The 114,783-nt window shown below is 70.8% G+C and carries 98 protein-coding genes, 2 pseudogenes and 1 riboswitch (1 of these 101 only partly in view); of the genes and pseudogenes, 46 read left to right on the forward strand and 54 right to left on the reverse strand.

Features of this window, described 5'->3' with window-relative positions:
• The 3 genes from ACIRPU_RS31140 to ACIRPU_RS31150 form a co-directional block, all read left to right on the forward strand.
• On the forward strand, positions 1-206 hold a 206-nt coding region (locus ACIRPU_RS31140; RefSeq protein WP_403873121.1), incomplete at its 5' end, for a transposase.
• 28 nt (positions 207-234) lie between these two features.
• Entirely contained in the window at positions 235-1,437 is a 1,203-nt protein-coding gene (locus tag ACIRPU_RS31145) for a replication initiator (RefSeq protein ID WP_403873124.1), read from the forward strand.
• Positions 1,438-1,655: 218 nt separating this feature from the next.
• The gene (locus tag ACIRPU_RS31150) at positions 1,656-3,623 is read left to right on the forward strand and encodes a recombinase family protein (RefSeq protein WP_403873127.1); all 1,968 of its coding nucleotides are present in this window, start codon (positions 1,656-1,658) and stop codon (positions 3,621-3,623) included.
• Here ACIRPU_RS31150 and ACIRPU_RS31155 read toward each other — a convergent pair.
• From ACIRPU_RS31155 to ACIRPU_RS31210, 12 genes and pseudogenes are all read right to left on the reverse strand, one after another.
• Positions 3,589-3,717: pseudogene (locus tag ACIRPU_RS31155) on the reverse strand (YccF domain-containing protein); the annotation flags it as partial. The gene ACIRPU_RS31150 and the pseudogene ACIRPU_RS31155 overlap by 35 nt on opposite strands.
• Positions 3,714-4,577 (reverse strand): zinc metalloprotease HtpX, encoded by an 864-nt coding sequence (htpX, locus tag ACIRPU_RS31160; protein ID WP_403873130.1) that lies wholly within the window; start codon positions 4,575-4,577, stop codon positions 3,714-3,716. The gene htpX and the pseudogene ACIRPU_RS31155, both read right to left, overlap by 4 nt.
• A gap of 202 nt (positions 4,578-4,779) precedes the next feature.
• Positions 4,780-6,315, reverse strand: coding sequence for an NADH-quinone oxidoreductase subunit N (locus ACIRPU_RS31165; protein ID WP_403873133.1), 1,536 nt, complete (start codon positions 6,313-6,315; stop codon positions 4,780-4,782).
• Positions 6,312-7,910, reverse strand: a complete 1,599-nt coding sequence (locus tag ACIRPU_RS31170; protein ID WP_403873136.1) for an NADH-quinone oxidoreductase subunit M — start codon at positions 7,908-7,910, stop codon at positions 6,312-6,314. The genes ACIRPU_RS31165 and ACIRPU_RS31170 overlap by 4 nt, the downstream gene beginning before the upstream one ends.
• A 6-nt stretch (positions 7,911-7,916) precedes the next feature.
• Positions 7,917-9,911, reverse strand: a complete 1,995-nt coding sequence (locus tag ACIRPU_RS31175; protein ID WP_403873139.1) for an NADH-quinone oxidoreductase subunit L — start codon at positions 9,909-9,911, stop codon at positions 7,917-7,919.
• Positions 9,908-10,309, reverse strand: a complete 402-nt coding sequence (nuoK, locus tag ACIRPU_RS31180; protein ID WP_355704910.1) for an NADH-quinone oxidoreductase subunit NuoK — start codon at positions 10,307-10,309, stop codon at positions 9,908-9,910. Before nuoK (ACIRPU_RS31180) ends, ACIRPU_RS31175 begins: the two co-directional genes overlap by 4 nt.
• On the reverse strand, positions 10,309-10,968 hold the full coding sequence (locus ACIRPU_RS31185; protein ID WP_403873144.1) for an NADH-quinone oxidoreductase subunit J: 660 nt from the start codon (positions 10,966-10,968) through the stop codon (positions 10,309-10,311). Before ACIRPU_RS31185 ends, nuoK (ACIRPU_RS31180) begins: the two co-directional genes overlap by 1 nt.
• The gene (locus ACIRPU_RS31190; protein WP_403873146.1) at positions 10,965-11,558 is read right to left on the reverse strand and encodes a NuoI/complex I 23 kDa subunit family protein; all 594 of its coding nucleotides are present in this window, start codon (positions 11,556-11,558) and stop codon (positions 10,965-10,967) included. The genes ACIRPU_RS31185 and ACIRPU_RS31190 overlap by 4 nt, the downstream gene beginning before the upstream one ends.
• Positions 11,558-12,526: a complex I subunit 1 family protein gene (locus tag ACIRPU_RS31195; RefSeq protein WP_351757574.1), complete on the reverse strand. Its 969-nt coding sequence runs from the start codon at positions 12,524-12,526 to the stop codon at positions 11,558-11,560. The genes ACIRPU_RS31190 and ACIRPU_RS31195 overlap by 1 nt, the downstream gene beginning before the upstream one ends.
• Positions 12,523-13,845, reverse strand: coding sequence for an NADH-quinone oxidoreductase subunit C (locus ACIRPU_RS31200; RefSeq protein WP_403873150.1), 1,323 nt, complete (start codon positions 13,843-13,845; stop codon positions 12,523-12,525). Before ACIRPU_RS31200 ends, ACIRPU_RS31195 begins: the two co-directional genes overlap by 4 nt.
• Positions 13,842-14,585 carry an NADH-quinone oxidoreductase subunit B gene (locus ACIRPU_RS31205; protein ID WP_403873153.1) on the reverse strand — a complete coding sequence of 248 codons (744 nt, stop codon included), beginning with the start codon at positions 14,583-14,585 and terminating at the stop codon, positions 13,842-13,844. The genes ACIRPU_RS31200 and ACIRPU_RS31205 overlap by 4 nt, the downstream gene beginning before the upstream one ends.
• On the reverse strand, positions 14,576-14,983 hold the full coding sequence (locus ACIRPU_RS31210) for an NADH-quinone oxidoreductase subunit A (RefSeq protein WP_384113959.1): 408 nt from the start codon (positions 14,981-14,983) through the stop codon (positions 14,576-14,578). Before ACIRPU_RS31210 ends, ACIRPU_RS31205 begins: the two co-directional genes overlap by 10 nt.
• A 199-nt stretch (positions 14,984-15,182) precedes the next feature.
• Between ACIRPU_RS31210 and ACIRPU_RS31215 the strand changes: the two genes are divergently transcribed.
• The 5 genes from ACIRPU_RS31215 to ACIRPU_RS31235 all read left to right on the forward strand — a co-directional run bounded on the left by ACIRPU_RS31215 (position 15,183) and on the right by ACIRPU_RS31235 (position 22,415).
• A complete protein-coding gene (locus ACIRPU_RS31215; RefSeq protein ID WP_403873156.1) occupies positions 15,183-16,499 on the forward strand; it encodes a sensor histidine kinase in 1,317 nt (438 codons plus the stop codon).
• 177 nt (positions 16,500-16,676) lie between these two features.
• Positions 16,677-18,089: a sensor histidine kinase gene (locus ACIRPU_RS31220; RefSeq protein WP_403873159.1), complete on the forward strand. Its 1,413-nt coding sequence runs from the start codon at positions 16,677-16,679 to the stop codon at positions 18,087-18,089.
• A gap of 382 nt (positions 18,090-18,471) precedes the next feature.
• Positions 18,472-19,131: a response regulator transcription factor gene (locus ACIRPU_RS31225; RefSeq protein WP_355704934.1), complete on the forward strand. Its 660-nt coding sequence runs from the start codon at positions 18,472-18,474 to the stop codon at positions 19,129-19,131.
• 265 nt (positions 19,132-19,396) lie between these two features.
• On the forward strand, positions 19,397-21,343 hold the full coding sequence (locus ACIRPU_RS31230) for a 2-oxoacid:acceptor oxidoreductase subunit alpha (RefSeq protein ID WP_403873162.1): 1,947 nt from the start codon (positions 19,397-19,399) through the stop codon (positions 21,341-21,343).
• Positions 21,336-22,415 carry a 2-oxoacid:ferredoxin oxidoreductase subunit beta gene (locus tag ACIRPU_RS31235; protein WP_403873165.1) on the forward strand — a complete coding sequence of 360 codons (1,080 nt, stop codon included), beginning with the start codon at positions 21,336-21,338 and terminating at the stop codon, positions 22,413-22,415. Before ACIRPU_RS31230 ends, ACIRPU_RS31235 begins: the two co-directional genes overlap by 8 nt.
• A gap of 28 nt (positions 22,416-22,443) precedes the next feature.
• On the opposite strand, the gene ACIRPU_RS31240 is transcribed toward ACIRPU_RS31235, so the two are convergent.
• A complete protein-coding gene (locus tag ACIRPU_RS31240) occupies positions 22,444-22,851 on the reverse strand; it encodes a winged helix-turn-helix transcriptional regulator (RefSeq protein WP_385553698.1) in 408 nt (135 codons plus the stop codon).
• 95 nt (positions 22,852-22,946) lie between these two features.
• On the opposite strand from ACIRPU_RS31240, the gene ACIRPU_RS31245 reads away from it, so the two are divergent.
• The 4 genes from ACIRPU_RS31245 (at position 22,947) to ACIRPU_RS31260 (ending at position 26,811) form a co-directional block, all read left to right on the forward strand.
• On the forward strand, positions 22,947-23,801 hold the full coding sequence (locus tag ACIRPU_RS31245; protein WP_403873168.1) for an SDR family oxidoreductase: 855 nt from the start codon (positions 22,947-22,949) through the stop codon (positions 23,799-23,801).
• Between the two features lie 116 nt (positions 23,802-23,917).
• Complete coding sequence (rarD, locus tag ACIRPU_RS31250; RefSeq protein WP_403873171.1) at positions 23,918-25,132, forward strand: EamA family transporter RarD; 1,215 nt, start codon at positions 23,918-23,920, stop codon at positions 25,130-25,132.
• Positions 25,133-25,195: 63 nt separating this feature from the next.
• Complete coding sequence (locus tag ACIRPU_RS31255) at positions 25,196-25,687, forward strand: VOC family protein (protein ID WP_403873174.1); 492 nt, start codon at positions 25,196-25,198, stop codon at positions 25,685-25,687.
• 170 nt (positions 25,688-25,857) lie between these two features.
• The gene (locus ACIRPU_RS31260) at positions 25,858-26,811 is read left to right on the forward strand and encodes a M28 family metallopeptidase (RefSeq protein ID WP_403873177.1); all 954 of its coding nucleotides are present in this window, start codon (positions 25,858-25,860) and stop codon (positions 26,809-26,811) included.
• Positions 26,812-26,826: 15 nt separating this feature from the next.
• On the opposite strand, the gene ACIRPU_RS31265 is transcribed toward ACIRPU_RS31260, so the two are convergent.
• Positions 26,827-28,347: a tetratricopeptide repeat protein gene (locus ACIRPU_RS31265; RefSeq protein ID WP_403873180.1), complete on the reverse strand. Its 1,521-nt coding sequence runs from the start codon at positions 28,345-28,347 to the stop codon at positions 26,827-26,829.
• Positions 28,348-28,563: 216 nt separating this feature from the next.
• On the opposite strand from ACIRPU_RS31265, the gene ACIRPU_RS31270 reads away from it, so the two are divergent.
• The 3 genes from ACIRPU_RS31270 to ACIRPU_RS31280 are packed head-to-tail and all read left to right on the forward strand — an operon-like array spanning position 28,564 to position 31,043.
• On the forward strand, positions 28,564-29,067 hold the full coding sequence (locus ACIRPU_RS31270; protein ID WP_403873183.1) for a hypothetical protein: 504 nt from the start codon (positions 28,564-28,566) through the stop codon (positions 29,065-29,067).
• A 57-nt stretch (positions 29,068-29,124) separates the two neighbouring features.
• Positions 29,125-30,396: an amidase family protein gene (locus ACIRPU_RS31275; protein ID WP_403873186.1), complete on the forward strand. Its 1,272-nt coding sequence runs from the start codon at positions 29,125-29,127 to the stop codon at positions 30,394-30,396.
• A gap of 47 nt (positions 30,397-30,443) precedes the next feature.
• Positions 30,444-31,043 carry a flavodoxin family protein gene (locus ACIRPU_RS31280; RefSeq protein ID WP_403873189.1) on the forward strand — a complete coding sequence of 200 codons (600 nt, stop codon included), beginning with the start codon at positions 30,444-30,446 and terminating at the stop codon, positions 31,041-31,043.
• 115 nt (positions 31,044-31,158) lie between these two features.
• On the opposite strand, the gene ACIRPU_RS31285 is transcribed toward ACIRPU_RS31280, so the two are convergent.
• The 4 genes from ACIRPU_RS31285 to ACIRPU_RS31300 form a co-directional block, all read right to left on the reverse strand.
• Complete coding sequence (locus ACIRPU_RS31285; RefSeq protein ID WP_403873192.1) at positions 31,159-32,037, reverse strand: ABC transporter permease; 879 nt, start codon at positions 32,035-32,037, stop codon at positions 31,159-31,161.
• Positions 32,038-32,082: 45 nt separating this feature from the next.
• Positions 32,083-33,201 carry an ATP-binding cassette domain-containing protein gene (locus tag ACIRPU_RS31290; RefSeq protein ID WP_403873195.1) on the reverse strand — a complete coding sequence of 373 codons (1,119 nt, stop codon included), beginning with the start codon at positions 33,199-33,201 and terminating at the stop codon, positions 32,083-32,085.
• Between the two features lie 146 nt (positions 33,202-33,347).
• Positions 33,348-34,628: an outer membrane lipoprotein carrier protein LolA gene (locus ACIRPU_RS31295; RefSeq protein ID WP_403873198.1), complete on the reverse strand. Its 1,281-nt coding sequence runs from the start codon at positions 34,626-34,628 to the stop codon at positions 33,348-33,350.
• Between the two features lie 225 nt (positions 34,629-34,853).
• Positions 34,854-35,864: a polyprenyl synthetase family protein gene (locus ACIRPU_RS31300; protein WP_403873201.1), complete on the reverse strand. Its 1,011-nt coding sequence runs from the start codon at positions 35,862-35,864 to the stop codon at positions 34,854-34,856.
• A 632-nt stretch (positions 35,865-36,496) separates the two neighbouring features.
• Positions 36,497-36,724: riboswitch (cyclic di-AMP (ydaO/yuaA leader) on the forward strand.
• 3 nt (positions 36,725-36,727) lie between these two features.
• Between ACIRPU_RS31300 and ACIRPU_RS31305 the strand changes: the two genes are divergently transcribed.
• On the forward strand, positions 36,728-37,201 hold the full coding sequence (locus ACIRPU_RS31305) for a transglycosylase SLT domain-containing protein (RefSeq protein ID WP_403873204.1): 474 nt from the start codon (positions 36,728-36,730) through the stop codon (positions 37,199-37,201).
• A 130-nt stretch (positions 37,202-37,331) separates the two neighbouring features.
• Here ACIRPU_RS31305 and ACIRPU_RS31310 read toward each other — a convergent pair whose 3' ends face one another.
• On the reverse strand, positions 37,332-38,156 hold the full coding sequence (locus ACIRPU_RS31310) for an HAD family hydrolase (RefSeq protein WP_385553718.1): 825 nt from the start codon (positions 38,154-38,156) through the stop codon (positions 37,332-37,334).
• Between the two features lie 291 nt (positions 38,157-38,447).
• On the opposite strand from ACIRPU_RS31310, the gene ACIRPU_RS31315 reads away from it, so the two are divergent.
• From ACIRPU_RS31315 to ACIRPU_RS31340, 6 genes are all read left to right on the forward strand, one after another.
• Positions 38,448-39,512: a GNAT family N-acetyltransferase gene (locus tag ACIRPU_RS31315; RefSeq protein ID WP_403873208.1), complete on the forward strand. Its 1,065-nt coding sequence runs from the start codon at positions 38,448-38,450 to the stop codon at positions 39,510-39,512.
• A gap of 120 nt (positions 39,513-39,632) precedes the next feature.
• Complete coding sequence (locus ACIRPU_RS31320; protein WP_403873211.1) at positions 39,633-41,078, forward strand: glycosyltransferase; 1,446 nt, start codon at positions 39,633-39,635, stop codon at positions 41,076-41,078.
• Positions 41,079-41,200: 122 nt separating this feature from the next.
• Positions 41,201-41,956 carry a polysaccharide deacetylase family protein gene (locus tag ACIRPU_RS31325; protein ID WP_403873548.1) on the forward strand — a complete coding sequence of 252 codons (756 nt, stop codon included), beginning with the start codon at positions 41,201-41,203 and terminating at the stop codon, positions 41,954-41,956.
• Positions 41,957-42,029: 73 nt separating this feature from the next.
• Positions 42,030-44,006 (forward strand): hypothetical protein, encoded by a 1,977-nt coding sequence (locus tag ACIRPU_RS31330; protein WP_403873214.1) that lies wholly within the window; start codon positions 42,030-42,032, stop codon positions 44,004-44,006.
• Between the two features lie 5 nt (positions 44,007-44,011).
• Complete coding sequence (locus ACIRPU_RS31335) at positions 44,012-44,587, forward strand: hypothetical protein (protein ID WP_403873217.1); 576 nt, start codon at positions 44,012-44,014, stop codon at positions 44,585-44,587.
• 326 nt (positions 44,588-44,913) lie between these two features.
• Entirely contained in the window at positions 44,914-46,041 is a 1,128-nt protein-coding gene (locus ACIRPU_RS31340; RefSeq protein ID WP_403873220.1) for a glycoside hydrolase family 26 protein, read from the forward strand.
• On the opposite strand, the gene ACIRPU_RS31345 is transcribed toward ACIRPU_RS31340, so the two are convergent.
• Positions 45,962-48,388, reverse strand: coding sequence for a lipopolysaccharide biosynthesis protein (locus tag ACIRPU_RS31345; protein WP_403873223.1), 2,427 nt, complete (start codon positions 48,386-48,388; stop codon positions 45,962-45,964). The two genes, ACIRPU_RS31340 and ACIRPU_RS31345, sit on opposite strands and share 80 nt — an antisense overlap.
• The gene (locus ACIRPU_RS31350) at positions 48,381-49,616 is read right to left on the reverse strand and encodes a DegT/DnrJ/EryC1/StrS family aminotransferase (protein WP_403873226.1); all 1,236 of its coding nucleotides are present in this window, start codon (positions 49,614-49,616) and stop codon (positions 48,381-48,383) included. Before ACIRPU_RS31350 ends, ACIRPU_RS31345 begins: the two co-directional genes overlap by 8 nt.
• A gap of 301 nt (positions 49,617-49,917) precedes the next feature.
• On the opposite strand from ACIRPU_RS31350, the gene fahA reads away from it, so the two are divergent.
• From fahA to ACIRPU_RS31390, 8 genes are all read left to right on the forward strand, one after another.
• A complete protein-coding gene (fahA, locus tag ACIRPU_RS31355) occupies positions 49,918-51,132 on the forward strand; it encodes a fumarylacetoacetase (RefSeq protein WP_403873229.1) in 1,215 nt (404 codons plus the stop codon).
• A gap of 247 nt (positions 51,133-51,379) precedes the next feature.
• Positions 51,380-52,318 (forward strand): M56 family metallopeptidase, encoded by a 939-nt coding sequence (locus tag ACIRPU_RS31360; RefSeq protein WP_384113884.1) that lies wholly within the window; start codon positions 51,380-51,382, stop codon positions 52,316-52,318.
• A 191-nt stretch (positions 52,319-52,509) separates the two neighbouring features.
• A complete protein-coding gene (locus ACIRPU_RS31365; RefSeq protein ID WP_403873232.1) occupies positions 52,510-53,298 on the forward strand; it encodes a GntR family transcriptional regulator in 789 nt (262 codons plus the stop codon).
• 151 nt (positions 53,299-53,449) lie between these two features.
• Positions 53,450-53,677, forward strand: coding sequence for a ferredoxin family protein (locus ACIRPU_RS31370; RefSeq protein ID WP_020130156.1), 228 nt, complete (start codon positions 53,450-53,452; stop codon positions 53,675-53,677).
• Positions 53,678-53,692: 15 nt separating this feature from the next.
• A complete protein-coding gene (locus ACIRPU_RS31375) occupies positions 53,693-55,033 on the forward strand; it encodes an ABC transporter substrate-binding protein (protein ID WP_403873235.1) in 1,341 nt (446 codons plus the stop codon).
• Positions 55,030-55,920 (forward strand): ABC transporter permease, encoded by an 891-nt coding sequence (locus tag ACIRPU_RS31380; protein WP_403873238.1) that lies wholly within the window; start codon positions 55,030-55,032, stop codon positions 55,918-55,920. The genes ACIRPU_RS31375 and ACIRPU_RS31380 overlap by 4 nt, the downstream gene beginning before the upstream one ends.
• Entirely contained in the window at positions 55,904-56,743 is an 840-nt protein-coding gene (locus ACIRPU_RS31385) for an ABC transporter ATP-binding protein (protein WP_403873241.1), read from the forward strand. The genes ACIRPU_RS31380 and ACIRPU_RS31385 overlap by 17 nt, the downstream gene beginning before the upstream one ends.
• An 11-nt stretch (positions 56,744-56,754) precedes the next feature.
• Positions 56,755-59,727, forward strand: coding sequence for a fumarate reductase/succinate dehydrogenase flavoprotein subunit (locus tag ACIRPU_RS31390; RefSeq protein ID WP_403873244.1), 2,973 nt, complete (start codon positions 56,755-56,757; stop codon positions 59,725-59,727).
• A gap of 133 nt (positions 59,728-59,860) precedes the next feature.
• On the opposite strand, the gene recQ is transcribed toward ACIRPU_RS31390, so the two are convergent.
• From recQ to ACIRPU_RS31465, 15 genes are all read right to left on the reverse strand, one after another.
• Entirely contained in the window at positions 59,861-61,894 is a 2,034-nt protein-coding gene (gene recQ / locus ACIRPU_RS31395; RefSeq protein ID WP_403873551.1) for a DNA helicase RecQ, read from the reverse strand.
• Between the two features lie 240 nt (positions 61,895-62,134).
• Entirely contained in the window at positions 62,135-63,793 is a 1,659-nt protein-coding gene (nuoN, locus tag ACIRPU_RS31400; RefSeq protein ID WP_403873246.1) for an NADH-quinone oxidoreductase subunit NuoN, read from the reverse strand.
• Entirely contained in the window at positions 63,790-65,361 is a 1,572-nt protein-coding gene (locus ACIRPU_RS31405) for an NADH-quinone oxidoreductase subunit M (protein WP_403873249.1), read from the reverse strand. Before ACIRPU_RS31405 ends, nuoN begins: the two co-directional genes overlap by 4 nt.
• Positions 65,362-65,366: 5 nt before the next feature.
• Positions 65,367-67,280 (reverse strand): NADH-quinone oxidoreductase subunit L, encoded by a 1,914-nt coding sequence (gene nuoL, locus ACIRPU_RS31410; protein WP_355704868.1) that lies wholly within the window; start codon positions 67,278-67,280, stop codon positions 65,367-65,369.
• A 15-nt stretch (positions 67,281-67,295) separates the two neighbouring features.
• Positions 67,296-67,595, reverse strand: a complete 300-nt coding sequence (gene nuoK, locus ACIRPU_RS31415) for an NADH-quinone oxidoreductase subunit NuoK (protein WP_020130147.1) — start codon at positions 67,593-67,595, stop codon at positions 67,296-67,298.
• Positions 67,592-68,434, reverse strand: coding sequence for an NADH-quinone oxidoreductase subunit J (locus tag ACIRPU_RS31420; protein WP_403873253.1), 843 nt, complete (start codon positions 68,432-68,434; stop codon positions 67,592-67,594). The genes nuoK (ACIRPU_RS31415) and ACIRPU_RS31420 overlap by 4 nt, the downstream gene beginning before the upstream one ends.
• Positions 68,431-69,072: an NADH-quinone oxidoreductase subunit NuoI gene (gene nuoI, locus ACIRPU_RS31425; protein WP_403873256.1), complete on the reverse strand. Its 642-nt coding sequence runs from the start codon at positions 69,070-69,072 to the stop codon at positions 68,431-68,433. The genes ACIRPU_RS31420 and nuoI overlap by 4 nt, the downstream gene beginning before the upstream one ends.
• A complete protein-coding gene (nuoH, locus tag ACIRPU_RS31430) occupies positions 69,065-70,426 on the reverse strand; it encodes an NADH-quinone oxidoreductase subunit NuoH (RefSeq protein WP_403873259.1) in 1,362 nt (453 codons plus the stop codon). The genes nuoI and nuoH overlap by 8 nt, the downstream gene beginning before the upstream one ends.
• The gene (locus ACIRPU_RS31435) at positions 70,423-72,927 is read right to left on the reverse strand and encodes an NADH-quinone oxidoreductase subunit G (protein WP_403873262.1); all 2,505 of its coding nucleotides are present in this window, start codon (positions 72,925-72,927) and stop codon (positions 70,423-70,425) included. The genes nuoH and ACIRPU_RS31435 overlap by 4 nt, the downstream gene beginning before the upstream one ends.
• Positions 72,924-74,276: an NADH-quinone oxidoreductase subunit NuoF gene (nuoF, locus tag ACIRPU_RS31440; RefSeq protein WP_384111380.1), complete on the reverse strand. Its 1,353-nt coding sequence runs from the start codon at positions 74,274-74,276 to the stop codon at positions 72,924-72,926. Before nuoF ends, ACIRPU_RS31435 begins: the two co-directional genes overlap by 4 nt.
• Positions 74,273-75,145: an NADH-quinone oxidoreductase subunit NuoE gene (gene nuoE, locus ACIRPU_RS31445; protein WP_403873265.1), complete on the reverse strand. Its 873-nt coding sequence runs from the start codon at positions 75,143-75,145 to the stop codon at positions 74,273-74,275. Before nuoE ends, nuoF begins: the two co-directional genes overlap by 4 nt.
• Positions 75,142-76,464, reverse strand: a complete 1,323-nt coding sequence (locus ACIRPU_RS31450) for an NADH-quinone oxidoreductase subunit D (RefSeq protein WP_351757448.1) — start codon at positions 76,462-76,464, stop codon at positions 75,142-75,144. The genes nuoE and ACIRPU_RS31450 overlap by 4 nt, the downstream gene beginning before the upstream one ends.
• Positions 76,461-77,273 carry an NADH-quinone oxidoreductase subunit C gene (locus ACIRPU_RS31455; protein WP_403873270.1) on the reverse strand — a complete coding sequence of 271 codons (813 nt, stop codon included), beginning with the start codon at positions 77,271-77,273 and terminating at the stop codon, positions 76,461-76,463. Before ACIRPU_RS31455 ends, ACIRPU_RS31450 begins: the two co-directional genes overlap by 4 nt.
• Positions 77,270-77,824, reverse strand: a complete 555-nt coding sequence (locus ACIRPU_RS31460) for an NADH-quinone oxidoreductase subunit B family protein (protein WP_062640096.1) — start codon at positions 77,822-77,824, stop codon at positions 77,270-77,272. Before ACIRPU_RS31460 ends, ACIRPU_RS31455 begins: the two co-directional genes overlap by 4 nt.
• A 13-nt stretch (positions 77,825-77,837) precedes the next feature.
• Positions 77,838-78,197, reverse strand: coding sequence for an NADH-quinone oxidoreductase subunit A (locus tag ACIRPU_RS31465; protein ID WP_007383963.1), 360 nt, complete (start codon positions 78,195-78,197; stop codon positions 77,838-77,840).
• Between the two features lie 741 nt (positions 78,198-78,938).
• Here ACIRPU_RS31465 and ACIRPU_RS31470 point away from each other — a divergent pair.
• Positions 78,939-79,742, forward strand: a complete 804-nt coding sequence (locus ACIRPU_RS31470; protein WP_403873274.1) for a C40 family peptidase — start codon at positions 78,939-78,941, stop codon at positions 79,740-79,742.
• A 456-nt stretch (positions 79,743-80,198) separates the two neighbouring features.
• Here the strand turns inward: ACIRPU_RS31470 and ACIRPU_RS31475 are convergent, their stop codons facing one another.
• Positions 80,199-81,494 (reverse strand): geranylgeranyl reductase family protein, encoded by a 1,296-nt coding sequence (locus ACIRPU_RS31475; protein WP_403873277.1) that lies wholly within the window; start codon positions 81,492-81,494, stop codon positions 80,199-80,201.
• Positions 81,495-81,591: 97 nt separating this feature from the next.
• On the opposite strand from ACIRPU_RS31475, the gene ACIRPU_RS31480 reads away from it, so the two are divergent.
• Both ACIRPU_RS31480 and ACIRPU_RS31485 read left to right on the forward strand, forming a co-directional pair.
• Positions 81,592-82,098, forward strand: a complete 507-nt coding sequence (locus ACIRPU_RS31480) for a GNAT family N-acetyltransferase (RefSeq protein ID WP_355704858.1) — start codon at positions 81,592-81,594, stop codon at positions 82,096-82,098.
• A gap of 145 nt (positions 82,099-82,243) precedes the next feature.
• A complete protein-coding gene (locus tag ACIRPU_RS31485) occupies positions 82,244-82,558 on the forward strand; it encodes a PASTA domain-containing protein (protein ID WP_403873280.1) in 315 nt (104 codons plus the stop codon).
• 57 nt (positions 82,559-82,615) lie between these two features.
• Here the strand turns inward: ACIRPU_RS31485 and ACIRPU_RS31490 are convergent, their stop codons facing one another.
• From ACIRPU_RS31490 to ACIRPU_RS31505, 4 genes are read right to left on the reverse strand one after another with little or no spacing between them, the layout of a single operon-like run.
• The gene (locus tag ACIRPU_RS31490) at positions 82,616-83,311 is read right to left on the reverse strand and encodes a demethylmenaquinone methyltransferase (protein ID WP_057602793.1); all 696 of its coding nucleotides are present in this window, start codon (positions 83,309-83,311) and stop codon (positions 82,616-82,618) included.
• Between the two features lie 32 nt (positions 83,312-83,343).
• On the reverse strand, positions 83,344-84,864 hold the full coding sequence (locus ACIRPU_RS31495; protein ID WP_403873284.1) for an acyltransferase family protein: 1,521 nt from the start codon (positions 84,862-84,864) through the stop codon (positions 83,344-83,346).
• Positions 84,864-87,251 carry a bifunctional polysaccharide deacetylase/glycosyltransferase family 2 protein gene (locus ACIRPU_RS31500; RefSeq protein WP_403873287.1) on the reverse strand — a complete coding sequence of 796 codons (2,388 nt, stop codon included), beginning with the start codon at positions 87,249-87,251 and terminating at the stop codon, positions 84,864-84,866. Before ACIRPU_RS31500 ends, ACIRPU_RS31495 begins: the two co-directional genes overlap by 1 nt.
• A gap of 19 nt (positions 87,252-87,270) precedes the next feature.
• Positions 87,271-87,681, reverse strand: coding sequence for a hypothetical protein (locus tag ACIRPU_RS31505; RefSeq protein ID WP_403873290.1), 411 nt, complete (start codon positions 87,679-87,681; stop codon positions 87,271-87,273).
• 307 nt (positions 87,682-87,988) lie between these two features.
• On the opposite strand from ACIRPU_RS31505, the gene ACIRPU_RS31510 reads away from it, so the two are divergent.
• Positions 87,989-89,029 (forward strand): chitinase, encoded by a 1,041-nt coding sequence (locus ACIRPU_RS31510; RefSeq protein WP_403873293.1) that lies wholly within the window; start codon positions 87,989-87,991, stop codon positions 89,027-89,029.
• A 94-nt stretch (positions 89,030-89,123) separates the two neighbouring features.
• Here the strand turns inward: ACIRPU_RS31510 and ACIRPU_RS31515 are convergent, their stop codons facing one another.
• The 3 genes from ACIRPU_RS31515 to ACIRPU_RS31525 form a co-directional block, all read right to left on the reverse strand.
• Entirely contained in the window at positions 89,124-89,729 is a 606-nt protein-coding gene (locus tag ACIRPU_RS31515) for an imidazolonepropionase-like domain-containing protein (protein WP_403873295.1), read from the reverse strand.
• Between the two features lie 7 nt (positions 89,730-89,736).
• Positions 89,737-90,936: a cyclic dehypoxanthinyl futalosine synthase gene (gene mqnC, locus ACIRPU_RS31520; protein ID WP_355704850.1), complete on the reverse strand. Its 1,200-nt coding sequence runs from the start codon at positions 90,934-90,936 to the stop codon at positions 89,737-89,739.
• Between the two features lie 72 nt (positions 90,937-91,008).
• Positions 91,009-91,821, reverse strand: coding sequence for a prepilin peptidase (locus tag ACIRPU_RS31525; protein ID WP_403873298.1), 813 nt, complete (start codon positions 91,819-91,821; stop codon positions 91,009-91,011).
• A gap of 144 nt (positions 91,822-91,965) precedes the next feature.
• Between ACIRPU_RS31525 and ACIRPU_RS31530 the strand changes: the two genes are divergently transcribed.
• Complete coding sequence (locus ACIRPU_RS31530) at positions 91,966-92,943, forward strand: hypothetical protein (RefSeq protein ID WP_403873301.1); 978 nt, start codon at positions 91,966-91,968, stop codon at positions 92,941-92,943.
• A gap of 33 nt (positions 92,944-92,976) precedes the next feature.
• Here the strand turns inward: ACIRPU_RS31530 and ACIRPU_RS31535 are convergent, their stop codons facing one another.
• From ACIRPU_RS31535 to ACIRPU_RS31545, 3 genes are all read right to left on the reverse strand, one after another.
• Positions 92,977-93,546, reverse strand: coding sequence for a hypothetical protein (locus ACIRPU_RS31535; protein ID WP_403873304.1), 570 nt, complete (start codon positions 93,544-93,546; stop codon positions 92,977-92,979).
• Positions 93,543-95,258 (reverse strand): serine/threonine-protein kinase, encoded by a 1,716-nt coding sequence (locus ACIRPU_RS31540; RefSeq protein WP_403873307.1) that lies wholly within the window; start codon positions 95,256-95,258, stop codon positions 93,543-93,545. The genes ACIRPU_RS31535 and ACIRPU_RS31540 overlap by 4 nt, the downstream gene beginning before the upstream one ends.
• Positions 95,259-95,339: 81 nt before the next feature.
• Complete coding sequence (locus ACIRPU_RS31545; protein WP_403873309.1) at positions 95,340-96,188, reverse strand: menaquinone biosynthetic enzyme MqnA/MqnD family protein; 849 nt, start codon at positions 96,186-96,188, stop codon at positions 95,340-95,342.
• Positions 96,189-96,476: 288 nt separating this feature from the next.
• Between ACIRPU_RS31545 and ACIRPU_RS31550 the strand changes: the two genes are divergently transcribed.
• From ACIRPU_RS31550 to ACIRPU_RS31570, 5 genes are all read left to right on the forward strand, one after another.
• Positions 96,477-96,680, forward strand: coding sequence for a cold-shock protein (locus tag ACIRPU_RS31550; protein ID WP_073499902.1), 204 nt, complete (start codon positions 96,477-96,479; stop codon positions 96,678-96,680).
• A 126-nt stretch (positions 96,681-96,806) separates the two neighbouring features.
• Complete coding sequence (locus ACIRPU_RS31555) at positions 96,807-97,517, forward strand: class I SAM-dependent methyltransferase (RefSeq protein ID WP_403873312.1); 711 nt, start codon at positions 96,807-96,809, stop codon at positions 97,515-97,517.
• Between the two features lie 67 nt (positions 97,518-97,584).
• Positions 97,585-98,388 (forward strand): alpha/beta fold hydrolase, encoded by an 804-nt coding sequence (locus ACIRPU_RS31560; RefSeq protein ID WP_403873315.1) that lies wholly within the window; start codon positions 97,585-97,587, stop codon positions 98,386-98,388.
• Positions 98,388-99,710, forward strand: coding sequence for a PP2C family protein-serine/threonine phosphatase (locus ACIRPU_RS31565; RefSeq protein WP_403873318.1), 1,323 nt, complete (start codon positions 98,388-98,390; stop codon positions 99,708-99,710). The genes ACIRPU_RS31560 and ACIRPU_RS31565 overlap by 1 nt, the downstream gene beginning before the upstream one ends.
• Complete coding sequence (locus ACIRPU_RS31570) at positions 99,710-100,063, forward strand: STAS domain-containing protein (protein ID WP_403873321.1); 354 nt, start codon at positions 99,710-99,712, stop codon at positions 100,061-100,063. Before ACIRPU_RS31565 ends, ACIRPU_RS31570 begins: the two co-directional genes overlap by 1 nt.
• A 19-nt stretch (positions 100,064-100,082) precedes the next feature.
• On the opposite strand, the gene kstD is transcribed toward ACIRPU_RS31570, so the two are convergent.
• The gene (gene kstD, locus ACIRPU_RS31575) at positions 100,083-101,867 is read right to left on the reverse strand and encodes a 3-oxosteroid 1-dehydrogenase (RefSeq protein WP_403873324.1); all 1,785 of its coding nucleotides are present in this window, start codon (positions 101,865-101,867) and stop codon (positions 100,083-100,085) included.
• Positions 101,868-101,991: 124 nt separating this feature from the next.
• Positions 101,992-102,462, reverse strand: a complete 471-nt coding sequence (locus ACIRPU_RS31580; RefSeq protein WP_403873327.1) for an ATP-binding protein — start codon at positions 102,460-102,462, stop codon at positions 101,992-101,994.
• Between the two features lie 133 nt (positions 102,463-102,595).
• Between ACIRPU_RS31580 and ACIRPU_RS31585 the strand changes: the two genes are divergently transcribed.
• Both ACIRPU_RS31585 and ACIRPU_RS31590 read left to right on the forward strand, forming a co-directional pair.
• Complete coding sequence (locus ACIRPU_RS31585) at positions 102,596-103,453, forward strand: helix-turn-helix domain-containing protein (protein ID WP_403873330.1); 858 nt, start codon at positions 102,596-102,598, stop codon at positions 103,451-103,453.
• Positions 103,450-103,755 carry a DUF397 domain-containing protein gene (locus tag ACIRPU_RS31590; protein WP_403873333.1) on the forward strand — a complete coding sequence of 102 codons (306 nt, stop codon included), beginning with the start codon at positions 103,450-103,452 and terminating at the stop codon, positions 103,753-103,755. Before ACIRPU_RS31585 ends, ACIRPU_RS31590 begins: the two co-directional genes overlap by 4 nt.
• A 10-nt stretch (positions 103,756-103,765) precedes the next feature.
• Here ACIRPU_RS31590 and ACIRPU_RS31595 read toward each other — a convergent pair whose 3' ends face one another.
• Complete coding sequence (locus ACIRPU_RS31595; RefSeq protein WP_403873336.1) at positions 103,766-104,851, reverse strand: DUF5937 family protein; 1,086 nt, start codon at positions 104,849-104,851, stop codon at positions 103,766-103,768.
• 98 nt (positions 104,852-104,949) lie between these two features.
• On the opposite strand from ACIRPU_RS31595, the pseudogene ACIRPU_RS31600 reads away from it, so the two are divergent.
• Positions 104,950-106,238: pseudogene (locus tag ACIRPU_RS31600) on the forward strand (MFS transporter).
• On the opposite strand, the gene ACIRPU_RS31605 reads toward ACIRPU_RS31600, so the two are convergent.
• From ACIRPU_RS31605 to ACIRPU_RS31615, 3 genes are all read right to left on the reverse strand, one after another.
• On the reverse strand, positions 106,154-106,657 hold the full coding sequence (locus tag ACIRPU_RS31605; protein WP_403873339.1) for a hypothetical protein: 504 nt from the start codon (positions 106,655-106,657) through the stop codon (positions 106,154-106,156). The pseudogene ACIRPU_RS31600 and the gene ACIRPU_RS31605 sit on opposite strands and share 85 nt — an antisense overlap.
• A 33-nt stretch (positions 106,658-106,690) precedes the next feature.
• Positions 106,691-108,625 carry an AMP-dependent synthetase/ligase gene (locus ACIRPU_RS31610; RefSeq protein WP_403873342.1) on the reverse strand — a complete coding sequence of 645 codons (1,935 nt, stop codon included), beginning with the start codon at positions 108,623-108,625 and terminating at the stop codon, positions 106,691-106,693.
• A 211-nt stretch (positions 108,626-108,836) separates the two neighbouring features.
• Positions 108,837-110,195 carry an acetyl-CoA C-acetyltransferase gene (locus tag ACIRPU_RS31615; RefSeq protein ID WP_403873345.1) on the reverse strand — a complete coding sequence of 453 codons (1,359 nt, stop codon included), beginning with the start codon at positions 110,193-110,195 and terminating at the stop codon, positions 108,837-108,839.
• Between the two features lie 101 nt (positions 110,196-110,296).
• Here ACIRPU_RS31615 and ACIRPU_RS31620 point away from each other — a divergent pair, with 101 nt between their 5' ends.
• The 3 genes from ACIRPU_RS31620 to ACIRPU_RS31630 all read left to right on the forward strand — a co-directional run bounded on the left by ACIRPU_RS31620 (position 110,297) and on the right by ACIRPU_RS31630 (position 114,424).
• The gene (locus ACIRPU_RS31620; protein WP_403873348.1) at positions 110,297-111,655 is read left to right on the forward strand and encodes a 3-oxoacyl-ACP reductase; all 1,359 of its coding nucleotides are present in this window, start codon (positions 110,297-110,299) and stop codon (positions 111,653-111,655) included.
• Complete coding sequence (locus ACIRPU_RS31625; protein WP_403873351.1) at positions 111,655-112,542, forward strand: MaoC/PaaZ C-terminal domain-containing protein; 888 nt, start codon at positions 111,655-111,657, stop codon at positions 112,540-112,542. Before ACIRPU_RS31620 ends, ACIRPU_RS31625 begins: the two co-directional genes overlap by 1 nt.
• Positions 112,543-112,669: 127 nt before the next feature.
• Positions 112,670-114,424, forward strand: coding sequence for a DUF4157 domain-containing protein (locus tag ACIRPU_RS31630; RefSeq protein ID WP_403873354.1), 1,755 nt, complete (start codon positions 112,670-112,672; stop codon positions 114,422-114,424).
• A gap of 33 nt (positions 114,425-114,457) precedes the next feature.
• Here the strand turns inward: ACIRPU_RS31630 and ACIRPU_RS31635 are convergent, their stop codons facing one another.
• Positions 114,458-114,783, reverse strand: partial view of a TetR/AcrR family transcriptional regulator gene (locus ACIRPU_RS31635; protein ID WP_403873357.1) — the 3' portion only. Its footprint extends 319 nt past the window's final position; 326 of the gene's 645 nt are visible here — the last part of the coding sequence; the start codon falls outside the window, past its right edge; its stop codon occupies positions 114,458-114,460.

Genomic DNA, 114,783 nt, shown 5'->3' on the forward strand with positions numbered 1-114,783 from the left:
AGAGCGTCAACGCACGCATCCGCAGGTCCGTCCGCGCCCGCGGGCACTTCCCCAACGAGGCCGCCGCCCTCAAGTGCATCTACATGGCCCTGATGAGCCTGGACCCGACCGGCAAGGGCCGCAAGCGGTGGACCATGCGCTGGAAAGCACCCCTCAACGCGTTCCAGATCGCCTTCGAGGGACGCCTGACCCCGAGCAACAACTGACCATCAACAACCAGGATCAGCCGTTAAATTGACACACCCCCACTACGACACCCGCAACGAACCCGGCGAACGCCTCCTCATCCGCTGCCGCAACCGCCGCGCCACCATCTGCCCGCCCTGCTCCCGCCTCCACGCCGGCGACACCTACCACCTGGTGCGGGCAGGCCTCCTCGGCGGCAAGAACATCCCCTCGACGGTCCGCCACCGACCCCGGCTGTTCGTCACCCTGACCGCTCCGTCCTTCGGTCCCGTCCACCGGGCAGGGGAAGTCTGTCGACCTCGCCGCGACGGCGGTACCTGCGAACACGGCCGTTCGCTCGGCTGCGGCACTGTCCATGCCCCGGGCGTCTCAGCCGTCGGCCAACCGCTGTGCACCGACTGCTACGACTACACGGCACACGTGCTGTGGCACGCGCACGCATCCAAACTGTGGGACCGGTTCATCATCGACGTCCGACGTCGCCTCGCCTCCTCGGCAGGCATCGTTCAGTCCCGCTTCGGGGCTCATGCCCGGCTGTCCTTCGCGAGGGTTGCGGAGTATCAGAAGCGGGCGGCCGTCCACATTCACGCCCTGGTCCGCCTCGACGGCCCGAACGGACCCGGCGACGAGCCCCCGGCCTGGGGCACCGCTGAGCGCCTGACCGATGCCATCCGGGCCTCCTCCAGACGGGTCCTGGTCCGCACTCCCCACAGCCTCGCCGTCGGCGAACTCAGCCTCAACTGGGGCGCACAGATCGACATCCGCTCTCTGCACGCAGACGGTGACGGTCCCGATGATGACGCGGTAGCCGCGTACGTCGCCAAGTACGTCACCAAGGGCGCGGACGAGACCGGCGCTGGCACCGACCACAAAGTCACCACCTGGGACGACATAGCGACGGCTCCCGTCAGTGAACACGTCCGCACCCTCATGCGGGCCTGCTGGCGGCTCGGCGGCCTCCCCAAGTACGAGCAGCTGAACCTGCGCCCCTGGGCCCACACCCTCGGCTACCGGGGCCACATCCTCACCAAATCCCGCGCCTACTCCACCACCTACGCAGCACTTCGCGCTGAACGCGCCGCTCACGTCGGCCGCTCCGAGTCGTCAGACACGATCACGGATTCGCACTGGCGCTACGCGGGCTCCGGCCACTCCCCCGGCGGCGCACTAATCGCTGTCGGCATCGCCGAAGATCTCGCCGTCAATCGAGAGTTGAGCCGGGAGGCAGCACAACACGGGGGGTCGATCTAGTGGCTGACACGAAGGTCATCTGGCTCCCGGACAAGACGCTATCGCCTGCCGAGCGTGCGTTACTCCTGCGCATTCTGTTCGGACCGCAGGCACATCGGCGTACGAGATTCAAAAAGCCCGACGGAACGTCAGATATGCGCGTTAACTTGGGAGTTCAGACAAGCGCCCCGGCAGCGGCTGCCACCGCCCCGGGGCCGGCCGACTAACTAGGAGTCGACGTGTCCCATGTAAGCACACCCCTGTCTTCAGCTATCGAGACCGCTGCTCGTGCGGTCGGCACCCGTTCACTGCGCGCGGTCGACTACCTCCGCGTCTCGACGGAAGAGCAGAAGAAGGGTTACGGCGTAGCCAGGCAGAGCCGTAAAACCACTCGGCACATCACGCTCAAGCAGTGGGCTCACGTCGGCACCTACAAGGACGAGGGTGTCTCGGGCTCTCTGGAAGCGGCTGACCGTGGTGATCTGAAGCGACTCATGGACGACGCCCAGCAGACGCCGCGTCCCTTCGACATCGTGGTTGTGCCGGACGGTCGCGTGATCGGCCGCAAGGGTCGTGCCTTCTGGCGCTGGGTCTGGGCTCTGGAGGACATCGGCGTCTTCGTCGCCGTCGTCGCGGACGACTACGACAACACGACCACCGACGGTCGTAAGAAGATGCGGCGGGATGCCGACTACGCCGAGACCGAATGGGAGACGATCCGCGACCGGACTCAAGGTGGGTTGCAGGAGAAAGCAGAGCTGACGCCGGCCGCTCATATCGGCGGGCGCGCTCCCTACGGGTACCGCATCGCCAACAAGGGCACCCCCGGCTCGTACCTGGTGATCGACGAGGACGAGGCAAAGGTCATCAAGCACGTGTACGACCTGGTGGTCGGCGAAGGGCTCAACCTCCGCAAAGCCACGATTCGCCTCGTCGGCGAAGGAATCACGGCACGCTCCGGTAAGACCTGGACACGCGACAACCTCCGCGATCGCATCATGTCGGCGCCCGTACTCGACGCAGCGCTCGTCTTCCGTGGGAAGCATGCCCAGAGGGATGAGGACGGCGATCCCATCTGGGGCGACTCGGTCAGGATCGAACTCCCTCGGATCCTGACCGAGGAACAGAGCGAAGAGCTACGACGCAAGGTCGCCGAAACAGCGAAGCACAGCAGCGGCCAACGGTGGATCTACCCGCTGAGTGGTCGGGTCGTCAGCTTCTGCGGGAAGAACCACTCGGGCTTCGGCTATGCAGTGGATCGGAAAGTTGCCCGGTTTTACCGCTGCATCGGCAATGGGCCCAAAGATCTCGGCCGAGAGTCTTGCGGCTGCTCTCGCATCGACGCTGACGCACTCGAGAAGCATGTCTGGAAGCACGTCACCGAGATCGCGAGCGACAGCGAAAGGCTGCAAGAGCTTGCGGCCGAGTGGATCGGGATGTCGGCCGGGGACACGGCTGCCCTGGTCGACCGAATCGCCGACCTCGACCAGCAGATCGAGGGCATGAACGCTTCGATGGCGGCCGTCATCGTCGCGGCCGCCAAGCAGAGCAAGTCTTCGGACGCCATCGAGGCGGCTACGGCCGTGCTGACCGAGGAACTTCAGCAGCTCCAGAACCTGCGCGAAGAAGCGGCCGAATGGCTGGCGGAGATGGAAGAGTCCGATCGATACGCCCGTGATCTCATCGCGCTGGCGAGCATGGCGAAGAACTCGTTCCCGGACATGGCCCCCGAGCAACAAGCGGCCATCTTGTCCATGCTGGAACTGAAGGTCACCATCACCGGCCCAGTGCCTGACGATCGGCGCGGTGGTGTCCCCTGCACCGTGCGGGCCTGGTACGCCACAGCCGGCCTCGCTGTTCCCGCTGCCGCGCTCTCCGACGAGGAGTGGGCAAGGATCGCTCCCCTACTGCCGAAGGGGCGCGGAGGCACCGTACGCCGCTCCGTAGACGCGATCTTCTGTAAGGCGCGGACGGGCAAGTCGTGGCCCCACGTGCTCAACGAAACCGGTGCCACGATCCAAGCCTCGAAGCACTTCAACGCCTGGACGTCGGATGGCACCTGGAGCCGTGTGAACGCTGCACTGGCGGACGTGGAACAGGTCCCTCTCCCGGAGATCCGGCTCCTGCCCTCGATGGTCATCGAAGGGCGGGTCGACCCGAGCGCGATGCTGAACGCAGAAGAACGATCCCGAAGGGAATGCCGATGATCGTGATGCAGAGCAGCGCTCCGGCGGCCAGGTAGGCGAGGAACAACCAGAATCCGCTCAGGATCAGCCAGATGACGTTCAGGATGGTCTTCACTGGTGGCGACCTGCCATTTTCTCGAGCCGGGCGATACGGTCCGCCATCGGCGGATGCGTCGAGAACATTTTGGAGAGTCCCTGGCCCGGGCGGAAGGGATTCGCGATCATCATGTGGCTCGCGGTCTCGATGCGAGGCTCCGGGGGCAGCGGAAGCTGCTTGGTGCCTGTCTCCAGTTTGCGCAGCGCGCTCGCGAGGGCCAGCGGGTCACCGGTGAGCTGGGCGCCCGAGGCGTCCGCCTCGTACTCCCGGGAGCGGCTGATGGCGAGTTGGATGAGGCTGGCGGCGAGCGGGCCGAGAATCATGATCAGGAGCATGCCGAGGATGCCGGGTCCGTCGTCGTCGTCCGAGCGGCCGATCGGGATCAGCCAGGCGAAGTTGACCAAGAACATGATCACGGAGGCGAGCGCGCCGGCGACCGAGGAGATGAGGATGTCCCGGTTGTAGACGTGGCTGAGCTCATGGCCGATGACGCCGCGGAGTTCGCGCTCGTCGAGGAGCCGCAGGACGCCTTCCGTGCAGCACACGGCGGCGTTGCGGGGGTTGCGGCCGGTGGCGAAGGCGTTGGGCGCCTCGGTCGGGGAGATGTACAGGCGGGGCATGGGCTGGCGGGCCTGGGTGGAGAGCTCGCGGACTATCCGGTAGAGGGCGGGAGCCTCGAACTCGCTCACCGGGCGGGCGCGCATCGCGCGTAGCGCCAGTTTGTCGCTGTTCCAGTACGCGTACGCGTTGGTGCCGAGTGCGATCAGGACCGCGACGACCAACCCCATGCGGCCGAAGAAGCTGCCGATGACGATGATGAGTGCGGACAGTCCCCCGAGGAGTACTGCGGTCCTGAGCCCGTTGTGCCGGCGGTGCACGGTACGCCCTCCAAGTCGTGCGGCAGGGGAACCCTTTGCTTGCGAGTCTTGCTCTTGTCCGGTGGCACTGTGCCGTGGTGTCACATCCAGTGCACCTTCCCGTACTGGTCAACGCCAGGCGGGAGGCACTAGTTCCCTTGTGCCTGCGGGCATGGGTGTGGGCCGTCCGGGTGAGGACGGGGGCACACGCGCGCGTGCGGGCTCAGAAGAGGCCGGTGTCGGTGAAGCGCAGGACCAGCTGGGGTGCTCCGGAAAGGACGATGCCGAGGGCCGCGGTGAGGGTGATCGCGACGGTGAGCGGGGCGGGGACGCGGTGCTTCTCGGGCTCGCCTTCGGGGGCGCGGAAGAGCAGGGCCGTCCACTGGAGGTAGTAGTACAGGGCGATCACCACGTTGACGGCCATGACGACCGCGAGCCAGCCGAGGCCCGCGTCGACGGCTGCCGAGAAGACGGTGACCTTCGCGAAGAGACCGATGATGCCCGGCGGCAGTCCGGCGAGGCAGAGCAGGAAGAAGGCCAGGAGGAGGGCTGCCGCCGGGTTCCTCGCGTAGAGGCCCCGGTAGTCCGTGATCCGGTTCGTCGCGCTGGTACGGCCCACCAGGGCGGCCACCGCGAAGGCGCCCAGGTTCACGGCGGCGTACATGAGGGCGTAGGCGACGGTGGAGCCGATGGCGTGCTCGGCGTCGTCGGTGTACGCGGCGGCGGCGATCGGTACGAGGAGGTAGCCGGCCTGGCCCACGGAGGACCAGGCGAGCAGGCGTACGGCGCTGTACGCGCGCGTGGCTTGCTGGCGGAGGGCCCCGACGTTGCCGACGGTCATGGTGAGGGCGGCCAGCGCGGCCAGCGCGGGGCCCCAGACGTCGGCGTACGAGGGGAAGCCGATGACGGTCACGAGGATGAGGCCGGAGAAGCCGACCGTCTTGCCGACGACCGACAGGTAGGCGGCGATGGGCAGAGGGGCGCCGATGTAGGTGTCGGGGACCCAGAAGTGGAAGGGCACGGCGGCCGTCTTGAAGGCGAAGCCGATGAGGGTGAGGACCACCCCGGTCTGGGCCAGGGTGTCCAGCCGGCCGTCGACGTGCTGGATGCGGTCGGCGACCTGGGTGAGGTAGAGGGTTCCGGTCGTCGCGTACACGAAGCTGATGCCCAGGAGGCTGACCGTGGTCGCGGTGACGGACGACAGGAAGAACTTCAGGGCCGCCTCGGAGGACCTGCGGTCGCCGTGCCGGATACCGACGAGGGCGAAGGCGGGCAGGGAGGCGACCTCCAGGGCGACGACGAGGGTGGCGAGGTCGCGGGAGGCGGGCAGCAGGGCAGCGCCGGCGGCGGAGGACAGCAGCAGGAACCAGTATTCGCCTTCGGGGAGGCGTCCGCGCGCGTCCTTCAGGGCGGTGACCGACAGCAGGGCCGCCAGGAGCGCTCCCCCGAGCACCAGGAACTGGATCACGAGGGTGAAGCGGTCTGCCGTGTAGCTGCACACGTGTGTGTCGCCGGTCAGGCAGAAGGTGGAGCGGTCGCCGTCCAGGAGGGGCAGGAGAAGGGCCGTGGAGGCGGCGAGTCCGGCCACCGACAGCCAGCCGAGGAGCGGCTTGCGCGCGTCGCCGACGAAGAGGTCGGCGACGAGGACGACGAGGGCGACGACCGCCGCGAGGGTGGGCGGTGCGATGGCCAGCCAGTCGACGGACTGGACCACCGACTCGGCCAGGGGCTGGATTACGGGCTGGACCGGGGCGCTCATCGGGTGCCTCCTGCGAGGAGCTGCTGCACGGCCGGGTCGGTCAGCCCGAGGAGGGCGTTCGGCCACAGGCCGGCGACGACGGTGAGGGCGACGAGCGGGGCCCAGGCCGCGAACTCGTAGGTCTGCACGTCGGCGAGGCGGGGGGCGTCCTGGGGTACGACGCCCATGCAGACGCGGCGGACGACGGCGAGCAGGTACGCGGCCGTCAGCAGGGTGCCGAACGCGGCGATCGCCGTGAAGGTGAGGAAGGCGGGGCGGCTGAGGTCGTCGGCGGGGTTGAAGGCGCCGAACAGGGCCAGCATCTCGCCCCAGAAGCCGGCGAGGCCCGGCAGGCCGAGCGAGGCGACGGCGGCGAAGGCGAGGAGGCCGCCGAGGCGGGGGGTCCTGCCGTACAGCGCGGCACCGGTCTGCTCGGCGAGGGTGTCCAGATCGGTGGTGCCGGTGCGGTCCTTCAGCGCCCCTACCAGGAAGAAGAGGAGGCCGGTGATGAGCCCGTGGGCGATGTTGGCGAACAGGGCGCCGTTCACACCGGTCGGGGTCATGGTCGCGATGCCGAGCAGGACGAAACCCATGTGGCCGACGGAGGAGTAGGCGATGAGGCGCTTGAGGTCGCCCTTCGCGCCCCGTTTGGCGAGGGCCAGGCAGGCCAGGGATCCGTAGATGATCCCGACGACGGCGAAGGCGGCGAGGTAGGGCGCGAAGGTGCGGAAGCCGTCCGGCGCGACGGGCAGCAGGATCCGGACGAAGCCGTACGTGCCCATCTTCAGCAGCACTCCGGCCAGCAGGACCGAGCCGACGGTCGGGGCGGCGGTGTGGGCGTCGGGCAGCCAGCTGTGCAGCGGCCACATCGGGGTCTTGACGGCGAGCCCGATCCCGATCGCGAGAACGGCGATGACCTGCACGGATGTGGTCAGTGACCGGCCGTTGTCAGTGGCGAGTGCCACCATGTCGAATGTGCCCGCCTTGATTCCGATCAGGAGCAGGCCGAGCAGCATGACCACGGATCCGAGCAGCGTGAAGAGGATGAACTTCCAGGCGGCCTGGGTCCGGCCCGCGCCGCCCCAGCGGGCGATGAGGAAGTACATCGGGACGAGGACCATCTCGAAGGCCAGGAAGAACAGCAGCAGGTCGAGGACGGCGAAGGCCGCGAGGGTGCCGGACTCCAGGACGAGCACGAGCGCGACGAAGGCCTTCGGGGACGGTTCCGCGGTCTGCGGCGTCGGCGGCTGATGCTGCCGCTTGAAGTAGGAGTACACCGCGCAGAGGAAGGTCAGCAGCGCGGTCAGGACCAGCAGGGGGAGGGAGATGCCGTCGATGCCGAGGTGGATGCGCACGTCGAGTGCGGGGATCCAGCTGATGTCCGTGGTGGCCTGCATCTTCGACGGATGGTCGTGGTCGAAGCCGAGCGCGAGGACGATCGCGGCGATGAGGATCGCGCCGGTCACGGTCATGCCATGGCGCAGCACGGCCTGCTCGGGTGACTTCCCCTTCAGTCCGGGCGGGGCCGGCAGAAGCGCGGCGACGGCGCCGAGGAGCGGGCCGACCACGATGAATGCCAGAAGGACCTGCATCACGGACTCGTTGATATCGATCACGCCCGCTCACGCTCCCGAAGCGACGAGAAGGGCGGCGACCGCCAGGACGACGGTGCCGGCGAGCAGCGCGCTCACATAGGTCTGGACGTTGCCGGTCTGGGCGCGCCGTACGGCGGCCCCCAGCCAGCGGGGCAGCGTGCCCGCGCCGCGTACGTAGGTGTCGACGACCTCGCGGTCGAGGAACCGGACGAGACTCGCGCCGGCCTGGACCGGGCGGACGAACAGCGCCTGGTAGACGGCGTCGAGGTGGAAGCCGACGGCCGCGTGGCGGTGCAGTGGGCCGAGCAGGAGCCGTCCGGGGTCCGCCAGGTCGGGGGCGGAGGCCACGTCTCCGTAGGCCGGCGCGTGCGTCGCGATCGCCTCGGCCTCGACGCGTCCCGCGTCACCCTCGGGGTGGGCGGCGACCGCGCCCAGGGGTACGCGGGCGGCGAGCCCGGTGAGATGGCGCCAGGCGGCGTACATGACGAGTCCGCCGGCCAGGGCCACACCCGTGCCGAGGACGGACGTGGTGAGCGTCGGGGCGAGGTCGTTGCCGTCGAACCAGTCGGGGAGGCTGCGGTAGGCGAGCCCGCCGAGGGCCAGGGACGGGACGGCCAGGACCCACAGCACCACCGTCATGGTCAGGGGCTGGCGGCCGTGGTCGGGGGCGTCGATGCCCCGGCCGTGGAAGGTCAGCAGCCACAGGCGGGTCGCGTAGGCGGCCGTGAGGAGGGCGGTGAGCAGGCCGGCGACCAGGACGATCCAGCCCGCGGCGCCGGGCGCGTGCTCGGTGTGGCCGGCGGTGATGTGCTCGGCGGCGCCGAGCACGGACTCCTTGGAGAAGAAGCCGCTGAACGGCGGGATCGCGGCGAGCGCGAGGAGCGCCACGGTCATCGTCCAGTAGGCGTCGGGGACGCGGTCGCGCAGGTGGCTCATGCGGGACATGGCGGCCAGCGAGTTGGTGCCGGCGGCGTGGATGATCACGCCGGCCGCGAGGAACAGCAGCGCCTTGAACGCGCCGTGCGAGAGGAGGTGGAAGACGGCGGCACCGCGGTCGCCGACGGCGAGGGCACCCGTCATGTAGCCGAGCTGGCCGATCGTCGAGTAGGCGAGAACGCGCTTGATGTCGTCCTGCGCGAGGGCGGCCAGGCCCGAGCCGACCATGGTGACGGCGGCCATCGCGGCGAGGGTGACCATCGCGGCCGAGCTTGCCTCGAAGACCGGGAGGAGACGGGCGATGAAGTAGACGCCGGCGGCGACCATCGTGGCTGCGTGGATCAGCGCGGAGACGGGTGTGGGGCCCGCCATCGCGTCCGGGAGCCAGGTGTGCAGGGGGAACTGCGCGGACTTGCCGGCCACGCCCGCGAGGAGCAGCAGGGCGACGACCGTCGGGTGGTCGAGTCCGCCGTGGGCGACGGTGGCGAGGACCTTCGTGATCCGGAAGGACCCGGCGTCGGTGGCGAGGGCGAACAGGCCGATGAGGAAGGGGACGTCGCCGAGTTTGGTGACGAGGAAGGCCTTGACGGAGGCGGCGCGGGCCTCCGGGGTCTCCCAGTAGTGGCCGACCAGGAAGTAGGAGCAGATGCCCATGACTTCCCAGCCGACCAGCAGCACGATCAGGTCGCCGGAGTAGACGACCAGGAACATCGCGGAGGTGAAGAGGGAAACGAGCGCGGCGTACGAGGGGTAGCGCGGGTCCTCGCGCAGGTAGCCGGTCGAGTAGATCTGCACGCAGGTGGCGACGAGGCCGACCAGGACGGCGACGAGGGCGGCGAAGCCGTCGATGTACAGGGCCAGTTCGATCGGGATCGAGCCGGTGGGGGTCAGTTCGGTGGCCGCGGTGACGGAGGCGTCTCCGCCTTGGCGCACGGCGACGATCGCGGCCAGCACGAGCGCGGCGAGGGTCGGCAGGACGGCGAGCGGGCGCACGAAGCCGGGGGCGGTGCGGCCGAGGAGCAGTCCGGCGGCCGCGCCCAGGAACGGGAGGAGGGGGACGAGGACGGCGAGGGTGGTCGTGGTCACGCGGTGGCCTCAGCCTTCTCGGCGGCCGTTCCGGTCGCGGGGGTGTCGCTGTCGGGGCCGTCGGTCGCGGGGCTCTCGTGGCCTTCGGCGGTGTCGCGGAGACGGTCGATGTCCGCGGTGCCTCGGTTGCGGTGGACGGCGAGCACGATCGCCAGTCCGATGCCGATCTCGGCGGCGGCGATGGCGATGGTGAACAGGGTCAGGGCCTGACCGGAGTGCAGGGTGTCCTCGGCGGTCCTGCTGAGCCAGACGTCGAAGGCGACCAGGTTGAGGTTGACGGCGTTGAGCATCAGCTCGACGGACATCAGGACGAGGATCGCGTTGCGGCGCGCGAGGACGCCGTACAGGCCGGTGCAGAAGAGGAGGGCGGACAGGACGGCGGGATAGGCGAGGTGCATCAGCGGGTGCCTTCCTGCTCGGCCTGGTTTTCACGGGCGTCCGGAACAGGAGGAGAACTCTCCGTGACGGATCGGGAACTCTCGGTGGCGGGTCGGGAGTTCACAGGGGGAGAGCTCGACTCCGCCTTCGCCCTGCGGGACAGGACGATCGCGCCGACCAGTGCCGCGAGGAGAAGGACGGAGAGGGCCTCGAAGGGCAGCACCCAGTTCTGGAAGAGGCTCGCTCCGGTGACCTCGGTGGAGCCGGCGGCCGGACCGTCCAGGTCGATCCACGTGGCACGGAAGGCGTCGACGACCACCCAGATGAGGGCGCCGGCCGCGGCGAGGGCCACCGTGAGAGCGGCCCAGCGGTTGCCGGAGTCCGCGTCCGGGGAGCGGCCGATGGGGGCCTTGGTGAGCATCAGACCGAAGAGGAGGAGCACGACGACGGAACCGACGTAGATGAGGACCTGCACCCAGGCGATGAACTCGGCGGTGAGCAGGAGGTATTCGACGGCGAGGCCGCCGAGGGCGACCACGAGCCACAGGGCGGCGTGCACGAGTTGTCTGGTGGTCACGGTGACGAGGGCGGCGCCGAAGGTGACCAGTCCGACGAGCAGGAAGGCGATCTCTACGCCGGTCGGGGAGAGAAAGCCGTGGTGGGCCTGAGCGAGGGTCACGATTCTCCTCCCTGAGGATCTTGAGGTGCGTTCGGCTCGGTTGCCTGGGGTGCGTACGAGTCGGCCTGGGCCGCCGCCAGCTTCTCGGCCGTCTTGCGGGCGGCAGCGATCTCCTTCGGCTCCTCGGCGGCGGGGTCGAGGGCGGGTGGGGCCGGGACGGTCCACATCCACTCGCGGAGCTTGTCGCGTTCGTGGGTGAGTTCGTGGATGTCGGTCTCGGCGTACTCGAACTCCGGTGACCAGAACAGGGCGTCGAAGGGACAGACCTCGATGCAGATACCGCAGTACATGCACAGGGAGAAGTCGATGGCGAAGCGGTCGAGGACGTTGCGGCTGCGCTCGCGGCCGCCCGGGGCGGCGGGCGGGGCCGTCTCCTTGTGGGAGTCGATGTAGATGCACCAGTCGGGGCACTCACGGGCGCAGAGCATGCAGACCGTGCAGTTCTCCTCGAACAGGCCGATGACGCCACGGCTGCGGGGCGGAAGTTCGGGCTGGGCGTCCGGGTACTGCTCGGTGACGGTCTTCCGCGTCATTGTGCGGAGGGTGACGGCCAGGCCCTTGGCGAGGCCACTACCGGGGATGGGGGCCATTACCGGATCACCACCTTGACGATGCCGGTGAGGGCGATCTGGGCGAGGGAGAGGGGGACGAGGAGGGTCCAGGAGAGCTTCTGCAGCTGGTCCTCGCGCAGGCGGGGGTAGGTGACGCGGAGCCAGATCACGACGAAGGCGAGGACGGCCGCCTTGAGAAGGGTCCAGACCCAGCCGAGGCCGTCGGCGCCCCAGGGGCCGTGCCAGCCGCCCAGGAAGAGGACGGTGGTCAGGCCGCACAGAACGACGATTCCGGCGTACTCGGCGAGGAGGAAGAGGGCGAAGCGCAGACCGGTGTACTCGGTGTACGCGCCGAAGATGATCTCCGAGTCGGCGACGGGCATGTCGAAGGGGGGCCGCTGCAGTTCGGCGAGGCCGGCGACGAAGAAGACGATCGCGCCGACGATCTGCCAGGGCAGCCACCACCACTCGAAGGCGTCGACGATGCCGGGCAGGGAGACCGTCCCGGCCGCCATCGCCACCGAGGCGGCGGTGAGCAGCATCGGGAGTTCGTAGGCGAGGAGCTGGGCGGCGGTGCGCAGGCCGCCGAGAAGGGAGAACTTGTTGGCACTGGCCCAGCCGGCCATGAGGGAGCCGAGCACGCCGACGCCCATCACCGCGAGCACGAAGAAGATGCCCGCGTCCACGACCTGGCCGACGGCGCCTTCGCCCGGGCCGATGGGGATGGCGAGGAGGACCAGGAGGTACGGGAGGAGGGCCACGGCCGGCGCGAGCTGGAAGATACGGCGGTCCGCGCCCGCGGGGACGATGTCCTCCTTCTGCACGAACTTGACGCCGTCCGCGACGAGCTGGGCCCAGCCGTGGAAGCCGCCCGCGTACATCGGCCCCAGGCGGCCCTGCATATGGGCCATCACCTTGTGCTCGGTCTGACCGACGATCAGGGGGAAGGTGAGGAAGACGACGAAAACGACCAGGAGTCGCAGGGCGACGTCGAGAGCGTCGTTCACTGCGAGCCTCCTGCGGGGTCCTCGGGGGCGGGGAGTTCCGTGCCGTCGGTACGGGCCGGCGCGCCACGGGTGGGCGAGGGCTTCTCCTTCTCGACGGGGTCCCCCTCCCGGTCTGGCTTCGGTTCCTGGCCAGGGTCCGGGTCCGCCTCCCGGTCCGGCTTCGGTGGCTGGTCGGGCTTCGGCCCCTGCTCCGCCTTCGGTTCTCGTTGGTCGCTTGGTTCCGGGGTCTGTTGAGGCTCGTCGAATGCCGGGCGGGCGTGGTGCCACGGGGCGTCTGCGCTGCGGGGGGCCGTGGAAGGGCGGGCGGGGACGTCGGGGGGTGTCGTCGGGGGCTGGGCGGGCTGGGAGGCCGAGCCTTGGGAGGCGCTGCGCGCGCGGCGTGGTCCTGCCGGGGGTTGCGGGGTCGACTCGGGGGCCGTCGGCTCCGTCGGCGCGGCGGGCTCGGTTCCTGCGGGGCCGCCGGACTCCGTGGTGCCCGCCCGTTGTGACGCCGAGCCCGCGCTCGCGCTGCGGGCACGGCGAGGTCCGGCAGGCGCCGCCGGAGTCGCCGGAGTGGCCGACGTCGAGGGAGTCGAGGGAGTCGCCGGAGTCGAAGTGGCTGGAGTGGTCGGAGAGGTTGGTGAGGTCTCAGTGGTCGGGGGGGTCGGCTGGCTTGCTGAGCCTTCCGATGCCGTGCGGGCGCGGCGGACCGGGCGGTCGCCTGCCGCGCGTCCCGCCGCCGCTCGGGTCGGGCGGGCCGGGGCGGGTGGGAGTTGGCCCTTGAGAGGGCCCCACTCGTTGGGGTCGGGGACGCCCGGGGGAAGCATCTGGCGTCGCTTGGGGCCGCCGTGCTCGGACTCTCCGGGCTCCTTCGCGCCGGGCCAGGCCTTGGCGACGCGGGCTGCGAGGACGAAGTCCTTGCGCAGGGGGTGGCCCTCGAAGGTCTCCGGGAGGAGGAGGTGGTTCAGGGCGGGGTGGCCCGCGAAGGTGACGCCGAACATCTCGTGGGTCTCGCGTTCGTGCCAGGCCGCGCCGGCGTAGACGTCGACGGCGCTGGCGAGGATCGGTGCCTCGTGCGGGATCGTCGTGCGCAGCATCAGGCGACGCACCGGAGACAGGGCCACCACGTGCGCCGAGACGCGAAAGCCAGTGCCCGGTTCGTCGACCGCGCTCAGCCAGTCGAAGTAGGTGCAGGTCAGGCGGTCGCGGGCCACGCGCAGGGCGTCGGTCCAGGCGGCCGGCGGGACGTCGACCGTCAGGACGTCGTAGGACTCCTCGGCCGTGGCCTCGGGACCGAAGAGATCGTCGGCGGGGGCGGGGAGCCAGCCGATGGTGGTCATCGCCCCTCCCCTGATGACGGCGACGACGGCGACGGCGACGATGCCGACGATGACGGCGCCGCTGGGGACTCGGCGGTCGGGGGTCGCACCAGGTCGCTCTGTAGGGCCGCCGGCGAGGGGCGGGACCCGGTCGGGCGGGACGGGGTCGGACCGTAGCGCTCGTGCAGGGACTCCCGGGCGATCTTCTCCTGGAGCTTGAGGATGCCCTGGAGAAGCGCCTCCGGGCGCGGCGGACAGCCCGGTACGTACACGTCCACCGGGATGATCTGGTCGACGCCCTTGGTCACCGAGTACGAGTCCCAGTAGGGGCCGCCGCAGTTGCTGCACGCGCCGAAGGAGATGACGTACTTCGGCTCGGGCATCTGCTCGTAGAGGCGCTTCACGGCCGGGGCCATCTTGTCCGTGACCGTGCCGGAGACGACCATCAGGTCGGCCTGGCGGGGGCCCGGCGCGAAGGGGATGACGCCGAGACGGATGAAGTCGTGGCGGGCCATCGACGCGGCGATGAACTCGATGGCGCAGCAGGCGAGGCCGAAGTTGAAGACCCAGAGCGAGTAGCGGCGGCCCCAGTTCAGGATCACCTTCATCGGCTCCGGGGCCAGGCGGGCCAGGGTGCCCAGGCGCTTGGGCTCCGGCAGCAGAACGGGTTCCGAGGGCACCTGTTCCGGTTGTGCCGGCTGTTCCGGTTGTACTGGTTGTGCTGGTTGTTCCGGCGCATTCACTTTCGGCGTCACGTCCATGTCAGGACGCCCTTCTTGTAGGCGTACAGCAGGCCCACGGCCAGGAAGCCGAGGAAGATGAACATCTCCACGAGCGTGGCGGCGCCGTAGCCGGGGGCCGCGAAAACCGTCGCCCAGGGGAAGAGGAAGATCGAGTCGACCGCGAAGATCACGTAGAGGAAGGCGTAGACGTAGTAGCGGACCTGGGTGTGGGCCCAGCCCTCGCCCACGGGGTCGACGCCGCACTCGTACGTCAGGAGTTTCTCCGGGGTGGGGACCACCGGGCGCAGCAGGCGTCCCGCGCCGAAGGCCACGGCGACGAACAGCACGCCGACGACGGCGAGCAGCCCGACGACGGAGTACGACTGGAAGTAGTCCGCCGCGAATTCCTCCGCGACATCGACGGTCCGTTCCCGCACGCCCGTCCCTCGCTCCCTGACCTCAGTCTCTTCGACGACAGGCCCGTTCGACGATCTGTACGCACGGGAGTCTAGGCCCTGATAAAGGGACGGTAAGCAGCCCGTCAGGCCTCGTCTTGCGGGGCGGGGGTTTTCCCCCGGCAGAGGAAGGCGGCAGACCTCATGGCGCGGGGCCGTGCGGCGCGGCAGGCTAGCCCATATGACCGCTTCCACCAGCCTATCCGCCTCCGACCCCAACAGCTCCGAGAGCTCCGGGGTCCCCGGCAGCTCCGACAAGAGGGGTTCCCACCCGGGCGGCTTTCCGCCGAGCGGCTCCCATGCGAGAGCCGCCCCCGTCGCGACCGCTGTGCCGGGCACGGCCGGGCAGGTCGACGACCGTCTGCCGCCGGCCCGTTTCGCCTACGACCCGCAGACGTGGAAGGAGATCACGCATCTTCTGACGAACCTGCCGATGTCGTTGATCGGGTTCACCTATGTGATGACGGTGATCGTCACCGGCGCCGCGATGACCGTCACCGTGATCGGGTTCCCGCTGCTCGCGCTCGGGCTGGCCGGCGCGCGGCTGATGGGCCGGTTCGAGCGGGGGCGGGCGCGGCTGCTGCTCGGGGTGCGTATCGACGAGCCGAGCCCGTTGCCGCTGCGCAGGGCGGGCGGGCTCCTGCAGCGGATGTGGCTGGCGTTGAAGGACCCGGTGGCCTGGCGCACGGTGCTGTACGACCTGATCCGGCTGCCCTGGGGAGTTCTGACGTTCAGCGTGGTCGTTCCCTCGCTGTTCGTGCTGTGGCCGGTGCTGCCGTTCCTGGCGCGCGGCCTGACCAACGCGGACCGGGCGATGGTGCGGGCCCTGCTGTCCCCCTCCGACGAGCTGGAGCGACGGATCGCGGAGCTGGAGTCGGACCGGGGGATCGTGGTCGACACGGCGGCCGCCGATCTGCGGCGCATCGAGCGCGATCTGCACGACGGCGCGCAGGCCCGGCTGGTCAACCTCGCGATGGGGCTGGGCCTGGCGAAGGAGAAGCTGCTCGAAGGACAGGCCGACGACGTCGTGGCGGCGATGGTGGAGGAGGCGCACGGCGAGGTGAAGCTCGCGCTCCAGGAGCTGCGGGACCTGGCACGCGGGATCCATCCGGCCGTCCTGACCGACCGGGGGCTGGACGCGGCGCTGTCCTCCGTGGCCTCGCGCTGCACGGTGCCGGTGAAGGTGACCGCCGACCTGACGTCCCGACCCGCGCAGGCCATCGAGGGCATCGCCTACTTCACCGTCTCCGAGCTGCTGCAGAACGTCAGCAAGCACAGCGCGGCCCGGTCGGCGTCGGTCGACGTGTGGCGGACCGACGACCGGCTGCTCATCCAGGTGTGGGACGACGGCCGGGGCGGGGCACGGCTCGACGGCGGCTCGGGGATGCGGGGGCTGGCGGAGCGGCTGGACGCCGTCGACGGACTGTTCATCGTGGAGTCGCCGGTGGGGGGTCCTACGACGGTGACCGCGGAGTTGCCCTGGCGGAACCGCGGATAGAGCGGATGGAGCGGATAGCGGGGCCGGGGGGTGGCGGCCGTGGGGTGTGGGGGTAGGGAAAACCCCCCTTCCAGGACACCGATGGACTCCATGGTCCACGGGCCCGCCGCCGAGGAGGGTTGGAGGTACGGATCGACAGCTGCGCGACGAGCAGGACGAGTAGAACGGACGACGCCGATGGCCACGCAGTACGGGCAGTATGACCAGTACGGGCAGCATGACCGGTACGGGCGCGATGACCAGTACGGGCGCGATGGTCGGTACGGGGCGGAGTACGGGCGCCGCGAAGGAAGGCGTCGTCGCCTGCTGCCGACAGGACTGCGCGAGCCGCTCACGGCACGCCACTGGCGGGAACTCGTCTATGTCGTGCTCGGTCTGCCGATCGGCATCCTGCTGTTCACCTTCACGATCACGATGCTGTCGCTCGGGGCCGGCCTGCTGGTGACCTTCCTCGGCATTCCGGTGCTGGCGGCGGGACTGGCCGCGGGCCGGGGCTTCGGAGCGCTGGAACGGGCCCGGGCGCGCGGGCTGCTCGGCCTGGAGGTCGCCGATCCCGAGCCGCTGCGGCCGCGGGGCAAGGGCGCGATGGCCTGGATGGCCGCCGTCCTCAAGAGCGGCACGTCATGGCGGCAGGCGCTGTACGCGGTGGTGCAGTTCCCGTGGGCGGTGTTCTCCTTCGGCGTCGCCGTGACCGTGTGGTCGTTCGGCTGGACCATGCTGACGTATCCGCTGTGGTTCTGGGTCTTCCCGATGTACGGCGGTCAGGGCGGGCTTCAGCTGTACGGCGACGAGCAGCACAGCGTCTACCTCGACAACCCGTTCGAGATCACCGTGACGGCGCTGGTGGGGCTGTTGATCACGCTGGCCACGCCGTGGATCGTGCGGGCGCTGACGACGGTGGACCGGCTGCTGGTGCACGGGCTGCTCGGGCCGTCGTCGCTGGGGGCGCGGGTGGTGGAGCTGGAGTCCGACCGGGGGGTCGTGGTGGACGCGGCGTCCGCCGACCTGCGGCGCATCGAGCGCGATCTGCACGACGGGGCGCAGGCCCGGCTGGTGGCGCTGGCGATGGATCTGGGTCTCGCGAAGGAGAAGCTGCGGGAGGATCCGCGGGCGGCGGCACGGATGGTGGACGAGGCGCACGGCGAGGTGAAGACGGCGTTGCAGGAGCTGCGGGACCTGGCGCGCGGGATCCATCCGGCGGTGCTGACGGACCGGGGGCTGGACGCGGCGCTGTCGGCGGTGGCGTCGCGGTGCACGGTGCCGGTGCGGGTGGATGTGGATCTGGCGGAGCGGCCGGCGCCGGCGATCGAGGGGATCGCGTACTTCACCGTCTCGGAGCTGCTGCAGAACATCAGCAAGCACAGCGCGGCGCGGTCGGCCTCGGTCGATGTGTGGCGGGTGGAGGATCGGTTGATGTTGCAGGTGGTGGATGACGGGGTCGGCGGAGCGGATGCCTCCGGCGGGGGGTCGGGGTTGGCCGGGCTCGCGGGGCGGCTGGACGCGGTGGACGGCATTCTGGTGGTGGATTCGCCGGCCGGCGGGCCTACCCGGGTGACCGCGGAGTTGCCCTGGCGCGAGCACGGGGTCTGAGGGGGGCTTTTTCGCCCCCGCCGCCCTTACCCTTCCCATCCCTGGGGGCACCGCCCCCAGGCCCCCCTGAAGCCCCACGGCCCCCGGGCCTCAGCCCTAAGACTCCCAGGCCCCAGCCCCGAACTCCCGGCCCCCAACCCCCAGCCCTCAACGCGCCTCGTCTTCGGACTCCGTCGTCTGGGGTTGTGTCCGGGCGGGAGGAGGGTGGTCGCCGGTCTGTTCCTTCCAGTCGCGGCCGAAACCCTGCGGGTCAAGGCCTCATTCGCGCCGTCCTCAGCGTGGTCGGGCTCCTTGGCGGGTGCAGACGGGCCCGTTGCTGGAATGCTTGACTGGTTCTACCAACGGGTGGACGGCTGGGGGGCCGAGGAGCGTGGAGGACAGGGTGCGGGTGGTCATCGCCGAGGATTCGGTGCTGTTGAGGGAGGGACTGACCCGGTTGCTGACCGACCGGGGGCATGAGGTGGTGGCCGGGGTCGGGGACGCGGACGCTCTGGTCAAGACCATCACGGAGCTAGGCGACGAGGGTTCGCTGCCCGACGTCGTCGTCGCGGACGTGCGGATGCCGCCGACCCATACGGACGAAGGGGTGCGGGCCGCCGTACAGCTGCGCAAGGCGTATCCCGGGCTCGGGGTGCTGGTGTTGTCGCAGTACGTGGAGGAGAGGTACGCCACCGAACTGTTGGCCGGTTCCAGTCGCGGGGTCGGGTACCTGCTCAAGGATCGTGTGGCAGAGGTGCGGGAGTTCGTGGACGCCGTGGTGCGGGTCGCGCAGGGCGGTACCGCCCTCGATCCGGAGGTCGTCGCGCAGCTGCTCGGGCGGAGCAGGAAGCAGGACGTGCTGGCCGGGCTCACCCCACGGGAGCGGGAGGTCCTGGGGCTGATGGCCGAGGGGCGGACGAACTCCGCGATCGCCCGGCAGCTGGTCGTCAGCGACGGGGCCGTGGAGAAGCACGTCAGCAACATCTTCCTGAAGCTCGGCCTGTCACCGAGTGACGGGGATCACCGCCGTGTACTGGCGGTCCTCACCTATCTCAATTCCTAGCGAGATGGCACTGTGCCTTTCGTCCAGGGGGGAACTCGGTGGAGGCGGCGAACAGGTGCGGGAGAACCGTGGTGTGATCCGGAGCGTCTACCGGAATCGCGCCGGGCGGCGGTAAATCATGAAAAGCGGGGGTGCCGGGCCGTCTCGGGACAGCGAACCGTCATACGAATGGCCGAGGTAAGGCGACCCTTACAGACGTAGGGTTGATCCGTGGAAGGCCTTGGGAAGGCCCTCCGGGACAGCCACCTCGAGGAGGTCCAGTTCAGTGACCAGTCAGGTCAGCAGCCCAGCGGAACAGGCCGACGGAACCGACGGGCCCGACGGGACCGTCGTGGGAGAGCAGCGCAAACCGGGTGGGACGAAGGACGTCCGTCGTCTCGACCGGGTGATCATCAGGTTCGCGGGGGACTCGGGCGACGGTATGCAGCTCACCGGCGACCGTTTCACCTCGGAGACCGCGTCGTTCGGCAACGACCTCTCCACCCTGCCGAACTTCCCCGCCGAGATCCGCGCGCCCGCCGGCACCCTCCCCGGCGTCTCCTCGTTCCAGCTGCACTTCGCCGACCACGACATCCTCACTCCGGGTGATGCGCCCAATGTGCTGGTCGCCATGAACCCGGCGGCGCTGAAGGCCAACATCGGCGATGTGCCGCGCGGCGCGGAGATCATCGTCAACACGGACGAGTTCACCAAACGGGCGATGCAGAAGGTGGGGTACGCGGCCTCGCCGCTGGAGGATGGATCCCTCGACGGTTACCAGCTCCATCCGGTCCCGCTGACCACCCTGACCGTCGAGGCACTCAAGGAATTCGACCTCACCCGTAAAGAGGCCGAGCGCAGCAAGAACATGTTCGCGCTCGGCCTCTTGTCGTGGATGTACCACCGGCCCACCGAGGGCACCGAGAAGTTCCTGAAGACGAAGTTCGCGAAGAAGCCCGACATCGCGGCCGCCAACCTCACCGCTTTCCGTGCCGGGTGGAACTTCGGCGAGACGACCGAGGACTTCGCCGTCAGTTATGAGGTCGCCCCGGCCGCGAAAGCGTTTCCCGTCGGCACCTACCGGAACATCTCCGGGAATCTCGCTCTGGCGTACGGGCTGATCAGCGCCTCGCGGCAGGCCGATCTGCCGCTGTTCCTGGGGTCGTATCCGATCACGCCGGCCTCCGACATCCTGCACGAGCTGAGCAGACACAAGAACTTCGGCGTGCGGACGTTCCAGGCCGAGGACGAGATCGCGGGGATCGGCGCGGCGCTGGGGGCGGCCTTCGGGGGGTCCCTCGCCGTCACCACCACGTCCGGGCCCGGGGTGGCGCTGAAGAGCGAGACCATCGGGCTCGCGGTCTCGATGGAGCTTCCGCTGCTGATCGTGGACATCCAGCGGGGCGGCCCGTCGACCGGCCTGCCGACAAAGACCGAGCAGGCCGACCTGTTGCAGGCCATGTTCGGGCGCAACGGCGAGGCGCCGGTGCCGATCGTCGCGCCCCGCACGCCCGCCGACTGTTTCGACGCGGCCCTGGAGGCGGCCCGGATCGCGCTCACCTACCGCACGCCGGTGATGCTCCTGTCCGACGGCTACCTGGCCAACGGCTCCGAGCCCTGGCGGATCCCGGAGCTGGACGAGCTCCCGGACCTGACCGTGCAGTTCGCCCAGGGGCCCAACCACACCCTGGACGACGGCAGCGAGGTCTTCTGGCCGTACAAGCGCGACCCGCAGACCCTGGCCCGGCCGTGGGCGGTCCCGGGCACGCCGGGGCTCGAGCACCGCATCGGCGGGATCGAGAAGGAGGACGGGACCGGGAACATCTCCTACGCTCCGGCCAACCACGAGTTCATGGTCCGTGTCCGGCAGTCCAAGATCGACGGAATCGACGTCCCCGACCTGGAGGTCGACGACCCGCACGAGGCGCGCACCCTGGTGCTGGGCTGGGGTTCCACCTACGGACCGATCACCGCCGCGGTACGGCGGCTGCGCACCGCCGGGGAGGCCGTCGCGCAGGCCCATCTGCGGCATCTGAACCCGTTCCCGCGCAACCTGGGCGCGGTGCTGGAGCGCTACGACAAGGTCGTCGTCCCGGAGATGAACCTGGGCCAGCTCGCCACCCTCGTACGGGCGAAGTACCTGGTCGACGCCCGCTCGTACAACCAGGTCAACGGCATGCCGTTCAAGGCGGAGCAGCTCGCCGCGACGCTCAAGGAGGCCATCGATGACTGAGACCTCGACGGAAGGCACGGGCACGATCGAGGCGCTCTCGCTCGTCCCCAAGGCCGTGGGCCGGCAGTCCATGAAGGACTTCAAGTCCGATCAGGAAGTGCGCTGGTGCCCCGGCTGCGGCGACTACGCGATCCTGGCGGCCGTCCAGGGCTTCATGCCGGAGCTGGGGCTGGCCAAGGAGAACATCGTCTTCGTGTCGGGCATCGGCTGCTCGTCGCGCTTCCCGTACTACATGAACACGTACGGCATGCACTCCATCCACGGGCGGGCGCCGGCCATCGCGACCGGCCTCGCCGCCTCCCGGCGGGACCTGAGCGTGTGGGTCGTCACGGGTGACGGCGACGCGCTGTCCATCGGCGGCAACCATCTGATCCACGCCCTGCGGCGGAACGTGAACCTGAAGATCCTGCTGTTCAACAACCGGATCTACGGGCTCACCAAGGGCCAGTACTCGCCCACCTCGGAGGTCGGCAAGATCACCAAGTCGACGCCGATGGGCTCGCTGGACGCGCCCTTCAACCCGGTGTCGCTGGCGCTCGGCGCGGAGGCGTCGTTCGTGGCCCGGACCATCGACTCCGACCGCAAGCATCTGACGGAGGTGCTGCGCCAGGCCGCCGCCCACCCCGGCACGGCGCTGGTCGAGATCTACCAGAACTGCAACATCTTCAACGACGGCGCGTTCGAGGCGCTGAAGGACCGGCAGTCGGCCGAGGAGGCGGTGATCCGGCTCGAGCACGGGCAGCCGATCCGGTTCGGGGCGGAACGGGCGCGGGGCGTCGTGCGGGACCCGGCGAGCGGTGATCTGCGGGTCGTCACGGTGACCGCGGAGAACGAGGCGCAGATCCTGGTCCACGACGCGCACGCCACGTCCCCGACCACCGCCTTCGCGCTGTCCCGGCTGGCCGACCCGGACACCCTGCATCACACGCCGATCGGCGTGCTGCGCTCGGTCGAACGGCCGGTCTACGACACCCAGCTGGCGGAACAGCTGGACGCGGCGATCGAGCAGCACGGCAAGGGCGACCTGGCGGCGCTGCTGGCGGGCGGGGACACCTGGACGGTCGTCGGCTGAGGCGAGGAACCGCTGGTCGAAGACCGGTTCACGAGGCCCGGGAGCGGAGTTCCCGGGCCTCGTCGTATGTCCGGCGGGCCTGCTCCACGTCCGGCATCCGGGTGTGCGTCCACAGGGCGAGCGCGCGCACCTGCTCGGCCGCCTCCCGGCCGAGGTCGGTCAGGGAGTAGTCGACACGGGGCGGGATGACCGGCTTGGCGTCGCGGTGCACCAGGCCGTCGCGTTCGAGCGTCTGAAGGGTCTGGGTGAGCATCTTCTCGCTGACCGGCCGGCCCACCCCGCCGATCGCCCGGCGCAGCTCGCTGAACCGGTACGAGCGGTCGAGCAGCTCGATCAGCGCCAGGACACCCCAGCGGCTGGTGACATGTTCGAGGACGAGTCGGTGCGGGCACATGCCCTCCGCTTCGGCCATTCCCACCTGCATGCTTACTGCCATGCCAGTACCTTACTTCAAAGTGGGTACTTTCGCTCGGTTAGTGCCTTCCCTAGGGTCGGTGCCAGACCCGCAGCCCCCACTAGGAGTTCTCAGCCATGAGCATCGTCGTCACCGGAGCCACCGGACACCTCGGCCGTCACGTCGTGGAGCAGTTGCTGGAGAAGGTTCCGGCGGAGCAGATAACGGCCGTCGTGCGCGACGAGGCCAAGGCCGCCGACTTCGCGGCCCGCGGCGTACGCCTCGCCGTCGCCGACTACAACGCCCCCGAGACCTTCGGCAGCCTGTTCGCCTCCGGTGACAAGGTGCTGCTGATCTCGGGCAACGAGTTCGACAAGGGGCGCCCGGCCCAGCACCAGGTCGTGATCGACGCCGCGAAGGCCGCCGGGGTCGCCCTCCTCGCGTACACCAGCGCGCCGGGCAGCCTGAGCGCGGCACTGGCGGACGACCACCGCACCACCGAGAAGGCGCTGATCGCCTCCGGCGTGCCGTACACGCTGCTGCGCAACGGCTGGTACCACGAGAACTACACCGAGCAGCTGGCCCCGGTGCTGGAGCACAACGCCGTCGTCTCCGCCGCCGGTGAGGGCCGGATCTCCTCGGCCTCCCGCGCCGACTACGCGGCAGCGGCCGTCGCCGTGCTGACCGGCGAGGGTCACGAGAACAAGACGTACGAGCTGGGCGGCGACGAGGCGTGGAGCCTCGCCGAGTACGCGGCCGAGCTGAGCCGGCAGACCGGCAAGGAGATCGCCTACAACTCCGTCCCCGGCGAGGTGCTCATCGGCATCCTGACCGGCGCCGGCCTGCCCGAGGGGTTCGCCACGATCCTGGCCGGGGTGGACGCCTCGATCGCCAAGGGTGAGCTGGTCGTCTCGACCGGCGACCTGTCCCGGCTGGCGGGCCGCCCGACCACTCCGCTCGCCGAGGCGATCGCCACCGCGCTCAAGGGCTGACCCGCACCCGCCTCCTCACCCCTGCCTGTCATGACCGTATGGCGATACGGACATGACAGACAGGGGTGCCCGGCGTTACCTTCGTCCACGCATGCCGGACGTGAGAAGGAGGGCCCGTGGCCGGGACGTCGAAGAGTGAAGGCCGGACAGGCCTGCTGAACGGCCTCGCCGCCTACGGGATGTGGGGGCTGGTCCCCCTCTTCTGGCCCCTGCTCAAGCCGGCCGGGGCGACCGAGATCCTCGCCCATCGCATGGTGTGGTCCCTCGCCTTCGTCGCCGTCGCGCTGCTCGTCGTACGGCGCTGGGCGTGGGCCGGTGAGCTGCTGCGGCAGCCGCGCCGGCTCGGGCTCGTCGTGATCGCCGCGGCCGTCATCACCGTCAACTGGGGCGTCTACATCTGGGCCGTGAACAGCGGCCACGTCGTCGAGGCGTCCCTCGGGTACTTCATCAACCCGCTGGTCACCATCGCCATGGGTGTACTGATCCTCAAGGAACGGCTGCGGCCCGTGCAGTGGGCGGCGGTCGGCGTCGGCTTCTCGGCGGTGCTGGTCCTGACCATCGGCTACGGCCGCCCGCCGTGGATCTCCCTCACCCTCGCCTTCTCGTTCGCCACCTACGGGCTGGTGAAGAAGAAGGTCAACCTCGGCGGGGTCGAGTCGCTGGCCGCCGAGACCGCCATCCAGTTCCTGCCCGCGCTGGGCTATCTGCTGTGGCTGTCCGCGCACGGCGGCCTCACCTTCGCGACCGAGGGCATCGGACACGCGTCCCTGCTCGCCTCCACCGGCCTCGTCACGGCGCTCCCCCTCGTCTGCTTCGGCGCGGCGGCGATCCGCGTACCGCTGTCCACGCTGGGTCTGCTCCAGTACCTGGCGCCGGTCTTCCAGTTCCTGCTCGGCGTCCTCTACTTCGGCGAGGCCATGCCCCCCGAGCGCTGGGCCGGGTTCGCCCTGGTGTGGCTGGCGCTGGTGCTGCTCACCGGCGACGCGCTGCGCACCTCACGCCGGACGGCCCGTGCGCTCGGCCTCGCGGTCACCGAGAGCAGCGCCGAGGCGCCTGCCGCGAACGCCACGGCCGACGTAACCGGCGCGACGGGTGTGACCGGCGCGACGGGGGCCGTTCGGGAGGCGGAGAGCGTGGCCTCCGGTGTCTCCGGTGTCTCCGGTGTCTCCGGTGTCTCCGGTGTCTCCGGTGTCTCCGGTGTCTCCGGTGTCTCCGGTGTCTCCGGTGGCGCTGCCGCCACCGGCGTCGCCATCACCGGCGTCGCCACCGCCTCCGCCGTACCCGGCGCCCCCGCTCCGGAGGCGGGCGTCTCCCCCCTCGCCAAGCAGTAGCGCGACGGAGTTCGGCGCGTGGGAGGGAGGCCGACTCCGTGCGGGCCTGCTAGAAGTGGCGGCATGACCGAGACATCTGGAGCAGGAGTACCCGAGGCAGGGCCCACGCCCGTGCACTGGAAGGTCGTCGTCGACTCAGCCGATCCGCACACGCAGGCCGATTTCTGGGCCGGCGCACTGCACTACGAGGTCGAGGACAACAGCGCGCTCATCGAACGGCTGCTGGAGCTAGGCGCGCTGCCGGGGGCGGCGACGCTGGAGTTCCACGGGCGCCCGGCCTTCCGGGACCTGATCGCCGTACGCCACCCCGACGACCCCTACGACCCCGACAGCGGGACCGGGCTCGGGCGGCGGCTGCTGTTCCAGCGGGTCCCGGAGGCGAAGACCGTGAAGAACCGGCTCCACCTCGATCTGCATCCCGGTACGGAGCTGCGCGCCGGGGAGGTCGAGCGGCTGACGGCGCTGGGGGCGAGCGTGCTGCGAGAGGTGGAGGAACCCTCCGGGCAGTGGGTGGTCATGGCGGATCCGGAGGGCAACGAGTTCTGCGTGCATTGAGGGACATGACGGGCTTCGATATGTGAACCCGCTGTCCGGATAGCGCTCTTGACGGAGTATTGGCCTCGGCTTCACCATCCAGTCACCCCATTCACTGTGGATTACCTGTGGGCCTCCAGGTGCTCGACGGTCGCTCACAGGTGTCCCGCTGGAATTCGGAGCCCCCCACCATGAAGCTCCCCGTTTCCGGGCGGGCGACGGTCACCGCCGTCGTCGCGGCCGCCACACTGCTCGCCACCGGGTCCATAGCCGGGGCGGCACCCGCCCCCGAGTCCGGGGCGATCGCCGCCGCTCCCGACCTCCCGGTGGCCAACGTCAAGGCCCACCTGGCCCAGCTGCAGTCCATCGCCACCGCCAACGGCGGCAACCGTGCGCACGGCCGCACCGGCTACAAGGCGTCGCTCGACTATGTGAAGGCCAAGCTGGACGCCGCCGGATACACCACCACCATCCAGCAGTTCACCTCCTCCGGCCGCACCGGCTACAACCTCGTCGCCGACTGGCCCGGCGGTGACACCGGTCAGGTGCTGATGGCCGGATCCCATCTGGACTCCGTGACCGCGGGGGCCGGCATCAACGACAACGGCTCCGGCTCGGCGGCCGTCCTGGAGACGGCGCTGGCGGTGTCCAGAGCCGGCTACCACCCCACCAAGCACCTGCGGTTCGCCTGGTGGGGCGCGGAGGAGCTGGGCATGGTCGGGTCCCGGTACTACGTCAACAACCTCTCCTCGGCGAACCGCGCCCGTATCAGCGGCTACCTGAACTTCGACATGATCGGCTCGCCGAACCCCGGCTACTTCGTCTACGACGACGACCCGGCCATCGAGAAGACCTTCAAGGACTACTTCACCGGCCTCGGCATCCCGACGGAGATCGAGACCGAGGGCGACGGCCGCTCCGACCACGCCCCCTTCAAGAACGCGGGCGTGCCGGTGGGCGGCCTGTTCAGCGGCGCCGACTACCTCAAGACGGCGGCGCAGGCGGCCAAGTGGGGCGGTACGGCCGGGCGGGCCTTCGACCGCTGCTACCACTCCTCCTGCGACACCACGGCCAACATCGACGACACGGCCCTGGACCGCAACGCGGACGCGCTGGCGTACGCGGTCTGGACCCTGTCCTCCTGATCGGCCGGGCGGCCGCTACGCGCCCGACCTACGGGCGCGTTCGGCCAGCCGGAGCATCCTCGCGCGGGCCGACTCCAACTCCTCGACGTCGTCGGCCGCCGGGCCCTCCTCGGTGGTGAGCTCCGTCCACAGGACGAGGAGTTCGGTCCCCAGGTTCAGTCCCTGCAAGGGGTCGCGTACGGCACGCCAGGCAGCCGCCGCGCTCTGGACGTTGCCGTACGCGGCCTCCGCGTCCCGGCTCCGGCGGCTGATGCGCGCCAGGTCGAGGGAGGTGTGGAAGGAGCGCAGCGGGTCGCCTGCCAAGTAGGCGATGTACGCGGTGAGTTCACGCAGCCGGAGCACCTCGGGGTGCTCCGGTCCCAGCGTTCCGGACGCCTCCAGCACGGTCCGCTCCGCGAGCGCGGCCGCGTCGTCCGTACGACCCGCCCGCACGGCCTCGTTGATCCGCGCGAGCGGTTCCGCGAGAAGGGCCGGGGTGCCGCCTTCGCCGTGGAGGGTACGGGGGTCGTCCCCGAGCACCGCCTCCGCGACGGCGTCGAAGCCACGGGCGGGGGTGGGCTTGAAGCCGGGGTCCAGGTCGAGGGCCGAGTCGGAGATGAGGTCCTCGGGGAGGAACGGGGTGGGCGTGGCGCCGGACTTGGTGGTGGGCCTGGTGGTGGGGGTGGAGGTGCCGGTGGAGGCGGGTGTCGGGAGCGGCAGCGGGATCGGGGCCGGAGCGGGGACCGGGGTCGAGGTCGCGGCTGCGGTCGGGGCTGCGGTCGGGGTCGCGTCCGGGTTCGGCCGCTCGTCCATCGACGGGGGCGGGCCGAACACGCCCGTCGGGGCGGCGACCGTGCCGAGCGCCGGGGTCTCCCCCGCGTACGTGGATGCCGGCTCCGGCGCCGACCGGGCTTCCCGTTCCGTTTCCGGCTCGGGCACCGCGCGCAACGGGAACGTCGGGGCCGCGTCCCGCACCGGCTCGGCCACCGGGCGCAGGAAGTGCGTGGGCTGGTCGCGTCGCGGCTGAGCGGACTGCTCGGCGTCGACGGGCACGGGCGTGTCGAGGGGCACCGGCGTGTCGGCGGTCGCGGGGAGTGTGGCGGGAGCGGGCGGGTCGGCGGGGGCGGCGACCTGTGCGGACGTGCCGGTGGGGTCGGAACTCCGCGTGTCCCGTGCCGCCTCCTCGCGCGCCGCCTGTCCCTGTGCCACCTGTGCCTGGGCGGCCTGCCCCTGTGCCGCCGCCGGGGCAGCGGCCGTCCGCAGGGGATCCGCTGTGAAGTGGCTGGAACCGTCCGGGTCCACGCGCAGGGCGACGACGTAGCCGATGCGTTCGTCGTGGACCGTGGCGAGGACCGGATGTCCGGTGGCGAGGGCGATGCGGTGGAGGTGGCTCAGGACGGCGCGCTGGATCTCCTCGCCGTCGACCGCGACGACCGGGACGCCTCCTATCGTCACCGTCCCACCCCCGCGGACATGGACATCGAGCGGTGCCACCACGACGGCCGTGGGGCCGGCGTACTTCTGTTCCCGCTTCTTCTCGCGGCTGAGTCGAGACATCGGTTCCTCACTCGGATGCGTCGTCACGATCCGGTCGTCCAGGTACGTGTACGTGGACACGTACTGTTGAGTCTCTCCGAGCGCTCCCGGTCCACGCGTCACCGCGACGTCACAGCCTCGTTCCAGGAACCCACGCCCCGCTCCCGGGGCAGCTCCGGGACCACCATGATCAGGGGCGTCCCGGAGAATCGGCGACGACGGGGAGGAACACGGGCCATGGGGACGACGGACGGGCAGCGGGGGCCGGAGATCTGGATCCGCGGACCGGTGGCCGCACCGGATCCGGTGGCGATGCCGTACGCCTCCGCCGCCGGGCCCCGCCGCTTCTCCTGGGTCGCCACGCACGGCGGGGCCGGCGGCTCCACGCTCGCCGCGGTCTACGGCGGCCACGACTGCGGACGCGCGTGGCCCGGCGCCGGTGATCCCCCGTCCGTGCTGCTGGTCGCCCGCACCCATGCGGCCGGGCTGGACTCCGTCCTGCGGACCCTGGAGGTCTTCCGGCGCGGGGAGGCTCCGCGGGGGCTCGACCTGGACGCGGTGGTGCTCGTCGCGGACGCGCCGGGCAGGCTGCCCCGGCCGCTCGTCCAGCGGGTGCGGGTGATCGAGTCGGTCGTCGACGTGTACCGCGTCCCGTGGGTGAACAACTGGCGCCTCGGCGAACTGGGCGGCACCCCGCCACGCGAGACGGAACCGCTGTCCCGGCTCACCGGGGCCCGCTGAGCAGGCGGGGCCGGGGCGAGGCCGCAGGGGTGAGGTTGCCGAAGTGAGGTCGCCGGGGTGAGGTACGGAGACCTGGCGTGGCCACCCGCCGTGGAGATCGCCGCGGCCGTGCGGGCGGGGCGGTTGGCGGCCCTGGACGTGGTCGGCGAGGCGCTCGCACGGATCGCGCGGGTCGACCCCTCCCTGTGCGCCTTCGCCGAGGTGTGGGAGGAAAGGGCCCTGGCGTGGGCGCGCGAGATCGACGCCCGGGTCGCCGCGGGCGCGCGGCTGCCGCTGGCCGGGGTGCCGATCGGCGTGAAGGGGCTTCACGGGCTGCGTACGGCGGGCCCGCTGGTCGCCGCCGGATGCGTGCCGGTCGGGGCGACGGCCGTACCGGGGCCCGGCACCCCCTGGCAGACCTGGGGCCTCGGCGCCCACGGCCGGACCGTCAATCCCTGGCGCGCCGACCGCACGCCGGGCGGCTCCTCGGCCGGGTCCGCGGCGGCGGTGGCCGCGGGCCTGGTCCCCCTGGCGACCGGCAGCGACGGCGCGGGCTCGGTGCGGATCCCGGCCGCGTGGTGCGGCGTGATCGGCCTGAAGACGACGAACCGCCGGCCGCCGCCCCCGGAGGGGCCGCCACCGGCATCCCGGGACCGTACGGGACTGGCGGCGCCCGGCGTGCTCGTCCACCACGCGGCGGACGCCGAGGCGTACTGGCGGGTGATGACATCGAAGGCGGAAGCGGGGCCCTTCCCCTCGGCGGGAGCGGGGCCCTTCCCCTCGGCGGGAGCGGGTCCGGGTCCCTCGGCGGGAGCGGGTCCGGTTCCTTCGGCGGATCCCGCCCCGCCTGTCGCCGTCTTCTCCGCCGACCTCGGCTTCGCCGATCCCGACCCCGAGCCGCTCGCCCTGGCAAGGGCCGCCGCCGGGCGCCTCGCCGAGGCGGGTGTCGTACGGCTGGCGCGGCCCTCCGACGGGCCCCTGCGGCTGGCGGACCCCGCACCGGCCTGGCTCGCGCTGCGCACCCCCGGCTCAAACCTCCGCGCCGCCGCACGCGTCCGGAACGTCAACGACCGGCTGCTGGCCGGCCTCTTCTCCCGTGCCGACCTGCTGCTGACCCCGACGACCCCGAACGCCGCGCACGGTTACGAGGGTCCGGGCGACCGGTACTCGACCGCGCTCACCTGGGCGTTCAACCTGAGCGGGCATCCGGCGATCAGCGTTCCGGCGGGGCTCGGGGCGGACGGCTGTCCCGTGGGGTTGCAGATGGTCGCGGCGCACGGCGGGGAGTCGGCACTCCTGGCAGCCGCCCGAGCCGCCCGAGCCGCTCAGGATACTTGCGCACACATATAATGCAGGTGCAGACTATCCTCGTACGCCGACTACCTGGGGGATGGAACATGACCCGCCGCAGTTTCCTGTTCGTGCTGGGCAGCAGCCGTCCGGACGGCAACACCGAGTTGCTGGCCCGTGCGGCGGCCGAGCAGTTGCCCTCCGACGTCGAGCAGACATGGATCAGCCTGGCCCGGCATCCGCTGCCCGACTTCGAGGACCTGCGCCACGACAGCGACCACGTGCGCCCCACCGAGGGGAGCGCGGCACTGCTGCTCGACGCCACGCTCGCCGCGACGGACCTCGTGATCGCGTCCCCGCTGTACTGGTACTCGGTCTCCGCGCAGACCAAGCGCTACCTGGACCACTGGTCGGGCTGGCTGCGCATCCCCGGCCTCGACTTCAAGGCGACGCTCGCCGGGCGCACCCTCTGGGGCGTCACCGCGCTCGCGGACGACCAGCCGGTGGTCGCCGATCCGCTCGTCGGGACGCTCAACAACTCCGCCGCGTACATGGGGATGTCCTTCGGCGGGGTGCTGCTCGGCAACGGCAGCAAGCCCGGCGACGTCCTCGGGGACACGGAGGCGCTGACCCGCGCGAAGACGTTCTTCGCGGGCGAGGCCCCGAGGGCCCGCTTCCTGTACGAGACCCGCTACGAAAGCCGCTGAGAACCTGAAAGCCGCTGAGAACCGAGGCGAGGCCTACGCCTGACGTCCTACGCGTGGTGACCTGCCTGACGTCCTACGCGTGGTGACCTACGCGTGGTGACCTGCACGTGGTCACCTACGCCGTGATGTCCGTCGTCGTGAAGCGCGCCCAGGCCGCCGAGCCGAAGACGGCCGCGTACAGGGCCTGGAGGCCGAGGTTCTTCTCCAGGTCGTCCCAGTAGACCGGCTCGCGCATCAGGTCGGCGAAGGACAGCCAGTGGTGGGAGAAGAAGTACGGCTGCAAGGCGTGCAGTTGGGGGATCTGGTCGAGGATCTGGACCGTGATCAACAGGCCCACCGTCGTCGCCATCGCCGCGATGCCGCTGCTGGTGAGGGTGGAGACGAACAGCCCGAGCGCCGCCACGCCGGTCAGGGAGGCGGCGACGACCAGGGCCATCAGCAATGCCCGTAGCAGCCCGTCGCCGAAGCCGATCCGAGTGCCGGAGATCGTCGTCAGGTCGCCCAGCGGGAAGAGCAGCGCCCCGACCGTCAGCGCCGAGAGCGCGACCACGAGCGTGGCCACCAGGCAGAAGATCATGACGGTCGCGTACTTGGCCAGCAGCAGTCGGGTGCGGCCGGCCGGGGCGACGAGCAGGTAGCGGAGCGTGCCCGCGTTCGCCTCGCCGGCGATCGAGTCGCCCGCGATGACACCGATCGCCATCGGCAGGAAGAACGGCAGGGTCACGGCCAGTGCGGTGAAGACCAGGAACAGGCCGTTGTTGGTGACCTGGGAGATGAACGCCGGGCCCTCGCCACCACCCCCTCCCCCGCCGCCGCGTCCGCCGGACGAGCCGTCGCCCGTCTCGATCTTCACGGCGATCCCGACCAGGATCGGCACGGCCGCCAGCACGCCCAGCAGCGCGAGGGTGCGCCAGCGCCGGAAGGTGGTCAGCAGTTCGCTGCGGAGCAGCCCGAAGGTCCAGGTCCAGTTCGCCGTCCGCGCCGGTGTCAGCACCGGTGCTGCTGCCGGTGCCGGCGTTCCCTTACGGTCGTCCACGTGTCAGCCCGCGACATCGAATCCCTCCCCCGTGAGAGCCACGAACGCGTCCTCCAGGGAGGCCCGCTCGACGGCGAAGCCGCGGACGCGGACGCCCGCCGTCACCAGCGCGGCGTTCAGATCGGCGAGATCGCGGTCCGGGGGCGGGGCCTCGGCAGTCACGCGGTCCTCACCGAGGACCACGTCGTCCGCCCCCTGTTCCTTCAGCACCCGGGCCGCGTCCGCCGGGTCCGGGGTCGTCACGACCAGTCGGCCGCGCGTTCCCGCGGCGAGGTCGGCCACCGGGCCCTGGACGAGCAGTCGGCCCTGTGCCATCACCGCCGCGTGCGTGCACACCTGCTCGATCTCGTCGAGCAGGTGCGAGGAGAGGAAGACGGTCCTGCCCTCCGCGGCCAGTTCCCGGATCAGCGAGCGGATCTCCCGCATGCCCTGCGGATCCAGGCCGTTGGTCGGTTCGTCGAGGACGAGCAGCCGACGGGGCTGGAGAAGGGCGGCGGCGAGGCCCAGGCGCTGCTTCATGCCGAGGGAGTACGCCTTCGCCTTCTTGGCGGCGGCGGCCGTCAGACCCACCCGGTCCAGCGTCGCCGAGACCCGTGCACGCCGGGTGCGCGGATCGGCGGTCGGGTCGGCGGCGTCGTAGCGGAGGAGGTTGTCGCGGCCGGAGAGGAAGCCGTACAGGGCGGGGCCCTCGATGAGGGTCCCGACGTGGGGCAGCACGGCACGCGCGGCCCGCGGCATGGGTTGCCCCAGGACGCGGGCCGAGCCGGCCGTGGGTTCGATGAGCCCCATCAGCATGCGGATGGTGGTGGTCTTGCCGGAGCCGTTGGGGCCGAGGAAGCCGAAGACGCTGCCCGCCGGGACGGTCAGGTCGAGGCCGTCCACGGCGAGCTGTCCACCGCGGTAGCGCTTGGTGAGGCCGCGGGTGTGGATGACGGCGCCGTCGTCCCCGGACTCCGGCACGGGCTCCCGCACAGGCTCCGTGGACTCCGGCACGGGCTCCCGCTCGGACACCGTGGACTCCGGCACGGGCTTTCGTGCCGACTCCGGGACGGGCTCCCGCGCCGCCTCCGGGACGGGCCCCCGTACCGACTCCGGGACGGGCTCCCCTACTGACTCCCCCATCGGCTCGCTCCCCCTCCGGCTTCCCGGCCTCCGGTGTCCGGAGGCCGGCCTCTGCCCTACTTCACCCGCTCCACCGCTTCGTCACTTCGTCACTTCACCGCTTCATCATTCACCGCTCGATCACTTCGCACGCTTCGACCGCCGGCCTACTTCGCCGCGTTCGCCGCCTTCACCAGGGCGTCCTTGGTGACCGCGCCGACGTAGACCTTGCCGTCGTCCGTCATCAGGGCGTTGATCAGGCGGGTGGAGAAGACGGTCCCGGAGCCGAACTTGCCGGTCACCTTGTCGCCGAAGGAACCGAGGAAGCCGCCGAGGTCGCCGCCGGCCTCCGCGCCCGAGGGCATGCCCTCGCCGCCGGTGTCGAAGACGGCCACGGACGTCCAGCCCTCGCCGAGGACGTTGAGCCCGTCGAGGCCGTCCGGGCCCTCGACGCCCTCCACGCCTTCGAGACCCTCCACGCCGTCGAGACCCTTCGCGAGGTCGTCGGACTTCTCGGAGTGCCTGGGGGCGGACTCCCCGGCCTCGTCACCCTCGGTGAGTTTCGCGCCCTTGGGGGCGGTGAAGTCGAAGGTGGACGCGGCGGGCTTGGCGAAGCTGACCTGGGTGAAGCCGGCGTCCACGACGGCCGCGCCGCCGCTCGCCGGGGTCAGCGTGAACTTCAGCGGCAGGCCCGTCTTCGCGTCGACGGCCACACTGATCGCGCCGACCGTGGAACCGGACTGCTTCGGCTTGACCAGCAGCTTGTAGGCGTCACGGCCGGCGACCTGGACGGTGCCGTCGACGGTCACGGAGGTCGTGTCGTCGACCGCCTTCAGAGCGTCCTCGGTGAGCTCCTTGGGCGTGGCGGGGACCGGGGTCTCCGCCTTCCCGGAACCCTTGCCGGAGCTCTCGTCGGCGGTCGAGTGGTAGACCTCGTTGGAGGCGCTGTCGTACCCCCACACGTCCTTGCCGTTGTGGATGACGCTGTACTCGGCCGCGTTCTCCAGCAGCGAGAGTTTCTGCCGGTCCGGGCCGTCGGCGGCGACGCGCAGGGTGTGCGTGCCGGCGGCGAGTTCGGTGAGCTTGGTGGACGGATCGGCGGACGAGCCGTCGCCGCCCTGCCCGGTGGCTCCCGAGAGGAGCCCGCTCTCCAGACCGCCGAGGTCGGGCAGCCCGAGATCGGTGCTGATCTTCACCGTTCCGGACAGCTGCTGTACGTCCGAAGCGGCGATCTTGTCGAGGAGCTGCTGTGCGGTGATCTTCGGCAGGTCGGGGTCGCCGGAGTCGGCGAGCGCCGGGACCAGCCCGATCGTCGCCGCCGCGACACCGATCACGGTGACCGGGACGATGTACCGTGCGGCCTTGCGCCGTCCGAGGCGCAGGTCGTCGGCCTCTCCGGCGGTCGACTCCCCGCCGGTGGTGGTGTCGTCGGATGCCTTCGGTGCCATGTGTGCCTTACCTCCGTCGTCGGCGGCGGCTGGTCATCTCGCGCCTGAACGTCCCCACCCCAAGCCGCCATTCTCACCCGAATCGGTGAGGAGTGGTGTTTTCCGTGGTTCCCATCTGACCAAATCGACCACGGGTAAGCGTCAGCCCGAGGGCTCAACTCCCGTACGCCTGCGGTATGACACAAAGGTGACGAGCCGGCATCCGACCCGTAGGGGTCGCTGGGGTCAGCCCGCCCGGTGGACCACCGCGTCGCAGAGTTCCATCAGCGCCGCCTTCGCGTCGCACTCCCGCAACGGCGCCAACGCGGACCGCGCTTCCTTCGCGTACCGCACGGTGTCCCGGCGGGCCTGCTCCAGCGCCGGGTGGGCCCTGAGCGCCTCCAGCGCCTCGGTGTGCCGGGCGTCGTCGGTCAGGTCGGAGTCCAGCAGCTCGCACAGGGCGATGTCCTCGGGCAGCGACAGCCGCGCCGCCCGCTCCCGCAGCCGCAGCACGGGCAGCGTGGGAACGCCCTCGCGCAGGTCCGTGCCCGGCGTCTTGCCCGACTCGTGCGAGTCGGAGGCGATGTCCAGGACGTCGTCCGCCAGCTGGAAGGCGACGCCGAGCCGCTCGCCGTACTGCGTGAGCACGTCGACGACCGTCTCGTCGGCGCCGGACATCATCGCCCCGAACCGGCAGGCCACCGCGACCAGCGAGCCCGTCTTGCCGCCGAGCACGTCGAGGTAGTGGTCGACCGGGTCCCGTCCGTCCGTCGGACCCGCGGTCTCCAGGATCTGCCCGGTGACCAGCCGCTCGAACGCCTCGGCCTGCACCCGCACCGCCTCCGGCCCGAGGTCGGCCAGGATGTGGGAGGCGCGGGCGAAGAGGAAGTCACCCGTGAGGACGGCGACGGAGTTCCCCCAGCGGGTGTTCGCGCTGGACACCCCGCGCCGCACGGCCGCCTCGTCCATCACGTCGTCGTGGTACAGCGTGGCCAGGTGGGTCAGCTCCACCACGACGGCCGACGGCACGATGCCGGGCGCGTAGGGGTCGCCGAACTGCGCCGCGAGCATCACGAGCAACGGCCGGAACCGCTTCCCGCCCGCGCGTACGAGGTGCTGGGCGGCCTCCGTGATGAACGGGACCTCACTCTTGGTGGCCTCGAGCAAGCCTTCCTCGACAGCCGCCAATCCGGCCTGGACATCGGCTTCCAGAGCCTGGTCCCGCACGCTCAGCCCGAACGGCCCGACGACGGTCACGAGGGGTCTCCTGTCTGCTGGTGTCTACTGGCGATTACGCGGTTTGTCGATAGGTCTCTGCCATCACTCAAGTCAGCGTATCCGGTCACGTTTCGATCACCGATAGCCCCCACGTCCCGCAGGCTCGAATGGACTCGCCCGGGCGGCGCCCCGCAGGCCAGGCGCTATCGGATCCCGCCCGATATGTTTTCGATCAGCTCATATGAGCGGACATGGAGAGAGTTTCCGGGAAGCGGAGATTCATGTCCCGGACCGCGGCACCCGTCGGGCCGACGGGCCCGGCCGCCCTCTCCCCACGTGACGACGATCACGCATTCTCTTCAGCCTCCCCCGCGCGCGTCGGGCGCGACGGCAGGCGATTCTCCCCCGCGGTCCATTGCCGGTCCTTTAACAACGACTTGGGTTTAATGCCCGATTCGCCGCTCTTGTGAATGCTGGTGACTTGGCTCACCCCCCAGGGGGATCCGACCCGACCTCGTCCTTCACCGATTCTCCGCACCCCTCAAGCAAGTTGAAGGTTTGCACCCACAAAGGATCAAGCACCTCATAGGTCACAGACCAAGGTCAATAGGGGTGATCTGTGAATCCGGTACTTGTTTCGGACATGTGCTCTCGCATACGTTCCCGGCCTGTCGGGTGGAACGCCGAATCCTGCCGCCGCCCGAACACCCATCGATACCGCTCGGCAGGAGCGGGGGAACCAGGTAAGTCGCCGAAACGGATTTTCCGGATGTCTTGGATAACCAAGACTTTTCGGACAGCCGGGACGGCTTGGGGTCAAGCCGCGACCGTCAGGACGCGACCGGGCAGCTCCCGCCCGAACCCGACAGCTCACCTCGCAGGCGCCGGAGAGGAAAATCGTCATGCCCGCTGCCGCTCAGACGCGCCGCAACCGTTTCGTCCGCACGCTCGCCGTCGCCGCCACCGGCGCGGCCGTGCTCGCTCTTCCCGTCCTCGGGGCGACCACCGCCTCCGCGGCGACCCCGGCCGTCTCCACGGCCACCAGCCTCGGCTACGCCAACAACCTCGACGGCTGGATCCGTGCCTCCCTCCAGGTCATGGGCCAGCACGGCATCCCGGGGACGTACAACGGCATCTACCGCAACGTCATCCGCGAGTCCTCCGGCAACCCCAACGCCATCAACCTCTGGGACTCCAACGCGGCCGCGGGCATCCCGTCCAAGGGGCTGCTCCAGGTCATCGACCCGACCTTCCGCGCCTACCACGTCAACGGCACGTCGTGGGACTCCTACGACCCGGTCGCGAACATCACCGCCGCCTGCAACTACGCGGCCGCGCGCTACGGCTCGATCGACAACGTGTTCGGCGCGTACTGACCGTCCCGCCGACCGGTCGCCGATATCGGCAGCCGGTCGCGGTGCCGGTGGCCGTCCGCCGGTAGCCGGCGTCGGTGGCCGGTAGCCGGTAGCCGGTAGCCGGTAGCCGGTAGCCGGTAGCCGGTAGCGGTTATGGAAACAGTTGTTCGAGGACGACGGCCACGCCGTCGTCCTCGTTCGACGTCGTCACCTCGTCGGCCACCGCCTTGAGTTCCGGATGGGCGTTGGCCATGGCTACGCCACGAGCCGCCCAGTCGAACATCGGGATGTCGTTGGGCATGTCCCCGAAGGCGATGGTGTCCTCGGGCCGCAGCCCCAGGTGTTCGGCGGCCAGGGCCAGACCCGTCGCCTTGGTGATCCCGCAGGGCTGGAGCTCGACCGTGCCCGGCCCCGACATGGTGACCGTGGCCAGCGAACCCACCACCGAGCGGGCCGTCGACGCCAACTCGTCGTCGGACAACGTGGGATGGCGTAGCAGCACCTTGCTGATCGGCTCGCACCACAGGTCGTCGCGCCGGCCGACGCGCAGGGCGGGCAGCGTCGGGTGCGGCATCCGGTAGCCCGGCTCGATGAGCGTCAGCCCGTCGACCCCGTCCTGGTCGACGGCCGCGTACAGCTGGCCGACCTCCGCCTCGATCTTGCCGAGCGCGGTCTCGGCCAGCTCCCGGTCCAGGGTGACCGACCACAGCAGACGGTCCGCGCCGGCGTCGTACAACTGCGCGCCCTGCCCGCACACCGCGAGCCCCCTGCTGTGCAGCCGGTCGAGCAGCGGGCGCACCCGAGGCGCGGGCCGTCCCGTCACCACCAGGTGACGTGCCCCGGCGGCCGCCACCCTCGCGAGCGCGTCGAGCGACCGGTCGGAGAAGGTGTCGTCGCCGCGGAGCAGCGTCCCGTCCAGATCGGTGGCGATGAGGGAGTACGCGGTGCGCGCGGCATATGCGGTGGGTGCGGCCATGATCAGAGAATACGGACCCCGGGCCCCCCTGGTTCGACGCGAACCGGACGACGTTCGTGTCCTGTCCTGTTCTGCCAACTCCCCTTGTGCGCCTGGCTCACGACTGGCTGCCGACCGACTCAATGAAACGGCTTTCTGGCACATCGCCGGGTAGCGGACGGTTAAAGGCCTCTGCACCGGTTGGCAGCAACATGCGACGCTATCTACCGCGACGCCCGGGTGGAGCGGTACCGTCCAGGTGTCCAGGGGGGACTTGATCGGGGGGTCAGGTTGAGCAGTGGGCGCATTCGTGTGCTGAGGCCGCAGGACCTCGGCGAGGGGGAGAGGGAGCGGTGGCGCGCGCTGCGTGCCGCGTCGGCGCTTCCGCGAAACCCCTTCATGGAACCGGAGTTCACCGACGCCGTGGGCCTGCTACGGCCACGCTCGCGGGTGGCGGTGGTGTACGAGGGGCGTGAGCCGGTCGGCTTCCTGCCCCATGAGCGGGGCCGGCTCGGACGGGGCCAGGCACTCGCGTACGGCGTCTCGGACGCGCAGGGCGCGGTGCTGGCCCCGGGTCTCGGGCTGAATACCGACGAACTCATGCGGGCGTGTGCCCTGTCGAGCTTCGCCTTCGACAACCTGGAGGCGGAACAGGCGCTGTTCATCCCGCACGCGGCCGAGGAGTACGCCTCCTATGTCATCGACGTCGAAAAGGGTTACGAGAGCTACGAGTCCGTACTGCGCGCCCAGTCGCCGAAGTTCCTGAAGACGACGCTGTCCAAGGAGCGCAGGCTCGGGCGTCAGGTCGGGGAGCTGCGGTTCGTGTTCGACGAACGCGATCCGGCCGCGCTGCGCACGCTCATGGCGTGGAAGTCCGCGCAGTACCGCAGGACCGGCCGCCGGGACCGGTTCGCGCGGGAGTGGATCACCCGGCTCGTGGACGCGCTCTCCGCGACGCGCGCGCCGGAGTGCTCCGGCACGCTCTCCGTCCTCTACGCCGGCGGCCAACCGGTCGCCGCGCACTTCGGACTGCGTTCGTCGACCGTCCTGGCCTGCTGGTTCCCTTCGTACGAACCGGAGTTCGCGAAGTTCTCACCCGGCCTGGTGCTGCATCTGCGGATGGCCGAGTCGGCCGCCGCCGAGGGCATCGGCCTGCTCGACCTGGGGCGGGGCGCGGCCGAGTACAAGGACTCGCTGAAGACCGGGGAGCTGCCCGTGCACGAGGGGGCGTGGTCGCGTCCGGGGGTGGGCGCCGCGCTCTCCTGGCTCAGCCGTGAGCCGTCCCGCCGCGCGCATCACTTCGTGCGCAACCGGCCCAGGCTCGCCGCGGCGGCCGCACGGACCTTGAAGGGCGCGGGCCGACTGCGCCGATCGTGAGAGGTGGCCGCGGCCGGCCGACATGGGGGCGTGACTGGCCCGACGGGCGTGGCGGGTGCGACGGGCGTGACGAATGCGACGGGTGCGACGGCCGTAATCGGCGTGAGACAAGGGGGGTTCATGTACCGCGCTGCACGTGCACAGCAGGAGATACAGAGGTTCCTGGACATCGAGCCGGTGCAGGTCGCCGAGCTCGAACTGGACGACGGCGGTGTCCTCGAACCGGGTCCGGGCAGTCCGCCCCTCACGCACGGCGAGGTGTTCGTGCTGGTCAGGAGGGGTGGGCAGCCGATCGGGACGCTGCTCGGGACGGTACCGGAGGGTGCGGACCCGAAGGCGGTCCTGACGGGCCTGGCCACTCGCGAGCGGGCGCCCTGGGTGCCTTCCGCGAAGCCCGCGCTCGGGACCGCCCCGACCGCCACCGTCCCGACCGCCACCGTCCCGGCTGATACCGGTTCGGCGACTACCGGTTCAGCGACTACCGGTTCGGTGACTACCGGTTCAGCGACTACCGGTTCAGCGACTACCGGTCCGGTGACTACCAGTCCGGTCGCCACCCGTTCGACCGGTTCCGTCCCGTTCACCACCGTCGTCGTCGCCACCCGTGAGCGCGCCGAGAAGCTCGCCCATGCCCTCGACTCGTTGCTCGCCCAGGACCACCCGGATTTCGAGATCGTCGTCGTCGACAACGCGCCCGTGACGGACGCGACCCGGGACCTGGTCGAGCTCAAGTACGCCGAGCGCGTGCGGTACGTCATCGAACCGGCGCCCGGTCTCGCCGTCGCGCACAACAAGGGTGTCGAGACCGCCCGCGGCGAGGTGATCGCCTTCACCGACGACGACGTCGTGGCGGACCCACGCTGGCTCACGGAACTCACCGCGCCGTTCACCGCCGACCCGGGCCTCGGCTGCGCCACCGGCCTGATCCTGCCGGCCCGGCTGCGGACCCCTGCCCAGGTCCTCCTGGAGAGTCACGGTGGCTTCGCCAAGGGCTTCACGGCCCGCACGTACGACCCGATGGACCCGCCCGCCGACGAACCGCTGTTCCCGTTCACCGCGGGCCGCTTCGGCTCCGGCGCCAACATGGCCTTCCGCACGGAGATACTGCGGGCGGTCGGCGGCTTCGACCCGGCGACCGGCGCGGGGACGCTCGCGCGGGGCGGCGACGACCTCTACGGGTTCGTCCGGATCCTCGCCGGGGGCCACCGGCTGCACTACACGCCGCTGGCCCTGGTCTGGCACCACCACCGGGAGACCTGGCGGGACCTGGAGACCCAGGCGTACGGCTACGGCGCCGGCCTCACCGCCTACCTCACGGCGATCCTCGTCAACCGGCCCGGCCTGCTGCCCGCGTTCCTGGCCCGGCTGCCCCGGGGGCTCGCCCACGCGCGGACGCTGACGGCGAGCCGCGGGGCGGAGCCCACGGCGGACGGCGCGCCCGGCGCTCACGACGCCCGGACCCACGCCTGGCCCACCCGGCTCTCCCGGCTCCAGCGACGCGGCATGCTCTACGGGCCGGTGGGCTATCTGCGGGCGCGGCGCGCGCTGCGAGGTGCTGCGCGATGACGGCGTCCGCGCACAGAGCCGACGGGGAAAGCGGTGGCGACAAGGGCGGCGACGACGGCGTCGAGACCGGTGGCGACAAGGGCGGCGACGACAGTATCCCGGTGTTCCTGTATCACGCCGTGATGGAGGAACCGCCCTCCTGGATCGCCGAGTTCACCGTCAGTCCGAAGCAGTTCGGCGAGCATCTGGACGCCGTCGTGGACAGCGGCCGTACGCCCGTCACGATTAGCGCGCTCGCCGACCACCTCGCGGGACGGGCACCGCTGCCGCCCCGGCCGGTGCTGCTCACCTTCGACGACGGCTTCGCCGATCTGCCCGGCGCGACCGCCGAGGCGCTGGCCGGACGCGGGCTGTCCGCCACCGCCTACCTCACCACCGGAGCGATCACCCGCGGCGGGCGCAGCCTGCTGCCGCCCGCGCCGATGATGACGCTGGAGCAGGCGGCGCAACTCGAGCAGTACGGCATGGAGATCGGCAGCCACACCGTCACCCACGCCCAGCTGGACACCCTCGCACCCCGGGCGCTCGCGCACGAACTACGGGTGTCGCGTTCGGTGTTGGAGGACGCCCTCGGCCACCAGGTCCGTCATCTCGCGTACCCGCACGGCTACAACAACGGACGGGTGCGGCGTACGGCGGCGGCCGCGGGCTACGAGACGGCCACCGCCGTCCGGCACGCGCTCAGTTCGGACCGCGACGAGCACTACCGCATCGCGCGGCTCATCGTGCGCCGCGGTCACACCGTCGCCGACGTCCGGGGCTGGCTGGCGGGATCCGGCGCCCGGGTCGCCCCGTACCGCGACGGACCGAGGACGGTCGGCTGGCGCTGGTACCGCCGCGCCCGCGCCGTCGTACAGGGGCCGGTGTTCGCGGGTTGATCCGAGTTCGACGATTTTGGTGTGAAAAGAAGAGAAAATTCCTATAGTTGGCTTGAGGGAGGGGGGCCTCGACGTGCAACACCATGTGCCCGTACCGAGCACCGAGAGCAGCGAGCTGCCCACCCCTGATCTCTCCACCGGACCCGGTAGTTCCGGCAGTCCCGGCAGTCCCGGCAGTCCCGGCAGTCCCGGTAGTCAGGGCAGTCAGGGCCGCCCGACCACCGGCGGTGTCCGCAGACCCTGGCGGATCCCGCGCCGCCGACCGGACGCCGGCCTCCTGACGCTGCTGCTCGCCGCCGGACTGTGGGGGTACGCGCTGCCCCGCATCGGCTTCCGCGAGATGGGCGACTACGGCCTGCTGGACCGGCTGCCGGTCGCCTACTACCTGTCGTTGCTGGTCCTGACCGCCGGCTTCCTTCTCAGTCTGCGGCGCGCGGGCACCGCACCCTGGTGGCCGGCCGCGCACTGTGCCGCGCTGCTCCTCGCGCTGAAGGCGCCACCGGCGGTGCTGTACGACGCGGTGCGCTACCCGTGGGCCTCCAAGCACGACGCCATCGTCAACACGCTGCTCGCCAATGGTGAGCTGCGACCGGGCGCGGCGCTCTCGGGCAACATGTCCGCGTACGACCAGTGGCCGGGCTTCTTCACGCTCAACGCGGGCCTGGTGCGCGCCTTCGGCGTGGAGAGCGCCGCCGTGTACGCCAACTGGGCGCCGATCGTCGTCGGCCTGCTCATGCTGCCGGTGCTGGTCCTGATCTACCGCACCTTCTGCGAGGACTGGCGGCTGATCTGGACCGCCGTGTGGATCTTCCAGCTCGCCAACTGGGTGGGCCAGGACTACTTCGCCCCGCAGGCGCTCGCGTATCTGCTGCATCTGACGGTCCTCGCGGTGGTGCTGCGGCACTTCGTGCGGCCCGGATCCGCCGGACGGCTGCGCGACCGCACCTTCCTCGATCCGGTGGCCGCGCCCGTCCCGCCGCCCACGGGCAGAGGGCAGCGCGCGGTGTGCGTGGTGATCCTGGCCCCGCTGATCGCCGCCATCAACGCCACGCACCAGCTCACCCCGGTGATGCTCACCATCTGTCTGGTCGCGCTCAGCCTCACCCGCCGCTACCGCAACTACGGGCTGCTGGTCGTCGCCGCGCTGCTGATGCTGACCTGGGACCTGACCATGGGCCGGCCGCTGTTCGTCGAGACGCTCTCCGCCATCAAGAAGTCGATCGGCGAACTGACCGAGAACTCCCGCGCGGGCTACGCGGGACAGCTCACCGGACCCGGGCCGGAACTCGCGGGCACCGCCAACGTGGCGATGGTGCTCGCGGTCGCCGTCCTCGCCGGGACCGCCGTCGTGCTGCGGCGCCGACTGACGCGCAGCGCGCTGCCCCTGCTGCTGGTGTCCGTCGCCCCGGTACCGCTGTTCGCCGTCAACGACTACGGCGGCGAGATGCTCTTCCGCGTCTATCTGTTCGCCCTGCCCGGCGCGGCCTTCTTCGCCGCCGCCGCACTCGTGCCGGCCGTGGCGGGGACCCACCGCAGCCGGGCGAAGGCGCTGCGGCGCAGGACGGCGGCCTTCGCCCTGCCGACCGTCCTGCTGGTGCTGCTGGCCGGCTTCCTGCCGTCGTACTACGGCAAGGAGAAGATGTTCTACACGCCGCCGGCGGAGACCGCGCTGGTCACCAGGGCCCTCGACAACGCCCCCGACGGCTCGCTGATCCTCGCCACCAGCGGCTCCTTCCCGCAGGCACTCCACCGCTACGACCGCCTCGAGCACTGGTTCTTCGCCGAACAGGCGCTGCCCGAGAACGAGAAGATGCTGAAGGACCCGGCCCGTTACCTCGCGGACGGGATCCCACCTGGCACGAAGGCGTACGTCGTCCTCACCCGCACCCAGGACGTCTACGCCGCCGGCGAGGGCCTGCTGCCGCCCGGCGGCTTCGAGACCCTTCGTTCGAAGCTGTCCGCCTCGCCCCTCTTTTGGACCGTCGAGAGCCATCCGTACGGCGTCGTCCTGGAGTACCGCCCGGCCACCCGACGAATGACCACAAGGTGATCGAAGTGACGACCGCAGACTCCGAGGACACCGACAACGAGAACGCCGCAGGCAGGGCCCATGGGCACCTGAGCCACGTGAATCCGGGCGCCGTCGATCCGGGCACCATGGACCTGGGCCACGCGGTCATGGGCGACGGCATCACGGGCGAGGCCGAAGGGGCCAAGGGAGTCGGGTTCACCTCGACGCATCTGAGAGTCCTCGTCGGGGCCTCGGGCTGGCCGGCCCTGGCCGCCACCGCCGTACCCGGCCCCTCTCCGCTGCGCTGGATCCCGGTGCTGCTGTTCGTCCTGTTCGGTCCTGGCTGCGCGGCGCTGTATCCGCAGCCGGGTCGCCTGGCCTCCGGCGCCAGGCTGGAGGCGGTCGCACTCGCCGCGCCCATCAGCCTCTCCCTCGGCGTGCTCACCGCCACGTCGCTGTTCCTGGTGGAGGCCTTCTCGATGACCGCCTTCCTGGTCTCGCTCGCCTGCTTCACCACGATCACCGCGGCCCTGCCGGGGCTGCCGCTGCCCGCCGCCCGGCGCGGCGCGGTCGAGCGCGCCAAGGTCAGGCGAAGGCCGTCCGGCGGCAGTGACCTATGACGGGGCGGCATCGGCTGCGCGGGCCACGCAAGCCGCCCGAACCGCGCGGGTTGCGGAACGTGAAGAACCACATGGGGGACGGCTTGGCGGACGGGCTGGGCGACAGCTCGGCCAACGGACCGGGCCCCAGCTCGGGGGACGGCTTGGGTCACGGCTCGGGGGACGGCTTACGGAACGGTTCGGTGCACGGACCGTCGGCCGGAGCGCAAAGCGACCCGGCGGACGAACCAGGGGACGACCCGGCGGGCGAGCCTGCGGACGGACCAAAGAGGGAACCAGTGGACGGCCCAGGGAAGGAACCGGCAGACGGCCCAGGGAAGAAGCCGGTGGACGGACCAGGGAGGGGCCTGGGGAGCGCGAGGCGCGGCTTCACGGCTGTCGCGTTGGTGGCGGTGGCCGCGCTGCTCGCCGGGCTCGGCGTCTGGGCTGCCGGCCGCTCCGAGGACCCGGATTCCACCGCGGACGCCCTGCCCGACAACGCGGCCTCGGGTGAGCTGCCCACCGGTCCCTGCGCCCCCACCGACACTCTGATCCCGCCCTGCGGCGCCTGGTGGGGCGCCGCCGTGCCGTACGCCGAGGACGGCTCGCTCAAGGACGCCGTGCACGGCTTCGAGAAGAGGATCGGCCGCAAGCTGGACCTCGTCTACAACTACCACGACATGTCGGGCACCAAGCTCGACGGAGAACTGCTCACCCCCGACGAACAGGAACTGGGCGAGGACAGGCTGCTCATGCTGGCCTGGGAGTCCACCGTCTGGACCGAGCCGCACCACGAGAACTGGACGGAGACCCAGCTCGGCTGGAGGAACATCGCCTCCGGCAAGCTCGACGAGGAGATCCTCGATCCGCAGATCCGGCGTATCAAGGCCTACGGCAAACGCGTCTTCCTCTCCTTCGACCAGGAGACCGACGCCCGCATCAAGGAAGGCGCGGGCACCCCGGAGGAGTTCGTCGCCGCGTACCGCCATGTCCGCGACCGGTTCCGTGAACTGGGCGCCGACAACGTGGTGTGGGTGTGGACCGTCTCCGGCTACCTCGGCAGCGCGGCCGACATGAAGGCGCTCTACCCCGGGGACGAGTACGTCGACTGGATCGCCATGGACCAGTACAACTACTACCAGTGCCACGACACCACGGACTGGAAGGACTTCCTGTCCAGCCAACGGCCCAGCTACGAGTGGCTGCGCGAGAACATCAGCGACGACAAGCCGGTCATGCTCGCGGAGTTCGCCACCGCGCCCGACGCCGACGCCCCGCGGCGCCAACGCGACTGGTACACCCAGATTCCCGCCGCCGTGAAGAAGCTCCCGGAGGTGAAGGCGCTGGTGCACTGGAACCGGCCGACCTCCGAGAAGCCGGTGTGCGATCTGACCGTCAACGAGGGCCCGGGTCTGGAGGGCTACCGGGAGGCGGGTAGGAACGGTTACTTCCACCAGCCCGTGCCGTCCCGCTGACCGCGCCCCGCGGCTTCCCAACCTTCGCGCGGCCACGCGTGGCGAGCGGCAGGAACGCGGCGGCCACCGCGAGGACGACGAACAGGGGCAGGGCCGCCGGCGCGAGCTCCTGCCGCCACACCCAGCCGCCCACCGCGACGAGATACAGGACGCCCCAGCACCCCGGCCACGTCAACCACCGATCCGCCCGCCTGAGCAGCAGCCACAGCGGTACGAGACACAGCAGCTGCACGGCCGGCGGTGCCCAGCGCAGCAGCGGTCCGGGTCCGTCGAGCCCCGTACCCTCCGCGAGGAATCCGGCCGCCTTCGCGTACAGCGCTCCTCCGACCGGTGACGGCTCCCGGCCGAAGGCGAGGGGTACGGCGTACAGGGCGAGCAGTACCGAACCCAGGGCGGCCCCCGGCAGCAGTGCGCCGCGCGTCACGCGCAGCGTCACCGCGCCGACGAACACCACGAGCAGCAGGCCTCCGGCGACGAGCGCCGTGAGCGGCAGCGCGGCCAGCAGCTGACGTCCGGTCGGCACGTCCTCGGGCGGGCCGTCGAGCCAGGGCAGATCGCGCAGTGCGCTCCAGAAGGCCACGGTGGCCACGCCGAGCAGGCCCCACAGTCCGCCCGCGACCCACCGCTCCCGGCTCCCGGCGGAGGCGGACCGATCCCTCGCGACCTCCCGCGCCGACTCGTCCCGCCCGTCGGCCTTCTCTGCCCCCTCGGTCCTCTCTGCCCTGTCGGTCCCCCCTGCTCCCGCAGTCCTCTCTGCCCCCTCGATCCCCTTGTTCCTCTGGACGGCTTCGGGCTCGTGCGGGGGCCGCCTTATCAACGCCAGTGTGTCCGCTTGCAGCGCCTCGCGTTCGTATCCGGGGCGTCCTATGAACAGGGTGACCGTGTCCTCGTCGACGCCGTCGCGTTCGTGAGCCGCCCGGCGTGCCCAGTTCGTGCCGTACCCGGCGGTGGCGTTCAGCCGTGCCCAATGGGTGCCGTAGGCCGGGGCGGCGGAAGACCGGCCGACGGGCGGACGGTCGTTGCGGCGCAGCGCGGAACGCAGACCGGCGGCGGAGACGGCGGCGATCAGCGTCATGCTGATCAGCACCGCCCAGCCCGCGCCCGCGATCCCGGCCGGGCCGAACAGCAGGGCGGCACTGCCCAGCACCAGCGCGCACATGGCGCCCTGGAGCGCGGCGAGCACCCCGGTGCGGCCCTGCACCCGCAGCACCCCGATGTACAGCTCGACCACGACCCGGGGCAGCGCCCCGGCGGCCAGCAGCCGCAGCACGGCGGTGCCGTGCTCGGCGTAGTCCTCGTGGAACGGCAGCAGGATCTGCGGGGCGAACACCACCAGGACCAGCACCACCGGCACCAGCAGCAACGTCATCCGGCGCAGCGCCCCGCGCACGCCCTCGGCGAGCTGGCGCGGATCGTGCGAGGCGTGCGCGGTGAGGGAGGAGGCCATGTTGATGGCCATGAACTCCATCGTGCCGCCGACGGTGTACGCCACGTAGAAGTAGCCGTTCTCCGCCGCGCTGAAGCGGACCGCGACCATCACCGGCAGCAGGTTGATCATCGCCAGGCTGAACAGCGCGCCCAGCGAGTCCCCGGCCAGGAAGCGGCCCATCTCGCGCAGTCGGGGAGGCTCCAGATCACGGTCGATGGCGGCCTGGCGCGGGATCAGCCGACGGAAGACCAGCCAGCCCAGCGGCAGCGTCGAGAACGCGATCGCGACGGTCCAGGACACGAAGATGCCGAGCACCGGCAGCGCGGTCGCGCACACCGCCAGCAGGATCAGCTTGCCGACGGAGAACACCGCGTTGCCGATGGGCACCCAGCCCGACCTGCGCAGACCGGTGAGGACCCCGTCCTGGAGCGTGAGCAGCGCCCACGCCACGCACGCGACGACGAACGTGGCCCCCGCGGCGGCCGTGCCGAGCGGCGCGTACGTCGCCCCCCACAGGTCCAGGGTGAGCAGGAAGGCGAAGGCCGCGACGGCCACGACCACCGAACTGGCCGCGTACGCCCGCCACACCAGCGAGCCCGTGGCCCGCCCCGCGCGCGGCACGAAGCGGACGACGGCCCCGATCATCGTCGTCGCCGTGATGCTGGCGAGCAGCCGCATCGCCGCGATCGCGGCCGAGCCCTGGCCGACGGCCTCCTCCGAGTAGTAGCGGGCGGCCACCAGCCAGAAGCCCAGGCCCAGCACGGCGGACACGCCCGTGCTGAGCATCAGGAAGTAGGCGTTCTTGAACAGGGATGCGGAGCCGCGGGTCCTGTCGGCCGGCGCCGCGTCGGCCTTGTCCTGTGCGACGGGCGGCGCCGAGGGCTCGGGTACCTGGATCTCGGCCTGCGTCTCAGCCACGGGTCGGCTCCAGCCCTCCCGGCGCCTCGGCCGGCCGTACGCCGGACTCCTGGAGCACCTCGACGATCTGCCGGGCCCGCAGCGGATCCACGGGCAACGCGTGCCGGGCGAACCAGCGTGCCCCGGCGGGATCGGGCGAGGGGTCGGTGAAGGCGGCACCCGCGTAGTCGTCCAGAGGCGGGTCATAGAGGTACCCGACGACGATGCCCCGCCGTGCGAGCGCTGCCCTCGCGGCGTCCCGGTCGGCGACGAACAGGGGTACCCGGAACAGGGGTTGGACCCGGTCGGCGCGGGGTGCGCCGGGCCGCGCCCACGGTGTGGACAGAAGCAGTTCCGTGCCCGCCCGGCAGGCCGCCAGCACCTCGTCCAGCCGGTCGAGCCTGCGGCCGATACGGCCCGCTCTCAGCGGTCCTGAGCGCAGCCGGTAGTCGTGCATGTCGACGCGGACCCAGGAGTCGTGCGCGGTGAGGTCCGGCGCTTCGTCGACGGCGCGGACCAACTCGGCCGACCGCAGCGGCATCCGGATCTCCTCCCGCTCCATCAGCCCGAGCAGCCGCATCGTGGCCCAGGCGGCCCGCCGCAACCGCAGCCCCCGCACGGCCGCCTCCGCGTACGGCCGGACGGTGTAGGCGAGTTCCGCCGTGAACCGCCCCGGCAGCAGCAGATCCTCGCAGCTCTTCGCCAGGGCCTCGCGCAGTCCCGGGTCGGCGCAGGCCAGGAATCCACCGGCCTTCGCGCCGACGTGCTTGGACAGGCTGAAGACGGAGGCGTCCCCCCAGGCCCCGACCGGTCTGCCGCCCACTTCGCTGCCGATGGCGTGCGCCCCGTCCTCGAACAACGGGATGCCCAGCGCGTCGCACTTCTTCCGCAGGCGCGGCGTGTCGTCCGGGTTGCCGTACAGATTCGTCGTGAGGACGCCGGAGAGCGAGCCCCACACCTCGTCGGGCACGGCATCGATGTCGATCGACGCGTCCAGCGGGTGCAACGGCGCCTGCACGGGCCGCAGTCCGGCCGCGAGCAGGACGAAGAAGATCACGTCGTCGTTGACCGGCGACATCAGTACCCGTCCGCCGGGCGGGCACCAGTGGCGCAAGGCCACGTACAGCCCGAATCGGCACGACGGTACGTACACGCATTCCCGGCCGAGTCTGTCGCGCATGGTCGCTTCCAGCCGTTTCGGCCGTGAGCCACGCCGCGCCGACCCGAGGCCGGCCTCCCCTATGGCCATCCGCCCCCCAGTTGTGCCAGGGGAAGGCCCCCTCCCCGAGGCCTTCCAGCACCCGCCCAGAGTCTCCCCTTTCGCACCGGTCCGTCAAGATTGCGGTCCGGCCGGTGGACGACTCGGGGTGAGCGACCGGAAGCGGAGAGCTGCCGGCCCGCGGGCCTCGCCGGTCCGGCCCCCGTGTCACTTCCGCGACGTCGGCCGTAACGTGTGGCGCGGCTCGGCGCACCCGCGCGACACCGGCTCGGGGTACGGCGGGCCCGACATGGCGAGCACCAAAGAGTGCACGAAAGAGAGGCAGTACCCGATGCCCCCCTTCGACCTTCCCGAGGGCGACCCCTTCGGTTCGCACAACCTCCCGTACGGCGTCTTCTCCCTCCCTGGGTCCACGGAGCGGACCGTCGGCGTCCGGCTCGGCGACCATGTCCTCGACGCGGGCGCGGCGGCCCGCGCGCTCGGCTCGCCACACGCCGGCCTGCTCGCCTCGCCGACGCTCGACCCGCTGCTGGCGGCGGGACGCTCGGCCTGGTCGCAGGTGCGCCGCGCCCTGACGGAGTGGGTGACCGACCCCGCCCACCGGTCCACCGTCGAACCGCTCTTCCATCCCCTTTCCGACGTGACCCTGCACCTTCCCTTCCAGGTCGCCGACTACGTCGACTTCTACTCGTCCGAGCACCACGCCCGGAACGCGGGAGCGATCTTCCGCCCGGACGCCGGAGACGTCCTCCTGCCCAACTGGAAGCACCTGCCGATCGGCTACCACGGCCGGGCCGGGACGGTCGTGGTCTCCGGCACGGACGTCGTCCGCCCGTCCGGCCAGCGCAAGGCGCCCGCCGACCCGGCTCCCGTGTTCGGCCCTTCCGTACGGCTCGACATCGAGGCCGAGGTCGGCTTCGTGGTCGGCGCGCCCTCGCGGCAGGGCAGCCCGGTCGCGCTGACCGACTTCCGCGAGCACGTCTTCGGTCTGTGCCTGCTCAACGACTGGTCCGCCCGCGACCTCCAGGCCTGGGAGTACGTCCCTCTCGGCCCGTTCCTCGCCAAGTCGTTCGCCACGTCGGTGTCGGCGTGGATCACCCCGCTGGAGGCTCTGGAGAACGCCCGGGTGACGCCCCCGGAGCGGACCCACCCCCTCCTCCCCTACCTGGACGACGCGGCGGCCGAACCGGGCGGTTACGACCTGCGCATCTCCGTCGCGCTCAACGGTCACGTGATCTCCGATCCGCCCTTCGCCACCATGTACTGGACGGCCGCCCAGCAACTCGCCCACCTCACGGTGAACGGCGCCTCCCTGCGCACGGGCGACCTGTACGGCTCCGGCACGGTGAGCGGCCCCCACCCGCACGAGCGCGGCTCCCTGCTGGAACTGACCTGGAACGGCCGTGACCCGCTGGAGCTCCCCGACGGCAAGCGCACGTTCCTGGAGGACGGCGACGTGGTGACCCTGTCGGCGTGGGCCCCCGGCCCCGGCGGAGTACGAGTGGGCCTGGGAGAGGTGAGCGGACAAGTGATCGCGGCCGAGTGAAGCACCCGGTGACAGGCCCAGCGACGGCCCCAGCGCCAGCCCCAGCAACGGGTCCGTCACCGGAGCATTGAATCGGGGCGTCGTCGTGGGCTGACTCCCGGAGTAACCGCCGTCATACTGGCGGGGGGCACGGTTCTCGTGCCGGGCCCCCCGCCCATGGCAGGCCGCACGCACGCGGGCACGCCGTACGCACCCCGTGCGCACGTGGCCCACGCCCCCTTCCCGACCAGGATCCGGAGCCCATGGCATGACTCTCTGCCTGCTCCTGCTGAGCGTCGTCGCCCTGTCCGCCGCCGTGCCGGCTCCGCGCGCGCTCACCCGGTCCGCCTGGCCCGAGCGGGAACCCGTGATCGGGCTGTGGGTGTGGCAGTGCCTGGTCGCCACGGTCCTGCTGTGCTGCCTGACCGCCCTGACCCTGGGCGCCGCCGCCGTGTTCCACACCGTCCGCGCACGGGTCTTCGCCCCCGCGCCGCCCGGGGTCTCCGAGGCGTACGACCTCTCCGCGGCCCCCTTGTGGGCCGCGACCCTGACCCTGCTGCTGGCCTGCGGGGCCGCGTGGACCACCGCGATGCTGGCCCGCGAACTCGTCGAGGCCCGTCGGCGCCGCGGCCGGGCCAGGGCCCACCTGCGTGAACGCGCCCCCGACCTGCCCGCAGGCCTGCCGTCCGCCCGGGGCCCGCTGCTGGTACTGGAGGACGAGTACCCCGACGCCTGGTGGATGCCTGGCAACCCACCCCAGTTGATCGTGACGACCGGCGCCCTGCACCGCCTCACCTCCCACCAGCTGGACGCCGTCCTCACCCATGAGCGCGGCCATGCCCGCGCCCACCACGACTGGCTGCTCCACCTGTCGACCGCCCTTGCCACCGGCTTCCCCCGCATTCCGCTCTTCTCCCACTTCTGCGACCAGACCCACCGCCTGGTCGAACTCGCCGCCGACGACACGGCGTCGCGTCGCTGCGGTCACCTGACCACGGCGCTGGCCCTGATCGAGCTGAACCAGCACCGGGGCGTCCTGTCCTGCGCCTCGAGCAACCGTCTCCTCGGCGAGCGGGTCGACCGCCTGCTCCAGCCGCCCCCGCGCCTGCTCCGCCGACAGCGGGCGCTGACGACGACGGTGGCCACGCTGGTACCGCTGCTGCCCCTGCTGATCGCCTTCGCCCCGGGACTGACCGCGCTGTCCTGACGGCGTTGCCCTGACTGCGTTGTCCCGACGTCGGTGCCCCCACAGCCTTGCCCTGACGGCGGTGTCCCGACTGGCAGATCTTGTGTGGGCCGGTCCTGTTTCCCCAGGTCACCGCATTTCCTGACGCTCCCGCAGGTGGCGCAACACTCCGGCAACACCGCTTTTCCTACCGGCTCGCTATGGTTCGAAACATGCCACCCACCGACCGCATCCGAGACCACGCCGGCCAGGGCGCGAGCACCGTCGCCGCCCACCGTGCACGTCGTCGGCTGCGCGCGGACCAGGCCCGACAGCTCGCGGACCTCCTGCGCCGCCAGCTGCTCACCGACGGCTTCCCGGACGGCACGCTCCCCCACGAGTCGACCCTCGCCGGCGACTACCGCGCCTCCCGCAACACCGTCCGCCAGGCTCTCGACCTCCTGCGGGCGGAGGGGCTGGTGGAGCGCCTGCCCGGCGTCGGCACGGTCGTCGTGGCGCAGAAGTACCCGCACGGCCTGGACCGTCTGATGGGCCTCGCGGAGACCCTGCACGAGCACGGCCACGTCACCAACGAGGTCCGCACGATGGGCCCCGTCGCCGCGCCCGCCCCGGTGGCCGACCGCCTCCACGTCCCGCCCGGCACCGACGTGCTCTACATCGAACGTCTGCGCCGTCTGGGTGGCCTCCCCCTCTCTCTCGACCTCACCTACATCCCGCTCGACATCGGTACCGCCCTGCTGGGCGCCGACCTGGAGAACACCGACGTCTTCCGGCTCCTGGAGGCTGTCACCGGGCAGCGCCTCGGGCACGCCGAGATCACCCTGGAGGCGGTGACAGCGGACGCCCACTCCGCCGCCGTACTGGAGGCACCGCGTGGCGCGGCCGTCCTGATGCTCGAACGCCTCACCCACCTCGCCGACGGCCGCCCGGTGGACCTGGAGTTCATCCGCTTCCGCGGAGACCGCATCTCGATGAGCGGCCTGCTGCACCGCTCCGTCTGACCCCTCCCGTCGGCATCACCTCCGTCCCCCTTCTCCGCCCTCTTCTCCGCTTCCTTCTCCGCCCTCAACACCTGATCGTTCGGCACGGCCTCACCGGTTCACCGCCGAACGGGATTTCTCAGAATTTCTCGGGACTTTTCTGGAGACAGCCATGACCTTGGCACCCCAGCGGGCCGACGTGCCCGTGACCATCGACGAGTCGAAGTGCATCGACGGCTGCACGCTCTGTGTGGACATGTGCCCGCTGGACTCCCTCGCCATCGACGAGAGCAACGGCAAGGCCTATATGCACGTCGACGAGTGCTGGTACTGCGGCCCGTGCGCGGCTCGCTGTCCCACCGGTGCCGTCACGGTCAACATGCCCTACCTGCTCCGGTGAAAGGCCCGAACCTCCATGAAACCCAAAGCGACAGCCGCGTCCGCCGCCCTGCTCCTGCTCCCTCTCACCGGATGCGGCAGCGCCGAGGCCGGTAGCGGCTCCACGGTCACCGTCACCGTCGGCTACCAGTCCAAGACCATCAACACCGTCACGGCGGGCACCCTGCTGCGCTCGCTCGGCTACTTCGAGAAGGAGCTCAACGCCCTCGGCGACGGCACGACGTACAAGGTGGACTGGCAGGACTACGCCACCGGTGCCCCCATCACCGCGCAGATGACCGCCGGGAAGATCGACATCGGTTCGATGGGCGACTTCCCGCTCCTCATCAACGCGGCCCGCGGAAAACAGCTCGGCAAGCCCACCCACCTGGTCTCGGTCACCGGTTACAACCTCCGCGGCGGACTCAACACCATCGTCACGGCGCCCGACTCGAAGCTCGCCTCCATCGAGGACCTCAAGGGCAAGAAGGTCTCCACCAGCATCGGTTCCGCTGCCGACGGCACCCTTGTGCGGGCCTTGCAGCGCGCCGGCATCGACCCGGCCAAGGGCATCGAGAAGCTCAACCAGCAGCCGGCCGTCGGGGCGTCGGCCCTCTCCGCGGGCAGCGCCGACGCGCTCTCACAGTTCGTCGCCTGGCCCGGCCTGCTCGCCTACCAGGGCAAAGCGAAGGCGCTGTACGACGGCGCCCAGTTGGACCTGCCCACCTTCCACGGGGTCACCGCCCGCGAGGACTTCGCGAAGAAGCGCCCGGCCGTGCTGGAGGCGTTCCTGAAGGCGCAGTCGGAGGCCACCGACTACCTCGACACGCACCCGGTGGCCGCCGCCGAGAAGGTCGCCGAGGCCACCGGCCTGCCCGCCGAGGTCGTGTACCTCTACAACGGCGCCCACGGCATCTCCACCTTCGACCCGGCCGTCAAGCCGCAGCTCGTCGCCGCGCTCAAGGAGGACGTCTCGATCCTGGAGGCGGCCAAGCTGACCGGAGACGTCGATGTGGACTCCTTCGTCGACGACCAGTACGTGAAGAAGGCGCTCGGCCCGTCCTACGCCAAGCAGCTCGCCGCCACGCCCGCACCGGCCGCGAGCGAGGTCTGGCCCAAGGACGCCTCGCAGACCCGTACCTTCAAGACGCCCGCCGAGCTGCTGGCCTACGTGGCGCAGCACAAGGACGGCATCCGCGCCGCCTACGTACCCGACGCCACCACCGGCACCCTGTGGTTCGCCGACAAGGCCGTGTGGGTGGCCGACGGCGCGACGCTCGTGCCGTTCGTCGCCCCGGCGACCGCCCAGGCCTACGTCGACGCCCATGGCGGCGCCCGCGTCGTCACGTATGCCGACGCGCTGGGGCGGGCGTCGTGACCCGGTATGCGCTGCGGGTGGCCTCGGTGGGGGTCGCCCTCGGCCTGTGGCAGCTGCTGACCAGCCTGAACATCGACCTGTGGTTGCGTTTCTCGCAGTTCCCCACGGTCGCCGACGTGGCCCGCGCCTTCGGCGAGCGCCTGGCCGGCGACGACTACTGGACCGACCTCACCGACAGCCTGACCCGCATCGTCACCGGATTCCTCCTGGCCGCCGTCCTGGGCGTGGCCACGGGCGTGCTCGTGGCGCGCTCGCGTCTCGCCGAGGACCTGCTCGGACCGATCCTCGAAGTCGTCCGCCCGATTCCGGCGATCGCCCTGGTGCCCGTCGCGATCCTGCTCTTCCCCTCCAACGAACAGGGCATCGTCTTCATCACCTTCACCGCCGCCTTCTTCCCGGTCCTGGTCTCCACCCGGCACGCGGTCCGCGCACTGCCCCCCGGGTGGGAGGAGGCGGTCCGCACCATGGGCGGCGGCCGGTGGCGGATCCTCGGCTCGGTCGTCCTGCCCGGGGCGCTGCCGGGCATCTTCGGCGGTCTGTCGGTCGGCATCGGGGTGTCGTGGATCTGTGTGATCTCCGCCGAGATGATCTCCGGTCAGTACGGCGTCGGCTACCGCACCTGGCAGGACTACACGGTTGTCGACTACCCGGGGGTGTTCGTCGGCATGGTCACGATCGGCGTGCTCGGCTGGGCCACGTCCACGGCCGTGGAACTCCTCGGTCGCCGCCTCACCCGCTGGTTGCCCCGCACCTCGTACGTCCCCACCGGCCGGACCCGGCCGAAGAGTCCCCGATCGGCCGCTCCGGCACCGGTGGCCTCGCCCGCCGTCTCTGCCGTCCCCACCGGACCCGAACCCGAGGAGGCGCGCGATGAGCACCTCGTCTGAGACCCGCGAGACCACCGGTACGGACACCGCCGAGGCGGCCACCACCAAGGCCACCCGTACGGCCACCACCAAGGCCACCGATACGGCCGTACGCGGTACCCGGCTCACCCTCCGCGCGGCCACCCTCGGCCGCCCCGACGCCGCCGCCCTGGCCGATGTCGACCTGGACGTCCCGCCGGGCGAGATCCTCACCGTCGTCGGCCCCTCGGGCTGCGGCAAGTCGACGCTGCTGCGCACGCTGGCCGGACTGCTGCCCACGCTGACCGGAGCCGTGGAGCAGGACGGCCGGCCGATCGACGGACCGGCGGCGGACCGCGCGCTGGTCTTCCAGGAGGACGCCCTGCTCCCCTGGCGCACCCTGCTGGCCAACGTCGAACTGCCCCTCGCCATCCAGGGCTCACCGCGCGCGGAGCGCAGGCAGCAGGCCGCGGCCTGGCTCGAGCGGGTCGGCCTCGCCGACCGCGCCCGGCAGTTGCCGCACCGCGTCTCCGGGGGCCAGCGCCAGCGGGCGCAACTGGCCCGGGCCCTCGCCGCGGGCCCGCGCGCCGTCCTCATGGACGAACCCTTCGGCGCCCTCGACGCCCAGACCCGCGCCGGCATGCAGGACCTGCTGGTGGAGGTGCTGCACGGCACGGGCGCGACCGTCGTCTTCGTCACCCACGACGTGGACGAGGCCCTGTTCCTCGGCGACCGCGTGGCCCTCCTCGGCGCGGGCCGCCTGGTCGCCGTACGGGACGTGCCGCGTCCACGGGACCGCGCCGCGCATGACGACCCGGCGCGCGTGGCGCTGCGGCGCGATGTCCTGACCTCACTGAGCATCTGAAAGGCACCCCGGTGGACACCCTCCCGCAGATCCCCACGCTCGACGACGCCGAGGAGCTGACCTGCGACGTCCTCGTCATCGGTGGCGGTACGGCCGGCACGATGGCGGCCCTGACCGCCGCCGAGCGCGGCGCGGACGTCCTGCTCCTGGAGAAGGCCCATGTCCGCCACTCCGGGGCGCTCGCGATGGGCATGGACGGCGTCAACAACGCGGTCATCCCCGGCCGCGCCGAGCCCGACGACTACGTCGCCGAGATCACCCGCGCCAACGACGGCATCGTCGACCAGTCCACCGTCCGCCAGACCGCCACCCGCGGCTTCGCCATGGTGCAGCGCCTGGAGTCGTACGGCGTGAAGTTCGAGAAGGACGAGCACGGCGACTACGCGGTCCGCCAGGTCCACCGGTCCGGCTCCTATGTGCTGCCCATGCCGGAGGGCAAGGACGTCAAGAAGGTGCTGTACCGGCAGCTGCGGCGGCGCGAGATGCGGGAGCGGATCCGTATCGAGAACCGGGTGATGCCGGTGCGCGTGCTGACCTCGCCAGAGGACGGGCGTGCCATCGGAGCGGTCGGCTTCAACACCCGCACGGGGCGGTTCGTCACCGTCCGCGCGGGCGGGGTGGTCCTCGCGACCGGCGCCTGCGGCCGCCTCGGCCTGCCCGCCTCCGGCTACCTGTACGGCACGTACGAGAACCCCACCAACGCCGGCGACGGCTACGCCATGGCCTACCACGCGGGCGCGGAACTGACCGGCATCGAGTGCTTCCAGATCAACCCGTTGATCAAGGACTACAACGGCCCTGCCTGCGCGTACGTCGCCAACCCCTTCGGGGGCTACCAGGTCAACCGGCACGGCGAACGCTTCGTCGACTCCGACTACTGGTCGGGCCAGATGATGGCCGAGTTCGCGGCGGAGGTCGCCAGCGACCGGGGCCCGGTGTACCTGAAACTGAGCCACCTCCCCGAGGAGTCGATCTCGGCCCTGGAGTCGATCCTGCACTCCACCGAGCGTCCGACCCGGGGCACCTTCCACTCCGGGCGCGGTCACGACTACCGCACGCACGACATCGAGATGCACATCTCGGAGATCGGCCTGTGCGGCGGTCATTCGGCCTCGGGCGTACGGGTGGACGAGCACGCCCGCACGACCGTCCCCCGTCTGTACGCCGCCGGTGACCTGGCCTGCGTCCCGCACAACTACATGATCGGCGCGTTCGTCTTCGGCGACCTGGCCGGCTCCGACGCGGCCCGGTACAAGGCGTACGACGGTGAGCTTCCCGCTGACCAGCTGCGCGAGGCGCACGAGTTGATCTACCGCCCGTTGCGCAACCCGGAGGGTCCGCCGCAGCCCCAGGTCGAGTACAAGCTGCGCCGTTTCGTGAACGACTACGTGGCCCCGCCGAAGTCGGGCGCTCGGCTGTCGTTGGCCCTGGAGGCCTTCGAGCGGATGCGTGGCGACATCGCCGAGATGGGCGCCCGCACCCCGCACGAGCTGATGCGGTGCGCCGAGGTCTCCTTCATCCGTGACTGCGCGGAGATGGCCGCGCGCGCCTCGCTGGCCCGTACCGAGTCCCGCTGGGGTCTCTACCACGACCGCCTCGACCACCCTCGCCGCGACGACGCCTCCTGGTTCCATCACCTCGATCTGCACAAGTCCCCCTCTGGCGCGATGGAGTTCACGGCCCGGCCGGTGGCTCCGTATCTGGTTCCGGTCGACGAGTTCGCCCCCGTCGGCGGCCCGTCCCGGCCGCTCGGCGAAGTCCACCCCGAGGACGTGGCCACGGCCGGTTCACGGGACCTTGCGCCCGTCGCCGCCGGGGCCGAGGCAGCCGCCCCGCAGTCCACGGACGCCTCGGCGCCTCAGACGCCCGAGCCTGCCCTCGATCAGTCCTCCTCTCAGTCGTCCTCTCAGTCGTCCGTTCGTCTCCTCGAACTCGTCGCCCTGGCCGAGGACGAGCCCGAACTCGACGCCCTGCTGTCCTACTTGGCCGATCCGGTGGCCGCTGTCCGGCGCGAGGCCGTCGCCGTCCTCACCGAGACCGTGCCGTCGGGCACCGGGCCGGCCCTCGCCGAGGCGCTGCGCGACCCCGCCGGGGAGGTGCGTGCCGCCGCGGCTGCCTCGCTGCGTGAGCTCGTCGAGACCCTGCCGGCGGAACCTGCCCTGCGAGACGGCCTCGCCGCCGCGCTCGCGGAGCCCGACCCCGTCGTCCGTGCCGCGGCCCTGGACGTGCTGCGCGCCCTGCGCCTCGGTGACGCCGCCCTGTTCGCCGGCTCTCTCACCGACGCCGACATCGCCGTCCGTATCGAGGCCGTCCGCGCCCTGGTCTCCGTCGACGCCGCCGAGGAACTGGCCCGCGCGGCGACCGCCGACCCGTCCCGCGAGGTCCGCGTCACGATCGCCAAGTCCCTGGCCACGGTGGCGGCCGGCCGCCTGAGCGACACCTCACCGTCCGACGCCGCCTCGATCTCCGGCCCGGACTCCTTCTCCGGCCCGGACTCCGACTCCGGCCCGGACTCCGACTCCGGCCCGGACTCCGACTCCGGCCTGGACTCCGACTCGGCCTCCGGCACCGGCGGCAGCACCGGATCCGCTGCGGATGCAGGCATCGCCCCCGAGCGTGACGCCGTCCACGCGGCCCTCGTCGGGCTCGTCGACGACCCCGATGCCTTGGTGCGTGCCGCCGCCTACGGGGCGTTGGGCACCACCGGCTGCCCGGTGCCCTTCGCCGCGCGAGCCGTGAGCGCCCTGACGGACCCCGCCTGGCAGGTCCGCGCCGGTGCCGCCACCGCGCTGTCAGTGGCGCACCCCGAGACGGCCCTCCCGGTCCTCGCCAAGACCCTGACCGACCCGAATGCCGACGTCCGCAAGGCCGCCGTCCTGGCCCTGACCCGGCACCGCGCCTCGGAAGCCGCCCGCGCGGCCCTCGCCACGGCGACGACGGACTCCGACGCGGACGTCAGGGCGTATGCGACGCGCGCTCTATGACCAGCTCACGCGCCGCTTCGTACCGCCCCCCGGCCGACTTCCATGGCGCCCGCGCCGCCCGGTCCTCGGCCCCAAGTCCCCCGGCCCTCAGTCTCCGGCCCCCGGTACCCAGCCCCCTGGTGAATCCCGTCCTCTACATCCAGTCCTCGGGCTCCGGCTCCTGGTCCATCTCGGGCCAGTAGTCCGGAGCACCCGGATCCGTTGCGGTAGTCCGCGCGGTGCCAGGAGCCGGGGTCTCAGCAGGCCCCGGAGCGGCGGTGTCCGGTGTCCCGCCCAGTGCGGCCAGGACCGCGACCACGCCCTCCCCGTACGTCACCAGCTTCTTCTCGCCGACCCCGCTGATGCCGCCGAGCTGCTGCACCGAGGTCGGCCAGACCGTGGCGATCTCCCGGAGCGTGGCGTCATGGAAGATGACGTACGCCGGGACGCCCTGTTCACGGGCCTGCTCGGCGCGCCAGGCACGCAGGGCCTCGAAGGCCGGCAGCAGTTCCTCGGGCAGCTCGGCCGCGGCGGCCTTGGACTTGCTCCTGCCGGAGGAGGAAGAGCCCGACGCCTTCGACGTCGCCGGTTTCTTCGGCTCCTTGCGCAGCGGCACGTCCCGCTCGCGGCGCAGCACCGACCCGCTGGCCTCCGTCAGCACCAACGTGCCGTACTCCCCCTCGACCGCGAGCAGCCCCTGCGCCAGCAACTGCCTTATGACGCCGCGCCATTCACCCTCGGAGAGGTCCTCGCCGATGCCGAACACCGACAGCTGGTCATGGTCGAACTGGATCACCTTGGCCGAGCGCTTGCCCGTCAGGATGTCGATGATCTGCACCGCGCCGAACTTCTGCCCGCGCTCCCGCTGGAGCCGCACCACCGTCGACAGCACCTTCTGGGCCGCGACGGTGCCGTCCCAGGTCTCCGGTGGCGTGAGGCAGGTGTCGCAGTTGCCGCAGCCCGCCGGATCCGGTTGCTGGCCGAAGTAGGCGAGGAGCTGGCCGCGGCGGCACTGGGCGGTCTCGCACAGCCCCAGCATCGAGTCCAGGTGCGCGGCGGCCCGCCGCCGGAAGGCTTCGTCACCGTCACCGGACTGGATCAGCTTGCGCTGCTGTATGACGTCGTTGAGGCCGTAGGCCATCCAGGCCGTGGAGGGCAGTCCGTCGCGGCCGCCACGCCCGGTCTCCTGGTAGTAGCCCTCGATCGACTTGGGCAGGTCGAGGTGGGCGACGAACCGTACGTCCGGCTTGTCGATGCCCATGCCGAAGGCGATGGTCGCGCAGACGACCAGGCCGTCCTCCCGCAGGAACCGGGACTGGTGCGCGGCGCGCGTGCCCGCGTCCAGACCCGCGTGGTACGGCACCGCCTCGACGCCGTTGCGGGAGAGGAACTCGGCCGTCTTCTCCACGGAGTTGCGAGAGAGGCAGTACACGATGCCGGCGTCGCCCGCGTGCTCCTCGCGCAGGAAGCTCAGCAGCTGCTTCTTGGGGTCGGCCTTAGGCACGATCCGGTACTGGATGTTGGGCCGGTCGAAGCTCGCCACGAAGTGCCGGGCCGACGGCATGTTCAGCCGCTGGGTGATCTCCTCGTGCGTCGCGCGCGTGGCCGTCGCCGTGAGTGCGAGCCGCGGGACGTCCGGCCAGCGCTCGCCGAGCAGCGAGAGGGACAGGTAGTCCGGGCGGAAGTCGTGGCCCCACTGGGAGACGCAGTGCGCCTCGTCGATCGCGAAGACCGAGATCTTGCCGCGGGAGAGGAGATCCAGGGTGGAGTCCAGGCGCAGCCGCTCCGGCGCCAGGTACAGCAGGTCCAGTTCGCCTGCGAGGAACTCGGCCTCGACCACGCGCCGCTCGTGGAAGTCCTGGGTGGAGTTCATGAACCCGGCGTTCACGCCGAGCGCCCGCAGCGCGTCCACCTGGTCCTGCATCAACGCGATCAGTGGCGAGACGATGATGCCTGTGCCGGGCCTGACCAGCGCGGGGATCTGGTAGCACAGTGATTTGCCGCCGCCGGTCGGCATGAGGACGACCGCGTCCCCGCCCGCCACCACGTGCTCGATGACCGCTTCCTGCTCGCCGCGGAAGGCGTCGTATCCGAAGACCCGGTGCAGCGTGGCCAGGGCCTCGCTCTCGGTCCGCTCCGGTGTCCCGGTGATACCTGTCATCTCGCTGATCCCGCCCGTCCCGCCCATCGACTGGTCCCCCGTACGTCGTCCCTCGACCACTGCCTCCACGATAGGGGTCCGGACTGACAGCATCGGAGTTATCCACAGGCTCGTTCCGGTGACTCCGGGTGACGGACGGGCGGAAAACCCCGGACCCGATCGCCCGTACGACGCCGACGGGCCCGGTTCCCACCTGGGGAACCGGGCCCGTCTTACAGGCACACGCGGGTCGGCGCACCTGAGCGGAGCGCCTCAGCGTGGAGCGCCTCAGCGCACGAACACTCCCGCCTGGTTCGCCAGGTCCAGGAAGTACTGCGGAGCCACACCGAGCACCAGCGTGACCGCCACGCCCACCGCGATCGCCGTCATCGTCAGCGGTGACGGAACGGCGACGGTCGGGCCCTCGGGCTTCGGCTCGCTGAAGAACATCAGCACGATGACGCGGATGTAGAAGAACGCCGCGATCGCCGACGAGATCACGCCGACCACGACCAGCGGGGCCGCGCCACCCTCGGCCGCCGCCTTGAACACGGCGAACTTACCGGCGAACCCGGAGGTCAGCGGGATGCCGGCGAAGGCCAGCAGGAACACCGCGAACACGGCCGCCACCAGGGGTGACCTGCGTCCGAGTCCGGCCCACTTGGACAGGTGGGTCGCCTCGCCGCCGGCGTCGCGCACGAGGGTGACCACCGCGAACGCGCCGATCGTCACGAACGAGTACGCGGCCAGGTAGAAGAGCACCGACGAGACGCCGTCCGGGGTGGTCGCGATGACACCCGCGAGGATGAATCCGGCGTGCGCGATGGACGAGTACGCCAGCAGCCGCTTGATGTCGGTCTGCGTGATCGCGACGATCGCGCCGCCCAGCATGGTGACGATCGCGACGCCCCACATGACCGGCCGCCAGTCCCAGCGCAGGCCGGGCAGGACGACATAGAGCAGGCGCAGCAGCGCGCCGAAGGCGGCCACCTTGGTCGCCGCGGCCATGAAACCGGTGACGGGGGTCGGCGCACCCTGGTAGACGTCGGGCGTCCACATGTGGAACGGCACCGCGCCCACCTTGAACAGCAGTCCCATGACGATCATCGCGGCGCCGACGAGGAGCAGTGCGTCGTTGCCCATGGTGTCGGCGAGCGCCGGATTCACGTTCTGGACGGTGCCGTCGACGACCTGCGCGATCGTGCCGTACGACACCGAGCCCGCGTACCCGTACAGCAGTGCGATGCCGAAGAGGGTGAACGCGGAGGCGAACGCGCCGAGGAGGAAGTACTTGACCGCGGCCTCCTGTGACATGAGCCGCTTGCGGCGGGCCAGTGCGCACAGGAGGTACAGGGGCAGCGAGAAGACTTCCAGGGCGATGAAGAGGGTCAGCAGGTCGTTGGCCGACGGGAAGACCAGCATGCCGGCGACCGCGAACAGCAGCAGCGGGAAGACCTCGGTCGTCGTGAATCCGGCCTTGACCGCGGCCTGTTCGCTGTCGCTGCCGGGCACGGAGGCCGCCTGGGCGGCGAAGGAGTCGACCCGGTTGCCGTGCACCTCGGGGTCGAGGCGCCGTTCGGCGAAGGTGAACAGGGCGACCAGGGAGGCCAGCAGGATCGTGCCCTGAAGGAAGAGGGCCGGTCCGTCGACCGCGATCGCGCCCATGGCCGCGATGCGTGCCTTCGTGGTGCCGTATCCGCCCTCCGCCAGCGCGACCACCGCGGCGAAGGCGGCGGTCAGCGCCACGACGGATACGAACAGTTGTGCGTAGTAGCGGTGCTTGCGCGGCACGAACGCCTCGACCAGCACTCCGATGATCGCCGCGCCCACGACGATCAAGGTGGGCGACAATTGCCCGTACTCGATCTTGGGCGAGTCGATCTTCGAGATCGGTTCGGCCGCGGTTGCCGCCGTTGTCCACAGGCTGTGGACGGCTGATGCGCTCACTTGGCCGCCTCCACCTCGGGCTGGGGGTCCTTCTTGTGCACGTCGGACAAGGTCTGCTTGACCGCCGGATTCACGATGTCCGTGACGGGCTTCGGGTAGACGCCCAGGAAGATCAACAGCACGATCAGCGGGGCGACGACCACGAGCTCACGCGGGCGGAGGTCGGGCATCGCCGAGACCTCGGGTTTCACCGGGCCCGTCATCGTCCGCTGGTAGAGGACGAGGGTGTAGAGCGCGGCGAGGACGATGCCGAAGGTGGCGACGATGCCGATCGCCGGGTAGCGCGCGAACGTGCCGACCAGGACCAGGAACTCGCTCACGAAGGGCGCGAGTCCCGGCAGCGAAAGCGTCGCCAGACCGCCGATCAGGAAGGTGCCGGCGAGCACCGGGGCGACCTTCTGCACCCCGCCGTAGTCGGCGATGAGCCGCGAGCCGCGCCGGGAGATCAGGAAGCCGGCGACCAGCATCAGGGCGGCCGTCGAGATGCCGTGGTTGACCATGTAGAGCGTCGCGCCGGACTGGCCCTGGCTGGTCATCGCGAAGATGCCCAGGATGATGAACCCAAAGTGCGAGATCGACGCGTACGCCACCAGCCGCTTGATGTCCCGCTGGCCCACGGCGAGCAGCGCCCCGTAGATGATGCTGATCACCGCAAGGACGAGGATGGCGGGCGTCGCCCACTTGCTCGCCTCCGGGAACAGCTGGAGGCAGAACCGGAGCATCGCGAAGGTGCCCACCTTGTCGACGACCGCCGTGATGAGCACGGCGACCGGGGTGGTCGCCTCACCCATGGCGTTGGGCAGCCAGGTGTGCAGCGGCCACAGGGGCGCCTTCACCGCGAAGGCGAAGAAGAAGCCCAGGAACAGCCAGCGTTCGGTGTTCGTCGCCATGTCGAGCGTGCCGTTGGCGCGGGCCTCGGCGATCTCCGTGAGCGAGAAGTTCCCGGCGACCACATAGAGGCCGATCACCGCGGCCAGCATGATCAGACCGCCGACCAGGTTGTACAGGAGGAACTTCACGGCCGCGTACGACCGTTGCGTGGACGCCGCCTCCTCTCCGTGCTCGTGGGCACGGTCCCCGAAGCCGCCGATGAGGAAGTACATCGGGATCAGCATGGCTTCGAAGAAGATGTAGAAGAGGAAGACGTCGGTCGCCTCGAAGGAGATGATCACCATCGCCTCGACGGCCAGGATCAGGGCGAAGAAGCCCTGCGTCGGCCGCCAGCGCTTGCTGCCCGTCTCCAGTGGGTCGGCGTCGTGCCAGCCCGCGAGGATGATGAACGGGATCAGCAGTGCGGTCAGCGCGAGGAGCGCGACCCCGATGCCGTCCACGCCCAGCTCGTACCTGACCCCGAAGTCCTTGATCCAGGAGTGGGATTCGGTGAGCTGGTAGCGGCCGCCGTCCGGGTCGAAGCGGACCAGGACGACGATCGCCAGAGCGAGTGTCGCCAGGGAGAACACCAAGGCCAGCGATTTGGCGGCGTTGCGCCGGGCGGCCGGTACGGCGGCCGTGACGACCGCCCCGATCGCCGGGAGCGCCGCCGTCGCTGTCAGCAGAGGAAAGGACATCGGTATCAGACCGCCCTCATCAGCAGGGTCGCGGCGATGAGGACCGCCGCACCGCCGAACATCGAGACCGCGTACGACCGCGCGAAGCCGTTCTGGAGTCGGCGCAGCCGTCCGGAGAGGCCGCCGACCGAGGCCGCCGTGCCGTTGACGACTCCGTCGACCAGGGTGTGGTCGACGTAGACCAGGGAGCGCGTGAGGTGCTCGCCGCCTCGGACCAGGACGACGTGGTTGAAGTCGTCCTGGAGAAGGTCGCGCCGGGCGGCCCGGGTCAGCAGCGACCCGCGCGGGGCGACGACCGGGACGGGGCGTCGGCCGTACTGGGCGTAGGCGACCGCCACGCCGATGACGAGCACCACCATGGTGGCGAGGGTGACCGTCAGGGCGCTGATCGGGGAGTCGCCGTGGCTGTGGCCCGTGACGGGCTCCAGCCAGTGCAGGAAGCGGTCGCCGATGCTGAACAGGCCGCCCGCGAAGACCGATCCGAAGGCCAGCACGATCATCGGGATGGTCATGGACCTGGGCGACTCGTGCGGGTGCGGCTCATGCCCCTCGGCGTCGGGCTGCCAGCGCTTCTCGCCGAAGAACGTCATCAGCATCACGCGCGTCATGTAGTACGCGGTGATGGCCGCGCCGAGCAGGGCGCAGCCGCCGAGGATCCAGCCCTCGGTGCCGCCCTTGGCGAACGCCGCCTCGATGATCTTGTCCTTGGAGAAGAAGCCGGACAGGCCCGGGAAGCCGATGATGGCGAGATAGCCGAGCCCGAAGGTGACGAAGGTGACCGGCATGTAGGTGCGCAGGCCGCCGTACTTGCGCATGTCGACCTCGTCGTTCATGCCGTGCATGACGGAGCCGGCGCCGAGGAACAGCCCGGCCTTGAAGAAGCCGTGCGTCACCAGGTGCATGATCGCGAAGACGTAGCCGATGGGGCCGAGCCCCGCGGCCAGCACCATGTAGCCGATCTGTGACATGGTCGAGCCGGCCAGCGCCTTCTTGATGTCGTCCTTCGCGCAACCGACGATCGCACCGAACAGCAGCGTGACGGCGCCGACGACGGTGACGACCAGCTGCGCGTCGGGTGCGCCGTTGAAGATGGCCGCCGAGCGGACGATCAGGTACACGCCCGCCGTCACCATCGTCGCCGCGTGGATGAGGGCCGAGACCGGGGTGGGGCCCTCCATCGCATCCCCGAGCCAGGACTGGAGCGGTACCTGGGCGGACTTGCCGCAGGCGGCGAGCAGCAGCATCAGGGCGATGGCGGTCAGCTTGCCCTCGCCGGCGTCACCCGCGATGCCGGGCTCGCCTTCCGTCCCCAGCAGCGGGCCGAAGGCGAAGGTCCCGAAGGTGGTGAACATCAGCATGATGGCGATCGACAGGCCGATGTCGCCGACGCGGTTGACCAGGAAGGCCTTCTTCGCGGCGGTGGCGGCGCTGGGCTTGTGCTGCCAGAAGCCGATGAGCAGGTAGGACGCGAGCCCGACGCCCTCCCAGCCGACGTACAGCAGCAGGTAGTTGTCGGCGAGGACGAGCAGCAGCATCGCCGCCAGGAACAGGTTCAGGTAGCCGAAGAAGCGGCGGCGCCGCTCGTCGTGCTCCATGTACCCGACCGAGTAGAGGTGGATCAGCGAGCCGACGCCGGTGATCAGCAGCACGAACGTCATCGACAGCTGGTCGAGGCGGAAGGCGACGTCCGCCTGGAAGCCCTCGACCGGGATCCAGCTGAACAGGTGCTGCGTCAGCGTCCGGTCCTCGGCGTCCTTGCTCAGCAGGTCGCTGAAGAGGATGACGCCGAACACGAAGGAGGCGGACGACAGGAGCGTGCCGATCCAGTGGCCGACGGCGTCGAGCCGGCGGCCGCCGACCAGAAGGACGGCCGCTCCGAGCAGGGGCGCCGCGATGAGCAGCGCAATCAGGTTCTCCACGTTTCTTCCGACCCCTTACAGCTTCATCAGGCTGGCGTCGTCGACCGAGGCCGAGTGGCGGGAACGGAACAGCGACACGATGATCGCGAGTCCGACCACGACCTCCGCGGCGGCGACGACCATCGTGAAGAAGGCGATGATCTGGCCGTCGAGATTGCCGTGCATCCGGGAGAAGGTGACGAACGCGAGGTTGCAGGCGTTGAGCATGAGCTCGATGCACATGAAGACGACGATCGCGTTGCGCCTGATCAGCACGCCCGTGGCACCGATCGTGAACAACAGGGCCGCGAGGTAGAGGTAGTTGACGGGGTTCACTTCGACGCCTCCTCGGTCCGCTTCAGGTGTGGCGGCTCGATCGCGGACCGCTCCAGGCGCTCCTCGGCACGCTGCTCCAGGGCCTTGAGGTCGTTCAGCGCCTCGGTGGACACGTCCCGGATCTGACCGCGCTCGCGCAGCGTCTTGCTGACCGTGAGCTCCGACGGGGTGCCGTCGGGCAGCAGACCCTGGATGTCCACGGCGTTGTGCCGCGCGTACACGCCCGGCGCGGGCAGCGGCGGTACGTGCTTGCCCTCACGGACACGCTGTTCGGACAGCTCCCGCTGGGTCTTGGCCCGCTCGGTGCGCTCGCGGTGGGTGAGCACCATGGCGCCGACGGTGGCCGTGATGAGCAGGGCGCCGGTGATTTCGAAGGCGAAGACGTACTTGGTGAAGATGAGGGTGGCGAGGCCCTCCACGTTGCCGTTCGCGTTCGCCTCGGCGAGGCCGTTGAACTCCGTCAGCGAGGCGTTGCCGATGCCGGCGATCAGCAGGATGCCGAAGCCGAGGCCGCTGACGAGGGCCAGCCAGCGCTGGCCCTTGATGGTCTCCTTCAGGGAGTCCGCCGCGGTGACGCCGACGAGCATCACCACGAACAGGAACAGCATCATGATCGCGCCGGTGTAGACGACGATCTGCACGATGCCCAGGAAGTAGGCGCCGTTGGCGAGGTAGAACACCGCCAGGACGATCATGGTGCCGGCGAGGCAGAGCGCGCTGTGCACGGCCCTCTTCATGAAGACGGTGCACAGGGCGCCGATCACCGCGACGGCGCCGAGCACCCAGAACTGGAAGGCCTCGCCGGTCGAGGTGGAGTAGGCGGCGAGTTGCGCGCTCATCGGCCGACCACCTTCCGCGACGCCGGCTCGTCCGGACCGGACGTGGCGGCGGCCTCCTGCGGGTCCTCGCCCTTGGAGACGGCCGGCTGCCGTTCCGTACCCGGCGCCGCCTCCGTCACCAGACCCCGGTAGTAGTCCTGCTCGTCCGTACCCGGGTAGATCGCGTGGGGCGAGTCGACCATGCCCTCTTCGAGGCCGGCGAGCAGTTGCTCCTTGGTGTAGATCAGGTTGGCGCGGCTGGAGTCGGCGAGCTCGAACTCGTTGGTCATCGTCAACGCGCGTGTGGGGCATGCCTCGATGCACAGGCCGCACAGGATGCAGCGGGCGTAGTTGATCTGGTACACCCGCCCGTACCGCTCGCCCGGCGAGTAGCGCTCCTCGTCGGTGTTGTCCGCGCCCTCGACGTAGATGGCGTCGGCGGGGCAGGCCCAGGCGCACAGCTCGCAGCCGACGCACTTCTCCAGGCCGTCCGGATGGCGGTTGAGCTGGTGCCGTCCGTGGAACCGGGGAGCTGTGGTCTTCTGCTGCTCCGGGTACTGCTCGGTCAGCCGCTTCTTGAACATGGCCTTGAAGGTCACGGCGAAGCCGGCCACGGGGTTCTGGAAACCGGGCTTGGTCTCCTTGGGCTCCTCAGCCATCGGACGCCTCCTTTCCATCCAGCGATCCGTCACTCACAGTGTCCACTCCACCACTGACAATGAGCTCTCGCTCCTGGTGCGGGCGGCGCCTGGGCACCGGCGGCAACTCCTGTCCCGGCAGTGGGGGTACGGGGAACCCGCCCGCCATCGGGTCGAAGCCGGCGGGCTCGGCGGGGGCCTGTGCTTCCTTGCCTGCGTTGCGGAACATGTCCGCGATGAAGGACAGCAGCAACAGGACCAGGACGCCGCCGCAGACGTAGAGGGCGATCTCGGCGAAGTCGTAGTTCTCGTTGCGCAGGGTCCGTACGGTCGCGACGAGCATCAGCCACGTCACCGAGACCGGGATCAGGACCTTCCAGCCGAGCTTCATCAACTGGTCGTAGCGGACGCGGGGCAGTGTGCCGCGCAGCCAGATGAACAGGAACAGCAGGAGCTGCACCTTGGCGATGAACCAGAGCATCGGCCACCAGCCGTGGTTCGCGCCCTCCCAGAAGGTGCTGATCGGCCAGGGAGCCCGCCAGCCGCCGAGGAAGAGCGTGGTCGACACCGCCGAGACCGTGATCATGTTCGCGTACTCGGCGAGCATGAAGATCGCGAACTTGATCGACGAGTACTCGGTGTTGAAGCCGCCGACCAGGTCGCCCTCGGACTCCGGCATGTCGAAGGGGGCGCGGTTGGTCTCGCCGACCATCGTGACGATGTAGAGGATGAAGGAGACCGGCAGCAGCAGGATGTACCAGCGGTCCTGCTGCTGCTCGACGATCGTCGACGTCGACATCGACCCCGAGTAGAGGAACACCGAGGCGAACGCGGCGCCCATGGCGATCTCGTAGGAGATCATCTGCGCGCAGGACCGCAGACCGCCCAGCAGCGGATACGTGGAGCCGGAGCTCCAGCCAGCCAGCACGATGCCGTAGATGCCGATCGATGCGCACGCGAGGATGTAGAGCATCGCGATCGGCAGGTCGGTCAGCTGCATCGTGGTGCGCTGGCCGAAGATCGAGACCTCGTTGCCGGCCGGGCCGAAGGGGATCACCGCGATCGCCATGAAGGCCGGGATGGCCGCGATGATCGGCGCGAGGATGTACACCACCTTGTCCGCGCGCTTGACGACGAGGTCTTCCTTCAGCATCAGCTTGATGCCGTCGGCGAGGGACTGGAGCATGCCCCAGGGACCGTGCCGGTTGGGGCCGACGCGCAGCTGCATCCAGGCGACGACCTTCCGCTCCCAGACGATGGCGAACAGCACGGACAGCAGCAGGAAGGCGAAGCAGAAGACCGCCTTGACGACGACCAGCCACCAGGGGTCGCGGCCGAACATCGAGAGGTCTTCAGCGGCGAAGTACGGGCTCATGCCTCCACCTCCTTGGGGGCGTCGGCGATGAGCGTCGCCGGGCCGATGCGGACAAGGGCGCCGGGTGTCGCCCCGGAGTCGGAGGCGACGCCCGCGCCCGTGGAGTTGAGCGGGAGCCAGACCACCCGATCGGGCATCGGAGTGATCAGCAGCGGGAGTTCGACCGACCCCGCGGGCCCGGTCACGGCGAGGACGTCGCCGTCCTTGACGCCCACCTCGGCGGCCGTCGCGGGCGACACACGCGCGTGTGCGGCGTGCCGCGTCCCGGCGAGCGCCTCGTCGCCCTGCTGGAGGACACCCTGGTCGAGCAGCAGGCGGTGCCCGGCGAGGACGGCCTCCCCCGCGGCGGGACGCGGCAGATGGGCGGCGGTCTCGAGGGGCTCGGTGGCCCGCGGCCCGTCCCACGCGCCGAGCCGGTCGAGCTCCCCGCGCGCGGTGCGCAGGTCCGGCAGGCCGAGATGGACGTCCATGGCGTCGGCGAGCATCTGGAGCACGCGCGCGTCGGAGGGCGCGGGACGGCGTGTCATCTGGTCGGGCTTCAGTGCCGCCTCGAAGAAACGGACCCGGCCCTCCCAGTTGAGGAAGGCGCCCGCCTTCTCGGCGACCGCGGCCACCGGGAGGACGACATCGGCGTGCTCGGTGACCTCACCGGGCCGCAACTCCAGCGACACGACGAAGCCTGCCTCGGCGAGCGCCGTACGCGCGCGTGCCGGGTCGGGCAGGTCCGCGACCTCGACGCCCGCGACGAGCAGCGCCTGAAGCTCGCCGGACGCTGCGGCCTCGATGATCTGCCCGGTGTCCCGGCCGTGGCGGTGCGGAAGTTCGGCCAGGCCCCAGGCCGCAGCGACCTCCTCACGCGCGCGTGGGTCGGTGGCCGGACGGCCGCCCGGCAGCAGCGACGGCAGGGCGCCCGCCTCGATCGCGCCCCGCTCGCCCGCCCGGCGCGGAATCCACACCAGTCGGGCGCCGGTCGCCGAGGCGGCCCGTACGGCGGCCGTGAGACCACCGGCCACACCGGCCAGCCGCTCGCCGACGACGATCACCGCGCCCTCGGCCCGCAGCGCCTCGGCGGCCCTGCCGCCCGCGTCCTCCAGGCCGACGCCGCCCGCGAGCGCGTCCAGCCACTCCGTCTCGGTGCCCGGCGCCGCCGACAGCAGCGTGCCGCCCGCCTTCGCCAGACCCCGGGTCGCGTGCGTGGCCAGCGAGAACACCCGCTGTCCGTGCTTGCGCCAGGCCTTGCGCAGCCTCAGGAAGACGCCGGGCGCCTCCTCCTCCGACTCGAACCCGACGAGCAGGACGGCGGGCGCCTTCTCCAGGTAGGTGTACGTGACGCCCGTACCGTCGAGGTCACGGCCTCGACCGGCGATGTGGGCGGCCAGGAAGTCGGCCTCCTCGCCGCTGTGCACGCGCGCGCGGAAGTCGATGTCGTTGGTGTCGAGCGCCACGCGCGTGAACTTGCTGTACGCGTAGGCGTCCTCGATGGTGAGGCGGCCGCCGGTCAGGACACCGGTCCTGCCACGCGACGCCAGCAGGCCCTGAGCCGCGATCTGCAACGCCTCCGGCCAGGAAGCCGGTACGAGGTCACCCTCGGCGTTGCGCACCAGAGGCGTCTCGAGCCGGTCCCGCTGCTGGGGGTACCGGAACGCGAAGCGCCCCTTGTCGCAGATCCACTCCTCGTTGACCTCGGGGTCATTGGCGGCCAGGCGCCGCATGACCTTGCCGCGCCGGTGGTCGGTGCGCGTGGCGCAGCCGCCGGAGCAGTGCTCGCAGACCGACGGCGAGGAGACCAGGTCGAAGGGCCGGGAGCGGAATCGGTACGCCGCCGAGGTCAGTGCGCCGACCGGGCAGATCTGGATGGTGTTGCCGGAGAAGTACGACTCGAAGGGGTCGCCCTCGCCGGTGCCCACCTGCTGGAGCGCGCCCCGCTCGATCAGCTCGATCATCGGGTCGCCCGCCACCTGGTTGGAGAACCGGGTGCAGCGTGCGCACAGCACGCACCGCTCACGGTCGAGCAGCACCTGTGTGGAGATCGGCAGGGGCTTCTCGTACGTCCGTTTCCTGCCCTCGAAGCGGGACTCGGCCTGGCCGTGCGACACGGCCTGGTTCTGGAGGGGACACTCGCCGCCCTTGTCGCAGACCGGGCAGTCCAGCGGGTGGTTGATGAGGAGCAGCTCCATCACACCGTGCTGTGCCTTCTCGGCCACCGGCGAGCTGAGCTGGGTCTTCACCACCATGCCGTCCGTACACGTGATCGTGCAGGACGCCATCGGCTTGCGCTGGCCCTCGACCTCGACGATGCACTGCCGGCACGCGCCGACCGGATCGAGGAGGGGATGGTCGCAAAAGCGTGGGATCTCGATGCCGAGTCGCTCGGCGGCCCGGATGACCAGGGTGCCCTTGGGCACGCTGATCTCGGCGCCGTCGATCGTCAGCGTGACGAGATCCTCCGGCGGGACCGCCGCCTCGCCGCCTCCGGAGGGAGCGCTGGTGGTCACCGTCATGCGTTCACCTCCGTGTGCTTGTCCGCCCAGACCGTCGACTTGGCCGGGTCGAAGGGGCAGCCGCGGCCCGTGATGTGCTGCTCGTACTCCTCGCGGAAGTACTTGAGCGAGGAGAAGATCGGCGAGGCGGCCCCGTCGCCGAGGGCGCAGAAGGACTTGCCGTTGATGTTGTCGGCGATGTCGTTGAGCTTGTCGAGGTCGGAGAGGGCTCCCTTGCCGGCCTCGATGTCCCGCAGCAACTGCACGAGCCAGTACGTTCCTTCACGGCACGGGGTGCACTTGCCGCAGGACTCGTGGGCGTAGAACTCGGTCCACCGGGTGACGGCTCGCACGACGCAGGTCGTCTCGTCGAAGCACTGGAGGGCCTTGGTGCCGAGCATGGAACCGGCGGCGCCCACTCCTTCGTAGTCGAGAGGGACGTCGAGGTGCTCCTCGGTGAACATCGGCGTCGAGGAGCCGCCCGGTGTCCAGAACTTGAGCCGGTGCCCGGGTCGCATGCCGCCGCTCATCTCGAGGAGCTGGCGGAGGGTGATGCCGAGCGGGGCCTCGTACTGGCCGGGGCCGGCGACATGGCCGCTGAGCGAGTAGAGCGTGAAGCCCGGGGACTTCTCGCTTCCCATCGACCTGAACCATTCTTTGCCGTTTTGCAGAATCGCGGGAACTGACGCGATCGACTCGACGTTATTCACCACAGTCGGGCACGCATAGAGGCCCGCGACAGCAGGGAAAGGAGGGCGCAGCCGCGGTTGCCCACGGCGGCCTTCGAGCGAGTCGAGCAGCGCGGTCTCCTCACCGCAGATGTACGCGCCGGCGCCGGCGTGCACGGTGAGTTCGAGATCGAGTCCGCTGCCCAGGATGTTCTCGCCGAGGTAGCCCGCCGCGTAGGCCTCGCGCACGGCCTCGTGCAACCGCCGCAGAACGGGGACGACTTCACCACGCAGATAGATGAAGGCATGAGACGACCTGATGGCATAGCACGCGATCACGATGCCCTCGATGAGGCTATGCGGGTTCGCGAAGAGGAGCGGGATGTCCTTGCAGGTCCCGGGCTCCGATTCGTCGGCGTTGACAACTAGATAGTGCGGCTTTCCATCACCCTGGGGAATGAACTGCCATTTCATTCCCGTCGGGAATCCCGCGCCGCCCCGCCCTCGCAGACCGGAGTCCTTGACGTACGCGATCAGGTCGTCCGGGGACATGGCGAGCGCCTTGCGGAGGCCCTCGTACCCTTCGTGCCTTCGGTAGACGTCCAGGCTCCAGGACCGGTCCTCGTCCCAGAAGGCCGACAGCACGGGTGCGAGCAGCTTCTCCGGGCTGCTGCCTTTCAACTCGGGTGCCAAGGTCATCACTCCCCCTCCTCGGCGGTAGGCCCTGCCGGGTGGGCCGGGTCGGAGGCCGACGTGTCCTGAGGCGCGTCGTGCGAACTCTGGTGCTCCGCGGGCGACGGCTCGTGCACCGCCCCGTCCTGCGGCTCGTCGTGCGGCCCGCCGTCCCGCGGGTGGACCACGCGCGCGGGTGCGGTCTCTCCCCTTGCCAGGCGAAGACCCACCAGCGACGCCGGTCCCGCACTACCGCTCGCCTCGACGGCTCCGTCCCGCTCGTCGGGGAAGCCCGCCAGGATCCGCGCGGTCTCCTTGAAGGTGCACAGCGGCGCACCGCGCGTCGGCGAGACGGTGTGACCGATCCGCAGGTCGTCCACCAGGCGCTTCGCGCTCTGCACGGTCTGGTTGTCGAAGAACTCCCAGTTGACCATCACGACCGGCGCGAAGTCACAGGCCGCGTTGCACTCGATGTGCTCCAGGGTGATCTTGCCGTCGTCGGTGGTCTCGCCGTTGCCGATGCCCAGGTGTTCCTGGAGCTGTTCGAAGATCGCGTCGCCGCCCATCACCGCGCACAGCGTGTTGGTGCAGACACCCACCTGGTAGTCACCGCTGGGGCGGCGGCGGTACATGGTGTAGAAGGTGGCGACCGCGGTGACCTCGGCCGTGGTCAGTTGCAGCACGTCCGCGCAGAACTGCATCCCGGTGCGCGTGACGTGTCCCTCCTCCGACTGCACGAGATGCAGCAACGGCAGGAGCGCGGACCGGGAGTCGGGATAGCGGGCGATGATCTCGCGCGCATCCGCCTCCAGCCGGGCCCGGACGTCGTCCGGGTAGGCGGGCGCGGGCAGTTCGGGCATGCCCAGGCTGACGCCCCGCTCGGAAGAAGAGGTGGTCACCGGTCGACGCCTCCCATGACGGGGTCGATGGAGGCTACGGCGACGATGACGTCGGCGACCTGGCCGCCCTCGCACATCGCTGCCATGGCCTGAAGGTTGGTGAAGGACGGGTCCCGGAAGTGGACCCGGTAGGGGCGGGTGCCTCCGTCGGAGACGGCGTGCACCCCGAGTTCGCCCTTGGGTGACTCGACGGCCGCGTACGCCTGTCCCGGCGGGACGCGGAAGCCCTCGGTCACCAGCTTGAAGTGGTGGATCAGGGCCTCCATGGAGGTGCCCATGATCTTCTTGATGTGGTCGAGGGAGTTGCCGAGACCGTCGGGGCCCAGGGCGAGCTGGGCGGGCCAGGCGATCTTCCGGTCGGCGACCATGACGGGGCCGGGCTGCAGCCGGTCCAGGCACTGCTCGACGATCCGGAGCGACTGGCGCATCTCCTCCAGGCGGACCAGGAAGCGGCCGTAGGAGTCGCAGGAGTCTGCGGTCGGGACATCGAAGTCGTATGTCTCGTAGTCGCAGTACGGCTGCGCCTTGCGCAGGTCGTGCGGGAGGCCGGTGGACCGCAGGATCGGGCCGGTGGCGCCGAGGGCCATGCAGCCGGCCAGGTCGAGATACCCGACGTCCTGCATACGGGCCTTGAAGATGGGGTTCCCGGTGGCGAGCTTGTCGTACTCCGGGAGGTTCTTCTTCATCTTCTTCACGAACTCGCGGATCTGGTCCACCGCGCCGGGCGGCAGGTCCTGGGCGAGTCCGCCGGGGCGGATGAACGCGTGGTTCATCCGCAGGCCGGTGATGAGCTCGTAGATATCGAGAATCAGTTCACGATCACGGAATCCGTAGATCATGATCGTGGTGGCACCGAGTTCCATGCCGCCGGTGGCGATGCACACCAGGTGGGAGGACATCCGGTTCAGCTCCATCAGGAGCACCCGGATGATCTTGGCCCGCTCGGTGATCTGGTCCTCGATGCCGAGGAGCTTCTCGACGGCGAGACAGTAGGCGGTCTCGTTGAAGAAGGACGTCAGGTAGTCCATGCGCGTCACGAACGTGGTGCCCTGGGTCCACGTGCGGTACTCGAGGTTCTTCTCGATACCGGTGTGGAGGTAGCCGATGCCGCAGCGGGCCTCGGTGACCGTCTCGCCCTCGATCTCCAGGATCAGGCGGAGCACCCCGTGGGTGGAGGGGTGCTGGGGCCCCATGTTGACGATGATGCGCTCGTCGTCGGCGCGGGTCGCGGACTGGACGACCTCGTCCCAGTCGCCACCGGTGACCGTATATACAGCGCCCTCGGTGGTCTCACGGGCGGATGCTGACTGCGTGCTCATGAGTACGACCTCCGCTGGTCCGGAGCCGGGATCTGGGCGCCCTTGTACTCGACGGGGATACCGCCGAGGGGATAGTCCTTGCGCTGCGGGTGGCCCTGCCAGTCGTCCGGCATCATGATCCGCGTCAGGGCCGGGTGACCGTCGAAGACGATCCCGAAGAAGTCGTAGGTCTCGCGTTCGTGCCAGTCGTTGGTGGGATACACGGAGACCAGGGACGGGATGTGCGGGTCGGCGTCCGGGGCGCTGACCTCCAGGCGGATCAACCGGTTGTGGGTGATCGAGCGCAGGTGGTAGACGGCGTGCAGCTCGCGCCCCTTGTCGTTCGGGTAGTGCACGGCGCTGACGCCGGTACAGAGCTCGAAGCGCAGGGCCGGGTCGTCGCGCAGGGTGCGGGCGACACGGAGCAGGTGCTCGCGCTCGATGTGGAACGTGAGCTCGTCGCGGTCGACGACCGTCTTCTCGATCGCGTTGGCGGGGAGCAGACCCTGCTCCTCCAGCGCGCCCTCGAGTTCGTCGGCGACCTCGTCGAACCAGCCGCCGTAGGGCCGGCTCGCCGACCCTGGGAGCCGGATGGAGCGGACCAGGCCGCCGTATCCGGAGGTGTCGCCGCCGTTGTCGGCGCCGAACATGCCGCGCTGGACGCGGACCTCCTCGCCGCCCTGGCCGCGCTGGCCCGGGAGGTTGGAGGCGGAGAGATCCTTCTCGGGGTTCGTCCCGTTCGCCCCATCGGCCCCGTTCGCCCCGGTCGAGGAGCCGTTCGCTCCGTTCGACGAGCCGTTCGCGCCGTGGGTGCCGTTCGCGTCGCTCACCGCAGCAGCCCCTTCATCTCGATCATGGGCAGGGCCTTGAGCGCCGCTTCCTCCGCCTCGCGGGCCGCCTCCTCGGCGTTCACGCCGAGCTTGGTGTTCTGGATCTTGTGGTGGAGCTTGAGGATCGCGTCCATCAGCATCTCGGGGCGCGGCGGGCAGCCCGGGAGGTAGATGTCGACGGGCACGATGTGGTCGACGCCCTGGACGATCGCGTAGTTGTTGAACATGCCGCCGGAGGAGGCGCACACGCCCATGGAGATGACCCACTTGGGGTTCGGCATCTGGTCGTAGACCTGCCGGAGCACCGGCGCCATCTTCTGGCTCACCCGGCCGGCGACGATCATCAGGTCCGCCTGGCGGGGCGAACCCCGGAAGACCTCCATACCGAAGCGCGCCAGGTCGTAGCGGCCGGCGCCGGTGGTCATCATCTCGATGGCACAGCAGGCGAGGCCGAACGTGGCGGGGAAGACGGACGCCTTGCGCACCCAGCCCGCGGCCTGCTCGACGGTGGTCAGCAGGAATCCGCTCGGCAGCTTTTCTTCGAGTCCCATGGTTAAAGGCCCCTCAGTCCCATTCCAGGCCGCCGCGCCGCCATACGTACGCGTACGCGACGAAGACGGTGAGCACGAAGAGCAACATCTCCACGAGCCCGAAAACACCCAGGGCGTCGAAGGTGACGGCCCAGGGGTAGAGGAAGACGATCTCGATGTCGAAGACGATGAAGAGCATCGCCGTCAGGTAGTACTTGATGGGGAAGCGCCCGCCGCCGGCCGGCGTGGGGGTCGGCTCGATACCGCACTCGTAGGCCTCGAGCTTGGCGCGGTTGTACCGCTTCGGCCCGATCAACGTGGCCATGACCACGGAGAAGATCGCAAAGCCTGCCCCGAGGGCTCCCAGTACGAGGATGGGCGCATACGCGTTCACCGCTCCTCGCTCCTCTCAGTCGGCACTGACTGCTGGCGATGACGTCGGACTGAGCAGCCCCGCAAGGTCGGCGAACCCCGCCCGTCCCGGCGAAGATCGCGAACATGTGAAGCAGGTCACAAGCCCAACTGCCTCGCATCTTATGCCCGCCGCTCTGTGATCTGCGACACGGGGTATTACACAAGCTTTGTGATCTCCACCACCTGACGAAGGATCATGAAGTCATATCGACGGTGATCTTCATACGTGAAGCGTCAGAGTGATCACAAGAAGTGACATTTGCGCTCGTCACCACAGGAATCGCGGGTCGTCTCCATATCAAGAAGCTTCCCTTGCATGCAAATTGGCGATGGACGCAGGGCCCTGATAGAGGCACGCATTCACACATCAGAGGGAGACGGAGCCGCGGTGTGGACGCGTGTACGCGTTCACAAGCGGAGGCGGAGGCGCCGGACGCGCGAGACGCGGCCGCACCGGTGACCGTTCCGTGACCTCCGCCACATCCGTGAGGGGCGCCTAAGAGCGGGGCTTGGCCAACGGTCTCAAGCGGTGGTAGGTGGCGGGCAATCCGGGCGTAACGACGAAAGTCCATGATCACAGGCTTGATCACCCGCGTCCGCAATGTCCGTTACGGCGTCAATAAAGAACCCGGGTCAGGGAATTTGGGGCGCCCATTGAACAACTGTGGCGCAGCACACGTTTCTTGAAGGTATGGAGGAGCCCCTGATACCGGTTGTACCCATGTCCCTCACCGCTCACATACGCAGCCACCGGAAACCCCGCCGCAGCGCGTCGACGATCGCGATGCGGGCCGGAGTCGCCAGTGGTGTCCTCGGCACGCTGGCCGTCGCCACAGCAGCTGGCTCGGCCAACGCCGCCGAGCCGGTGACGCAGACGCTCGAACTGCCCGTCCTCACCGGCGACCTGGCTGCCCAGGTCGCGCAGTCCGCTCAGGCCACGCAGCAGGCCGCAGCGAACTACCAGCTTCAGGCCGAGCGCGACGCGGCCGCCACCGCAGCCGCCAAGGAGGCCAAGAAGGACCTCGCCGAGGCCAAGGCCGAGGCGAAGAAGAAGGCGGAGGCCGCCCGCAAGGCCGCCGCCGAGCGAGCCACGCGCGCCGCCGAGCGGACCACGCTCATCTCGACGTCGAGCAGCAGCAGCTCCGACAGCACGAGCAGCTCCACGGCGACCGGTTCGGCCGCGGCCGTCATCGCCTTCGTGAAGGCGCAGATCGGCGACGCCTACGTCTCCGGCGGCACCGGCCCGAACTCGTGGGACTGCTCGGGTCTCATGCAGACCGCCTTCAAGCAGGTCGGCGTCGACCTGCCGCGCGTCTCCCAGGACCAGTCGACCTTCGGCACCCAGGTGTCGCTGGACAACCTGCTGCCGGGCGACATCCTCTACTGGGGAAGCGCGGGCAGCGCGTACCACGTGGCGGTGTACGTCGGCGACGGCATGTTCGTCGGCGCGCAGAACCCGTCCACCGGTGTGGCCGAGAAGCCGATGTCCTACGACCCGCCGACCGGCGCGGTACGGGTGCTCTGACACCCTCGGGCGCCCCCTCCTGAGGGCACCTCACGCACGCAAGGGCCGCAGCCGCTCGGGGGCAGCGGCCCTTCGGGCACTCCCGGCTCGCCCGGCGGACACCCGCGGTCCCGCGAGCCGCTCTTCCGACGCGCACGGGCTCAGCGGCCGCCTCCAGAACGCGCGCGGGGGCATCCAGTTGCCACCAGAACGCGCGTAGAGGCCTTCAGCTGCCTCCAGGACGCGCGTCGAGGCTCCCGCCGTCTCCCCCGTCTCCCGGACGCGCGTAGAGGCCCCGGGCCGTCTCCCTGGCGTCCAGGGCGCGTCGGCCGGCTTCGTGGTGCGCACGGGCGCTCCGGTCGGACCCTATTGGCCGTGCGCGGCGCCCTTCGTGGTGTCGGCGGGCCGGCGGGAAGAGGTCTTCGCGCCGGTCCGCCGGTCCGCCGGTGCCCCGGTTCCGGAGGGGCCCAGCCGTGGTCAGGCCTTCGGGGCCACCTTGCTCAGGCCGTTGATGATGCGGTCCATCGCGTCGCCGCCCGTGGGGTCCGTCAGGTTGGCGAGCATCTTCAGGGTGAACTTCATCAGCAGGGGGTGGGTCAGACCGCGCTGGGTCGCGATCTTCATGACCTTCGGGTTGCCGATGAGCTTCACGAAGGCGCGGCCCAGTGAGTAGTACCCGCCGTAGGTGTCCGCGAGGACCTGCGGATAGCGCTGAAGAGCCAGTTCGCGCTGGGCGGGGGTGGCGCGGGCGTGGGCCTGCACGATGACGTCGGCGACGATCTGACCGGACTCCATGGCGTAGGCGATGCCCTCGCCGTTGAAGGGGTTCACCAGGCCGCCGGCGTCGCCGACCAGCAGCAGACCCTTGGTGTAGTGGGGCTTGCGGTTGAAGGCCATGGGGAGGGCGGCGCCCCGGATCGGGCCGGTCATGTTTTCGGGGGTGTAACCCCAGTCCTCCGGCATGGACGCGCACCAGGCCTTGAGGACCTCGCGCCAGTCGAGCTCCTTGAAGGAGTTGGAGGTGTTGAGCACACCCAGGCCGACGTTCGAGGTTCCGTCGCCCATGCCGAAGATCCAGCCGTAGCCGGGCAGCAGACGGTCCTCACCCGGGCCCCGGCGGTCCCACAGTTCCAGCCAGGACTCCAGGTAGTCGTCCTCGTGGCGCGGGGAGGTGAAGTAGGTGCGGACCGCGACGCCCATCGGGCGGTCCTCGCGACGGTGCAGGCCCATCGCCAGCGAGATCCGGCTGGAGTTGCCGTCGGCGGCCACCACGAGCGGGGCGCGGAAGACGACTTCGCGTTTCTCCTCGCCGAGCTTGGCGTGCACACCGGTGATGCGGCCGGTGCGGTCGTCGACGATCGGGGCGCCGACGTTGCAGCGCTCGTAGAGGCGGGCGCCGGCCTTCTGGGCCTGGCGGGCGAGCTGTTCGTCGAAGTCGTCCCGCTTGCGGACGAGTCCGTAGTCGGGGAAGGAGGCGAGATCCGGCCAGTCCAGCTGGAGGCGGACCCCGCCGCCGATGATGCGCAGGCCCTTGTTGCGCAGCCAGCCGGCCTCCTCGGAGATGTCGATGCCCATGGCCACGAGCTGTTTGGTGGCTCGCGGGGTGAGGCCGTCGCCGCACACTTTCTCGCGCGGGAACTCGGTCTTCTCCAGGAGGAGTACGTCGAGTCCGGCCTTGGCGAGGTAGTACGCGGTCGTGGAGCCGCTCGGCCCCGCGCCGACGACGATCACATCGGCGGTGCTTTCGGAGAGGAGCTCGTTCACGACGGTCACGGCGGGATCTCCCCAAGTTCGGAATCTTCGTGCCGACCGGCACTGGACATGGGCAGTCTATTCAGCAGAATTGATCACCCGGCTGAAGGGCTGCCCCGTGAACCGAGCTCTCCCCGTAGTACGGCTGCGTGTCCCCACGGACGAGGACGCGCTCAGCTGGCACCGGGTCTTCGACGACCCGGACGTGATGGAGTTCCACGGCGGCAGGTCCGCGGAGCTGTCCGCCTACGAGGAACTCACCGCCCGCCAGCGCCGGCACGACGCCGAGCGCGGCTTCTGTCTGTGGACGATGTTGGACCGGGACGACCGGGTCATCGGGTTCACGGGCGCCCAGCCGTGGCCGCAGCAGTGGGGCCCCGAGGGCGAGATCGAGATCGGATGGCGGCTCGGGCGGGAGCACTGGGGGCAGGGATACGCCACGGCGGCCGCGCAGATGACGCTGGAGCGGGTGCGGGCGGCCGGGGTGCCGGGGGTGGTGGCCATGGTCGACGCGCGCAACGCGCGGTCCATCGCCGTCACGGAGCGGCTGGGCATGCGGCTCGCGGAGGTCTTCACGGTGCCGGAGTCGCAGCGGGAGGGGCGCTGCTACCGCCTCGCCTGGTGACCCCCGGCACCCCACCCGTCAGTGACTCTCTGTAGTCGTTGGCTACAGAAAGACACTCGGCCCTTCCGGACGGCACCTCCGGGCGGTTACCCTTCCAGTACCGCTGGGGGTGACATTTGTGCTCATACCACCCAAACCATCCGACGTGCGCGTACCGAGACTCGTCGGTCTGATGGCCGTGGACGCGCGCGAGGCGGCCGCGGCGCAAGGCGTGCTGCTGGCCGCACCGGACCGGCCCGAGTTCCACCGCGCGGTCGTGGACTACGTCGTACGGCAGTACCCGCCACCCGGTGTCGAGATACCGCGCGGCGCCGTCGTCACCGTCTGGTTCGAATTCGGCGAAGGAGAGGGCGGCGGAGGCGCGGGCGTGCGTGAGCCTCGGGTGCCCAGACCGGGCGGGGGCGGGTTGCAGCGCGAGCTGGACCGGTCCGGACATCCCTTCGAGGCGATCACCAGATGACGGGCAGGGCGGCCGACGCCCGGCCCGAGCCGCACCGAGGCTCAAGAGAGGTGGGCCTCAGGCCTCCTTGAAGCCCCGGTGCAGGGTCACCACGCCGCCCGTCAGGTTGCGCCAGGCGACCTTCGACCAGCCAGCCTTGCGCAGGTGCTCGGCGAGGGCGGGCTGGTCCGGCCAGGCGCGGATGGACTCGGCGAGGTAGACGTAGGCGTCCGGGTTGGAGGACACCGCGCGGGCGACCGGGGGCAGCGCGCGCATCAGGTACTCGGTGTAGACGGTGCGGAAAGGCGCCCAGGTCGGGTGCGAGAACTCGCAGATCACGACGCGTCCGCCGGGCCGGGTCACCCGGTACATCTCGCGCAGGGCCGCGTCGAAGTCCTGCACGTTGCGCAGGCCGAAGGAGATGGTGACGGCGTCGAAGACGTCGTCCTTGAAGGGCAGTCGCGTGGCGTCCCCGGCGGTGAACGGCAGCCAGGTGTGGTTCCTCTTCCCGACCTGGAGCATGCCGAGGGAGAAGTCGCACGGGACGACATAGGCGCCGGTCCGCGCGAAGGGGAGAGAGGACGTCGCCGTACCCGCGGCGAGGTCCAGGACCTTCTGGGCGGGGCGGGCGTCGACCGCCTTCGCGACCTCCTTGCGCCACCTCCGGTCCTGGCCGAGCGACAGGACGTCGTTGGTCAGGTCGTACCGTTCCGCCACGCGGTCGAACATCGAGGCGACTTCGTGGGGCTGCTTGTTCAGGGAAGCACGGGTCACCCGCCCATTGTGGCAGCCCCCTCCTCACCGGCTCACGGCAGGAGCCTCGGCTTCTTCCGTGCCGCGACGTCCTCGACCCACCCGCAGAGCAGCACGAACAGGGCGATCAGCAGCCAGCCCACGCCGAACATGAACCACTGGCTCTCCAGCGGCAGGTACTTCTCGAACGCGGGGACGTCCCAGAACCGGTCGATCAGCGGCACGGCCAGGATCAGGGCTATCTCGTGCCAGAGGTAGATCGTCACCGCGCGCGCGTTGAAGACGGTGACGATCCGGTTCGTGCGCCGGAAGCGGGTGAGCCAGGCGAAGTCGATCCCGAAGTACGCCTTCGCCCACATCAGCAGCATGACGAAGCCCGCCGACCAGAACGCCTGCGCGAGGGGGTCCTCGTCGAGGTCGTAGGTGCCGAACTCGGCCTGGTGCGTGAGGGCGTACCAGCCGCCGAACCCGATCGCCGCGAACGACATCACGACCACCAGGGCCGGCTTCATGCGCTGGAGGACACCGTCGCGGTGCGCGAAGCCGAGCATCCAGCAGAAGAGGTACGTCGACAGGTCCCACATCGCGGTGCCCACGCGGTTGTCCGGGCCCGCCCATACGAAGGTCAGCACCAGGATCGGCGCGAGGGAGAGCGCCAGCACGGGCACCGGGGCCAGCCGGAACAGGCGCAGCAGGAGCGGGGAGAGCAGGACGAACCAGAGGTACGTCCGCAGGTACCAGAGGATCTCCCAGGCCTGCTGGCCCCAGGCGTTGCCCGGCGGGTCGCCCAGCGGCACGACCCAGTAGACGATCTCCCAGCCCGGCATCCAGTCATGGATCAGCATCGCCAGGACGACGAAGACGCCCCAGAACCAGAAGGGGGGAAGGAGCCGGCGGAAGCGGCTCTTCACCACCTTCAGCGCCGGACGCTCCAGGGACTTCGCCATCAGGGTGCCGGCCAGGCCGAACATGATCCCCATGGAGGGGAAGACCATGCCCGCCCAGGCCCAGCCGAAGGTGTGGTAGGCGACGACACGGATGAGGGCGAGGGCGCGGAGCGTGTCGAAGTAGCGGTCGCGTGGGGGAGCAGCGGGCTTGGACGGGCGCGGGGGCTCCTCCGTCACCTCCTCGGTGACGGAAGCCCGGGCCTCGGGCTCCCGGACGGCTTCCGGGTCCTGCTCCGGGCCCGGGTCCGTACCCGAGCCCGGGTCCGTACCCGCGTCCACCGCCGGCAGGGGCGCCGTCTGCTCGACGGCGACACCCTGCCCGTACTCCGCGCTCTGCGCGTACTCGGCGTACTCGGCGTACTCCTGCGGATACGGCTGCTGCGGATACGGCTGTTGCCCGTACTGCTGCGGGTACGGCTGCTGCCCGTACCCGTCGTATCCGTGCGGGTACGACGGGTACGACGGGTACGACGACGACTGCCCGGGCTCGTAGCCGTGCCCCTGCCCAGGGCCCTGACCGTGGCCGTGGCCCTGGCCGTGGCCCTGGCCGTGGCCCTGGCCCTGGCCGTGGCCCTGGCCGTGGCCCTGGCCGTGGCCCTGGCCGAAGCCCTGCTGCTCCCAGCTCATCAGCTCACCCCGGCGGGGGTGCCGACCTCGCCGGTGCGCTTCAGCTTCTGCCAGCGCAGGCGGCCGCCGGTGAGGGCGGTGATGCAGGAGTGGATGAGGACGAGGTACATCATCTGGCGGTAGGCCAGTTGCTGGAGCGGCATCATCAGCAGGTAGCGGTACTTCTCACGGTCCAGGCGGAACGCGTAGGCCGCGCAGCCCAGTTGGACGCCGAGGACCGCAAGCCAGGCCAGCAGGGCCGCCTGGAAGTCGACGAAGATCATCGAATAGATCGTGAACACGTCGATGAGCGGGGCGAAGACCGGCGTGATGATCTGGAAGAGGACCACGAGCGGCATGCCCACCCGGCCGAAGCGACCCGAAGGGCCCTTGTCGGTCAGGGACTTGCGGTGCTTCCACAGGGCCTGCATGGTGCCGTAGGACCAGCGGTAGCGCTGGGACCACAGCTGCTTCAGGGAGCCGGGCGCCTCCGTCCAGGCCTTGGCGTGCTCCTGGTAGACGACCTGCCAGCCCCCGCGGTGCATGGCGATGGTGATGTCGGTGTCCTCGGCGAGGGTGTCCTCGCTCATGCCGCCGACCTCGAGCACGGCCTCGCGGCGGAACGCGCCGATCGCGCCGGGGATGGTCGGCATGCAGCGCAGCAGGTCGTACATGCGGCGGTCGAGGTTGAAGCCCATCACGTACTCGATGTGCTGCCAGGCGCCGATGATCGTGTCGCGGTTGCCGACCTTGGCGTTGCCGGCGACCGCGCCGACGTTCGGGTCGGCGAAGGGCTGCACCAGGTGGAACACGGCGTCCGGCTCGAAGACGGTGTCGCCGTCCATCATCACGACGATGTCGTAACTGGCGCTGCGGACACCGTTGTTGAGGGCGGCCGGCTTGCCCGCGTTCTCCTGCCGGATGACGCGGACGTTCGTCATGCCGAGGGCCCTCGCCGCCTCGCGCGAGATCTCGGACGTGTCGTCGTCCGAACCGTCGTCCACGATGATGATCTCGATCGGATGGGTGCTCTTCGCCAGCGACTTCAGGGTGTTGGCGATGCACTCCTTCTCGTTGTACGCCGGGACGATCACGCTGACCGGCCGGGTGACGGTCGGCCCCCAGCTGAAGCGGCGCTTGTTGCGCTTTCTGTAGTGCCGGCGGGCCAGGATCAGCATCATCCCGAACCGGCCCATGACCGCCACGCCGACGATCATCAACCCCACCGACAGCGTCGGGACGGTCCACTCGGCGAGGGTGACCGCCGCGATCAGGGCCTTGCCCTCGTAGAGGGTCACGCCGGTGGCCTCGCGGTGGGCCGCCTGGAGGCGGTTGATGGTTCCACCGGTGCCGCCATTGCCGGCGGCCGTGCCGGTGCCGGTGCCGGTGCCGTTGGCCTCGCCGTTCGTCAGGTTGCCGGGCTGTTCGCCGGTCGCCGCGCCGGCTCCCGCCGTAGCCGTTCCGGCCGTCCCGGCCGCCGCCGTGGCTCCTGCGGTCGGCTGCTGGCCGGTCGCCTGCCGTGCCGCGGCGTTCTGCTCCTGCGTGACGCCGCTGATGGTGGTGAAGGTGTAGCCCGCGGCCTTCATCTTCTTGATGTACTCCGGCAGCGCCTTGATCGTCTGCGAGCGCTCGCCGCCCGCGTCGTGGAAGAGCACCGACGCGCCCTCGCCGTCCTCCGGCGTGGCCCCCTCGATGATCTTCGAAACGCCCGGCCTCTTCCAGTCGTCGCTGTCCGTGTCGACGAAGACGCTGGTGTAACCGTCCTCGCCGAGCTCCTTGTAGACGGGCCAGCTGTAGTTGTCGATGGCGTCCGTCTCGGAGGAGTACGGGGCGCGGAAGAGCGTCGTCGTGATGCCGGCCGCGCCCGCGAGGGCGAGCTGGGTCTGCTCCATCTCGCGGTCGACGCGGGCCTCGGACTGGTAGGAGAGGTCGACGTGGGTGAAGGTGTGGATGCCCACCTCGTTGCCCTCCTCGACCATGTCCTTCACGATGCTCGGATAGCGCGAGACCATCGAGCCCACCAGGAAGAACGTGCCGGGCACGTCGTATTCCTCGAGGATCTTCAGCACCTGGGGCGTCCAGGTCGGGTTCGGGCCGTCGTCGAAGGTCAGCGCGATGGTCTTGTCCGGCACCGAGAGGGTGGTGGCCTGGCCGCCCTGGAAGGTCAGGATCGGACCGCCGTCGAGGACCTTCTCGGGCACCTTGCTGGCGCTGGCCCCGGTGCGCACCCGCTGGTCCCCGCCGACCTCGGCGCGCAGATAGCCGTCGAGGAGCATCACGCTGGTCAGCGCGAGCAGAAGCAGCAGGGCGAGGATGACACGCGGTTTCTGGAGCGCCGCGGCCTTGCCCGCCGCCCGCGAGATGCGGGTCGGGGCACGACGGCGGCCGCGCGAGGAAGTGGTGGTCATGGGAGTGCCTGGACTCCGGTCAGTTGGCGGCCGCGGAGGCGGTCGCGGTCGGGGTGGAGCTCGGCGGCTCACCGGTGGCGACACCTGAGGGCGGAGTGCCGGTGGGCCTCGACGGCGGGGTGCCGACACCGCCCTGCGGCTGGAAGCCGCCGGGGCCGGCGTCCTGGGAACCGCGCGGGCCTCCGTTGCCGAACGGCAGCAGGGAGGACGGGGCCAGGGAGGTGCCCCAGCCCATGAAGGCGGCGCCGAGGACGACGGCGTACACAAGACAGCCGACCCCCATGAGGAGACCGATCCGGCGCAGCAGCTTGGACCTGCGTCCGGAGTTGTCAACGAACACGGGCCCCTCGGCGGAGGCGTCGTCACGTTTGCGGCCGCGACGGCTGCCGCGGGCGGCGGCACGGCTTTCGATGGCAGGCTCGGATTGCATTCCACGGATATTAGAGAGCCTTTATGTGGCACAAACTCTGCGTCACTTGTGAGAGACCCATGAGAAACAGGTGAACCTGTCACTTCCCTGAGAGATCCCCGAATCCCCTGCGCGAACCCTGCCCACCATGGGAGGGTTGATTGTCCCTTTTGGGCAGGTGGATATCACCTTTTGCGCGGTTACCTCCATGAACTGTCTGTGTATCCACTGTTCCCGCGCGATCCGCCCACTTGTGAGACATTTCCATTGAGGAAACGCGCTTTGTTTCCATGCTGAGACAGAAATCACGAGAGCGGGTGCATACGCAATGAGGAGTTTCCTGATGCCGATGGCCGGGGTCGCCTCCCTGTTTGCCTTGGCCGTTACAGGATGCTCCGCGGGGTCCGACAGCACGTCGGACGCGGCGCCACCCGCGGAGAGCGAACAGGCGAACAGTCCCTCCCCATCGAGCAGCGCCACATCGTCCAGTACCGGCACCTCCTACGCGCCCTATGTGAGCGCGGTGGAGGCGAACGACAACGACTCGGCCGGCTCGCCGACGACGTACAACCTGGCGTTCGTCATCTCCAGCGGCAGCGGCTGTACGCCGAAGTGGAACGGTACGAACGCCATCGGCGACTCCGCCGTGAAGTCCCGCATCTCGGCGCTGACCGCGTCGGGCGCCACGGCGCGCGTCTCCTTCGGCGGGGCCTCCGGCAAGGAGTTGGCGGCCACCTGTGACAGCGCGTCCGAACTCGCGGAGGCGTACGGCGAGGCGCTGGACGCGGCCGGCTCCACCCAGGCCGACTTCGACATCGAGGGCGACGAACTGACCGACTCCGACTCGGTCGCCCTGCGTTCCCAGGCGATCGCGGCCCTCCAGGAGGAGCGCCCGGACCTCGAGGTGTCCTTCACCCTCCCGGTGATGCCCTCCGGGCTGGACGCCGACAGCCTGGCGCTGCTGGCGTCGGCGAACAAGTACGACGTCCAGGTCTCCACCGTCAACCTCATGACGATGAACTACGGCGAGTCGTACGCCGGTGACATGGGCGGGTACGCGATCACGTCGGCGACGGCCGCGCAGGCACAGCTCAAGGAGGCCTTCGGGACGACGGACGCCGACGCGTGGAAGGGGATGGCGCTCACCTCGATGATCGGCACCAACGACGTCGCCAACGAGACGTTCTCGCTCTCGGACGCGGCACAGGTGCGGACGTTCGCCGAGGAGAAGGGCATCTCCTGGGTGTCCATGTGGTCGACGTTCCGCGACCAGCAGTGCGAGGACGGCTCCGCCACGGATGACGCGTTGACCAACTGCAGTGGCGTCGACCAGAGTTCAGGGGCGTTCGCCGAGGCGTTCTCGGAGTAGGACCCGGAGTTGGACCCGGCGTTGGACTCGGCGTTGGACTCGGAGCAGGACTCGGAAGGGTCGGTGGCACAGCCTCGCGCCCCTGGGGGGCGGCTCACCGACGGCGGTGCACCAGGCGGCCCTCGATCACCGTCGCCACGCAGGTCGCGGCTCCCAGGTCGGCCAGGGCCGCCTCGTCGGGCACGTCGAAGACGGCGAAGCGGGCGGCGGAGCCGCGTTCCCTGGGCGGGGCGAACTCCACCGGCAGGCCGCAGGCGTACGGATCCAGCGAGGGCACACCGCCGGGGCTTCCGAGCCGGCCCACCACCGCCAGGCCGGAGCGGGCCACCGCGTCCCGCACCGCGCGTCGGCGCAGTTCCTCGCAGGCCACCGCGACCGTGCCGTGGGCCAGCATGCGCTGCACCCCGCGCCGGGCGCTCGCGCCCCAGCGGGCGTCGTCCGGGGCCAGCGCCGTGAGCGCGTCCCCGGTCAGCGGCCCGGTGCCCAGCTCGTCGGCCTCGCGCGGGTCGGGGTGGTAGGCCCCCTCCAGCAACTCCGTGCCGTGCGGATTGACGAGACCGGGCGTCAGGATGCCGGGCCACCGGCGCACCCGCGCCGACGGATACGCGGCGACGAGCTGCTCCAGCGGGCCGGCCTCGGCGATCCGGGCGCCCTCGACGGCGAGGGCCCGGCCCCTGGAGTCGGCGTGAATCGTCTGCAAGAGGGCCCTAGTTGGAAGCGAGGAGCTTCAGCTCGGGGTGGGCCGTGCCGCCGGCGATCGCGGTCGACGAGATGTGGGACATGACCCGCTCGTCCACCGGGTCGTTCGCCGGGTCGTCGTGCACGAGGAGGTGCTCGTACGTCGTCGCGCGCTGGGCGGGGACGCGGCCCGCCTTTCGGATCAGGTCGATGATCTCGAGGCGGTTGGAGCGGTGCTTGGCGCCGGCCGAGGAGACGACGTTCTCCTCCAGCATGATCGAGCCGAGGTCGTCCGCACCGTAGTGCAGGGAGAGTTGGCCGACCTCCTTGCCCGTCGTCAGCCACGAGCCCTGGATGTGCCGGACGTTGTCGAAGAACAGCCGGGCGATCGCGATCATCCGCAGGTACTCGAAGAGGGTCGTCTGGGTGCGGCCCTTCAGGTGGTTGTTCTCGGGCTGGTACGTGTACGGGATGAAGGCCCGGAAGCCGCCCGTCCGGTCCTGCACGTCACGGATCATCCGCAGGTGCTCGATGCGCTCGGCGTTGGTCTCGCCGGTGCCCATCAGCATGGTGGACGTCGACTCGACGCCCAGCCCGTGCGCGGTCTCCATGATCTCCAGCCACCGCTCGCCGGACTCCTTGAGCGGGGCGATGGCCTTGCGGGGACGGGCCGGGAGCAGCTCGGCGCCGGCGCCGGCGAAGGAGTCGAGGCCGGCGGCGTGGATACGGGTGATGGCCTCCTCGACCGTCACCTTCGAGATCCGCGCCATGTGCTCGACCTCGGACGCTCCCAGCGAGTGGATCACCAGCTGCGGGAACGCCTTCTTGATGGCCGCGAAGTGCTTCTCGTAGTACTCCACCCCGAAGTCCGGGTGGTGGCCGCCCTGGAACATGATCTGCGTACCGCCGAGCTCGACGGTCTCGGCGCATCGCCGCAGGATGTCGTCGAGGTCGCGCGTCCAGCCCTTGGCGGTGTCCTTCGGGGCCGCGTAGAAGGCGCAGAACTTGCACGCCGTGACGCACACGTTCGTGTAGTTGATGTTCCGCTCGATGATGTACGTGGCGATGTGCTCGGTGCCCGCGTACAGCCGGCGGCGTACGGCGTCGGCGGCGGCGCCGAGCGCGTGCAGGGGGGCGTCGCGGTAGAGGTCGAGGGCCTCTTCCGGGGTGATCCGCCCGCCGTCCGCGGCACGGTCGAGCACAGACTGGAGGTCGGCCTTCTCGGGCACCGGAGCGTCCCTTTCGTCAAGGGTTGTGGACGGACCGAACCAGCCTACGCCAGCGGTCGCGGCACCCGGACGTCAGGCTGCGTACGCACCGATCAGCAGCCCGGCGAGAGTCCCGACGAGCATGAACGGCCCGAAGGCGATCGTCGTCCTGCGTCCGGCCCGTCCCGCGACGGCCAGCGCACCGCCGTACAGCGCCCCGAGCAGGAACGCGGCGAACGTGCCCAGCATGACCGTCGCCCAGCCGTACCAGCCGAGGACGGCGCCCATCGACAGTGCCAGCTTCACGTCGCCGTAGGCCATGCCGCCGGGGTTGACGAGGTGCAGCACGAGATATCCACCGCCGAGGGCGAGCGCGCCGAGCAGGGCCGTCGTCCAGTCGCCGGCGTGCTCGGGCAGCAGCGCGGCCGGGCCCAGCAGGGCGAGGGCGGCGGCCGCGAGCGGGAGGGTGAGCGGATCGGGCAGCCGGCGCACCCGCAGGTCGACGGCGGCCAGCAGTACCCCGGCCGGCGCGAGCAGCAGCCAGACGACGAGTTCGGGCCGGACACCGGTCGCCGCGGCGAGCGCGCCACAGACGACAGCGGTGAGCAGCGAAAGCCCGACACCACCGGGCGCGTCCGCCCCCGACCCCGACCCTGGTCCTGGCCCCGACCTCGACTCCGGCCCTGGCCCCGACCCCTGCCCCGGCTCGGTGCACCGGTCGCATCCGGCGCGTCCGAGCCACCCCCGGATCGGGTGTCCGTCCGGGCAGGTCGCTCGCCAGCCGCCGTCTCTCTCCTCCCACGGCACGGAGAACCGGTGGACGGCCCGGGGCAGCAACGCCCCCGCGAGGGCGCCCCAGAGGGCCGCGATCGTGACCAGTGCCAGGTCACCGGGAGGTGTGGTCATCGACGGAGATCCTAGGGATGCGGAGGGACGCTGACACCGGCGCGTCCTCATGAAGCCTGCACGGAATCGGCCACGAAGAACCGCGCAAGGGGTCGAACGTCCGTGCCATCATCCCCGGATGCGGCAGGAAGAACGGGGGCCCGGATGGCACTTCTCCCGGTGAGCCGGGCGACGTTGGAGTCCGACGCCAGGGTGCTCGCGACGGTGCGCGCGATCGGTGAGCGCCGTGGCGTGGACTACACGGACGACGCGGCGGTGAGCGAGTTGCTTGCGGAACGGCGGCGAGCCCTCGAAGCCACCCAGCGCGGACCGCTGGTGTGGGTGGGAGGCCTCACCCTGGTGGTGGGTGTGCTCTGGCCCTTCCTGGCGCAGATGGTCCCGGCGCTCTCCGAGCGGCTCCCGCTCTCGTACGCCCCGGCCGGTCCCCTCCTCGTCGTCGCCGCGGCCACGCTGAGCGCCGTACGCATCCGCTGGAAGCGCGCGTTGGTGCACGGCACGCTCGTCGGCTACCGGGAGGTCATCGGCGTGGCCCGGGCCCACGGGCTGCCGGTGACGCACGTACCGGCGTGGCTGGAGGGCAGGTCGTACGGCGGGACCGGGAAGGGAGCCGCGCCGGTGCCCGCGTACGGGACCGTCCGGGCGGAGGACAGCGGGACGCGGACGCCTCCGCCGGGGTCGACGGCTCCCTCGGCGACCTGGGCGGCGCCGGACCCGTCCTCGGTGAGCCCCGGGGCGGCACCGCAGCCGCCGACGCGGACGTCCGCCCCGATCCCTCCGAAGCCCGCCGCCGTCCTCTCCTACGAGCAGACCGCCGACGAAGGCGGCCTGCACGACGAGGGCGGCTGTCTGCTGCTGTTCGGCGGGGTGCTGGGTACGGCGTGGGGGGTGTCGCAGGACATGCCGGTCGCCGTCGTCGGTGGTCTGCTCCTGGTCCCGCTCGCCGTACGCGTGTGGGTGCTGGGCAGCCGCCAGGGCAGGGAGAAGGCTCGGCTGCGTCAGGAGGCGCTCGCCTACGTCCGGACGATCGCGGCGGCCCAGGCGGCCGGCGCGCAGGCGCCGGAACTGTCTCCCGTGCTACGGAAGTTGCTCGAGGAGGAACAGGGGGCGCCGACCCGGGAGTAGCCCGTCGCCGGTTACCTCCCGCGCGTTCGCCGGTTACCTCCCCCGCGCCGCCCTGCTCCTGCCCCCGCCCTTCTTGCGCAGTCTCCTCATGCGGGCCCGCTCCTGCGCGCGCCGCGCCTCGGTCACCGTGCCGCGCCTGCGGTACCAGAGCCCGCCGAGCAGTACGGCCGTGGCCGCGTAGGCGAGGAACACGCTGCCCGTGCCCGGGATGTACGCGCACGTCGCGCTGTCCGAGCGGCAGTTGCGGCCGGGCAGGGCGCCGAAGACGTACATCAGCGCGCCGAAGGCCACCGTCCAGCAGACCGCTCCGCCGACCGCGAGCCCGACCCGGACGGGGCCGGTACGGTGGCGATCCCGGCCGCGATCCCGGCCGCGTTCCGGGGAGGAGAACCACGCGCCACCGGCCCAGCCGGCCACCGACAGCAGTCCGAGCAGCGCGCCGGCCGTCCAGCCGCCGCCGGGCAGGTCCACGAGCGCCGGTGCCGTCAGGCGCACGAACCACCTCCACAGGCCCATGGCGAACAGCAGGACGGCGAGGAGGGCCGCGAGAAAGAGGACGCCGCCGACGACACCCCAACCGGCCCGGGACCGGAACCGGTTCACTGTTCGACCTTCGCCATGCGCGCCACCGGATTGCCCTCCGCCGCGCTGTCCGAGGCGTATGTCAGGTCGTCGCCGGTCGGGGTGAGCCGGATCGTGTGGGGTTCGGGATTGCAGCCGCTGTGGTTGCCCTTGGCCCCGACCGAGGTGGCGACGACCTCCTTCTCCGTCACCTGCTTCAGCGTCAGGATGTCGAGACAGCTGCCGCCGAGCACATCGGTCTGCCGCAGCTCTCCCACCTTGTCGCCCACGTCGGCCTGTTGGACCGTGACCCGGAAGGTGCCCATCGGCAGCGTGCCGCCGAGGCCGCTGCCCTCGCCCTCCCAGGTGCCGACATAGCGGGCCGGGAGCGCGGTGGGCGCCTCTCCGGCGGCCGGGGCGGAGCTGCTCGAACTCCCGGTCGGCGTCGAGGAGTGGGCGTCGCTGCCGGAGGCGTCGTTCCGGTCCCCGTCGCCCGGCAGCAGCTGGAACAGGAACACCGACCCGACCGTGACCGCCGCCATCGCCCCGGCGACCGCCAGCGCGACGGTGCAGCTCAGCCGCCGCCCGCGTCCGCCCTCCCCCTCGGTCGCGGTGGCCGCCACGGTGACGGAGACCTTGCCCGGCCGGTCCGGGCCGGCGGCCGCCGGTCCGGCGTCCCTCGGCTCGGGGACGAGACGCGGCGCGTCGGCCGGGGTGGCGGCGCTCCCGCCCATCACCGGCGGCGGCCCGAACTCCCCCAGCGTCACGGCCGGCTTCCCCGAGGTCACCGCCGGACTGCTGAACCCCACCGGCCCGGACGCGACCGGCTCCACACCGGCCCCCGTCCCCTCCAGATTCAACAGCTGTACGGCGCTCCGCCCCAGTTGCTCCACCAGCGCACCCGGCAGCCATCCGCCCGCCACCAGCCGGGCCGCGCCCTCGGGGGCGAGTCGCCGGGCCACCTCGGCGGGGGCCGGCCGGGCGGTCGGGTCCTTGGCCAGACAGGCCTCGACCACCGCCCGCAGTCCGCCTCGCAGCCCGCCCTCGGGCGCGCCCAGCTCGGGCTGTTCATGGACGACCTTGTAGAGGAGGGCGGCCGAGGAGTCCCCGGGGAACGGGGGTTGTCCGGTCGCCGCGTACGCCAGCACCGCGCCGAGGGAGAAGACGTCGGCCGCGCCGGACGCGACCTTGCCGAGGATCTGCTCGGGGGCCATGTAGCCGGGCGAGCCGACCGAGACGCCGGTGGAGGTGAGCGACGCCGTGCCGTCGGTCGCCCGGGCGATGCCGAAGTCGATGAGCAGCGGACCGTCCACCGTCAGCAGGACGTTGGACGGCTTCACGTCCCGGTGCACCAGGCCCAGTTCGTGCACGGCTCCCAGCGCCTCCGCCAGGCCGGCGCCCAGCACCCGTACGGAGTGCTCGGGCAGCGGTCCGCCGCCGGAGTTGACCGCCGCGGCCAGGGTCGGGCCGGCCGCGTAGCCCGTGGCGACCCAGGGGACCGGCGCCTCCGGGTCGGCGTCCAGGACCGGCGCGGTCCACGCGCCGCCGACCCGCCGTGCGGCATCGACCTCGCGCCGGAAGCGGGCACGGAACTCCTCGTCGAGCGCGAGGTGCGGGTGCACGATCTTCACGGCGACCGTGCGGCCGCCCGCGCTGCGGCCCAGGTATACGCGGCCCATCCCGCCGGAGCCGAGGCGGCCGAGCAGCCGGTAGGGACCCGCGGTCGTGGGTTCGTCGGCTCCGAGCGGCTGCATTGGACGTCCACCTCTCCCCCGAAAGGCGCCCCCGCGGGGCCGCGGGGCCCCCTAGGACTCGGCAGCAGCGTAGTGCCGTGGCTACGGCCGGAGCAGCTCGACCTTCACGTCCGCGGGGAAGCCCGTCGTCGGGCCGACCCGGCGGGCAAACTCGGTGACGGCCTCCAGCTGGGGCCCGCCGAAGCGGAAGTCGAGGGTGGTGAAGTACTGCTCGAGCACGCGCTCGTCGAACTCCTCCCAGCGGGCCGCCTGCTCGGCGACCTTGCCGACCTCGTCGAGGGAGAGGTTGCGGGACTCGAGGAAGGCCTGGTGGACCTCGCGGGTGATGACCGGCTCGCGCTCCAGGTACTCCCGGCGGGCCGCCCACACCGCGAAGACGAACGGCAGGCCGGTCCACTCCTTCCAGAGCGCCCCGAGGTCGTGCACCTCCAGACCGAACTTCGGTCCGTCCAGCAGGTTGGCCCGCAGCGCCGCGTCTCCGATGAGTACGGCCGCCTCGGCGTCCTGCATCATCAGGCTGAGGTCGGGCGGGCAGGTGTAGTAGTCCGGCCGCACGCCGAAACGGTCCGCCAGCAGCAGCTGGGCGAGGCGCACGGAGGTGCGGGAGGTCGAACCGAGGGCGACCCGGGCGCCGTCGAGCTCCGCCAGCGGGACCTGGGAGACGATCACGCAGGACATCACCGGGCCGTCGCAGCCGACCGCGATGTCGGGGAAGGCCACCAGGTCGTCGGCGTTCTTGAGGAACTCGACGAGGGTGATGGGCCCGATGTCGAGGTCGCCCGAGACCAGTCGCTCGCTGAGCTTCTCCGGGGTGTCCTTCGTCAGCTCGAAGTCGAGGAGGGTGCCGGTTCTCGCGAGCCCCCAGTAGAGGGGCAGGCAGTTGAGGAACTGGATGTGGCCGACGCGCGGCCGGGTGCGAGAATTGTCCACATCGCGAGGCTAGACCCCATCGGATAGCGTGGGCACTCCACCCCCTGGGTCAACGGGTTTCGGGGATCTTCAAACATCCGGGTGACGTGATCTTGACCTCTATTGCTTTCGGCTGCCTACATGCTAGGCTCGCCGCAAGTTGCAGTTTGGTTTCCCTTGCAGTACAGAGCCTGCGGAGCATGTAACCGCGGGCTCTCGTCGTTTTCAGACGTATGCAGTTGTGCGGCACTTGCTTTCACGCTTGCAGGGTTCTGGAGCAGGGCAACCCTTTGGGCCCAAGGAGGGCTTATGGCTACCGGAACCGTGAAGTGGTTCAACGCCGAAAAGGGCTTTGGCTTCATCGCCCAAGAAGGCGGCGGCCCCGACGTCTTCGTCCACTACTCCGCGATCAACGCGCAGGGTTTCCGCTCGCTCGAGGAGAACCAAGCGGTCTCCTTCGACGTGACGCAGGGCCCGAAGGGTCCTCAGGCGGAGAACGTCACCCCCGTCTGAGTCTTCACACCCTGGATCGCAAGTCTGAGAGCAGCACCCAAGGAGCCCTGTGCCGGTCGGCACGGGGCTCCTGCCTTTGCCCGGCGCCCCTCGGGTTGTCAGTGGGCGCGGCTAGGGTCCCCGTCCATGACCGACACCACGGACGCCACGGACGCCATCCCCACTCCTCCTCCCGCCTCCGCCACCCCCGGCTTCGTCGCCGCCACCCGTACCTTCTACGACGCCATCGCCGAGGAGTACGCCGAGCGCTACCGGGACGAGCTGGTGGCCAGGCCGCTGGAGCGGGCCGTGCTCACCGCGTACGCCGAGCTCGTCGGCGCCGGTGGCCGGGTGGCGGACCTCGGGTGCGGTCCCGGCCGGTCGACGGGGTTCCTCGCCTCGCGCGGGCTGGACATCTCCGGGCTCGACCTGTCGGCGTCGATGCTGGCCATCGCGCGGCGCGAGAACCCGAGGATCCGGTTCGAGCAGGGCTCGATGCTGGAGCTGGACTTCGCCGACGAGAGCCTGGCGGGGGTCGTCTCCTTCTACTCCTCCATCCACACCCCTGTGGACGAGCTGCCTGCCCTGTTCGCCGCGTTCCACCGCGTGCTCGCCCCCGGCGGCCATCTCCTCCTCGCCTTCCAGGTCGGCGACGAACCGCGCCATTACGACCAGCCGTGGGGATACCCGGTCGCCCTCGACTTCCTGCGGCGCCGCCCGGAACGGATGGCCGAGCTGCTGACGGCGGCCGGCTTCGCGATGCTGTCGCGCACGGTGCGGGAAGCGGACGCCGACCTCGGCGAATCGACCCCGCACGCCTTCCTGATCGCCCGCAGGCCGACCTCATCGGACGCCTGAACCCGGAGCATGGGGTCACCCATGCCGGGTACTGGAGTGACAAACGAGGTTTGGGAAGCTTGTGCGTATGGACATCGATCGCAGGAACAACGTCACCGTCACCGGCAACCCGCAGGGGCCGACGGTGGTGCTGGCGCACGGGTTCGGCTGCGATCAGAACATGTGGCGGTTCACCGTTCCCGCCCTCGTCGAGAAGTACCGGGTGGTGATGTTCGACTACGTGGGGTCGGGCCGCTCGGACCTGTCCGCGTTCTCGGAGGACCGCTACGCCTCCCTCGACGGTTACGCGCGAGACGTGGTGGAGGTGTGCGAGGCGCTGGACCTGCGCGACGCGGTGTTCGTGGGGCACTCGGTCAGCGCGATGATCGGCGTGCTGGCCGCCGACCGGGCTCCCGAGCGCATCGGGGCGCTGGTGATGGTCGCCCCGTCCCCGCGTTACATCGACGACGACGGCTACCGGGGCGGCTTCAGCGAGCCGGACATCGACGAGCTGCTCTCGTCACTGGAGTCGAACTATCTGGGCTGGTCGGCGGCGATGGCACCGGTGATCATGGGGAACGCGGAGCGGCCCGAGCTCGGTGCGGAACTGACGAACAGCTTCTGCGCCACCGACCCGGACATGGCGCGCGTCTTCGCCCGGACCACGTTCCTGTCGGACTCGCGGGACGACCTGAAGAGCGTGCGGGTGCCGACGCTGGTGCTGGACTGCACCCAGGACGCCATCGCGCCCCCGGAGGTCGGCGCCTTCGTCCACCGGTCGATCCCCGGCTCGACGCTGATCACGCTCGACGCCACCGGGCACTGCCCGCAGCTGTCCGCGCCCGAGGCCACCAACGCGGCGATCACCGGCTTCCTCGCGCGGCTGCGTTGATGTGCCGCCCCGGCCGACAACCCGACCCGGCCGACGCCGACGACGGGAAGACCTCGGACGCGGCCTTCGCCGCGCTGCTGGAGGACAGCGCCGAGGAACTGTACGAGAGCGCGCCGTGCGGATACCTGTCCATGCTGATGGACGGCACCGTCGCGAGGATCAACACCACGCTGCTGGACTGGCTCGGCCTGGAGCGGGAGGCGGTGGTGGGCCGGATGCGGTTCACCGACCTGCTGACCGTGGGCGGCAAGCTGTACCACGAGACGCACTTCGCGCCGCTGCTTCGTATGCAGGGCAGGCTCGGCGGCATCGCGCTGGAGATGAAGCAGGCCGACGGCTCCCGGATACCGGTACTGGTCTCCTCCGTGGTCAAGTACGGCGGTACCGGCGAGCCGCTGCTGATCCGCACCACCGTCTTCGACGCCCGGGACCGCCGCGCCTACGAGGAGGAACTCCTGCGCGGCCGGAAGGCGGCCGAGGAGGCGCGCAGACAGGCGGAGGCCGACCGTGCCAGGTTGCAGGAGGCCCTCGCGGTGCTCCAGCAGTCGCTGCTGCCCGCCACCCTGCCGCCGGTGCCCGGGGTGGAGACGGCCGCCCACTACTACACGGCCTCCCCCGACCGGCTCGGCGGCGACTTCTACGACGTCTTCCCGGTCGACGGCAAACGTTTCGCGTTCTTCCTGGGCGACGTGTGCGGCAAGGGTCCGCAGGCCGCCGCCCTCACCTCGCTGACCCGCTACACGCTGCGCGCCGCCGCGCTGCACGACTCCGACCCCGTGGCGGCCCTGTCGACCCTCAACAAGGTGCTGCACGAGCGGTACTCCGGCAGCGGTGACCCGCGCTACTGCACCGCCGTGTTCGGCGTGCTGGAACCCGACCTCGAGACCGGGCAGGTCGCCGTGCGCATCGCCTCGGGCGGCCATCCGCCGGTGCTCGTCCTGCGCGCCGACGGCACGGCCGACTTCCTGCCCACGCCCGGCGGTCTCCTCGTCGGCGTTCTGCCCGACGCGCGCTTCGTCGCCGCCGCCACGGTCCTCGGCCCCGGCGACACCCTCCTGCTCTACACCGACGGACTCACCGAGGCCCGTACCGGCGAGGACCGGGGCAGCCTGTACGGGGACGAGGCCCTGCGCGCCTTCGCCGCCGAGCACGCCGGCCGGCCCCCGCAGGCCGTCATCGACGCCCTGACCGGCCTGCTGGACGAGTTCGGCGACGGCCTCGACGACGACACCGCCCTGCTCGCGCTCGGCGTCCCCGCACCCTCCCCGGCAACCGTCCCCGCACCCGCCCCGGCAACCGACCCGGTAACGAAGAGCACCTGATGAGCCCGCTGAAGATCACCACCCGAGACACCGCGGCCGGTCCCGTACTGGAGGTCCTCGGCGACCTCGACTACGCCCACGCCGGCGAACTGCGCGACCTGCTCAGCACACTCACCCTCCAGCCGGGCCAGCTCCTCGTCCTGGACCTGGCCGGCATGGACTTCTGTGACTCCAGCGGTCTCACCGCGCTGATCGCGGCCCACCAACAGGCCCTCGCCGCCCACGCGGGCATCGCGCTGGCCGCCGTCCCGGCCAACACCCTGCGGGTCCTGCGCATCGTCGGCCTCGACCAGATCTTCCCCCTCCACCCCGACAGCGAGACCGCCGCCCGCGACTCACGACAGGGCAGCTGAACAGCACCATGCCCGCCCCCTAGAGGTCCCCGGCGAGGTCGAGGGCCGCTATGTGGCCGAAGGTCATCGCGGGGCCGATCGTCGAGCCCGCGCCGGCGTAGCTGTGCCCCATGACCGCGGCGGAGGCGTTCCCGGCCGCGTACAGGCCAGGGATCGTCGAGCCGTCGCCGCGCAGCACGCGGGCCCGGGCGTCCGTGCGCAGGCCGCCCTTGGTGCCGAGGTCGCCGGGGACGATCCGGAAGGCGTAGTACGGGGGCAGCCACAGGGGCGCGAGGCAGGAGTCGGGGAGGACCGCGGGGTCCGTGTAGTAGTGGTCGTAGGCGCTGTCGCCGCGCTTGAAGTCGGTGTCCTCGCCCTTGAGGGCGAGGGAGTTGAAGCGGTCGACGGTGGCGCGGAGCGCGGCGGCCGGGACGCCGATCGAGGCGGCGAGGGCGTCGAGGGTCCAGGCCTTGCGCACGGCTCCCGAGGTGTACCAGTCGTCGGGGAGCACGAAGGTCGGTGCGACGTCCTTGAAGAGGTACCGGTTGCGGTAGTTCTGGTCGACGACCAGCCACGCCGGGATGTCGGGGGCGGTGGGGTCGAGGTCGTACATCGTGTGCACCACGTCGCTGTAGGGACCGGCCTCGTTGACGAAGCGGGCACCCGCCCGGTTCACCAACAGGCCGCCCGGAAGGGTGCGTTCGGCGAGGCAGAAGTAGGGCTCGCCGGGGAGCGGGATCGCGGGCCCCCACCAGGCGTCGTCCATCAGCGCCAGCGCCCCGCCCGCGCGTTGACCGGCGCGTATCCCGTCGCCCGTGTTCTCCTTCGCCCCGACCGTCCACGCGGTCCCGATCGGCTGCCGCTGGTACTGCGCCCGCATCGCCGCGTTGTGCTCGAACCCGCCCGAGCCGACGACGACACCCCGCCGGGCCCGCAGGAGTCCCGGCGCCCCGTCGCGCGTGACGACGGCCCCCGTCACCACTCCCCCCTCGACGTACAGGTCGGTGAGCGGGGTGTTCAGCCACACCGGCACCTGGGCGGCCAGCAGACCGGCGCGCAGGCCCGCGGCCAGCGACTGGCCCATGGTGAGCGGCTTCTGCCCGAGCAGCGCGGCCCTGGTCCCCCGCGCCAGGCACTCGGTGGCGACGGCGGCCCCCTTCACGCTCACGGCGGCGAGCGCGAGCCACTTGTAGTCCGCGCTGAACACGACCATGCCCGCCGGTACGGCCAGGTACGGCGGGTTGAGGCGGGCGAGTTCGGCTCCGAGGAGGTTGCCGTCCAGCTGGTCGGGCTCGATGGAACGGCCGCCGGGCAGCCCGCCCGGCAACTCCGGGTAGTAGTCGCTGTACCCCTGCATCCAGCGGAACCGCAGCGGGCTGTTGGCCATGACGAAGGAGAGCATGGCGGGGCCGTGCGCGAGGAAGGCGGCCTGGCGGTCGGCGGAGACGTCCGCCCCGACCACGGCGGCCAGATAGGCGGCCGCCTTGGCGGGCGTGTCCGGCACCCCGGCGGCCAGGACGACGGCGTTGTTCGGGATCCAGATCCCGGCACCCGAGCGGGCGGCGGACCCACCGAACGTCGGCGCCTTCTCGACCACGACACAGCTGAGCCCGCGCTTCGCGGCCGTCAGCGCGGCGGTCATCCCGGCGGCGCCGGAGCCGATGACGACGACGTCGTAGGTACCGAGGACGGGCGGGTCGGCGGCGGCCGACTCCCGGTCGAAGCCGGTCAGCGCCAGCCCGGCACCGACGGAGGCGGAGGCGCCGAGCACGGCCCTCCGGGAGGGAAGGCCGACATGTCTCGCAGGGTCCGCGCTCGTGGTCATGGCCACTCCAGCCAGCTGGGAACGATGGGAACGAATGGATGGATTCGGGTGCGGAGCCCGGAATGTCGCGCGGCGACCTTGTGAAGTCAAGAGCCGTGCGGTGGCCGGAATCCCTCGCTCGGACTCACCTCCGCTCACTGAGCGGCAGTTCGGCCCAGACCGTCTTGCCGACGTCCCGCTCCGCGACGCCCCACGTGCGGGCCAGCACCCAGACGAGGATCAGACCCCGGCCGCCCTCCTCCTCCGGGTTCGTGACGATCCGCAGTCGCCGGTCCGCGCGGGCGTCGCTCACCTCGACACGCAGCGTGTCCTCCGGGAGCAGCAGGAGTCGCAGCTCGAAGTCCCGGCCCGGGACGCGTCCGTGCGTGACGGCGTTGGCGGCGAGCTCCGCGACGACCTGTTGCGCGGTGTGGTTGGCGTCGCTGCCGTGCGGGTGTCCCCAGGCCGTGAGCTGGTGACCGGCGAGTCGACGGGCCAGCCGGGCCCCGCGCGGCGTCGCGCTGAGACGCAGGGTCAGTTCACCGAGCGGGGCGTCACCGGCGTCGGCCCCGGTGGCGATCCGGGTGGAGATCTGGGTGGAGATTTCGGAGTTCACCTGACTGAGCGTGGTCGGTTGTCTCTACCCTGACCAGGGGCGAACCCGCGACTCTGTGTAGCCGTACGGCTGCGGTGGGGCAGGTGTACGGGTCGTCGGCCGTGACCACGACGACGTGAAGGCGGGGGTGTAAGTGACGGATGAGCGCAGGCCGGAGACACCGGCGGAGGCCGACGGGACGACAGGGCTGTTCACGGCCCTGGGCAAGATGCTGAAGCTGTTGCGGGAGCGCAAGGGGCTCACACAGAAGGAGTTCGGTGAGCTGGTCGGGTACGGGCCGGACGCGATCTCCGCGATGGAGCGGGGCGTGCGGACGATCCGGCCCGAGGTGCTGGAGAAGGCGGATGAACTGCTGGCTGCCGGGGGCCTGTTCAAGGAGGCGATTCCCGAGGTCCGGGAGGCGATGAGTCGGGTGCGGACGCGGCATCCGGAGTGGTATCGCGGGTACGCGGCGATGGAGGCCGAAGCCGTTGAGCTGCACCAGTACTCCATCAACGCGGTGCACGGGCTACTCCAGACGAAGGACCACGCTCACGCGGTGTTCGCGAACCGGCGTCCCTTCCTGAACGACGAGACCATCGAGAAACGAGTGGCCGACAGGCTCTCGCGACAGCAGGTCTTCGACCGTTGGCCTGTGCCGATTGTGAGCTACGTGATCGAGGAGACCGTCCTGGACCGGCCGATCGGCGGACGGGACGTCCATGCGGAGCAGTTGCGGCGTTTGCTGACGGTCAGCCGGATGCGGAACGTCGAGATCCAGGTGATGCCGACCAGGGTGCAGGAACACCCCAATCTGGATAGCGCGTTCAACCTTCTGACGCTCAAGAAGCATTCCCAGGTCGCATATACGGAGGCACAGGGCTTTCCCCGGCTGATCACCGACCCGGAAGAGGTCCGGAAGATCGCCGCCCGCTATGGGAGCATGCGGGCAATGGCTCTCCCGCCCCGGGAAACCCGAACGCTGATCGAGAAAAAGCTGGAGGAGCTGTGAACAGCGAGGACCTCAACTGGTTCAAGTCCAGCTACAGCAGCGGCGAGGGCGGCGACTGCCTCGAAGTCGCTTACGTCTGGCGCAAGTCAACGTACAGCGACGGTGGGGGCGGCGAATGCCTTGAAGTCGCCTACCCCTGGCGCAAGTCGACGTACAGCGATGGCGAAGGCGGCGATTGTCTCGAAGTCTCCGTCTGTCCCCGGATCATCCACGTCCGGGACTCCAAGAACCCCGACGGCCCCCGTCTCTCTCTCGCCACCGGCGCCTGGGCCGACTTCCTCGCCCACGCCGTGAAGCCGTGAAGTAGTCGCCTCAGCGCAGCACCGCCCCCAGCAGGTCGGACCCCAGGGCCGTCAGGCCGGGCAGATCCAGGGTGTAGCGGACGTAGCGACCGTGCCGCCGGGCCGTGAGCAGGCCCGCGCGGCGCAGTACGGCGAGGTGGCGGGAGACCTCCGGGGGTGTGAGGTCCCAGGCGTGGGCCAGCTCGCGGTTGGTGTGCGGGCCGCGGGCCAGGTTGCGCAGCAGCCGCAGCCGCACCGGGTGGGCGAGCGCCTCCAACCGTAGGGTGACCGTCTCCAGGGACACCGGCTCCGCCGGGCCTGGCTCGCCCACCGGGTACTGCACCACCGGGTGCCACCCGGGCGCGTGGACCGCCACCAGGTGCGGGCGGCCGAAGACGCTGGGGATGAAGGTGACCCCGGAGCCGTGGGCGGTGGTCGCCTTGTCCTGGAGCTTGTCCACGATGATGCAGTCGCCGTCCGGCGCCAGGGTGACCGCGTCGGAGACCGACGCGAGGGCCGGGCCGATGCCCTGGCGGCGCAACAGGTCGTTCTTCACCCGCAGGTCGGTGGCGAGTCGCACGGCGACGCCCGCCCAGGTGGCGTCGAAGAACGCCTCGGCGCACTGTTCGAGGGTGTCGCGCACCCGTGCCCGCACGGCGGCCGGGTCGGCGAGCAGCCGTTCCGCGAAGGCCTCTTGCAGTGCGCCGCGGGACTGGGCGAGGTCCAGCGCCCGTTCGCGCGCGGTCGCGTCGGTGAGCGGCGACGGCATGCCGAAGTGCACCCGGTTGCTGCCGCAGGTGGTGACGAGCGCGGCGGTCACATACCTCTCGTCGTCGATTCGGTCGACGTCGTCCAGCTCCTCGGCGAGGGTCGGCCGGGGCCTGGCGGGGATCAGGAAGTCCGCCTGGGAGGAACGCCAGAGGAACTCCGCCTCCCGCAACCGCTCGGCCAGCTCGGGGCGCAGCCCGGTCCAGACGTCCCCGGCCCAGTCGGCGAGCTGCGGATGGTGCCCGGGTTCCACCAGCACGTGCAGCATCGCGGTCAGCTCGGCCAGCGGCGAGGCGGCGAACCGTAGTCTCTCCGACGGCAGGCCGCTGATGTCGATCCTCAACGTCATCCCTCATCATCACCGACCGGACGGCCGACGACGGCGTCGGTTGACGGTGTCCGTCAACCGACGTGCCAGGCCCGGCTGTCGAACTCACCGTTGCCGCCATGGCAATCACCAGCACCCCGAAGATCCGGCCCCGCGCCCTCGTACGTGCCTCCGGAGGGCCCCGCTATGCCGTCGCCCTGGCCGTGGACGCGCTCGGCACCGGCATGCTGCGACCGTTTCTGCTGCTCTACGGGGTGACGGTGCTGAGGCTGTCCGCGCCGGTCACCGGCATCGCCATGACGGCCGGCGTCGTGGTGGGTCTGGTGTGCATGCCCGCGGTGGGCCGCTGGCTGGACCGGGGCGCACGCAGCACCGTCGTGGCGGCGTCGATGCTGGTGCGGGTGCTGGGTGTGGCGCTCCTGCTGGCCACCCCGGCGGGGCACGCCTGGCCGTTCGCGACGGCGGCGCTCTTCCTCGGCATCGGCAACCAGGCCTGGCCCGCGGCCCACGCGGCGCTCGTGGCCACGGTCGCCCACGGCCGGGAACGCGACACCGCTCTCGCGGCGGGCCGCGCCCTGCGCAACGCCGGCCTGGGCACGGGCGCGCTGATCGCCACCGCGTGCCTGGCGGGCGGCGCCACGGCTCTACAGGCGCTGGCGGCCGTCACCGGGGTCGCCTATCTCGCGGCGGCGACCCTGGCGTGGTCGGTCCACCTGCGCGCGGATCCGGCCGCCGTCCCGTCCGAGGGCGGTGCCGAGGAGCCCGCCGCGCCCGCTCCTCGGATGGGCGCGCTGCTCGCCGCCAACGTGATCTACGCCTTCTGCCTCAACGTCCCCGAGATCGCGCTCCCCTGGTCCTGGTGACCCAGTTGCACGCGTCCCCGGTGTGGTCGGCGGCCATCTTCGTGGCCAACACGGTGCTGGTGGTCACCCTCCAGGTTCCGGTGACGGTCCTGATGTCCCGTTTCTCGCGGCGGACCGTGCTGGCTCTCGCCGGTGTGGTCCTCACCGTGTCCTACCTGGGCTTTCTCGTGGCCACCGCACTGGGGCACGGGTGGGGCGCCCCGGCCGTCGCCGCCGTGTCCGTGGTCTGCACCCTCGGCGAGATCGTCTATGCCGGCAGCGCCACCGCGCTCGTCACCGTCCTGGCCCCGGCCCACGCCCTGGGCCGCACCCTGGCCCGCTTCGAGCTGTCCACGGGGTTCGGACTCGCCGTCTCCCCGGCGGTCATCACCGCTCTCGCACCGCACGGCCCGGCCGTGCTCTGGGGCGGACTCGCCGGCGCGACGCTCGTGTCCGCCGCCGCCGTCGCCGCCGAGCAGCATCAGGGGAGGCGGCCCAAGGACTCCGGAGCCGGGCCCAACGGGTCCTCCGCCAGCACCTCCGGGGCGCTCAGCGCCGCCTCGTAGATCTGCCGCTCGAAGACGAACGGGCCCAGGGGCAGTTCGCCCCACTCCGCACGCTCCGGGTAGTGGAAGGCGGACCAGGTGACCGTCGTGGGGGTCATGGCGACGCGGGCCATGAGGGGCCAGCACTGCCAGATGCCACAGGGGCAGCCGAGGAGCGGGGTCCGGTCCGCCGTCCGCCGGAACGGGTTGTCGGTGAAGTCGAGGACGCCCAGACCGCCGTGCTGACGCCAGATCAGCTCCGCCGACTCCCGGTCCTGGTCCTCGAACTGGTCCGCCAGCTCCGGCCGCCACAGCTCACGCGTCGCCCAAGCGGTACGCGCACGCAGGTCGACGCCGTCGACACGGACACCCCAGACCAGGGCGACGGGATGGTCGTTCCAGGGGTGATGGAGGAACTCGATGCCGTTCACCGGCCGCATACTCCCGGGCCCGGGGCCCCTCCCGCGAATCCTTTACCGCGTCCGCTGTTCGTACAGCCCCTCCACCTGGTCCGCGAAGTCACGTAGTACCGCCTCGCGGCGGAGTTTCATCGAGGGGGTGAGGTGGCCGGCGTGTTCCGAGAAGTCGGTGGGGAGGATGGCGAAGCGGCGGATCGACTCCGGGCGGGAGACCAGCTTGTTGGCCTCGTCGATCGCCCGCTGGAGCACGGCGTGCAGTTCGGGGTCGTCCATCAGCAGTTCCACCGGGACCGGGTGCTTGCCGTTCATCTGGCGCCAGTGGGTGAGGCCGTCCGGGTCGAGGGTGAGGAGGACGGACACGTAGGGGCGGGCGTCGCCGAGGACCATGGCCTGGGAGATCAGGGGGTGGGAGCGCAGCCAGTTCTCCAGGGGCGCGGGGGCGACGCTCTTGCCGCCCGCGGTGATGATCATCTCCTTCTTGCGGCCGGTGATCGTCAGATAGCCCTCGTCGTCCAGTTCGCCGAGGTCGCCGGTGGGCAGCCAGCCGTCGGGGGCGGCGGGGACCACTCCCCCGGCCGCCGGGTCCCAGTAGCCCCGCAGGATGTGGTCGCCGGCGATCAGGATCTCGCCGTCCGCCGCTATGCGGATCTTCGTCCCCGGCAGGGGCCAGCCGACCGTGCCCAGGCGGGGTTTGAGCGGCGGGGTGACCGTGGACGCGCCGGTCGTCTCCGTCAGGCCGTAGCCCTCGTAGATCTCGATGCCCGCGCCGAGGTAGAAGGCGGAGAGGCGTTGGCCGAGGGGCGAGCCGCCGCAGATGGCGTGGCGGACGCGGCCGCCCATGGCGTTGCGGATGCGGCGGTAGACGAGCGGGTCGTAGAAGGAGCGGGCGGCGCGGAGGGTGGCCGCCGGACCGGATCCCCTGCCGGTCTTCTGCGCCTCGACCGCCTCGCCGTAGCGGCGGGCCACGTTGACCGCCCGGTCGAAGGAGGACAGCTTGCCGCCGGACTCGGCCTTCGCGCGGGCGGTGTTGAAGATCTTCTCCAGCATGTACGGGATGGCCAGCAGACAGGTGGGTCTGAAGGCCGCCAGATCCGGGAGGAGTTCAGCGGCCTTCAGGCTCGGGGCGTGGCCGAGGCGGACCCGGGCGCGGACGCAGGCGATGGCGACCATGCGCCCGAAGACGTGGGACATGGGGAGGAAGAGGAGGACGGAGAGCTCGTCGTCGTTCTTGGACTTGAAGACCGGGTAGAGGAGCTCGATCGCGTTGTCGACCTCGGCGAAGAAGTTTCCGTGGGTGAGCGCGCAGCCTTTGGGGCGGCCCGTGGTGCCCGAGGTGTAGATGAGGGTGGCGAGCGTGTCGGGGACCAGCATCCCCCGGCGGATCTCGACCTCGGCGTCCGGGACGTGCTCGCCCGCCTCGATCAGCCGGTCCACATGCCCCTTCTCCATCACCCACAGGTGGTGCAGATCGGGCAGCCGGTCGAGTTCGGGGCCGAGGGCCGCCGCCTGGGCGGCGCTCTCGGTGACCAGGGCGACCGCGCCGGAGTCGTGGAGGATCCAGCGGGTCTGGAAGACGGAGGAGGTCGGGTAGATGGGCACGGTGACCAGGCCGGCCGCCCAGGCCGCGAAGTCGAGCAGCGTCCACTCGTAGGTCGTGCGGGCCATGATGGCGAGCCGGTCGCCGGGCACGAGACCCTCCGCGATCAGCCCCTTGGCCACCGCGTGGACCTGGGCGGCGAAGCGTTCGGCCGTGATGTCCGTCCACTCGCCGTCCTGGCCCCTACGGCTGAGGACCACCGTCTCGGGGGCGGCGGCCGCGTTGTCGTAGGGCAGGTCGGCGAGTGAGCCGTACGTCACCGGGCGGGCCAACGCCGGTACGGACGCCTCCCGTACCGCGCCGTCGAGTCGTCGCGTCTCGGGTTCCACCAGGGTGGGGGGAGCGTCGCGGTCGGCGTAGGCCGAGTCGGCAGCTGGATACGGCGTGGACACGGGCGGCTCCCTGGGCGTGCAGCGACGAAAACTGCTTGCTGCATGACGTACGTGCCTCGCGCACCGAGGCGTTCAACCGGGATGCCCCCTAAGACAGGGGTTACCGCCAGTTAGGTAGGGGATCGTACGGCGCTCACGTGTGGGGCTTGTGCGTGTTCCGGGATGTTCCGGGGCTGGGGATGTGCAATCTCGGGGTTTATCTGAGGAACGTTCACGTTCGTTCCAGAATCGCCGTAACCCCCTGTCCGCCTGCCGCGCAGATCGAGATCAACCCCCTTGCGGGGCCCTCCCGTTCGGCGAGCAGCTTGGCCAGGGTCGCCACGATGCGGGCCCCGGTCGCCGCGAAGGGGTGTCCGGTGGCGAGGGAGGAGCCGGTCACGTTGAGACGGTCGCGGTCCACCGGCGCCAGCCCCTGCTTCTCCCAGGCCGCGAGCGTCGCCAGCACCTGGGAGGCGAAGGCCTCGTGGATCTCGAACAGGTCGAAGTCCTCGATGCCCAGACCGGTCCGCTCCAGCATGCGCGGGACAGCGTACGCGGGCGCCATCAGCAGCCCGTCCTCACCGCCCGCGACATCGCCGCGCACGAAGTCCACGGCCGCCGTCTCGTACGCCGTCAGGTAGGCGAGCGGCTCCAGCCCGCGCGCCTCGGCCCACTCCTCGGAGGCGAGGAGCACGACCGCCGCGCCGTCCGTGAGCGGCGTCGAATTGCCCGCCGTCATGGTGGGGTCGGGCCCGTCCGTGCCGAACACCGGCTTCAGCGCGGCCAGTTTCTCGACCGTGGAGTCCGGGCGCAGGTTCTGGTCGCGGGCCAGGTCGCGGAAGGGGATCACCAGGTCGCCGAAGAAGCCGCGCTCGTAGGCGGCCGCGAGCCGCTGGTGGCTGGTGGCCGCCAGTTCGTCCTGCGCCTCGCGTGCGACGCCCCAGGCGCGGGCGGTGACCGCCGCGTGCTCGCCCATGGAGAGACCGGTGCGCGGTTCGGCGTTGCGCGGGATCTCGGGGATCAGATGGGAGGGACGGATCTGCGCGAGGGCCTTGACGCGGTCGCCCGTCGACTTCGCCCGGCGGGCCTCGAGGAGGATCCGGCGCAGCCGGTCGTTGACGCCGAGCGGGGCGTCGCTGGCGGTGTCGGCGCCGCCGGCGATCGCGGACTCGGTCTGGCCGAGGGCGATCTTGTTGGCGGCGGCGATCACGGCCTGGAGGCCGGTGCCGCAGGCCTGCTGGACGTCGTAGGCGGGGGTGCGGGCGTCGAGCTTCGAGCCGAGGACGGTCTCGCGGGCGAGGTTGAAGTCGCGGCTGTGCTTCAGAACGGCCCCGGCGACGAACTCGCCGACGACGCCCGGCACATCGAGCGCATAGCGGTTCGCCAGGCCGTTCACGGCCGCCGTCAGCATCTCCTGGTTGGAGGCGGTGGCGTAGGGGCCGTCGGAGCGGGCGAAGGGGATGCGGGTGCCGCCGACGATCGCCACGCGGCGGATCCGCGGCAGTTCCGGCCGGGGCTCGGGCGCACCGCTCTCCGCGACCTTCAGGTGGCTCACTCGCCGGCTCGCCCGTGACGGTTCCGAGGTACTCATCTCGACCTGCTCCTCACCCGTGACCTAGACTTACCCACGGTAACCTTACTTCAGAGTAAGCACCCGGTACGAGGTGTGCGCCGAGCCCGTGGGAGATCATCATGGCCGACCGCTATCTGAGCTTCACCGCCACGGCCCCCGGCCGGTTCCTCACCGCGCGGCTCGGGCTGCCGCAACCGGCCGCGCTCAGCCGCTGGACGGCCGAACGTCCCGCCCTGGACGGCCACTTGCTGCACCTCACGGCCGGCGGACCGTCCGGGCTCGACCTCGCGCCGGTCCTGGCCCGCACCGGGCTCCCCACGACCACCGAAACAGCTGGAGCCGACACCGGCACCGAGGCAGCGGGAGCCACCGCCGGAACCACCCGCCGCGCCGCCGTCGTCCTGGACGCCACCGGTGTCCGTGACGTCGACGCGCTCGCCGAGGTGCACGCGGCCCTGCACCCGGTCCTGCGGTCGGTCGCGGCGAGCGGACGGGTCGTCGTGCTGGGCGCGCCCCTGGACGCCCGGGACCACCATCAGGCGGCCGTACAGCAGGCACTGGAAGGCTTGGTACGGTCACTGGGCAAGGAGATCGGACGGGGCAGGACCGTCAACCTCGTCCGGCTGACCGACGCGTCCGCCGCCGAGTCCACCCTGCGCTTCCTCCTCTCCCCCAAGTCGGCGTACGTCAGCGGCCAGGTGATCGGGGTGGGGGCCGAGGCGCCCGACGGCCCCGTCGACTGGATCCTCCCCCTCATCGGCCGTACCGCGCTCGTCACCGGCGGCGCCCGCGGCATCGGCGCGGCCGTCGCGGAGACGCTGGCCCGGGACGGCGCCCATGTCGTCGTCCTGGACGTGCCGCAGGCCGAGGAGGACGCCCACCGGGTCGCCGCACGGCTGGGCGGCAGCGCCCTCACGCTCGACATCACGGCCGCCGACGCGGGCGAGCGGATCGCCGCCGAGCTCCCCGACGGGCTCGACGTGCTGATCCACAACGCGGGGATCACCCGAGACCGGCGTCTGGTCAACATGCCCGCCGAGCGCTGGAGTTCGGTGCTCGACGTCAATCTGGCGAGCGTGCTGCGCACCACGGACGCGCTGCTCGCCAAGGGCGCCCTGCGGACGGGCGGACGGATCGTCGCCACCGCCTCCATCGCCGGACTCGCGGGCAACGCGGGACAGACGAACTACGGCGCGAGCAAGGCCGGCGTCGCCGGTCTGGTCCGGTCCCTCGCGCCGCGCGCGCTCGCCGAGCACGGGGTGACGGTGAACGCGGTGGCGCCCGGCTTCATCGAGACGAGGATGACGGCCGCGGTGCCGCTGTTCATCCGCGAGGCGGGTCGCCGGATGAACTCGCTCGCGCAGGGCGGCCTGCCCGTCGACGTGGCCGAGACGACCGCCTGGCTCGCCCACCCGGCGTCCGGCGCGGTCAACGGGCAGGTCGTGCGGGTGTGCGGCCAGAGTCTGCTGGGGGCGTAGTGACCGGCGAGGTGACCTACCTGTCCGGGCCTCCGTCGCTCGGACCACTGCTCGCCCTCGGCGCGCTGCGCTCACCGTTCAAGCGGCCCCGGTCGGGCGTCGCGTTCCCCGGCGCCGGCGACCGGCTCGTCCTGCCCGAGCTGCGGGCGGACCTGGACCGGCTGGCCGCCTACGAGCGGGTGTGCGGCTTCCCGACCGGCGAGGACTCCCTGCCGCTCACCTACCCCCACGTGCTTGGCTTCCCGCTGGCCATGCGGATCATGAGCGGCCGCGGCTTCCCGCTGCCGCTGCTCGGCCTCGTCCACACCTCGATCGAGATCACCCGCCACACCGCCCTCGCGGCCACCGGCGACTACGAACTCACCGTGCGCGTCGAGCGGTTGGCGGCACACCGGCGCGGGACCGAGGCGGTCGTCGTCACGCAGCTGCGGGACGGCGGCGCGGTCGTGTGGGAGTCGACGAGCACCTATCTGGCCCGGCACCGCACCGAGGCCACGCCCGCCCCCCGGGAACCGGAGGCCGGTCCCTCATCGTCGACACCGGCCCCCGGCCCGCTCCCCGTGCTCGACGAGTGGCGGCTCGCCGCCGACGTCGGCCGGCGCTACGGCGCCGCGTCGGGCGACCGCAACCCCATCCACCTCCACCCGCTCACCGCCCGCCTCTTCGGCTTCCCCCGGGCCATCGCGCACGGCATGTGGACCGTGGCCCGCTGTCTCGCCGCGCACGGCACCCCCCAGGCCGTGCGGGTGCGCGCCGAGTTCCGGGCGCCGGTCCTGCTGCCGGGAACGGTGGCCTTCGCGGCGGACGGGGAACGGTTCGAGCTGCGCGGGACGGGAGAGGCGGGAGGGCTGCATGTGAGCGGCCGGGTGGCTCCGCTCACGCCGTGACGCCCCCGGATCGTCCGGTGATCCTGCACGATCGGCCCCCACCACTGCCCTCGAGGCCCTTACCCCGGTCGCGCCCGGTCGAGCACAGTGGTGGGTTCACATCCGTCCGTCGCTGAAGGGAGCGTCCATGCGCGCGCAGGACCAGGAGAACGACCTGGGTGGTAACCGCCGGGCCAAGGCCGGGAGGGGCCCCGCACGGTCGTCGCTCCCGGGACCCGCGGCGGGACTGCTCGCCCTCCAGCGCGCGGCGGGCAACGCGGCGGTGACGCGCGCCATCGAGGAGCAGCGGCACGAGCACGGCCCCGGCTGCGGCCACGCGGACCGGTCGGTCCAGCGGGATGCGGAGACCGCCGACGCACAACACGACGCGGTGCAGCGCCGGGTGTCGCTGGCCGAGGTGACCGGTTCCGGCGGCAGCGGTCTGGACCCGCGCATCCAGGCCAAGGCCGAGCAGGCGTACGGAATGTCGCTCGGTCATGTGCGCGTGCACAACGACGCGACCGCCCAGCGCGCGAGCGCCGACTTCCAGGCCCACGCCATGACCGTCGGCCACCACATCGTGCTCGGCTCGTCACGGGTGGACGACGAGACGATGTTCCACGAACTCGACCACGTCCGCCAGCAGTCGCAGGGCCCGGTGGCGGGCACCGACAACGGCTCGGGCGTGAAGGTGTCCGACCCGGGTGACTCCTTCGAGCGTCAGTCGGCCGCCAACGGCCGCCTTGTCGCGCAGGGTTCGGCCCCCGACCTCTCGCTGCCCGACGGGGCGGGTCGTGGCGCTCCCGTTCAGCGGGTGGCGGCCGGACCCGGTGAGCGGCAGAGCGTGCAGCGGATGCCCAAAGAGGCGACCAAGTCCAAGGCCGGCAGGGGCGGCAAGAAGGCGACCGTGGCGCAGGCGATCACCAAGGCGCTCGTGCAGAACCACGGCTGGAAGGAGTACGGCGGGCAGCAGAACAAGACCGTGCACTTCCCGATCGCCTCCGACAACGCCCCCGCGCACGCGAAGAGCGAGGGACTCAAGGGCGCCGCGCTGAGCGCGATGTACCACGGCACCGAAAACATCCGGAAGGAACGCTCCTTCTCGGCGGAACGCCCGGAGCAGGCCCTGCGCTGGATCTCCACCGTCACCTTCAACTACCTCAACGACCTGCGCAAGCAGCCCGAGGAAGTACAGGCGGGCGTGAGCGCCGTCCAGCAGGAGGGGCCGGAGGGCGCCGCCACGCGGTACCAGCTGTACATATCGTCGAACAAGGACGGCGCCAACAAGGCACTCTCCGACCTGTACGAGGGCAAGGCCAGCGCCGCCGAGTTCCTCACCGCCATCCTGGAGGCCGGCGCGCCGAACCTCCCCGGCCGCACGGCGCTCGAGCAACGGCACGCCCAGAAGCTGGCCTCACGTCTGCTGGGCGACGGGCAGGGCAGGGACGCGTACGCCGCGGTCCTCCAGGCTCTCGGCGGCTCGGTGAACGTGCCCGCGAAGCGGGAGGACGCCGCCACGGACGGCCTGCACGCCGAGCGCCGCATCGTGGAGAGCGCGCCGGCGGGAAGCGTCGCCGCGATCGCCGGGGTCAAGCGGCCCTGCATGGTCTGCTACATGGAACTCTTCGTCGGCGACGACTCCAAGCGGCCCGGCCCCTACTGGCCGAGCAAGGCCTCCAACATCGGGGAGTCCGACTACACCGTCGCGAACGCCGACATGCTCGCGCTGCGCATCCACACGGCGGCGGAGAAGGGCGGCGGCACGCACGTCAGCCTCCGGGTGGACTGCGAGGGCCAGGAGCGGGTGGACACCGGCTACGGGTCCGAATCCGACTCCTCCGCCTCGGACAGCGAGCAGGCCCCGCTGCTGGTACCGGCGGCGGACGCGATGGACCTGAGCTGAGACGGTCACCCTGAGGGCCTCACCGCGAGGCCCTCAGGCCTCCGGTGGGGACCAGGGGCGGCCGTCCATGAGGTTGCCCAGGCCCGCCCAGGCGAAGTTCATCAGGGTCGCCGCCGCCTGCCGGGCCGTGGTCCCGTCGGCGGCGTTGGCCCAGGCGGCGAGGGACTCGGCGGCGCCGACCAGCGCCTCGGCGAGTCCCGCGACCTCGCGTTCGGGGAGGTCGGGGTCCCGGTGGGCCTCCCTGGCCGCGACCACGATCAGCTGCGTGACGAAAGCGACGATCTCCTCGCGCATCGCCGTGACCTCGGCGGCGAAGGGCTCGCCGTGCGTGCGGGCCTGAAGGTGCAGGACGGACCAGG

The organism is Streptomyces sp. NPDC102259, assembly GCF_044766465.1.
Taxonomy (GTDB): domain Bacteria; phylum Actinomycetota; class Actinomycetes; order Streptomycetales; family Streptomycetaceae; genus Streptomyces.

Bases quoted from the DNA above. Each gene is read 5' to 3' on its own strand.
- ACIRPU_RS31165 (WP_403873133.1), bottom strand. From the start codon at position 6,315: ATGAGCGCCCCGGTCCAGCCCGTAATCCAGCCCCTGGCCGAGTCGGTG.
- nuoK (WP_355704910.1), bottom strand. From the start codon at position 10,309: ATGCACCTCGCCTATCCCGCCGTCCTGTCCGCCCTCCTCTTCTGCACC.
- ACIRPU_RS31190 (WP_403873146.1), bottom strand. From the start codon at position 11,558: ATGGCCCCCATCCCCGGTAGTGGCCTCGCCAAGGGCCTGGCCGTCACC.
- ACIRPU_RS31200 (WP_403873150.1), bottom strand. From the start codon at position 13,845: ATGACCACCATCGGCTGGCTCCCCGCCCCCGCCGACGATCTCTTCGGT.
- ACIRPU_RS31205 (WP_403873153.1), bottom strand. From the start codon at position 14,585: ATGGACGTGACGCCGAAAGTGAATGCGCCGGAACAACCAGCACAACCA.
- ACIRPU_RS31215 (WP_403873156.1), top strand. From the start codon at position 15,183: ATGACCGCTTCCACCAGCCTATCCGCCTCCGACCCCAACAGCTCCGAG.
- ACIRPU_RS31220 (WP_403873159.1), top strand. From the start codon at position 16,677: ATGGCCACGCAGTACGGGCAGTATGACCAGTACGGGCAGCATGACCGG.
- ACIRPU_RS31235 (WP_403873165.1), top strand. From the start codon at position 21,336: ATGACTGAGACCTCGACGGAAGGCACGGGCACGATCGAGGCGCTCTCG.
- ACIRPU_RS31240 (WP_385553698.1), bottom strand. From the start codon at position 22,851: ATGGCAGTAAGCATGCAGGTGGGAATGGCCGAAGCGGAGGGCATGTGC.
- ACIRPU_RS31245 (WP_403873168.1), top strand. From the start codon at position 22,947: ATGAGCATCGTCGTCACCGGAGCCACCGGACACCTCGGCCGTCACGTC.
- ACIRPU_RS31255 (WP_403873174.1), top strand. From the start codon at position 25,196: ATGACCGAGACATCTGGAGCAGGAGTACCCGAGGCAGGGCCCACGCCC.
- ACIRPU_RS31260 (WP_403873177.1), top strand. From the start codon at position 25,858: ATGAAGCTCCCCGTTTCCGGGCGGGCGACGGTCACCGCCGTCGTCGCG.
- ACIRPU_RS31265 (WP_403873180.1), bottom strand. From the start codon at position 28,347: ATGTCTCGACTCAGCCGCGAGAAGAAGCGGGAACAGAAGTACGCCGGC.
- ACIRPU_RS31270 (WP_403873183.1), top strand. From the start codon at position 28,564: ATGGGGACGACGGACGGGCAGCGGGGGCCGGAGATCTGGATCCGCGGA.
- ACIRPU_RS31280 (WP_403873189.1), top strand. From the start codon at position 30,444: ATGACCCGCCGCAGTTTCCTGTTCGTGCTGGGCAGCAGCCGTCCGGAC.
- ACIRPU_RS31290 (WP_403873195.1), bottom strand. From the start codon at position 33,201: ATGGGGGAGTCAGTAGGGGAGCCCGTCCCGGAGTCGGTACGGGGGCCC.
- ACIRPU_RS31295 (WP_403873198.1), bottom strand. From the start codon at position 34,628: ATGGCACCGAAGGCATCCGACGACACCACCACCGGCGGGGAGTCGACC.
- ACIRPU_RS31305 (WP_403873204.1), top strand. From the start codon at position 36,728: ATGCCCGCTGCCGCTCAGACGCGCCGCAACCGTTTCGTCCGCACGCTC.
- ACIRPU_RS31310 (WP_385553718.1), bottom strand. From the start codon at position 38,156: ATGGCCGCACCCACCGCATATGCCGCGCGCACCGCGTACTCCCTCATC.
- ACIRPU_RS31320 (WP_403873211.1), top strand. From the start codon at position 39,633: ATGTACCGCGCTGCACGTGCACAGCAGGAGATACAGAGGTTCCTGGAC.
- ACIRPU_RS31325 (WP_403873548.1), top strand. From the start codon at position 41,201: ATGGAGGAACCGCCCTCCTGGATCGCCGAGTTCACCGTCAGTCCGAAG.
- ACIRPU_RS31350 (WP_403873226.1), bottom strand. From the start codon at position 49,616: ATGGCCATAGGGGAGGCCGGCCTCGGGTCGGCGCGGCGTGGCTCACGG.
- fahA (WP_403873229.1), top strand. From the start codon at position 49,918: ATGCCCCCCTTCGACCTTCCCGAGGGCGACCCCTTCGGTTCGCACAAC.
- ACIRPU_RS31360 (WP_384113884.1), top strand. From the start codon at position 51,380: ATGACTCTCTGCCTGCTCCTGCTGAGCGTCGTCGCCCTGTCCGCCGCC.
- ACIRPU_RS31365 (WP_403873232.1), top strand. From the start codon at position 52,510: ATGCCACCCACCGACCGCATCCGAGACCACGCCGGCCAGGGCGCGAGC.
- ACIRPU_RS31370 (WP_020130156.1), top strand. From the start codon at position 53,450: ATGACCTTGGCACCCCAGCGGGCCGACGTGCCCGTGACCATCGACGAG.
- ACIRPU_RS31375 (WP_403873235.1), top strand. From the start codon at position 53,693: ATGAAACCCAAAGCGACAGCCGCGTCCGCCGCCCTGCTCCTGCTCCCT.
- ACIRPU_RS31385 (WP_403873241.1), top strand. From the start codon at position 55,904: ATGAGCACCTCGTCTGAGACCCGCGAGACCACCGGTACGGACACCGCC.
- recQ (WP_403873551.1), bottom strand. From the start codon at position 61,894: ATGGGCGGGACGGGCGGGATCAGCGAGATGACAGGTATCACCGGGACA.
- ACIRPU_RS31405 (WP_403873249.1), bottom strand. From the start codon at position 65,361: ATGTCCTTTCCTCTGCTGACAGCGACGGCGGCGCTCCCGGCGATCGGG.
- ACIRPU_RS31420 (WP_403873253.1), bottom strand. From the start codon at position 68,434: ATGAGCGCGCAACTCGCCGCCTACTCCACCTCGACCGGCGAGGCCTTC.
- nuoI (WP_403873256.1), bottom strand. From the start codon at position 69,072: ATGGCTGAGGAGCCCAAGGAGACCAAGCCCGGTTTCCAGAACCCCGTG.
- nuoH (WP_403873259.1), bottom strand. From the start codon at position 70,426: ATGAGCCCGTACTTCGCCGCTGAAGACCTCTCGATGTTCGGCCGCGAC.
- ACIRPU_RS31435 (WP_403873262.1), bottom strand. From the start codon at position 72,927: ATGACGGTGACCACCAGCGCTCCCTCCGGAGGCGGCGAGGCGGCGGTC.
- ACIRPU_RS31450 (WP_351757448.1), bottom strand. From the start codon at position 76,464: ATGAGCACGCAGTCAGCATCCGCCCGTGAGACCACCGAGGGCGCTGTA.
- ACIRPU_RS31460 (WP_062640096.1), bottom strand. From the start codon at position 77,824: ATGGGACTCGAAGAAAAGCTGCCGAGCGGATTCCTGCTGACCACCGTC.
- ACIRPU_RS31470 (WP_403873274.1), top strand. From the start codon at position 78,939: ATGTCCCTCACCGCTCACATACGCAGCCACCGGAAACCCCGCCGCAGC.
- ACIRPU_RS31495 (WP_403873284.1), bottom strand. From the start codon at position 84,864: ATGAGCTGGGAGCAGCAGGGCTTCGGCCAGGGCCACGGCCAGGGCCAC.
- ACIRPU_RS31500 (WP_403873287.1), bottom strand. From the start codon at position 87,251: ATGACCACCACTTCCTCGCGCGGCCGCCGTCGTGCCCCGACCCGCATC.
- ACIRPU_RS31505 (WP_403873290.1), bottom strand. From the start codon at position 87,681: ATGCAATCCGAGCCTGCCATCGAAAGCCGTGCCGCCGCCCGCGGCAGC.
- ACIRPU_RS31510 (WP_403873293.1), top strand. From the start codon at position 87,989: ATGAGGAGTTTCCTGATGCCGATGGCCGGGGTCGCCTCCCTGTTTGCC.
- ACIRPU_RS31525 (WP_403873298.1), bottom strand. From the start codon at position 91,821: ATGACCACACCTCCCGGTGACCTGGCACTGGTCACGATCGCGGCCCTC.
- ACIRPU_RS31530 (WP_403873301.1), top strand. From the start codon at position 91,966: ATGGCACTTCTCCCGGTGAGCCGGGCGACGTTGGAGTCCGACGCCAGG.
- ACIRPU_RS31540 (WP_403873307.1), bottom strand. From the start codon at position 95,258: ATGCAGCCGCTCGGAGCCGACGAACCCACGACCGCGGGTCCCTACCGG.
- ACIRPU_RS31550 (WP_073499902.1), top strand. From the start codon at position 96,477: ATGGCTACCGGAACCGTGAAGTGGTTCAACGCCGAAAAGGGCTTTGGC.
- ACIRPU_RS31555 (WP_403873312.1), top strand. From the start codon at position 96,807: ATGACCGACACCACGGACGCCACGGACGCCATCCCCACTCCTCCTCCC.
- ACIRPU_RS31560 (WP_403873315.1), top strand. From the start codon at position 97,585: ATGGACATCGATCGCAGGAACAACGTCACCGTCACCGGCAACCCGCAG.
- ACIRPU_RS31565 (WP_403873318.1), top strand. From the start codon at position 98,388: ATGTGCCGCCCCGGCCGACAACCCGACCCGGCCGACGCCGACGACGGG.
- ACIRPU_RS31570 (WP_403873321.1), top strand. From the start codon at position 99,710: ATGAGCCCGCTGAAGATCACCACCCGAGACACCGCGGCCGGTCCCGTA.
- kstD (WP_403873324.1), bottom strand. From the start codon at position 101,867: ATGACCACGAGCGCGGACCCTGCGAGACATGTCGGCCTTCCCTCCCGG.
- ACIRPU_RS31595 (WP_403873336.1), bottom strand. From the start codon at position 104,851: ATGACGTTGAGGATCGACATCAGCGGCCTGCCGTCGGAGAGACTACGG.
- ACIRPU_RS31605 (WP_403873339.1), bottom strand. From the start codon at position 106,657: ATGCGGCCGGTGAACGGCATCGAGTTCCTCCATCACCCCTGGAACGAC.
- ACIRPU_RS31615 (WP_403873345.1), bottom strand. From the start codon at position 110,195: ATGAGTACCTCGGAACCGTCACGGGCGAGCCGGCGAGTGAGCCACCTG.
- ACIRPU_RS31620 (WP_403873348.1), top strand. From the start codon at position 110,297: ATGGCCGACCGCTATCTGAGCTTCACCGCCACGGCCCCCGGCCGGTTC.
- ACIRPU_RS31630 (WP_403873354.1), top strand. From the start codon at position 112,670: ATGCGCGCGCAGGACCAGGAGAACGACCTGGGTGGTAACCGCCGGGCC.